This window comes from Bacillus sp. JJ783, assembly GCF_036963225.1.
Taxonomy (GTDB): Bacteria; Bacillota; Bacilli; order Bacillales; family Bacillaceae_G; genus Bacillus_A; species Bacillus_A cereus_U.
Map to the genome: position 1 here is coordinate 1 of NZ_JBALMG010000011.1, position 95,470 is coordinate 95,470.

A 95,470-nucleotide genomic window follows, 5' to 3' on the forward strand; every position below is an offset into this window, starting at 1 on the left:
CTTAGAAACCTTAAAGAGTGTTTTTACGCATTAAACAAATTGTCCAATTATATACTAAATGAAAAATTCACATACTTCTCACAAATCAATTATTAAACCGATTCTATTTTAATTTATACTAAATGTACAAGTAATACTCCCTAACCCTAGCTTGTCTGGTTATCCCGTTAAATACTATGAAAAAAGAACTTGTATCGTATACAAGTTCTTTTTTTTCGCTTATTTAAATAATATATCCTTACTATATTGCTTTCCGACGAGTAAGTCATATTGAATAAACTCATATTGCTTTAACATCTCTTTTTGTTTCGCTGTTAAACCTTTTATTGCTTCTCCGTCTTTTCCTATCCTCAATTCGTCACGAAGTACGGGAATTTCTTCATATAACTTCGATAAAAATTGATAGAATGGTGCCTTATTTAATCCAGCATAATCAAAGACAAGATTTGAAAAATAAATTGGACTTACTAAGCCTAAATTGTCATTTGGAATATCAAAATTTGCATACATTAATAACGGCGTTTGTGCCATCGCTAATCGTTCACTTGGCGTTTTTTCATTTGTTATATAACCAGTCTCTTTATAAAGAGATTTATTTATTCCTAACGATGGGAGATGATCGCCAAAGAATACTAGTAATGTAGGTCTATCTAAATTATCTAGTTGCTCTATTAAATATTGAAGAGCTTCATCTGAACGTCTTAAACCTTCTGTATAAGTCTCTAATTCAGCCTTCGATTCTTCATTTTCTAAACCACTAATTTCTATTTGATTTTCGCCAAATCTTCCTTCTGTAAATGGAAAATGATTTTGCATCGTAACCGCATGAATAAAAGTAGGTTGTTTTTGCTTCTCTAATTCAGCTATTATCTCTTTACTCATAGATAAATCGCTAATATAATCTCCATCAACTTCTACATTCTCCATCGTATCTTGTGCATTAAACTTATCAAATCCTAACACTTTATATACATCATCCCGTTTAAAGAATGAGCGACCGAACGAATGAATTGCACTTGTATAATACCCTTCTTTTTTCAACGCTCGAGGAATTGATGGAACTTCTTTCTTATTTGTAACGACTTGCTGATACGGTATAGAGCCTGGTTTCAACAAACTCATTGAATAACTCGTTAATGCCTCAAATTCAACGTTCGCAGTATTTCCTCCAAATGTAGGAGAAATAGTTTGTCCACCAGGAAAACTTTCTATATAATGATGCAAATTAGGTAAAGGATCTTCACTAAAGGAAAGGTTCGTTAATTTCGTTGGATCCCAAAACGACTCGCTCATTAAAAAAATAATATTTGGTTTCTCTTTTTGCTTCTGCGCCCCTATATTGCTACTATATTTTTTCTTTATATCGTTTGCTATTTGAATCATATTTTCTTTTGAATAATCTTTCGGCTTTTCAATGACTGTCGTATCTAAATTACTTATAAATCCTAATACAAAACCATTTGAAGCATAATTTTCATTTTGATCCCACAAAACGAACTCTATACCCGACTTTTGAAACAATTTATTCATAAACGTATTCGTAAAATTACCATACGCATATAAAACAAAAATGGATCCTATTATAAATAGAACTCGTACGCCTACATGAACTTTTACATTTTGAATATATTTCCTTATATACATACCCGCTAAAATACAGGCAACAACACTTACAATAACGAGAAGAATATAACCCCAACTAAAATAATCCATCACCATTGGTATAACAGATTGCATATGTCCAATCTGTGTAAAATCAGAAGGATATAGTGGGTCTCCCCTAAAAACAATTTTAAAGTGATTTACAATAGCCAAAATGATTAGCAAAATGCTTGTCAAGATAGTACTCAAAAAAACTTTCCCAAGCACGTTATACACAAAAACATATATCGCATAAATTACAATTAAACTAAATATAAACTGTGCGTTATAATTGTAAATCCAATTCAGTGTATTTACGAAATCCATATTATTTTGCGTAAAAATAAAAAGCAAAGTAACCGCATGGGCTACTAAAAACATTCTAATATAAATCCTAATAATCGGTTTAAATTTATTAACTATATCTTTATTTAAATACGCAACATACAGTAGTACAATCCAAATCAAAATTGTCATTATACTTAAAACAACCTTTTGATTTAACATATCTTTCATCCTACCTAAACTAAAATATCTTAAAATCAAGAAAAGTGTGGGTACAACATATAAGGTTACTACACCACTTAAAATCACTGAAATTAATATATTTCTTCTTGGCTGATGAAATGAAAAATTATCCCTCAATTCATTCCCTCTTTTCTGTTTATTAATTTCACCCCGCACCGTAAAAATACTTCCTATAAAAATAACATATAACGTGTATTTCGTCTTCCTAATTGCTTTTACTATAAATATATTTTCTTAATTATCCCTTAACCATCAGTTAAATTTTGGATTTCAACCTATGGAGTATTGAAAAATCAAATTACTACGCTCCACTTTATGATATAATAACTATGTTTTGGAAAACCTTAATACTATTAGGAATTTCCCATGAAAATACGAAAGAATTAATAAAAAAGGAGATGCTCATTCTTGCTAAATAAGTTTAAAAGTTTACCTAAAGCGGTATATGCAATTTTGGCGCTTTCTTTCCTGTTGCACGTTTTTTGTCTAGTAAAACAGCCAGGATTAGATGGAGAGTTAGTCAAAGTAACATATGGTGCAAATGATGCGTTTAACTATTCGTTAACAGCTGAACAATTATTAAAACATGGTGTATTTGGCTATGTTTATTTAGAACCTAGTGAAGTTCCTGGAAAAAATGCTTATATCACACCAGGTCAACCACTATTATTAGCTGGCGCTATGATTATTTCTGATGTTACATCACTTCCATACTATTACGTAGCAACTGTCATTAATATGATACTGAACCTCTGTACAGTGTTATTAGTATTTTTAATAGGAAAAGAGTTGTTTGAAAAAAACATTTATGGGATTGTTGCGAGTATTTTATATGCTATTTATCCAAGTAACTATACATACTTCCGTACATTATTGACCGAAGTTCCTTCAATATTCTTATTAGCGTTAAGTGTATATGTATTTGTTCTCGCATGGAAATACAATAAAGTAAAATTCCATATATGGTTTGGAATTGTTGTTGCTATTTTACTTATGTTCCGTCCAAACCCAGCTCCAATGATGCTCATTCCTGTTCTTGTCGTCTTGTTCACATATGGATTTAAAGACTCAATTCGAATTGGATTATTATGGTTCATTGGCCCGTTCCTTATTATCGGCGCCTGGGTTGTTCGTAACTATTTAGCGCTTCATCAATTTATCTTATTCTCAACGCAAGGTGCAGACCCATTAATTGCCGGTGCAGATCCGTTTAACAAAATTGGCTATGAAAATGTAGTTAATCAAATGAAAGCCCAAGGCTTAGATGATAAAGGGGCATACGCAAAAGATTTAATCAAAAATGGATTTAAAACGGATTTCACATATTGGTTCTCTTGGTTCACTGTTGGTAAAACAATTGAGTTATTCAAAACAGCTCCTGCTGTAGACCAATACCGTATTCATAACTTTATACAAATGTGCCATAGAGTCTTTGTCATTGGTACATTTTTGAGCAGTTTCTGCTTCATGCTAAATTCATTTAAACATAAACGCGTTATGATGCTAGTAGCAAGTTCTGTTATTTACATCATCTTCTCAAACTTATTCTTAGCAATTAATCGCTACGGATTTTTCATTAACCCTCTTATGTGCTTAATTCTTGCATATGGGTTAGTTTACGCTGTGCAGAAGCTTCCATTTTTCCGCACTAACCAAGCATAATAAAAAAGAGGTCGTCCAAAGATGGACGATCTCTTTTTTATTTACCCAACACTTTGAACACGGCCAAGTTGTCCATCTTGTAATCGAACTTTAATTCCATGCGTATGTGTTTCACTATTTGTTAAAATATCTTTCACAACACCACCCACTGTTTTACTATAATCTGTATCTAATTGGATAACCACATGTGAACCGACCGAAATTTGCGATCTTGTCGGTTTCCCACCTGTTGCTTGTCTTGTTTTTTCTTGTTTTTGTGTTCTCTCTTGTTGTGCAGACTGCTGTTGCTGAATCTTCTGCTGTTCTTGCTTACGTTTTTCTTCCTCTACTCTTTGCTGCTCTTCTTGCTTACGCTTTTCTTCTTCTACTCTTTGTTGTTCTTCTTGCTTACGCTTTTCTTCTTCTACTTTTTGCTGCTCTTCTTGCTTACGTTTTTCTTCTTCTACTCTTTGTTGTTCTTCTTGCTTACGCTTTTCTTCAGCCTTCTTATCTTCTTCAATTTTCTTCTCATCTATTTTCTGTTCTTCCGCTGCCTTCATGTCCTCTTCATCTTTACAAGCTGTTAAAGCAACTACGCATAAGCCTGTAAGTAAAAATAATAATAATTTCTTTAACATTAAAAAATCCTCCTATATATACATTACAAATAATGACCTTTAATAGAATAGCAAATATGTATGAACTCCCTTGTCGTAATTTGTCGTATATATTGAATTTCCCATATAACAAAAGAACCTGTCATGTGACAGGTTCTTTTCGTTATTTATTATGAACGGGAAAAATGATGAAATGATTAGCATGTTTACTATACAAGAGGAAGCATCCATAGTTTCCATATGATACACACGATTACTATAAAAATAAAATCAAACAAATCTAATCTCGGACCCTTTTTCATAGTCATATCTAACCACATATGAACCAATTTCAATCTTTTGTATTTATGAATATTTTTCTTTGCAAATCGGTAAGTAAGCACCCTCAGGATAAAAACTCCGGCTACGCAAATACATAATAAAATGAGAAATCCAATCACGAAATTCCTTCCTATTTTTGCAGCGTTCTTTCTACTATATGGTTCTTCAAAACCCATTCCTCAAACTGAGCACTTCCAAATTCCCAGCTCAAATCACGAGCATGTACAGAAAAAACGTAATAACCGGCATATTCGTCCATAAACATTCCTGCCCCTACATCATCTTTTTGAATACCGTATACTCCAAAATTAAAATACACATCCCACACGTCTTCATGCTTCCTCTTATAAGCAATCGATTCCATATCACATTCAGTTCCGAAATAATCAAGATGTAAATGTACGCTATCATCGTATTCGTAATCCATTTTATCACCCCTTATATTTGTACTTCTTTATTACCTAAAAAATTCCTGCTATCTATACTCACATATGGGCACTTACCTACATATTATGCTTGTAGATTGACTTCTAGGAGGTGTCATATAGTGAAAAAATTAATAACCGTTTTTTGCATCATGTTACTAGCTGTTTTCACATTCGCTGCTTGTAGTAGTACAAAGGAAAGTACGAAAGAAGAAGTTCAAAAAATTCGCGTTGGCGAAGTTACCCACTCTCTTTTTTACGCACCTTTATATGTTGGAATTGAAAAAGGATTTTTTAAAGATGAAGGTTTAAATATTGACTTACAAACAACAGCTGGCGGAGATAAAACGATGACCGCCCTTTTATCTGGCGGAATTGATATTGCGCTCGTCGGTTCAGAAACGTCTATTTATGTTCATCAACAAGGAGCAAAAGATCCTGTCATTAATTTCGCACAGCTTACACAAACAGATGGCACATTTTTAGTTTCACGTAAAAAATTAAACTCTTTTAATTGGAATGACGTAAAAGGTGTTACGTTTTTAGGACAGCGTAAAGGCGGCATGCCACAAATGGTTGGAGAATATGTTTTAAAGAAAAATGGCATTGACCCTCACAAAGATACGAACTTAATTCAAAATATCGAGTTTGCTAATATTGCAAATGCTTTTGCATCTGGTACGGGAGAATTTGTACAGCTCTTTGAACCGACTGCAAGTATACTTGAAAAAGAAGGAAAAGGTTATATCGTCGCGTCTTTCGGAGCTGAATCTGGTACTGTCCCTTATACAACGTTTATGGCAAAAGAAAGTTTCTTAAAGAAAGATAAAGCTGCTGCAGAAAAATTCACTCGCGCACTATATAAAGCGCAGCAATGGGTTGATACTCATAGTCCCGAAGAAATTGCCAATGCTGTTTCACCACTATTTAAAGACACTTCAAAAGACATTTCAGTGAAAGTAATTGAGCGCTACAAAAAACAACATTCTTATGCGACAAATCCATTATTAGATGATGCAGAATGGAAACAGCTCCAAACGATTATGAAAGAATCTGGTGAATTACAAAAAGAAGTTCCACATGAAGCGCTCGTCAATACAAAAATTGCCGAAAGCGTTATTAAGAAATAGAGGCGAAGTGTATGAGCTTTTTACAAATACGTAACGTTTCTCACTGCTTTTTTGCAAAAGAAAATGCCAAACTTATTCTTGAAGATATGAGTTTGCACGTAGAAGAAGGGGAATTCATTTCAATCCTTGGCCCAAGTGGTTGCGGAAAAACAACGCTCCTCTCCATCATCGCAGGGCTACTTAATCCAATTGAAGGTATCGTATTTTTAGATGGTGAACCGATTACAACTAAGACCCCATCTATGGGCTATATGCTCCAGCAGGATTACTTGTTTCCGTGGAAAACGATTGAAGAAAATATTATGCTCGGACTTCATATTCGAAAGATTTATGATGAAAATACGAAAGAACATACATTAAAGCTTTTACAACAAGTCGGCCTATATGATATAGAACAGCAATACCCACGTGAACTATCCGGCGGTATGCGCCAACGTGCTGCCCTCGTTCGAACATTAGCGACCGATCCAAAAATTTTATTGCTAGATGAACCATTTTCCGCACTTGATTATCAAACAAAATTAAAACTAGAAGATCTCGTCTTCACATTACTACGTAACTATAAGAAAACATCCCTACTTGTGACACATGATATTGAAGAAGCAATTGCGATGAGTGATCGTATTTATTTGCTGCAGGCGAACCCTGGAAAAATTGCAAAGACGTTCATCGTCCCAGAAAGTATCCGTTCCTTATCGCCATTAGAAGCACGCTACCACCATGACTTCCCATCCCTCTTCCAAGAAATATGGAAGGAGTTGGAACGACTTGGATAATATAAAACAACTACATGAGCAGTTTCGAAAAAAAGAAAGACAACATGCATGGTTAGCTCGCTCTTTACAACTTGTACTTCTTGTTCTTTTCTTTGCACTATGGGAAATAGCTAGTAAAAAAGAATGGATTGATCCTTTACTCTTTAGCTCTCCTTCAAGTATTTGGGATCTCTTTCTAACGAAATGGATTGACGGTTCCCTTTGGATTCACATATGGACGACATTACTTGAAACAGGAGTAGGCTTCATTCTCGGAACAGTACTCGGAGCTATTATCGCCACTTTCCTTTGGTGGATGCCACTTTTGGCCCGCGTACTTGATCCTTATCTCGTCGTCCTAAATGCAATGCCAAAAGTTGCACTCGGTCCAATCATCATTGTTATTTTCGGTCCAAACATTTCATCTTCTATCGCAATGGGCGTAATCATTTCCATCATCATTACTATTCTCGTTATTTACAGCGCATTTCAAGAAGTCGATTCCAACTATATTAAGGTCATGGACACATTTGGCGCAAATAAATGGCAATGCTATAAGCACGTTATTCTCCCTTCATCTTTCCCTGCAATTATTTCAACGTTAAAAGTGAATGTTGGCTTATCATGGGTCGGTGTTATTTTCGGGGAACTCCTCGTTTCTAAACAAGGACTTGGCTATTTAATTAGCTACGGATTCCAAGTCTTTAACTTCACACTCGTCTTACTCAGTGTATTGCTCACTTGCGTCCTCGCAACTCTTATGTATGTATTTGTCGAGGCATTTGAAAAACTCCTTATTGGAAAACGAAAAAAAAGCTGACTTAGAGCGATACGCTAGAGTCAGCTTCTTTCCGTTACCTTTTGTCACACATTTTTGAATCATCTGTAACATTTCCGTTAGCAACCGTAACTGTATGGAAACAATCTTTCACACGCACCGTAACGACATTATCTTTTCGATCAATAATATGATAATCATTAAACTCTTTATTTAATGCACTACGAATTTGCTCCCCTTCAAAAATCGGAAAACCGTGAGACATTACCCAAATGAGACCAGCAACAGCAAGAATCGTTTTCATACGTTTCATTACCTCCTCGAGAGTAAACTTATAGCCCCTATACTATGCGCATTATAATTGTGTCTAATTTGTGACGTTTTTATACTAATTCTATTTTAATGATTCAGTTCCTTCTTCTTTTTTAAAAAAGACAGAATTTTCAATTTTATCAACATAAAAAAACGCAAAGAACAGAACGTCCTCGCGTTTTCATTTAATCGATCAAAAATTTATCGACTTACCAACAAATAATTACCACTAAACTATGACTGCTCTATATCCCTTGAAATATCATATAATCCAGCTAACACTTCCGCTCTCATTTTTACAAGCTCGGGGAATTGATAGAAAAAGGAAATTTTTTTATATTTTAATTCTGTTCCTTCTTTCACCTTTTTTGAATCTTGTAAAATAAACGCTGTAAATGTATCCGCAATATCCTCTGCTACATTTGTCGTCCCATACAGTGAAACAAACTCACCATGCTTTTCCTTAAAAAATTCAATTTGAGCTTCTTCGCTTTCTTCCACTTTCTTTTCTGTCCACTCCTGATCAATTGGTTTCCAGAACAAATTATAAAATTGATTTATATAAGAGCTCTCCTTCGCACATCCTTCTTGTAAGAAAAGAGATTTACATTTATTTTGGTATGATGAAATATCTTTATCTTCTTCAAAAGCCTTTAAGTACTTTTCATTTACTGGTATTTGTTTATGTCCCAGTGTCAATACGTGAGCCGTCTCATGTATTAATGTTTTCATCACTTGATCGATATTTACTGCTGAATCAAGCGTATCTAAACTAATGGTCCACTCTTTCGGATACTCCATACTCGGCATAACGTGGGCGACAATTCCGTCGTAACCATCTGTTACCATGTCAAACTCTTTTATGTCAGTGCGATACTTAGCTGGAATAAGCGTGCTATACATCTCCCATAACGATTCATGATAATCCCTATCTTGACGTTGCTTTAATACTTCTTCTTTCGCGTCCTTATCATCCGCAAAAGCCTTATTCAATCGTTTGCGATCTAGTTTATCGAAATAAGGATCTACAATTTCATCACCATCAATATAATACGAAGCTAAAAAGAAATAATTTTCATCATCCTCTTTTTTCATTTCTGCTTCTTTCATATCGTTACTTGAATGTCCTTCTAAATCATAATCCTCTAGTACTTCAAGTTCTGAAAGTCCATCTATCTTTTTATATACTTTTTGAAGCGTCTTATCACCTATTTGTGTGCATTCTTCTGTCGTTTCGCACACATCTTTTTTCTCTCTTTTCGAAGTTTTTTCCGCCATATCACATCCAGCTACTAAGCAAATTGAAAGTATAAAACAAACTAATTTCCCACCATACAGTTCTTTCATTTGAACCTCCGTCGTTACAGTCTACAAAAATATGATAATCATTTTTTCACAAATATGCGATAATTATTTATAAAAACTTTGAGGAGGTTACATATGATTCATGCGGTGTTATTTGATTTGGACGGGACACTATTAGATCGTCGTCAATCTTTAGTACGATTTATTCACGACCAATACAATCGCTTTTCTCTTCATTTTATAAACATAGAACAAGCCGAGTATTGCTCTCGTTTTCTTGAACTCGATAATAATGGATATACGTGGAAAGATAAAGTATACGATTCTCTTCTTTCTGAATACGGCATTACCACTTTAACATCAGAACAACTGCTGCATGACTACATTACAAACTTTCAACATCACTGCATTCCCTTCCCAAACATGCATGAATTACTTCAACAACTAACGCAGCAAAACATTAAAATCGGTATTATTACAAACGGCTTTACTGATTTCCAAATGAACAACCTTCGAGCACTAAACATACATACGTATACAAACACAATTCTCATTTCAGAAGCAGAAGGAATTAAGAAACCACACCGAGAAATTTTCGAACGAGCTTTGCAAAAGCTAAATGTTAAAGCAGAAGAATGTCTTTACGTTGGAGATCATCCAGAAAATGACGTAATAGGAGCTGAAAATGTTGGACTTCATGGCGTTTGGAAGAAAGATTCGTTTTGGGGTGACTTTGAACATTCACGTGTAGTGGATGATTTGTTGGAGGTTCTTTCGTTTTTAGAGCTGAAGGTAAAAACAATACAATAGTAAATAAATTATATCAGCGATTTTTCGAATATATCGACCGCAACTCAAAATATATCAGCGATTTTTGAAATATATCGACCGCAACTCAAAATATATCGGCGATTTTTGAAATATATCGATTTACCGACAAAAAGTGACAATAGTAAGTGGATACTTTCATTCCCAAATGCCTCCCTAAAAGTAAAGATATATTCACACCATTTTTGGGTATTTAATCAAAAAAAGAAACCGGCCATTTTACTTCGTAAAACAGCCGATTTCTTCTATATGTTTCATCGTACGCGCTAATACATCATCGCGCATAATAAAGCTAAATTTTCTATCAGTTTTAATATTATCAGGAATGTCTTTTAATAAAACAGACCCTTTCGTTTCTTCGTAATGCGTATGCTGCTCTACCGCACTAATTGTTGCAAAATAAATGTTTTTAATGATTATTTTGTCTTTTCCGGATACTTTGTATTGCCCTAAGTAAGTTAAATCAGAAACTATGCCGCCGGTTTCCTCATGAACTTCTCGAACTGCCGCTTCTTCCGGTGTTTCCCCGAGTTCTACTTTACCACCTGGAAATTCAAGACCACGGCGTAAATGATGCGTTAATAACCATTGATCCCCGTACCGGCATACAACCCAAACATGCTTTGGCTCAGGAGAAAATGGGTAACGTTCAAACGATAATTGTACAGTGTTGTGGTAATAATCTTTAAATTTGTACATGCCATTACTCCCCTATTGATGATTACAAGTTTTTCCTACCACAAATTGTAGCATATTCTCGCTTTTCTGCATAATATTATCCAATTACAATCCATTGATTATTCCCATTTGCGCGACTAATTCTTTCGTTTCATGATTCCCTAGATCATAAATCATTTTATATGCTTTTTGTAGTTGTTCATCATATCGATCATTATTCGAATCGTGATGATACTCAACGAATGGAACGTGGGAGCGTACATACGAACCTAAGTCCTCTTCATACGCTTGATCAAAATACTCTCTTAACTCCGTAATCTCTTCGTCATTTGCGTAAATTTCAAAATTATACGTATCCGCCGTCTTCACTTGTGAAATTTGACCATTTCCAACTGATATATAATATGTTTTTTTATTCTCCATGTAACACCCTTCTTTCATCCTTTTAATTTCTATTGTTTTCATCAATTACAAAATTATGTAAAATAAAGAAAAGGAGGGATTTCATGCTCAAAATATTAATTATCGGCATTATAATCGTACTGATCGTATTAGTACTCTCCGTTATGACGATCAATAAAGGTTACGCATATAAACATTCCGTTGATAAACCAGAAGATAATCCTTACTCGAAAGATAATAAGGAGAACTCGTAGTATACTTCGTATCGTAATCGCACTCACGGTGATAATTATGTCGGCAATTGGGCTCTATACAGATCAAAATAACTTTCTACCACTTTCACAATTTCTATTAGGGGTTTTAATGTTTCTCATCGCAATTGAGCAAATAAAAAAGAAGGAGGATCCTTTATGTTAAAAGGATTTCGAATTACTTTTTCACTTATCGCTTTATCTATAGCAATCTATAGTTTTATCAGCGGCAACAGAGACATTATGCCTTACATGTTTATTCCCTTAGGATTGATGGCTTTCACTATATGTCTAGAAGAAATAAAAAAACATAGACAATCTAGTGGCACACTTGCTTTCATAGCTGGCGCTGCTGTTTTATTACTTGGTTTCTCAGAAATATTTCGTTAAATAGTTTATTTAAAGGAGGTATACAATGCTAACTGGATTACGGATTTTTCTCATGTTTTTCACGCTTATCATACTCTCTCTTTGCACTTATTCTCTTATTACTGATAATTTCACCCTTCTCCCGTACATACAATTTACTCTCATTTGTTCCTTTATTCTTCTAGGAATTAATGAACTGAAATCCGGACGAAAATCAATGAGTATTCCGTATTTTTTCGTTTCTAGTCTTATGCTCTTCATTATAATATCGAACTACTTTCGCTACTTGTAGAATGAAACTTTAAGTACCCACTGGCTATTACTTTTTACGAACTGTTAATAAATTGGAGGATAATTTTTTAAAAAAGGTGGAGAATAGTATGCTAAAAACATTTCGCATTATATCCGCTCTTATCGTCATCGCTCTCGCCCTATCCGGAATGTTTAGAAACCCACTTGTTACGATCCCCTATATGCTTATTGCCTTATCTATTATGACTTTCATCATGAGCGCAGAAGAAAAACAGAAAGGAAAGAAAGTACATAGTACACTCTCCTTCTTCTCTGGCGTATTTACTTTAATCGTTGCTATTATAATTATGATCTCTCGATAACTAACTCTTTCTACTTAAAAGGGGCTAAAATGCAGATAAAACAAATACAACTAATCATCGTTTTTATTACTTTAATTCTATGTTTATACAGCACATTTACAATGAACTTCCAAATCTTTTCACCTATCATTTTGTTTCTCTTTAGTTTATATGGCATTTTAGTAGGAATTGAGACGATTCAAAAAAAGCAAAAGCAAATTGGATTCATTAGCATCGATTTAAGTCTTTTTACGATTGTTTTTGTTATTCCATTTATACTGTTCTTCTAAAGGAGGATTTCATGTTAAAAAACTTTCGAATTATAATAGCTACTATCGCTCTTATTCTCGCTCTACTTAACCTCTTTGCAAACTTCTCTATGCTTTTACCATTCGTATTTATCCTTTTAAGTATTATGTTTATCCTTTTTGGAATTGATGAAATAAAACAACAGCAAAAAGCAAAAGCATTTGTTTATTTTCTCGGTTCTGCCTTTATTTTATATGTTGGGGTGTCTAGTATACTTTCATAAAAAGAAGAGCAAGTTTTCTCTTAACAAAATAAAAAAACTGCCCTTTCACAGGCAGTTTTTTCCTTCTATCCAAACACTTTCTCAAGTTCATCTTTATCTTGGCTTAGCCAGAAGTTCATTAAGCGTTGTGCCCCTTCTAAGTCATGAAGCTTCGCTTGGCCACACTGCGTTTCATTTGCAGCTGGAATTTCTGTAATTTGAACCGCATCTTTTAATGTTAGTTCTAATAAATCAATGATTTCTCGAACCGTCGGTGTTCCGCTTACAACAAGGTAATACCCTGTTTGGCAGCCCATTGGTGAAATATCGATAATATCAAAATGCGGATAACGATCAATATATTTACGTAAATTAAATGCTAATAAATGTTCTAACGTATGAATAACATCTGGTTTCATTGCTTGTTTATTCGGTTGGCAGAAACGAATATCAAATTTATTTACAATACCGTCACTACCTACATTGTGGACTCCGCAATGTCTTACATAAGGCGCCTTTACAATCGTATGGTCTAATTCAAAGCTTTCTACTGATGGCATACAACATCTCTCCCGCTTTTAATTTAATTCCGTTATATCCAATATGATATAACGGAAATCGACATTAGTAAAGAATTATGTACGGTCGTGCTATAATACTTTAAGACTATGCTGAAAAGGAGACCATTATGAAACAGATTTTTATCGGTATTATACGCTTTTATCAAAAGTTCATTTCTCCGATGACACCGCCAACGTGCCGCTTTCATCCGACTTGCTCTCATTATGGATTAGAAGCATTTCAAAAACACGGTGCCTTCAAAGGATTTTGGCTTACATGTAAGCGTATATTAAAATGTCACCCTTTCCATCCAGGAGGATTTGATCCTGTCCCAGATAAAAAGGATGACAAAGTAAATTCTTAATTGTCGTAGCCATTCACAACTACATCTAATTTTCCTGTGTCAGGGTGAATAACAAGACCGTGAACAGGCACTTCTTCAGGAAGTAACGGATGGTTGCGAAGTACTGATACACTATGTTCTACACTTTCTTCTACACTAGAGAACCCTCGTAAGAATTGTTCTAAATCAATTCCAGAATAACGAAGTGTATCTAATTTTTCTTCTGTTACACCGCGCTCTTTCATTTTTTCGATCGTACTGCTTGCTTGAATTTTTGCCATACCACAATCGTGGTGACCAACAACACATACTTCTTCAGCACCAAGTTCATATACAGCAACTAAAATACTACGCATAATACTTCCAAATGGATGCGAAATAACCGCGCCTGCTACTTTAATAATTTTCACATCACCGTTACGCATATTCATTGCTTTCGGTAATAATTCAACAAGACGTGTATCCATACAAGAGATAATTACCATTTTTTTATTTGGAAATTTCCCAGCTACAAACTCTTCATATTTCTTCTCTTCAACGAATTTTTCATTGTACTGCAAAATCTCTTCTAATGACTTCATAGTAAAAACCCTCTTTTCTCTCATTTACACTACATAGCTAGTGTACCAAAATATGAAAAACTCAAAAAGGATATTGCTTTATAGTAAAAAACGGATACTTTCAGATAATCGACATAATTCTTTCAAAATATACACACAGCTTTGTAACAACTCTCACATACCTTACTCCTATTTTCACTATAAACTGATTGTAGATAATGTAAAAAAGGAGTGAATATTTATTATGTCCGACGTTCTGTTACTGAGTCGTTTTCAATTTGCAATTACTATTTTTTATCACTTTTTATTTGTACCTTTGACAATCGGACTTGTTATTTTAGTAGCATGTATGGAAACTCAATACGCCCGCACATTGAATCCAACATACCGCAAAATGGCAAATTTCTGGGGTAAATTATTTACAATTAACTTCGTAATGGGGATTATAACCGGGATTACGATGGAGTTCCAATTTGGAACAAACTGGTCTGAGTACTCCAAATATATGGGAGATATTTTCGGATCACCTCTTGCAATCGAAGCACTTGTTGCCTTCTTCTTAGAATCTACTTTCATGGGAATATGGTTATTCGGTAAAGATAAAATCTCACCAAAATTCCGTGCTTTCTGTATGTGGATGGTTGCACTTGGAACAAATATTTCTGCCCTTTGGATTATTACAGCAAACGGCTTTATGCAAAATCCTGTTGGCTATGTAGTACGTAATGGCCGCGCTGAATTAAATGACTTCTGGGCTCTTGTTACAAATCCATATGCATGGAATATGTTCTTCCATACTGTAATTGGTTGTTATATTGTCGGTGCTTTCTTCGTTATGGCAATTAGTGCATATCACTTACTACGTAAAAATGAAGTGGAATTCTTCAAAAAATCATTTAAGTTTGGTTTAATGTTAGGGTTATTCGCAGCAACTATTACACCTTTTATGGGACATCAATCCGGTGTATCAGCAGCTAAGTATCAACCAGCAAAAGGAGCTGCAATGGAAGCTGTTTGGGAAACTGGAAAAGGACAAGGCTTCTCAATCATTCAAATTCCTGATGTGAAAAACGAAAAGAACTTTGAATTCCTTACTATTCCAAAACTCGGAAGTTTCTTCTATACAAACTCATTTGATGGAGAAATTGTTGGTTTAAAAGATATTCCGAAAGAAGATCGTCCAAACGTTAACCTCGTGTACTATAGCTTCCGCTTAATGGTGGCACTTGGCATGTTCTTTATGGCATTAACTTGGTTCGGTTTCTATTTAAACCGAAAAGGAAAACTAGAAAACTCAAAACGTTATTTAAAAATTACAATGTGGTCTGTCTTACTTCCTTATATTGCAATTAACGCTGGTTGGATTGTTGCTGAAGTAGGTCGTCAACCGTGGACAGTTTATAAACTAATGCGTACAGCAGAATCTGTGTCACCTATATCAGTTCCACAAATTTGGTTCTCATTAATTAGTTTAATATTGTTCTACACTTTACTCTTAATTGCAGACGTATACTTAATGCTGAAGTTCGCGAAAAAAGGACCAGCTGCATTAGAAGAACCTGCTACTGAAGGAGGTACAGCTCATGTCTCATGATATGCTTGCAGTCATCTGGTTCGGTTTATGGGGCGTAATTTGGACAGTTTACTTCATTCTTGATGGCTACGCACTCGGTAACGGGATGATTTTCCCATTCGTTGCGAAAGACCGACAAGAACGAAATCAATTACAAGAAGCAATTGGCCCGTTCTGGGGTGGTAATGAAGTATGGTTAATTACAGCTGGTGGCGCAACATTTGCTGCCTTCCCAATCACATATGCAAATATGTTTAGTTACCTGTATACACCACTATTTTTAGTATTACTTGCACTATTTGCTCGTGCCGCTGGACTTGAATTTATGCATAAAGACGATTCACCAATTTGGCAAAAAACTTGTAAATGGGCATTTACAATTGGTAGTTTCCTAATCGCCTTCTTATTCGGTGTTACATTCGCTAACCTGTATTACGGGCTACAAATCGGAAAAAACGGTTATGAAGGAAATTTACTTAGCTTATTAAACCATTATGGTATTTTAGGTGGTCTTTTCTTCACTACTATATTCGTCGTATCTGGTGCCCTTTGGATTATGATTAAAACAACTGGCGAAGTATCTGATCGTGCTTATAAAATCGCAAGACCATTTTCAATGGCAGCTGCTATCATTTTAGCTATCTTCTATGTCGCAACTGCAAATCGTACAAATTTATTCCAAAACTTCACGGAATATCCTGTACTATTCATTCTTCCAGTACTTGCAATGTTAATGAGTGTACTCGCACTTATTATGGTGTACAAACATAAAATTGGCCTTGCATTCACATTCGTTTGCTTAACAATCGCAATGTTTATGACAACTGGTTTTGCAGGTATGTTCCCAAGAATGTTACCATCACGTATTAACGACGCATACAGCACAACGTTATATAACGCAGCCGGTAGTGAATTAAACTTAAAAATTATGTTCTTCGTTGCAATCGTCATGGTACCAATCGTTATTGGATATCAGCTTTGGAGCTACAGCATATTTAAAAATAAAATTCATAAAGACTCTGCTAAAGGGTATCACTAAAATGAAAAAGACACTTCGAGCGAAGTGTCTTTTTTCTTATACGTATGATTTCCGATGCGATGTTACATTTCTAATCTAACAACTATGATAAAGAAGTATCACTAACAGCTCACAGCTAAATTGTATCACAGGGCAAACACATCACTTTATGCAATTTTACATATAGCTACTATAAAGTAAACTGAATTTCTTGATCATTCAAATCGTTATCCGTTACATCTGCCGTACTAATACCACTGAATGTCCTCACATTTAATCCGGTATTTGAAGATCCCGATCCATTATAAGCTTTCGTTTTTTCAATTGGATGTACGTTATATTTATCACCTAAGTTAATTGTTCCGTTACAGTTTTCAATAATAACACCTTCAACAATAGCTGGCATTTTGTCACCTACTTTCATTTCGTTACTTTCAGTGTATGAAAAATGCCTATAAAAATAGCTTATTTATATGAGAAAAAGCACTCAGAAGAGTGCTTTTTCTCATACCATGAATAGCTAGTTTGGAGACAGTTGACTTCTTCAAAATTTTATTAGGGGTAATATTTTGAAAAAGAAAGCCTTTCATATGTAGCTTAACACCGCTGGAATATATAGTGAATTGATAATCTTTATACGGAAGATTGCTAATGTTTAGTATAGATATTTTCCACTATATCAACAGTGATAACTATCTATACTAAACAACAAAAAGGCGCCTTTTAAAAAGACACCCTTTCCCCTGTTTATATACAGCCCATCCCACTTTTCGTAAACGCACACTAGAAAACAGAATCATTAATCGTTACAAGATTGTTAGATACAAAAAGAGTAGAGGCTAATGTTTGTATACAATTCTGCTTTATAGCATGTATCCACAATTTATATTTTAATCCTCTTTCATTAAAAAGGAACAAAATATGCAAAATTACATATTTCAAAGAAAAAGACACTCTACAGAGTGCCCTCTAAACCATTTTACTTTTAATATATCGCTTTGAATACATTTTATCATATTTATCTATATCGTTTATTGAGAAAATTCTAAATCGTTATTTTAATTATTAATAACTTCAAAATCATGTAGTATTAGGGGTGCAATAAAAACATCATAAAAATTGAGGTGTACTATATTTATGTATTTTGGAATTATTCCTCTTATATTGTTTATTATTTTTCTTATCTCTTACTTAAAAGATCCGCGAAAAATAATAAATGGCTTTTTATTTAATGCCTTTTTCTGTTCTTTTCTATTATTTTGTGCAGTCGTCTCGTTTGCATCTGGTAATAACGCTTTACATTTTATCGTTATTATTCCCATGATAGCGCTAATTGTAATGATACCTTTTGCTATAGTCGCTTTAATGTTTGGGCTATTTCTTAATGCGAGAATCTTGATGAAGCGTGAAGGAAGACGCTTTACAAACTCTTTAACTTTAATTGCAGCTTTAGGGATTTTATTCTTTATGCTACTCCCTATCATAAATCCAGCAAGTTTAGTCTCAACACACTTTCAATTTATTTTTGCTGGTATTTCTCTTATAACTATGTATTTCTTTATACATTTATCTAACTTCTTAAGCGCTTATTTTCTATACCAATTCAATAGACCGAGACGTAATCAAGATTTCATCATCGTTCTTGGTAGCGGCTTAATTAATGACAAAGTGCCACCTTTACTTGCAAGTCGTATTAATAAAGCTATCGACTTCTATTGGAAACAAGCAGCTGTGAATACACCACCAACAATTATTTTCTCTGGTGGACAAGGTCCAGATGAAGGGCTTCCTGAAGCAGAAGCGATGCAAAATTATGCGGTTGAAAAAGGAATTCCTCTTGAACATACAGTGCAAGAAAATCGCTCTGTAAACACATATCAAAATATGTCGTTCTCTAAAGAAATTATGGATTCATTAAAACCTGAAGGTAAGTATAAAAGTATCTTTACAACGAATAATTTCCATCTTTTCCGCGCCGGTATATATGCAAGACAAGCCGGTCTTAATAGCCAAGGAATCGGCTCAAAAACAGCATTTTATTACTGGCCTAACGCAATGATTCGCGAATACGTTGCGATTGTCGTAATGGGACGTAAACGCCATATGAAGTTTTGCGGAGCTATTTTAGGATTCGCTTTATTCCTAACAGTAGTTAGTTTTATATTTTCTTAACAACCTCCCATCCTTTGAACGGATGGGATTTTTTATACGAATTTCAAAAATATTTTAATGGTAATATGGTGATAATATTCCCTGCATACATCCATTAAAGGAGAATTTTTTCAAATAAAATGTTAGAATGAACTTTAGATGTGAATTATGTAACAAATACGAAACTAGTTTGAAACGAGGAAATTATATGGAGAGAATTATGAAAAACAAACCCAATAAGCTAAAAATCGCTTTTAAAGCTTTGATGATTATTATTGGGGCATTTATCACAGCGTACGGATTAGAAGCTGTATTAATTCCAAATAACGTATCCGACGGTGGTGTAACTGGTTTAAGTATCGTTAGTTCAAGATTATTCGGATTACCATTAGGTCTTCTAATCGCAGTCGTTAACATCCCTTTCGTTTGGTTAGGATATAAACAAATCGGTAAAAGCTTTGCACTTTATTCTATTATCGGGATTGCTTCACTAGCAGTAGGTACCGTTCTCATGCACGGAGTACCAACAATTATTGAGGGCGATACACTTTTAATTACTGTTGTTGGTGGTATTATTATCGGTTTTGGTATGGGACTAGCATTACGTAATGGCGGGGCATTAGATGGAATCGATATGCTAGCCGTATTACTTTCTAGAAAGTTACCATTTGGAACAAGTGATCTTATCTTATTCTTAAATATGTTTGTCTTTATTTTTGTCTCAACAGTATTTGGTCTTCAAGGAGCTATCCTTTCGGCGATTGCTTACTTTATCGCTTCTAAAGTAATTCATATTGTTGAAGTTGGTTTAAGTGGTTCTAAAACGTTTAAAATCATTACAAAAGAACCTGAATTAATAGTAGAAACAATTCGTGATCGTTTAGGTCGAAGTGCAACATACAATGAAGTTTATGGTGGGTATTCAAGAGAGAAATTTAAAGAAATCTCTTGTGTAATTAACCGTTTAGAAGAAAGTAAAATGAAAGAACTTATTCATGAAATTGATCCAAATGCCTTTATTACAGTGTATGACGTAGCAGAAGTAAAAGGCGGTAATTTCAAGAAGCATGATATTCATTAATCGTTATGAAAAACGAGGCTGTGCCAACATTTGAGCACAGCCTCTTCTTATTATGAAGTTTCTACCGTTGTCAGTTTTTGTCGGTAAGTCGATATATTTCAATAACCGCTGATATATTTAGAGTTGCGGTCGATATATTCTAATAATCGCTGATATATTTGGAGTTGCGGTCGATATATTTCAAAAATCGCTGATATAATTTTACTCCCCCCATCTTCCTCCGCTTTTAATCCATGCTACGTATTTTTGAAAGGCAGTCACTTCATCTTGAAAGCGCAGCGGAATATATAGAAATAGAGTACATGTACATAGTATCCATAGAATACCTACTACAAAGTGAAATTTCATCGTTGTACTAATAAACAAACCGAGGAATAATACAAGGAACATAATCAAACTAAATCTTTTATACATAGTCATACTATCCCCTCCTTATCCCTTAATTGTACCAGATAAAAGGAATTAATTCCCATAATAAAAAAGACCGAAAAGCAAATTCCACTTTTCGGTCTCTATACTATCTTCTCTTCGTAATTTTCCCTGAACCGCCAACCCTTGTTTTCGGGGGAGACGTATTCTTTGGTGGCGTTTTAATAGATGATTTCGGCTTCACATCAGATCCGCTCGAACCACCTGGCGTTTTCGTGATTTTCCCTTTGCTTCCGGTAGAAGGCGGAGGCGTCGTTTTACTTCCTTTTTCCGTAATACTTCCCTTATCACCTACAGATGATTTCGGATCTACATTATCGCCTCGCTTAATAATAGATCCTTTCCCTTCCTTCGTAATTGGAGGCGGGGTTTTCTTTTCTTCTTTCGTAGGTGGTCTTTCCGGGGTAACCGGCTTATGATTTTGTCTGTCATTATATCCGCGATAATCACCGTATGATGATTTTCTCGAACCGAATATATCGTTTAATATACTCCCCGTAATATATCCTTGTAAGAAGGATGGTTGGTAATTTTGACGGACAAATTCTTCATTACTTATTTCAATTAACGTATCAGATGGTTTCTCTTTATCCTTTTGTAAATTATACATTTTATCAGAATAAACGAGGAACATTTGATTTTCGTCTTCTTTAGATGCTTGCTTCGGTTTCCTTTCGGCTATAAGTTCCTTTGCAACTTCAGGAACTGACCGATTGGCGGCCCTATACACGTAAGATTCTTGTTTACCATCCTTTGCGACAGACTCTAGCGGATAACGGTCCTGAATTGACTTCGCCTGACCACTTTGACAGCCCGATAAAGCATAACCGGCAATAACAAGTAATGTAACGATAGCAAGTATAGGGATCACGAACGATTTAATCATGGTAAACAATCGGTTTGACATGATTACGCCCCCCTTATGTTGCTCTTATAATTTGTACATCAGCAGGAATAATTGCTTCTCCCTCATACATCATTGTGCGACCATTTTGCCATTCAACACGTAATAATTTGCGGTTGTCAGACTGGAATTCCCATACGTACTGTTCTTCTGAAGCAGCGAATGGCGTTTTCCCCATAACAACAACACGTCCATTATATTGTTCTTCCATATGATACTCTATATCATCCATTTCAATCGTCGTCGGAATTTCATCAATTGAATCTAAACGACCATCAATCGGTGTATACAATTTGTAATACGTATTTTCACGGTCTTCAATTTTTAAATAACGAATATCTTTCCCGTCCTGCAAAGTTAAAACGATCTCCTTGCGAGAATGCATACTCGTTTTCCCAGTTAATTCGTACATGACTAACGAAACTTCAATCATATCGCCAGGAGCTAACGTTAACAGACTCTTTTCTGGCTTTGGCGGCTCCGGGCTTTTCATTATATTTTTAATACGTTTAAATAAGCTCACAATCTACCCCTCCTTTTCTCTTTATAAACAAGCACCTAAAATAAGTGCCCCAACGATATGTAATGAACCAGCTAACATCGCATGTGCTACGCTGCCTTCTTTCGTTCCTTCTTCCAAATCTAAACCAGACATCTTCTTTAACACAAACTCAATGAACATTTCTACAACTAATAAAATAACGAAAGAAACTGCTGAGGCAAGAAGCGCTTGCCATAAGTCATTTGCTTTCGTAATCGATTGTGACAAAATGTATCCTTGAGCGAATAATTTCATAACGAAACGCGTTGTCACTGCTGTATTTCCATTTTTTATCTCTTTTAAATCATTGTATTTTGTAAAAATCGAATCAACCCACATAATTGCAAATAAAAGTACCGCACTCGCTCCAGTCCATACAAGCATAGCTAAAACATTCATCCACGTCATTACAAAACCTCCTCTAAAATAGTAATAGAAAACCGACATGAATTCTCTTCAGACATGTCGGTTTCTTTGTCTATTCTATATTATTTCTCGTACTGCTTCATAATACGAGCTAATTCATCGTCAACAACAGAATTTTTGTTTAAGCTTGCGAATTCATCATCTAACGACTTTTCTTTCTTGTAAATTTCACCGCTTGCTTCTGCTTCAGCCTCTAGTTGCAGTGCTTTCTCTTCCATACGGCTTAAACCAGCTTTTGCTGAATTTGAATCGAATCCAGACATCGCCTGATTAATATTCTTTTGTGCTTTCGCTGCATTTACACGCGCTACAAGTGTTTCACGTTTATTTTTCAGCTCTGTTAATTGCTTACGCATTTCTTCTAGCTTAAGGCGAAGATTATCAGCAGCAGCTTTGTTTTGCTCATAGCTTGCTTTATACTCATTCATCTTTTGCTCTGCATTTTGTTTTTCTTCTAGAGCACGGCGCGCAAGATCTAAGTTGCTAGCTTGAACAGCCATATGTGCTTGCTCTTCACGTTTTTTCACAAGTGCTTCTTGCTCTTCAAATAATATTTTGAATTTCTTCTCAAGTGCGATTTGAGCTGCTACACTTTTCTCAGCTTCTTGTACATCCGCTTGCATATCGCGTAAATATTGATCCGTCATCTTAACTGGATCTTCAGCTTTTTCAATTAATGAATACACATTCGACATTGTTAAATCTCTTAATCGTTTAAATACAGACATCCAAATTCCTCCTATGATATACCTCATATTTCAAATTCACTACTTGGAAAATTAAAAATCTCCCTTTTCAGTAAGAATATTCATTTTTACAACCTATGTGTTTATTATAACAAAACTAAGATGTCCTTACATGTTATTTCCAAAATACAGCCAATATAATATGACATTCCAGATATAATATTGTATTCCTACTATATCCTTATTATTTCTGCCTCCAAAATCAACTTATTTTTGCGCGATTTCACTAAATTACATAATTGTAATGTTACTGTAAGCTAACTCGATAGTTACGTTTCAACATTTCTTATACACTAATACCAGAAGCAACGGAATAACAAAAAAGCTTCTCATAATGTAAGAACTAATACAGAAACTGTATTTACTATAAAACATATAAAAAGGAGAAATCATCATGAAAAAATTAGTAGGAATCGGATTAGCAGCAGCAATTTCATTCGGAGCATTATCAGGTTGTTCTTTATTAGGAGAAAAAGCGAACGGTATCGTTGCTTACGGTAGTGACCAACAAGTGAATTCAATTATTGATAAAAATAAATCTGACATAAAAGAAAAGAACACATACAAAATGAAACTTGCGACATTAGAAGGTAAAAAAGTACTTGTAATGGATAAGAAAACTGGTGAAGAGTTAGTGAAGAAAGAACTACTTAAGAAAGTAGAAAAAGACGATGCAAAAGCAATTGATAAATTACCAGCAGTAACAGTCGAACAAGGTGTATTATTTGCGAAAGAAAAAGTAGAAAACGCCGAAATTAATGGTACAAAATTGAAATATGAAGGTAATACAATTATTGGTGATGGTCGTTCTTATACAGATATGTTTGCAATCGTCGATGATGCTGCATATGGAAAAGTAACAGGAGAAGAAAAATCTGTCGGTGTATTAAAAATGAATAAAGATCCTAAAAAAGAAATGGCTGATCATAGAAAAGCAGCAGAAGAAGCTCAATTAGTTAAAATTAAATAATAAAAAAAGCTTTGCGAAATTCGCAAAGCTTTTTTCTATTTATGAGCAATTTGCTCCATATCCGGACTACAAGTTTGCGACTGACATGACTTACTTAAAGAGCATGCTGCGCATTTTCCTTTTTTACTTCTCTTTACAAAATTAACTAACGTATATGCTGCATAACCAAAAATGATAGCTCCAATTATAATATTGACCATCACCGCGATACATCTCCTTCTAGAATCCGAGTAAGGATCCAACTTGGTATATAATGAGCGTTAATACATAAGCAACAACGAGCGGATAAACGACAGAGAAAACTGTCCATTTCATCGATCCTGTTTCACGTTTAATAACAGCTACTGTCGCTAAGCACGGAACATATAATAAAATAAAGAACATAAATGCATAGGCTGATAGTGCAGTATAATGTGCTCCCATTACATTCCCTAGCACATCTTCTTTAACCGCATAAATAATTGCCATCGTAGAAACGACAACTTCTTTCGCTAAAAATCCTGTTAAAAGGGATGCTGCAGCTTGCCACGTTCCAAAACCGAGCGGTGCAAATAGTGGTGCGATAAATCCACCAATCATTGCTAAGTAACTGTCTCCCATATCAACACCAAATCCTGATGGACCTGCATAGTTTAATAACCAAATGACAACAGAACCACCGAAGATGAATGTACCTGCTTTACGAACAAATCCTTTACCTTTCTCCCACGTGCTCAGCCATAACGTTTTCGCTTGCGGCACACGGTAAGGTGGTAGTTCAATGACAAAAATAGATTTTTCCGCTTTTAAAATAGTAAGAGACATAATTTTTGTAACAAGTAATGCAAGAACAATACCTGCAACGTATAAAGAAAACACAACAGTTGCCTGACTATTAGGGAAGAAAACTCCCGCAAATAATGCATATACAGGTAAACGTGCTGAACAAGACATAAATGGTGTTACAAGAACTGTAAGTAAACGTTCTTTCTCTTGTTCAATCGTTCTCGCTGCCATAATACCTGGAACGTTACACCCAAAGCCGATAATCATCGGAATGAATGCTTTTCCGTTTAAACCGAAAAACTCCATAATTCTATCCATAACAACTGCAATTCGTGCCATATATCCTGAGTCTTCTAATAATGAAATGAAGAAGAATAGTGCAAAGATTTGTGGAACGAATACTAATACCGCACCAACGCCAGCAATAATACCTTCTGTAACGAGTGCTTGAATAAAATCAGAAGCGCCAACACTTGTGAGCCCAGCTGTAACCCAATCAGTAAGTTGTCCTCCAAAAAATCCATCAAGCATATCCGATAAAGGTGTACCAATCCACGTAAACGTAACCTGAAAAATAAAAAACATAACTGCTAAAAAGATTGGAAGTCCTAAAATTTTATGTGTAATTAACTGATCGATTTTTTCCGAAAAAGGAATTTTTCCTTCTTTCTCATGTTGCATAACATTTGTTTTTAACTTTTCAATATACGCTTCACGAGTCTTGTAAATGTGCTCCTCCAACGTACAATCAAGTTTTCCATCTAAACGAGATCGAATGGCTATAAGTTCCTTATAAATTGGTAATGCTTTCATTTCTTTTTCTACTACTTCGTTATTGCTTAAAAATTGAAGGGTTAACCACCTCGGATGCTCATAATTCGCTGTCTCTAAAAGAGCAATTATCTCTCCAATCCCTTCATCCATTTGTACACCATATGAAATAACAAATGGCTTTTTCTCTTTTTGTTTCTCTTCATGAAGAGTAGTAAGTAATTCTTCACAGCCTTTTCCGGTTCTTGCGATGACAGGAACGACTGTTACACCTAATATTTCTGATAACCGTTTTACATTAATCACAATTCCTCTTTGCTTTGCCACATCAACCATATTTAAACCAATTGAAACGGGCTTACCAAATTCAAGTAATTGCAATGTTAAATGCATATTTCGTTCGAATTGCGAGGAATCCACTATATTTAACATATGATGAAATTCGTCTGTTAGTAGAAAATTCGTAACGACACCTTCATCACGTGAAACTGGATTCAAATCATAGACACCTGGTAAATCAATTAATGTTCCTTGCTTATCTTTTAATTTACCAACCTTCTTTTCTACTGTTACACCGCTCCAGTTTCCTACATACTCATAAGAACCAGTAAGTGCATTAAATAATGATGTTTTCCCTGTATTCGGATTCCCTAGCAAAGCAACCTTATTCACGCTAATTCCACCTTTATCATTTTCGCGTCACAATGACGAATACTAATTAACTGCCCACGACACTCCAATGTACAAGGACCTTTAAACATCGCTTTCTGTTTTATGCGAAGTTCGCTTCCTTCCGCAAGACCAAAAGCAGCTAGTCTACGCTTTAATAACTGATCTAACGACTGAATACTTTTTACTAATACTTTCTCACCAATTTTAATATCTACTAAGCTCATAACCTTCCCCCTCAGAAGAGAATGATAATTATTTTCAAAAAAATTATATCATACTCTATTTCTCTTGTACTATACCCTTTCGCTTCATATTTATTAACATTTCGCTACAATTCTATTTCAAACATTGTCATACTAGGTTCATTTGCCATTCTCATCCATTTAGCTTACAATAAACAATAGCAAATAAAGAATCTCGTTATCGCAGGGGGAGCCTTATCGCTGAGAGGGAACACTTCGTTCCGACCCTTAGAACCTGTTAGTTAATGCTATCGCAGGGATTGTGCAAACGTCCGAAATACATACCTCTTTTTTATTTACGTATTTCGTATCCTCCTATGATAATGTTCTTTTTTTGTGCAACTTGGATTTAGGGGGAGACAACATGCGTAACACCAATTTACAAGCGATGATCGAATCTGCAATTCTTGCAGCCTTCGCCATGATTATCGACATTTTACCATTATCACTTAAACTTCCAACAGGTGGTTCCATTTCATTTGCAATGATTCCTATTTTTATTATCGCATACCGCTGGGGCTTCAAAATGGCTTCCTTAGGAGGCTTAATTTGGGGATTATTACAAATTGTCGTTGGAGATGCTTACATTTTAACACCTATTCAAGCATTCATTGAGTACTTCGTTGCTTTTGCATTCATTGGATTTGCTGGATTATTCCATCGTCCAATTCAAAAAGCTCTTGCCTCAGACAACAATAATGCAGAGCATTCAAGTTTGGGTAGTCGCAAAGATACACCTAAACAAAACAAAGGAAAAAAAGCACTTGTTTACATTATCCTTGCCACATTTGTCGGTAGCTTTGCACGCTATTTCTGTCACTTTATTGCTGGTATTATTTTCTTTGGTCAATATGCACCTAAAGGACAATCAGCTGCCTTATATTCATTAATTGTAAACGGTAGTACTATGATCGGTTCTTTCATACTATGTACTGTATTACTAATTCTTTTATTTACAACTTCACCACGCTTATTCAAAAGCATCGGTGCTTATCAAATGAATACAGAAAAAAAGGGCGCTTAATTAGCGCTCTTTTTTTATCAAAGCTCTCAATGAGTAATATCAATAATAAATACAATAAATGCACAAAAGAAAATAAATACCATCACACCTAGTAAATCGCTATTCACGGCTAATCTACTCCTTACATAATCTCTTTTTCTAACCAGATTATATCGCTTAAAAATAAAGATTAAGTAAAGATAATATGAAATTAAATTAAAAAAAGCGTAACATGTATTATCTACGCTTTTTTCGGTAAATAGAAGTAAAATAACACACCATCTTCGGTATTCTTTACCCCATATTCAGCATTGTGCAGTTCTAAAATATTTTTTGAAATCGCAAGGCCAAGCCCTGTTCCACCTTGTGAACGTTTCCTTGCCGCATCCACACGATAAAAACGATCCCAAATTTTATCTAACTGCTCTTCCTCAATGTGGGCACTTTTATTTTCTATACACACTTTTATATGATTCTTCTCGTCTATTGCGGAAATAATAATATCCTCTTTGTTCGGTGTATAACGTATTGCATTCGTAATGAAGTTCACTATTACTTGTTCAATTCTATTTTGATTCCCAACCACTTCAGCTGGACATATATGCTTGTGCACACTCAGTTCTTTTTTCTCTATCTCCGATGAAAGCTGTTCACATATTTCTTCAATCATTCCATCGATATAGAAAGAATCCATCTTCATGTTGTATGTGCCTGACTCAAATTTAGCTAACTCAAGCATATCCAAAATTAAAGTGTCCATTTTATCTACTTCTCGCTCCATCGCCTGAAAATAGTACTCTTTTTTATGCTCAGCTACCCCATCTTTTAAAATAGAAATACAGCTTTTCATAATACTCAGCGGTGTTTTTAATTCATGTGAAACACCTGAAATGAATTCTTTCCGCGTCTTTTCTAACTTTCTTTCCTTTTCAATATCTTGTTCTAACTGTCCAATGTGAGAATGGAGTTTATTAGATAGTACATTAATATTTTTCGATAAATCACCAATTTCATCTTTTGAAGTAATCGGGATTTTTTCTGTAAAGTCTAAATGTGCTATTTTCTTCGTTGTATCATTTATTTTTAATAACGGTTTTGCAATTTGTTTTGAATAATAGAAAGAAGCTAGAAAAATAAGAATGACTACAAACGCAACAATGTAAATGTAATAATCTTGCACCATTTGCACAGCCTCATCGACAGGCTGTAAAGAAGCCATCGCGTATATGTATGTCACCGATCCATCTTTTTCTTTTATTGGTTTGATTAATAATTTATATTTTATATCATTTTTTTCATAGTCCATTGTTTGTGTTGAATATTGTATTTGATTGCTTTCTTTTAGTAATAAATCAGCTTGAAATTCTTTTATATTATCCAAAAATAAATTGTTTTTATAAATTGGGTTTACAGGTCCTTTTACATTAGGGAACTGTACCTTCGTAATTTTCCCTGATATATTAAAATCTGAATTTTGAGCCGCCCTCTTCTTTTCCTCATCACTCATAATTCCAGCAATTTTTTTTCTTTCCACAGTGATAGAATCTTGAGCAACCTTTGGTTTTTCCTCGCTCATCTTAGGTTCTTTTTCAGCTAACTTCTTACCTAATGGTTTATGAAACCAACTCAAATTCACCTCATCTATCTTTAAATAAGATGTGATGAAACTATCGTCTCTTTTTAGTCCATCGAAATAAACTGGTCGTCCTTCTAAATCAGGTAGTGTTCCACCTTCAATCTCATCTATATTTATGAGATAGTACAAAGGAATGATAATTGTTTTTTGTCCCACTCGCTTCTCTTCTCGTCGATCTAAAGTAATTTCAAAATAAAAATCATCTGCGTGCTTTAAATTCCCATTATGATCTAACGTCGTAATCCAAGTATTATTTTCTCTTAAAAAATCTTGCTCCAGTTTCTGAACTTCCTCCGAACTCCCCGCATAATTTAAGTAACTCTTTTCAAAGGAATCTAAATTCACTTTAATATCTTCCACTTTTCGATTCGCATAATATTGTTTGAAAAATATCGTTTGCCCAATAAATATCGTCGCTAAAATCAACATACATAATGCTGTTGTAAGGGTAAATAATTTAAGTACAATCCCTTTTCTCATACATTCCCCTCAAATTTATAACCGGTTCGCACTACAGTTGTAATGTACTTTGCTTTCTCTCCTAATTTATTTCGCAAATTACGAATATGGCTATTAACAGTGCGATCATCTCCAGCAAATTCATATCCCCAAATTCTTGAAATTAATTGCTCTCGTGTTAGAACAATGCCTTGGTTTTTCATAAAATACACTAATATTTCAAACTCTGTATGTGTTAAAGCAATACTTTCTCCATCAACAGTAACAGTACGAGATGGGAAGTGAACATAAATTCCATGAATACATAGTGTGTCATCTTCACTATTTGGAGACTCTTTCAAAGCTTTTCTACTTTCCAATAATCGTTTCGCTCTCGCTAATAAAATTGGCGGGCTATACGGCTTCGTCACATAATCATCTGCTCCAAGTTCAAACCCAAGTAACGTATCATCTTCATCTACGCGTGCTGTCAGCATAATAATTGGTACCCCGGACGTTTTACGAATCCTTCGGCAAACAGACCATCCATCTAGTTCCGGCAACATAATATCGAGTATAACTAAATCAACCTCTTCTTCCTCAAACAAAGCTAAAGCTTCTTTCCCGTCTCTCGCTTCAAGCACTTTATATTGTTCACTCAAAAAATAATCCTTTAATATTTCACGTAAAATATCTTCATCTTCAACAATTAAAATCCTTTTTGACATAACTTATGTATCCCCCTCCCACTTTCAGAAACTACAATTTTATCCCGCTATTTGCGGACAGTAAGACTCCCACCTCAAAATTCGGCACATGCGAGGAACTTAAGCGGGAGATTAACTTCCCGTAAAAGCCCGATTGGTGAGGGCTAATAATCAGAGGGAGGATGGACAAGCCCCCCTCTGATTAAAGTTTCACTTTATTTTGAATAACTACCAGTTAACTTCGCCTCGATAATATATCTATCTGGTGCATCTCCTATATAATCAAACGGATAGCAAGTCGTCAGTGTTAATATTGGTTCTTCTTTTTTTATAATAACAGTACGATCATCCGCATGGGTAATCCATGTCTTTTGAATTTCATATGTGTAAGTTTTATTATCATACTCTAACATAAGAGTATCCTTTTCTTTTAACTCTCCTAAATCTGTAAATACAGTATCTCGATGCCCACTGAGTACAGTATGTCCTCCTCCAGATGGAGTTGTCGTTAAATCGCTAACAAACATACCAACTCCTTTTTTCAAAGTTGCATCATTCGCTCCCCAATATATAGAAAACTTCTTCTTTATTTTCGGTATATTTAACATCGCTACCTTTTCTCCTTCTTTATGTTGTGTTTGAGAAGAAGGTACTTGAGACGTTACTGGTGTTTCATATGAAAGTTGATTATCTTGTATATTTTTAAGGCTCTTTATTTCTTCTTTCGTTAATTCTTGAGCAGAGCTTTTTCCTTTATACCATTCCACAGCGTAATACGATCCCATGAATAGCCCTATGGCCATCAATATGATACCGATATAATTGAGTAACTTCATGTTCCATCCCTCCATGCAAAAAATGGTAGGAATAACCTACCATTTTTAATATATGAAATTATCCCGTTCTTTATAGGAAAATATTTTATTTATGCCTTAACTTTATTACGACGATTCAAACCAAATAATGTCCCTATCCCTACAAGACATGCGCTTAGCGCCATCATTGCTACATTATTTGATGCTGTGTTTGGTAATTTTTCACCTTGTACAACTGGCTTTGCTACTTCTTTTTTAACTGCATCATTTTTTTGCCCGTCTTTTATCGCTACTTCTTTTTTTGCCATATCACTTTTTAACTGTTCTTGCGCTATTCTCTTTTTCTCTTCTTCACTCTTTTTCTCGGCTTTTATTGCTTCCTCTTTTTTAGCCATATCACTTTTTTCTTGTACTTGTGCCGCTTGCTTTTTCTCTATATCATTTTTTTGCTGTACCTTAATTGCTTCTTCTTTTTTAGCTGCATCTTGCTGCATTTGCGCTGATTCTTCCTTTGTTAATGTTCCGGTAGAAGCACTCGCTACTGAAGAATATCCTACTGTTAAAAGTGCCATTGCACAAATTGGTAATAGTTTTTTTTTCATTTTATTTCTCTCCTCTTATACGTTTTACATCACTTCGCATCGGATGTATCACTAGAATAAACAACAGATATAAATATAAGATGCAGATGAAATATATTTCATTTAAAGATTTCATTGTAGAAAAATAAAAAAACATCGCAATATATACGATGTTTTTTCGGGTGTGTGTCTCGATATTTATTTGTTACTTTCGCGTGATTGAGAAGTAGAAAGGGCCGGAGTGATAACTAATTGTCTCGGCTCAGTTTTCTTGAAGTGATTTTTGACGTTACACTTACGACATTGAACGACCCACGCTTTAATAGGATTTGTTAAAATAATTTTTTGCCTTTCGTTAGGGGCCTCTTCTTCCAATTTACAACTATCGCTCCACTTACTCCATTTCATTGTAAATTTAGAAGAAGAATGATCGTCTTCTCGATCAAACATCTGCAAAAAATCCATTTCTCCAGCTAGCATTACGGTGTTACTAGTTGCTAAAAAAGAAAAGGTCGTCCAATGTTTCTCCATGCCCTCCTACTCCTTTTTCACATATAGAGTGCCTAAAACTTAATTCACCTAAAATATGCTTGCCTTTTACCTTACACTTATAGTTTATCCAAAACACTACTATGCAACTATCGATTTGTCTTACAAATTACCTTACATTTTTGTAAGAAACAAAAAAACCTTCACTCTATATACGTGAAGGTTTCTCATTTCTTATCTATAGGATCTTTCATATCATCAAGTCCAGCTTCTTGCAGCTGCGACATCATACCGTGGGAAATTGCGCCTAATACTAAAGTCATTCCAATTAGTGAAATGCGAATTGCAGGTACATCAATTATGTAAGCCAACATGCCAAGAACAATTGTTAAAAGCAATGCTTTTATAAATGTTACACTTGTATACTGTTTCTTTTTCATCATAATCACCCTTTATGGAAGCGTTTTCTTAATATAATCAGTATATCATATCATCTGATTATTTTGTGGGGATTTCTGTAAAAACCTTATATCTTCTTTGACTTTTTCCTTTCTATCCTTTACAGTCGAAATGTTCACAAGTTTTGCACTGTAGGAGGATTCAAATGAAAATTGAAATAAAAGACACTTTAATTTCTGAAGAACAATTACAAGAAAAAGTAAAAGAACTAGCTCTTCAAATCGAACATGATTTTGAAGGAGAAGAAATCGTAGTAATCGCTGTATTAAAAGGATCTTTCGTATTCGCTGCTGATTTAATTCGTCATATTAAAAACGAAGTAACAATCGACTTTATCTCTGCATCTAGCTACGGAAATCAAACAGAAACAACTGGAAAAGTAAAACTATTAAAAGATATCGATGTAAACATTACTGGAAAAAACGTAATTGTCGTAGAAGACATTATCGATTCTGGTTTAACACTTCACTTCTTAAAAGATCACTTCTTTATGCATAAACCAAAAGCATTGAAATTCTGTACGTTACTTGATAAACCTGAACGCCGTAAAGTGGACTTAAAAGCTGAATATGTTGGCTTCCAAATTCCAGACGAATTTATCGTTGGCTACGGTATTGACTGTGCAGAAAAATATCGTAACTTACCATTTATCGCTTCAGTTGTAACGGAATAATAAAATAAACTTCCATCAATTATTGATGGAAGTTTATTTTCTATCACGATTCGTAAAAGACAAAGGGAGAGAATAAAAATGACAAAGACAAAATTTGAAAAAGTACTCCTCATCGTAAATCCGAAAGCAGGACAAGGTGATTTACATGCAAACTTAACGAAAATCGTACCACCACTTGCCGCAGCTTTTCCTGACTTACATATCCTTCATACGAAAAAGCAAGGTGATGCAACAAAATATTGTCAGGAGTTTGCTAGTAAAGTAGATTTAATTATCGTCTTTGGTGGTGACGGAACTGTATTTGAATGCACAAATGGCTTAGCCCCTCTTGAAATTAGACCTACACTTGCAATCATTCCAGGCGGAACTTGCAACGACTTCTCTCGCACACTTGGTGTTCCGCAAAATATTGCAGAAGCAGCAAAACTCATTACAAAAGGACATGTAAAACCAATTGATGTCGCAAAAGCAAATGGACAACACTTTTTAAACTTCTGGGGTATTGGACTCGTCTCTGAAGTATCAAACAATATTGATGCAGAAGAAAAAGCAAAGCTTGGTAAAATTGGTTACTATTTAAGCACCATTCGAACTGTAAAAAACGCTGAAACATTCCCAGTAAAAATCACTTACGACGGACAAGTATATGAAGACGAAGCTGTACTTGTTATGGTTGGAAACGGCGAATATCTTGGCGGTATCCCGTCCTTTATCCCAAACGTAAAATGTGACGACGGAACACTTGATATTTTCGTCGTAAAATCAACAGGCATTCAGGCGTTTAAAGATTATATCGGAAAGAAATTATTTGAAGACTCAAATGAAAATGACATCTTCCACGTAAAAGCGAAATCCATTCATATTGAAACAGAAGAAGAAAAAGAAGTAGATACAGATGGAGAAAGTTCGCTTCATACACCGTGCCATATTGAACTATTACAAGGGCACTTTACGATGATTTATAATCCTAATGTTGTGTAATAAAAAAAACGAGTGATAGCACTCGTTTTTTCTCTTCTAATCTAATTATGTCGTTGTATAATTTCTTGTATTTCTTTCACTCTCTCTAAAGTAATTCCATTTCTTTGTTCTATCGCTAAAGGGTGATCGGTTGGCTCTAATTCAACATACGGTGCCATTCCAACTCCTCTTATATGTACATTTGTCTTTAAATTTAGTGTTTCTGGATAAACTGGTATTTCTACAGATAACCAGCCAAAATGAGGATCACTATTTTCTCGTCCTCTTTCATCCCACTCTTCTAGTACTTTATCATAACTTTCTTTACTAAGTGATACCCACACAGTCCAGATAAAACTTTCATGGTAATCAATTATAGGAATCTCTAAACACCCTCTAATAAAGTAATGTTCATCGTCCATTATGCAAAGATCTGACGTTAAATGGAAGCGTCCCTCTCTTTCATGAGGCTCTACCTCGTAATAATAATATGGTGCTTCACTTCCGTAACATAAAGGGAGTGTAAAGCGGTTCATTTGTATCTTTTCTCCGGACTTTCTTCTTCTTTTCATCTATTATGAGTTCTCCTATCCTTTAAATTTCATTCACACTCAAAATCCATCCAATTTTTCCAATGTGTATTAGAATCCTTATTCACAATAACACTTGGATCTTTCTTCTCTATTGCAGCAGCTACTGATTGGAAGAATTCATTTTCACTTACTTTCTCGTCTTCAACATGTTTCCATTCTTCCGTTTCATACGCTACTTCCCAATCTCCTTTTAAACCTACCTCTGCTAAAATTTCTTCTTTATTCCACCATACTAATTTTCTAGCTTCGTCATTAGTAGCAAGCATACGCATGAAATATGTTGGATAAGACTCTGTCGTTTGTACTTCTATTCCATTATTCACATAATCTTCTTCTGTAAATTGATATTCAAAATGATGATCCCGAATTTTCAATCTGCCGTTATGAATATCCGGTATAAATTCACCTTCATCATCAAATAATTCATAATCTCCATCATTTAATTGCAACATACCATCATCACCAATTGAATGATTAATTCTATCACCATATATTTGAATATCATTAAATACACCTAATGAACCTACACCAACAAATTGAAACACCATTAACCAATCTTTATTATCTTTAAAGAAAAGAGAGAATTTCACTTGTGAAACATCCATATTTTCATTATCTAAGGCAGGAAATTCATATTTACTTTGCTTTTTATCTAATAACTTTAAAATATCTTTTTGCATATATATCACCTTTCCTCATATCTTTCCAGTGTTCATTGATATCTTTACTTCCATGGCATTTTACTATCCAAAGACAAACATAATATACAGAACAAAGCCAATACCATAAGTACTACAAGCAATTATTGTAATGAACCAATTTTCCCCGTATTGTTTGACGTACTTTGAAAGTGCCCAAAGAAGAAGTAATATAGCAAATTGAATTGCTACAATCTTTAATATCCCTATTAATGCAAGTTCCATAATAAAGTCGATCCATAAACTTAAAAGTATACGTATCACAGCAAAAATCAATAAAATAGTTCTTTTATCGAAAATCGATTTTATAAGAGCTAAGTAATAGTCTTGAAATATGATAATTAAAAATAATAATATACTTAAAAACAAAATTACTAAAAACTCTAGAAATTCTATCATCTTTTTTATTTCTCCCTATTCACTCTTTTACGTATTTTTTCCCCCTCTTAACATATTCCCCAGTTTTTGAAATATAGATTTCTTTGCCGAAGCACTCTCTAACTTCCATACCCCGCACGGATTATAAAATGGATCCTCTTGTTCATAGCGTTCATCTATATAATGAGCTAGACGATACATTGGGGAATCTTCTGTGAAACTAATTGTATCTCCATCTTTCAAATTAGGTTTTTCGAATATATTATGTAGGTTAAAATCATTTAATAAATCTACAGCTACTTCCGGATCTATTCCTCCGTCTAAAACAACATCTGGTAGATTAAATGCTTGCATTCCACACGAATAATAACCGCCCTCTTCATCTCCTACTAAAGTTACAAGGTGTGAGTACATAGGGAATATTTCCTGATCCTCTGCAAGCTCTTTCCATTCTTCTTTCGAATAAGCTACACCTGCTGTTTCAACTTTTAAAGCAAGTCCACCAATATTTAAGAGTTCCATTCCTACATCAATCACTTCTTGTAACCTCTCTGTATCGTCAACTTTCGCAATAACATACACTGTATAAGTATGCTTCTCCAATTCCCGAAGCAATTCTTCATCAAAACGCTCACCGCTTGCATAGAAGAAAGCTTTGCCTAAAGATGTGTCTTGTTCATATACATCAACTTCAAAAACAATCTCCTTCTCCTTATGGTGCATAATATTCCCTGCTAACATATAGTCACTCTTACTCGCAACTTCTTGTATTAATTCTGTTCTATCTTTCCATAAACCAGGTACTCCAATAACGATTTGTGTCTCCATTAACATGCTCCCTTTTCAATTAAAATCACTACAATATTTTTGGATGATAAAAAAGTGTAGCTGAATTACTTAGCTCATTCTACTAATCTTCTTTGAAATCCTTAAGAAATATGTAGCAAATGTTTCTAATATATTTCTCTATATTATCATCTGGTTATTTCTATATCGAGATTTATACTACCTATTAATTAGCGCTACTCACTTTTATTAAAAATTTAATGAATTCTAGAAAGAAACTCAACTAAAAAAAATAAAATTTTAAAGAAAAATACCTATTCCGACTCTTTACTGACACTTTTCCATTTTCTATTTCATAATCAATCAAAATAAATTACAATATATTAATACAAAAACACATTGTAAACAAAGTGTAATATCCACCTTATTTATTAGTATTAAATAAGGTATTCACAAGAAAATCAAACAAAAAATCCCTTGTCAAATTGAATTACTACCAAAGTGTTCAACGATGATTTATAATCCTAAGCTTGTATAATCACTATTTCACTATAACTTTAATAATTACTAAACTTCGCATTTTTCAAAAAAATATAGTATGATGAATAAATAAAAGGTTGTTAACAAAAACGTTAACAACCTTTTTTGTTTTTTCTAAAAAACTTTTCAATTTAAAGGAGCGATCACATGTATTGGAGAAAAAATGATAAACCTGTAGAAGAACCAGAAGCAATTGCTGTGTGGGAATGCGAAGCAGACGACTGCCTTGGATGGATGCGTAAAAACTTTTCTTTAGAAGATAAGCCGCAATGCCCGTTGTGTAAAGGCGACATGAAAAGCAGTGAACGATTACTACAGAAGTTATAATACCTTTCCCTCTTTATCTTTTATATACTGAAAGATAGAGGATTTTATTTCTCTTTATCTACAGTACAAGTTGCTTCCTAATTATAAATAATGAAAGAAGCAGCTATTACGTAGAATAGCTGCTTCTTTCAATCTATAACTTCTTCATCGCTATAAATTCCATATAATATTCCCCTAAATTTATCTCTATTCATCATCCACCTTACTCACTACATACTACACTTCTTTCGGAAGAACAATTTTTTTATACAATTGAACTGTAATGAAATAATAAAACACATAAATGACTAAGAAAATAATAATCGGCAGCCAAATACGGAAATATGGATTATCTATTAAGAACGAGAACATGTTCATTCCGACTAATACGTGCATTATACCTACGATCGCTGGGAACAAGAAAACTAAAAGTAACTCTTTATAAATTGATTTCGTTAATAGCTCATAACGCACACCAATTTTACGAAGCATTTGATAGCGAATAATATCTTTTGAAGCACCAGAAAGAATTTTAAACATTAAACAGCTTGCCAGCATCGCTAAGAAAGCTATGCCTAAGAAAAATCCCATAAATACTGTTCCACTGTAAGTACTGTAATATCCTTCATACAGCATATATTTACTCAAAAGATGTATGTCCTTCATATCTTTATATTTAGCTAGCTCTAATTCATCAATTTTTTTCCATTCTTCTTTATACGTTATAAAATTGTCCGTTTTCCCCAGTATTATAATTTCTTCTTTACCTTGTATCCCGTCATACATCTGTTGATCTACAATTTTTATCTTTTGACTAGGATTCATATATGTCTTTTGAAGAGACCTTAAAACATTTCCCCACTCTTCTGGAATTACATTGGTATTATCCTCATTTTTTTCTTGCCTATGGCTTAAAACGGCTCCGACAATTAGCTCCCTCGAAACAGGAACGAATCGGCTACTATTCTCGTCTTTTCCAGTACGTGTTAGCGGACGATTTCTTTCTAAATCTTCTTTCAATTGATAAATAAACTGCTCATCTACTTTGTATCGATATTCATTCTTTTCTTTAAATGTAATGCTATCTAATATTTTCTTTTCTTCTGCTGTGGGATTTTTAATTTCGACATCATAGTATTCTGGACTCTCCACCATATTTGTGACATTATTTTTTAACGCCATACCACTGGAGATTGCACCCGCACCGAGAGCCACTAACATAGCAACTGTCGCTAATACTTTCGTTAAACTATTAATAGAAAAACTTAACTGTGCAAACGTAAACGCATTGATTCCTTTTTCACTACGATTTTTATTCGCTTTTAGTTTGTTAATAATAATGGGAAGGAATGATGCAAATAGCATATAAGTTCCTAGTGTTACTGTAATTGTAGCAATGATAAATCCTGATTCCTTTAACTCTTTCATATAAATCATCGAAGCATAACCAACTGCTAATAAAATAATTGATAAAAGTGCTACTATATTCGTTAGTTTTCCTTTAATAGGCGTACGCTCTGTATGACTATTGGAGTGAACGAGTTGTAATAGCGAATTATGCACTAGTTTCATACCATTCATAATTGCGGACAACATAAATAATGCAATGAAAAAGATGAAAGTAACAATAATTGATGGTACATAAAATGCATGATAACCACCTCCAGTAAACTCCAGCTCCTTCATCAGTAAATGCCCAACGCCTTGCGCCAAAATTATACCGACTATCACACCTACTATAAGAGATACTATTCCTAATGCAATTGTTTCAATAAACATGAGCAATGTAATTTTATGCTTTTTTGCCCCTAATACCATATACATACCAAATTCTTTTTGCCGAAGTGATAATAAAAATGAATTGGCGTATAAAATATAAAATAATGTAATGAAACCTAATAAAAATGATCCTGTTTGGAAGACTGAAAAAATTCCATCCATGGAATTTCCTTCGATAAACGTTTTATTTAACGCTAACGTTTGAAACATATAAAAAATTGAAATAGACATAATAAGCCCAACTAATAAGACCATATAGTCTTTTCGTTTACTTTTTAGTCCCGACATGGAAAGTTTGAATAACATGTTGAACCTTCTTTCTTATGCTTTTTGTGTGCCTAAATTTGCAAGCACATCTAAAATTTCTTTATAAAACTCTTCACGAGTACCTCTGCGATGAATTTCTTTATACAATTCTCCATCTTGGATGAATAAAATACGTCGGCAATAACTTGCGCTTAATGGATCGTGTGTAACCATCATAATTGAAACATCCTGTTCTTCATTTAAGTTGGTCATCGCCTCTAATAAACTTTTCGCATTTTTAGAATCAAGCGCTCCTGTTGGCTCATCTCCTAAAATTATTGCTGGCTCATGTACAAGGGCACGAGCCGCCGCCGAACGTTGTTTTTGTCCACCAGATACTTCGGACGGATATTTTTGAAGAATCTCTGAAATTCCTAACATCTCTGCTACCTTTTTCACCTTTAATCCAATTCTTTTCGAATGAACACCTTGCAGAGAAAGCGGTAATGCAATGTTTTCATAGATTGATAAATTTTCAAGTAAGTTAAAATCTTGAAAGATAAACCCTAGTTTCTTCGAGCGAAAATCAGATAATTCCCCTTGCTTCATTTTCGTAATATCTGTTCCAGCAATTTCAACAATTCCACCTGTCGCTTTATCTAATGTAGAAATTACATTCAATAATGTTGTTTTCCCTGAGCCAGATGGTCCCATAATTCCAACGAATTCACCCTCTTGAATCGAGAACGATACATTCTTTAGTGCATGTGATTGACTCTCATCTTTTCTACCGTATACCTTTTGTACATTCTTTACCTCTACAACTGATGCTGTCATTTATATCCTCCTACACTTCTTTTCCAATTTTTGTTTTCCTTACATATTTTCCGAGCATTTCTTAACCCATTTCTAAGTATAGATAGCATTTCTTAATAAATAGCAGCGGATATTCTTAATATTTCTTTAAGAATATGAAAAAGCCCCAAATCTAGTAGCTTGGGACTTTTGGTTTCTATATTCTATTTGTTATATTCTTTTGTATATCCATTTTTATTAATTTTTGATACGAATCATTTATCTTACTAAAAGATGCATAACGCTTTTTATAAATATCCTGTATGTTTTTTGCTTGTTTCTGAAGAGCTGCATCTTCCATTTTATCTCTAGATTTATGAACTGATTTTACTTCTTCTCGTGCTTTTCCAAAAGCTTCTTTTTCTTTGTTCCATACTTTTTCTTATTCCTCTTAATCTTACTCTACCTAAAAAAAGAAATGATATTCATCTATACTTTGCTAACCTTTAGGTTCTACTAAAATGACATCTTCTAAATCATATAAATTCGCCTTGGGTTTTGCATAAATAATATGTGCAAGACCATATTTATCCGGCTCTTGATCTATTACCTCTGCTACTTCAAGACCAGGTGGTATTTTCTGGCTCAATTCAGAGGTAATAATGCTATCACCTATTTTTATTTCTTTCGCTTTATCTGATGGAATATTATTAATTCGAAGAGCTTGTTTTTCCTTATCATACCCTGTAACAAATCCTAAAATGGATGAGTTATTTTGGAAGGTGATTGCTAAACGATTTGTTCGTTCATCTTTCGTAATTAATTTCACAATAGATGTAAATTGATCTACACTCTCTACCTTTCCAATAAGACCACTCACCGTCATAACAGCCATATCAACCTTTACACCATGTTGTACCCCTCTATCAAGAGCGATTTTTCCATACCAATCTTCTGCTACACGTCTTACTACTGTAGCTTGAATTAAATTATATTTTCCTTGTTCCTTTAATTCTCTCGTCTTGTTGATAAGCTTAGTAAGGTTTTCTTTCTCCTCACTTAACATTTGTACTTTACTCTTTAACGATTCTTGGTTCTCGATTTTTTCTTGCAATAATTGATTCTCTTTATATACTTTATAAATGTCTTCTATATTGTGAACAATATTTTGTACATGCCTATTATTCGTACATACATACATCATCAATAAAACAAAAAGAATAATTGAAAGAAATAATAATATTTTCCTCTTAGAAACCTGCATAATCATCCTGTTACTCCTTACCATTTTTTATCTACACAATATAGAATACTAGTAGTTGTATACAGAAGAAATGCAGTTTAGATAAAGTTCAGATAATCTTTATCTTCTTTATAAAAAATTTAGAAATTATCATATACTGCCATTACATTTGAAGCTTGATCGTTACTTTATCTATTGAATACAACTTATCATTTCTATAACTAGACATGCTTTATTGTTACTTTTTCTTTTGCTTTAGCTGGCATTTCGTCACCTTGTATTTCTTCCCATTTCATACCATAAGTCCCTTTAGACTTAATCTTTACATATGCTCCTATTCGTAAATGTTTTGAAGAAGTCATCATAATTTTTTGTTCTTTACCAGATTCATCATATCCTTTAAATTTATAGTTCCATCTACCAAAACCATTACTGTTGGCTTCATATTCCCCATCACTGTCGACAACAGCATAATAAATATCTTCTTTAATAAACGGATTGAGTTGATCTACAATCGGTCCACCTTTCACTACAAGTAATGTAACTCCAACTATAATCAATACGATAAACGCACTTAATTTTTTCATATAACTTTCGATTCTCCACTTCTCTATTTTATTAGTCAACGTCCACCTGAATGATGGAATAAGCCTCTCTCTAAATCGATAGCAACACTATCGCTCGTTCTTCCCTAATTAGAAGGTAACCGATATTTCTAATGCCCTTCTAATTAAATTGGTAATAAGATAATAAATTGAATAACCCCATTTTCATATTCCGCTCGAATTTCTCCTTTATGCAATTCAACAATGCTTTTTGCAATTGCAAGCCCCAAGCCTGAACCTTCTACAGCTCTACTTCTAGATTGATCTTTTTTATAAAAACGCTCAAACAAATTCTCCAATTCTGTTTTTGTAAATTCTTCACTATGATTCGCTATAGAAATTTTGATATGCTGTTCTTCTCTTTGAAGTGAAACTTGAATTTCTGCTTTATCTATACTGTATTTAATTGCATTTATTAAGAGGTTTTCAAACACACGCACCATTTTTTCCGAGTCCACAACGGCATATATACGATCTTCCTGAAATTTTTTCACGAATGAAAGATTATGTTCCTCCGCTTGTGGTACTAGCTCTTCTATTAACTGATCAAGTAGTTCATTCATACACACTTCTTGTGAATCTAACACCATATTTTCATCTGTTAGTTTTGTATACTCAAACAAATCCTCTATTAACATCTTCAACTGCTCTGATTTTGAAAAAGCAATTTTTATATACTCATCATGCTGTTCTTTATTTTCATATTTCGCATCACCTAGTAAGCGTAAATACCCCATAATAGAAGTAAGTGGTGTTCTTAAATCATGTGATACATTTGTAATCAATTCACTTTTTTGTTTCTCTATTTGTTTTTCTTTTTCTATATTAGCCAAAAGTTTTTCTGCCATTTGATTAATCTTTGAAGTTAATACACCTATTTCATCTTGACCTGCCTGTTTGATTTTATATTGTAAGTTCCCTTTCGAAAACTCTCTTACGCCTTCTGCCATTGCTTCAATCTGATTCATCTTCCTTTTCGTTATATAAAAGAAAGAAAGTAGAAAAGTAATAAAACCTAGTAAAGATGGGAATGGACTACTACCGTTCACTACATACTTTACATTTCCTTGTGGTATACCACTTGCAATGATATACATATTTTCCGTATTAACAGTAACTGGATAAAAGGTTGTAAACTCCTTACGCTTTTGTTCAGCTCTATCTTGAATTAAATTCTGTGCCTCTACATATCGTACTTGATCCATTTTAAAATCCATTACATTACGCATCGTCTCATGAAGATTAATCTGTTCTTCCGGTGCTCCCTTTGTTTTATAAACCACTTTCCCATTCTCATCTATTATTAAAACCTTCAATTGATTTTGATGATTCAATTGATCAAGCAGTTCTTGTATATTAATTTCCTTCCCTTCTTCCGTTATACTTTCAACAAGTCTTTGTGTCTGTCCATCAATGGCTTCCATACCTGATGCATAATCAATGATAGAAATTTTATTCGTATCCTCGAAAAAGGAGGATGAAGACCACCCTACTAATACACCAAGTAATGTACAGAAAGTAAATGTAGCAATCAGCTGTACACGTATACTTTTTTGCAAATAACTAACTGTTTTACCAATCATTTTTTTAAAAACTTGATTCATCCATATTATCGGTTCAAATATCTTTCTCAATCTTGTAGCCAACTCCCCATATTGTTTTAATGTAGCGAGGCTTCCTTGGAATTGCCTCTATCTTTTCACGTATTTTCCGAATATGTACCATCACAGTATTATCGGATTGGAAAGCTTGCTCTTTCCATACTCTTTCATAAATTTGCTCTGCATTTAATACCATTCCTTGATTTCGTGCAAGCAATTCTAATACCTCAAACTCTCTCGGTGTCAATTTCACCTCTTCATTTGCAATAATGACCTGCCGCGTTGCTATATTTATCTTTATATCTCCAACTTCAAATACATTTTCATCTTTTACACTTGCCCCGCTCATTTTCATATATCTCCGAAGTTGTGATTTAATACGAGCAATGAGTTCAAGTGGATTAAATGGTTTTGCTACGTAATCGTCTGCTCCAGTTGTTAACCCTAAAATCTTGTCCATATCTTGCGTTTTTGCCGACAGCATAATAATGGGCATTTCCGCTATTTCTCTCACTTTCATACACATATGAATACCATCTATTTTCGGCATCATAATATCAAGTACAATTAGATGCACGTCTCTTTTCGTTACTATTTCTAACCCCTCTTCACCATCTCCAGCTTGTAATACTTCGTAACCTTCATTCTTCAAATAGATGGCGATAAGTTTTCTAATTTCCTTCTCATCGTCCACGATAAGTATCGTTCCTTTACTCACAAAATCTCCTCCAGCATCATTTACCAAACTATGAATGTTGCTTTATTTCACTCACTACTGCATTCTTCTTATGCATATACACATAAGAAATACTAGAAACTATGATAACGATGCCACCCAAATATATACCATACTCGGTCACAAGGGTTACTATCATTTCTATATGCTTTCCAAATATAGAGCCTAGTACAAAGTAAACTAACGTCCAAACAAATCCTGTTACATATGAATAAATCGCATACGTTTTAAATGACATGTTATTCATCCCTACTAAATACGGTACGATATGTCTCACAACGGGGATAAAATAACTTATTACTAATGCATAATGACCATATTTCCCTACTATCTCTTGTGATTTTAAAAGGTACTTCGCCTTTTTCTTTTTCATCAATTTTTTAAGCACTTTTATGCCAAATATTTTCCCTAGTATGTAACCTAAAGAAAGCCCAGATACAACGCCTAAATATGTTAATAAAAACGCAGGAATGACACTTAATACGCCTAATGAAGATACAAATCCACCACCCATTACAATCATTTCATCTGGAATCGGCATACCGATAATACCAAGCCATAAACAAAAAAACAGTGCCCAATAACCATACTGCTCAATGTATGATATTAATTCATGTAGCTCCATTATGCATATGCTCCCCTTAGCTCTTTTTTACAGCTAAAGACGTAGGCTGGCGGGAAATTAAACCAAACTTTTTCTAGTGTAATTTCAGGGAAGAAATGCTGTATAAATCCTTTTTTTACAAGTGAATATTGAAATGTAATGAATTCACCACTCTCATGTATCGCTTCCATTGCGTTGTTTAAAATGCGTTTTGAAACCTCTTCTGGTAAAGATGTGAAAGGCAATCCTGATAAGACGTAATCAATGCATTCTATATTGAGCTCTTCCATATACGTCTTTATATTTTCAGCTGAACCATGTACAACAATGACATTCTGCTCATCTTTAAATTTTCTCTTTAGCTCTTTGAAAAACACTTCATTAATTTCGATAAGAAGAAACATTGTCTCCTTCTTCTTTCGCTTCATAATTTCTTTCGTAAAGACTCCTGTACCAGGACCTAATTCTACAATGCACTTCGCTCTATTAAAATCAATTACATCTACCATTTTCTTTGCTAATATTTTTGAACTTGGCGCAATCGCACCAGTATGTTTCGGGTGTTTAATAAATTCATGTAAGAATGTTATGAGTTGCATGTAAATCTCTCCTCATTCGTTCAATAGTTTTTAACTTGTGTTTAAGTATAACTATCGTTTCTTAATAAAAATTGAGGAGATTTCTTAAGATTTTATGAAGAAATCAAAAAACAGCTACCGCTTATAGCGATAGCTGCCCCTTTATTACTTCGCGCTCACAATCTTATAATAAGAACGAACTGTTAAGAAGTAATATCCGATATAAATGACACCGTATACTCCGATACTAATTAGGAGCGGAATCATAATTTCAAACGGTAGTATGTTCCCTAAACCTTTTAATGCAAACAAGCTGTGTAGAATTCCGATTACTAACGGAATCGCAAAGATAAAGCTTACTTGTTTTGCGATAGCTTTTTTCATTTCCTGTTTCGTTACCCCGACTTTACGAAGTACAACATAACGCTCACGATCAGCATTTGCTTCTGTTAATTGTTTAAAGTAAATGATAGAACCTGTTGCTAGTAAGAATACAAGTCCTAAGAACATTCCGATGAACATCATTAGTCCAGTTCCTTCAAGCCCCATTTGGAAACCAGTGTAGAAATCTCTAAATGATGGTACCATTTCTGATTCACCAGCTGGCATCACTTTTGTTAATTTTTCTGTTAATACTTTACTGTTTCTTTCATCTTTTACATCAATATTTTTTACAACACGTGTTCCAAATGCTTGCTTCGCTTGTTCATATGTTTCATCTGAAACGACAACAACTAGTTCACCTAAGTTCGTAATTGCATGATCATTTGCGCCTTGAATCGCTAATTTCTTCGTTTCATTTCCAATTTGGAATACCGCTTTATTTCCTTTATATTGAGGGCTAAACTCATGCCCTTCAATATAAGAGCTATCATATATAAATGCTTCACCAGCAGCTACATTCACTGTTTCTGCATCGATTTTTTTAGCAAGTTTATTAAATTCAGATTGAGACATAAATTGATATTTCTCTGAGATACTGTAGTTCATATTAAGGATGAAATCAACTTTATCTCCTTCAAACTTTCCTTTTACAGGAACCATCTCAACTTCAAATTGATCTTTTACAGGATGATTCTCTTTCTCTTCAGCAAAAATCGCATTTACTTTCTTATCTAGTTCTGCATCTTTTTTCTCATAAGAATAGCTGTATGGCGCGAATGCTTTTGATTGTGTAAATGTGTTGTAATACATCGTAACTGACGTACCAACTGCTGTTAATGTTACCGCACTTAAAATAGAAATTGTTGCAAGTGACTTTGCATTCCCTTTAATACGATATAGTAGCTGTGATGTCGTTACCATATTCATACCGTTATAAAACGATGATTTATTATTTCTTGCACGTTTTAATACGAATACTGTAAAGAACATAAATAGTAAGTACGTACCTACTACTGTCGCAAGTAAAATATAAAGTGCAACTGCCATAAAGTCTGCATACTTAACTGCCTTCATGAACATTAATGCTAAGAAATAACCTGAACCGATTAAGAAAATCGAAATTAACGCCATAATTACAGATCCTTTTGGCATTGCTTCTCCTTCGCGTTCTGCGCGGAAAAGTTCAATTAGCTTGAATCGATAAATTAAACGATATCCTTGAAGTGATGTATACAATATAATCACAAAGAAAATAATTGCTGTATCAACAATTGCAGCCATCGGTACTTCAAAATGAACATTTAAATTTAACCCCATCATACTTACTAGTAGTTCAAGGAATAGTTTTGAAAGAACGCTACCAATCGCAATCCCAATAATTAAAGACATTAATCCCATTAACATATTTTCATAAAAGAGCATTTTACCGATCTGTCTTTTTCGAATACCTAGTAACGAATATAGCCCAACTTCTTTTTTACGCTTCCGTGTAAAGAAACCGTTCGAATATATAATGAACACCGCTACGAAGATGATTAGCATGACACTTGAAACTTGAAACGCACCGCTAATTTTTTTAGAACCTTCCGCAGCTTTTTCCATTTGTGAATTGTACTGCAACGCCTTAAATGTAAAATAGATGACGATGCTAAATATCATAGATGCAAAATATACAAAGTAGTCTTTAAAGTTCCGCTGTATGTTGCGGAGGGCAATGCTAGATAAGGTCATCAGCCATACCTCCAGAAATGGAAGACATTACGTCAACGACTTTTTGGAAGAACTGTTTACGTGTTGATTCACCGCGGTGCAATTCTTTATATAACTCACCATCTTTAATGAAAATAACTCGTTTACAGTAACTCGCCGCAAAAGCATCGTGCGTTACCATTAAAATTGTTGAGTTATCATATTCATTTAACGACTTCATACTTTCTAATAAATCTGTCGCTGATTTAGAATCGAGTGCTCCCGTCGGCTCGTCTCCAAATATCATACTAGGACTTGTAACGATCGCACGCGATGCTGCGCAGCGCTGCTTCTGCCCACCAGATACTTGATATGGGAACTGACTTAAAATATGATCAATACCGAATTTCTTTGAGATTTCAAGAACGCGGCGATCAATCTCATTCGCTTTCATCTTCGATAACGCAAGAGGTAACGCAATGTTTTCTTTTACCGTTAACGTATCTAATAAGTTATAATCTTGGAAGATGAAACCTAAATGATCACGGCGGAACAACGCCAGCTTATCATCGTTCATCTTCACGATATCTTTTCCCTCAATTAAAATTTCACCGTCCGTCGCATTATCAATTGTAGAAAGAACATTTAAAAGAGTCGTCTTACCAGAACCAGAAGGTCCCATAATTCCAACGAACTCACCTTCTTTTACTTGTAAGTTAATACCTTTTAAAGCTGCAAATTTATTCCCACCTGTGTCATACACTTTTTCAATATTTTTTGCTTCTAACACTGTTTTCATCTCGACATCCCTCATTTCTTCTATTCTCTATTTTCAACTATATACACTCTCTACTCTTGCCACTATCGATGTTTCTTACACAAACATGACAGTTATGTAAGGCACATAAGTAAAGACATAAAAATTTAACCTACTGAATGAAAGTACTTTGTTACTATAGCATTGGGATATCATACCATCCATTCATTCTCCTTACAGGAACATTACAATCTTGTAAGGTTAAAAATGCCCCTACAAAGTTGTGCATGAAATGTCGGATGGAGCTATTTCATTCTTGCTATTCTATATACAAAGGAGGTCATAGTATGGATTCACTTAAAAATATGAATGCGGCAATGCGGTATATTGAGGAAAACCTTACACATGAAATTGATTTTAAAGAAGTCGCAAAAATAGCTTTCTGCTCCGAATATCATTTCAAAAGAATGTTTTCTTTTTTAGCTGGCATATCACTATCAGAATATATTCGCTGTAGACGTCTTACGCTTGCTGCCTTTGAACTAAAAGATAGCAATGTAAAAATCATTGATGTCGCTATAAAATATGGATACAACTCACCAGATTCTTTTACACGTGCATTTCAAAATTTGCACGGAATAACGCCTTCAGAAGCTCGAAGTACAATTCGTTCTTTGAAAGCTTATTCACCAATGACCTTCCAACTATCCATTCAAGGAGGAAATGAAATGAACTATCGAATTGAAGAAAAAGAGCCATTTCAAATCATTGGTATACAAAAACGAGTACCGATTGTTTTTAACGGTGTAAACGAAGAAATTGCTTCTATGTGGAAAAGTTTAGACCCGGGGACCATTGAAACATTAAAGTCCCTTTCAAATATTGAACCTACAGGAATTATTAGTGCTTCTACGAATTTTTCTGAAGGAAGAATGGAGGAAAAAGGAGAACTCGATCACTATATTGGAGTAACTACGACAAAAGATTGTCCAGAGCAATTCAAACAACTTGAAGTCGCTGCTTCAACATGGGCTATCTTTGAAGCTGTCGGTCCATTTCCTGACGCGTTACAAAATGTATGGGGGCGTATTTATTCTGAATGGTTCCCTTCTTCAAACTATGAATTAGCGGAAGGACCGGAAATATTGTGGAATGAAAGTAAAGACGTATCTTCGCCGAATTTCAGAAGCGAGATATGGGTACCTGTTTTGAAAAAGTAATATAAGGATCTAAACCTTTTCAAAATAAAAGCTGCTCTTCCTCCTTAAAGGAAAAGCAGCTTTTTATTTTATACTTCTTCTCGACTCGTTCTTATACAAGAAAATAGTAATAATCGTAAGTACTATAACAACTCCAAAAGTAAACACTCTGTAATTCGAGATAGTAGCAGTACCGATTAAAAAGGCAGGTATAACAGCCGTAATTAAACCACCAAACATACCAACAAACGATCCTACACTTTGTTTTACTATTTGAGTTTCTGATACCCAATCATAATAACCAAATCGATTATTAATAAAAATCCCCCATACTGCCGAAAAGAATGAATATGCTATCGGTGTTATTACGATGAAAAGAGAACTCCAAACATCTAGTTTTAATCCTATTATCAGTAATAAAGCACTAATAAGTGATGCAGGTATACTTAATGAAAGATTCATAAGAATTTTACTGTCATAAATCATCTTTGGCGCTATAGGCAATGACTTAATAATCCATACATTTTTTCCTTCTAAAGACAATGACACACATGTTGTACACGTCATCGAAATCGCTGCTGCAATAGCAAATGGAGCAACCTTTTGCAACAGGGTCTCAATTCCAGGGTACTCTATTAATTGACTTGGTCCTACTACAACTATAGCTAGCGCGAAAGCTAGCGCCATCACGACTCCCATTCCACTGTTTATCACATACACTGTAGAAGAAAAGAAACGCTTTAGTTCTTTTTTATACAACGCGACCAATACACTTTCTTTTCTCATGCTATGAATCTCATAATTTGAAAGCATATGATAAGTGGTAATCTCTGTGTTTATTTGCTTATATTTTAGCGCAAGTATTTTTACAAAAAGATAATACCAAATAACCGATATCCCAACAAACAGGGTGAAAGCTACAATATCAGCATGAACAATTGCTTTTTGAAACATGTTAGCTAATGGGTAAACTTTAGTTAATTGCTCTGAAACAATTGCACCCATTCCATTCATATCCTTAAGGCTATATTGAGCATTTCCGCTTTTTAGCATAAAGAAACCGAATGTAATCATTACTATAAAACTTAAAATCGTAGTTATTTTATTCGTATTTTTAAATTTAGAAGCGATTGCCGTAATCATAGCTCCAAAGATCGCTGCGATTGTTGTTGGAATTAAAGATGCTATAAACATACTGATGAACCACATAAAGTAAAAAGAAACTGATGGATTCTCATGTATGCCATAAACAACTCCCATTGGTAGCATGATTATGATTGAAAAGATCGTATTCAGCAAATATAAATACAAAAACCTACTTGTAATAACAGTACTTACACGAATCGGTAATGACATTAAAAGATCGTAGTCCTTAAAAGCAAAAATTTCTCCATTTGCCTTAAATATAGTGAAAAACAACGTCAATACACTGCTAATAACTAGTGCATAAACTGGGATAATTTCACTTATTCCTAGTTTCACCAACCCATATGCTGAGGCTCCGCAATATAGCATTAACATGACACCAACTAAGGCAATAGATGCTGACAGTAAAATCTTATTCTGCTTCTTTTTCTTATCTTTTTCGTATTTAAAAGTATTTAAACCGAGCTGCGTTATCAACCGGATTTTCAAAAGACCTAGACTATTAGTATTCATTAGCAAGCTCCTTCATAAAGAGCTCTTCCAATGATCCTTTCTTTATTAAAGAATTCACTTCCCCTGAAAGTGCTAATTTCCCTCTATTAATCATCGCTATTTTATTACATAACTTCTCCGCCACATCTAAAACATGTGTAGAAAAGAAAATCGCACTTCCCTTTTCACAAAGCTCCTTCATAATACCTTTCAATACTACGGCTGCCTTTGGATCAAGACCAACGAAAGGTTCATCTAAAACTAATAATTTCGGTTTATGCAAAACCGCTGATATAATCGCCACTTTTTGTTTCATACCATGTGAATAAGAAGATATTAAGTCTCCCAAGTAAGGTGTAATCTCAAAAGCATCCCCATACTTCTGTATCTCCTTTTCCCGATCTTTTGCAGACACCTTAAAAACATCAGCAACAAAGTTCAAATATTGAATTCCTGTTAATTGCTCATATAAATCGGGATTATCAGGAATGTACGCCATTACTTTCTTACATGCAATCGGATCCTTTTTTACTGAATGTCCATCAACAAAAATTTCACCCTCTTCAAAATCTATAACTCCTACTAACGACTTAATTGTTGTACTTTTCCCCGCACCGTTATGCCCGATAAATCCAAAGATATCTCCTGCTTGAACAGTAATATTTAAATGATCTACTGCTTTCTTACCACCTTTGTATGTCTTGCTAAAATTTATAATTTCTAACATCTGATTTCCCCCAAACTATCCTTTTTAACTGAATTTTCAGACCTAAAAGCAAAAAATTTACTCAGCGAGCTTTTTCATTATCCCCACTGAGTATTTAAATCTCTTAACACATAGAAACTATAAATATAAAATTTGACTCGTACAGTTCAATCGATTATTGCTCACAATTGCATTTCTTTTTTATATAAAACGTAAGAATATAAATTCGTTATGAGGACAGCAATTACTATAATCCCAAGCATCATATAAGATCTCCAATCAGCTGGAGCGAAAACACTTATAATCATAATAAGTCCTAAAGCCACAAATACTTTTCCGCTAAATCGATGTGTTTTCCGCCATACTTCTTCATTACTTAACGTCCAAGGATTACGCATCCCAACGAAAAAGTTAGGCTTACACTGCGGTAAATAATTACCCATCACTAAAAATAAAACACCAACTAATAATTCTGGAACTCGATTAATGAATAAATTATATCCTAGTCCACTTGTAATAATATCTATATTTCCTACAAATAGTAGCAGGAGTATCCCGTTATTCATCATCATAAAAGCTTTAGAAAATTTCTCGTAATTTGCTTTCCTTGGATCAATCTTTGGTATCACATTTAGAAATACATATAACGCAATCATAATTCCAACCATAGAAATCATTCCGTAAAATTTAGAAGAATAGCCATCTACCTTACCACCACTCCAATGTGTCGCAATTGTATCCGGCAAATGAGGCCAAGCAAACGCCCATGCGATACAAGTTATAAGAACTAATATAATTGCAAAAAGATGTTTTTTCATTTCCCCTCTTCCCCCTTATTCGTAAACGTAAATACCCAAGTCAATAAATCTTGAAATACAGTTGTGTTTAAAGAGTACATAACGAATTGTCCTCTTTTTTCATCTTGGATAAGTTCAGCATTTTTGAGCGCATTTAGATGATGTGAAATACTTGGCTTTGTCATATTGAACTGTTCAGCAATTTCGCCAGCTGTTAAATCGCCTTCTTTTAATAAATCTAAAATTTTTCGCCTTGTTGGGTCTGCTAATGCTTTGAATGCTTGATTCAATGTCTTTCTTCCCTTCACTAATTAGACATTTAGATATTTATCTAAATATTAAATTAAAAACCAGTAATTGTCAATTGTATCCATAGCCTTTTTACTTTTTCCACTTTTGACCTATAAATACGCCACAGCTATGCTATATATAACAAACAGGAAACCCTATTCATTTGATTTCTTTGTTTTTACTTCGTACGGGGCAAAAAAGGCTCTGACCGCTTCTATGCATGGCTGGATCCTCTCTCTCCCCTAAAAAGATAGGTTTTATGTTATTTTTAAAATCTTTATATTTATATAGCTCTCATTTCAACATAATGAAAAGACGAGAAACACATGGTACACTATAGCTACAATTGTTTTTTTTAGGAGGAATATACATATGTATAAAATTTTAATCGTTGAAGACGATCCAAATATTTCATCATTACTACAATCTCACATTCAAAAATATGGCTATGATGCTGTTGTTGCGGAGAACTTCGATGATATTATGGAATCGTTTAACGCCGTGAAACCACATCTTGTTTTACTTGATGTAAACTTACCGAAATTCGATGGTTTCTACTGGTGCCGTCAAATCCGTCATGAATCTACTTGTCCAATTATTTTCATTTCAGCTCGTGCTGGTGAAATGGAACAAATTATGGCGATTGAAAGTGGCGCGGATGATTACATTACGAAACCGTTCCACTATGACGTTGTAATGGCAAAAATTAAAGGTCAATTACGCCGTATTTATGGTGATTATGCACCAAATATTTCTGAACGTATCGTTGAAGTAGAAGGTTTAAAACTATTCCCTGAACGTCCAGAAATTCATTTCGGATCTGAGCAAGTTCTTTTAACAAAGAAAGAAGCTATTTTAGCAGAAATGCTATTATCTAAATTCCCTCGTACAGCAAGCCGTGAAGATTTATTAGCTGCCCTTTGGGATGATGAGAGCTTCGTTGAAGAAAATACATTAAACGTAAACATTACGCGTCTTCGTAAAAAGTTTAATGAGCTTGGTATTGAGAACTCTATTGAAACAGTACGTGGACTTGGATATCGTTTTAACACAACTTGGAGTGAATAAGCATGAAGCTATTTTTACGTGATCATTTTGCATTTTTTCTACTATATGTATTAAACTTCGGAATCATTTTCGTTCTCTATGATGCAGTAGATGGATTTCAAAATAATAAGTTTTACTTCATCGTTTTAAGCTTATATTTATTCATCTGTTTCCTCGCTTATCGTTACGTTCGTAATCGTAGAATGTACCACAGATTAAGTGAACCACCAGAGAAAATGGAAGATGCGTTTATTGAAAGAGCGACTGCTCCTATGCCCCACGGTGTAAACGAGCTCGTTCGTACGCAATATCGTCTATTCCAAAAAGACCTACAAACATTTGAAGTAAAACAGCAAGAACACCAATTATTTATTAACCACTGGGTACATCAAATGAAAACGCCCGTTTCTGTTATGCAACTTATGGTGCTTGAAATGGAAGATGAACATTTAATCCCGCAATTTAAAAAAGAATTAGAGCGACTAAATCAAGGACTCGATATGGCTTTATACATGGCAAGGTTAAACAACTTCCATGAAGACTTCCATGTTGAGACCGTTTCATTAAAAGATGCTGTAACAAAAAATATTAACGGATTAAAAGAACTATTCATTCGAAACGGGGTCTTCCCTGTTTTAGAAGTTCATTCAGATTTAAAAGTTGCTTCTGATGCGAAATGGCTAAAGTTCATCATTTATCAGTTAATGACAAATGCTGTTCGTTATTCTGGTGAACGCGGAAAGAAAGTTTTCTTATCAGCTTATCGAAATGGAAAAGATATCATTTTGGAAGTTCGTGATGAGGGCGTTGGTATTCCGCAAGAAGATGTTCGAAGAGTATTTGAACCATTTTACACTGGGAAAAATGGTCGTACATTCGGAGAATCTACTGGTATGGGACTTTATATCGTAAGTAAAATTTGTGATTATTTAGGTCATTCTGTAAAACTAGACTCTGAAGTTGGTAAAGGAACGACGATTAAAATCATCTTCCACAACGCTGCAAACAATCAAGCAGAAAATACGGAGAAGGTGACCAAAGCATGATCGGAACATATGCTAGCAAAATGTATGAGAATATACTCTCATACATTTTTTGCAATAAAACTGCATATTGGCCTTCTAACGGGAGGTACATATTATGACATTTTGGCAATTTGCATTTAAAAATGTAACGCGCAACTCAAGAGCTTATTTTGCCTATTTTTTAAGCAGTTCCTTTTCCATTGCTGTTTTCTTTTCGTTTGCTGTTTATTTATTTCATCCGAAATTACAAAATTTCAGTATGATCTCTGAAATTTCAGGATTAATGATTTTTTCAGAAGTTGTCATTGTACTGTTCTCTTTCTTCTTTTTACTATATTCAATCGGATCGTTTTTAAAAGTTCGTAAAAAACAATTTGGTATTTTAACCGTTTTAGGTATATCGAAAAAGCAATTACATCGTCTCGTTTTTACGGAAAATATGTTAATTGGTATTTTATCTATCTTTTTTGGTATGCAGTTTGGGCTTGTCTTTTCGCAATTTTTCTTATTAGTGACGGCGAAAATTACGCACGTACCAGGTATATATTTATATATACCTACGAATGCTTTCATTTTAACAACGATTGTGTTTCTTGGTCTCTTTATCGCTGTATCTGCATTCACACCAATGCTTATTCGAACAAAAAAAGCATTGCACCTTTTAAAAACAAACAATGTAAAACAAAAAGAAAGAAAACCATCCATATTAATTTCTCTATTTGGTGCTATCTGTTTATTAGGTGGTTATATTTTAGCTGTAAATCCTAAATATTTCTTCTCAGTAAACCCGCAAGTAGGCGTTATATATATGGTTTCAAGTATTTTTGTGATTCCAGCACTTGTTACAATTGGGACATATTTTTTCTTTTCTCAAATTAGTTTCTTACTTATTTATATTTTAAAGAAAAGAAGAAGTTTTTATATGAAACGGATTAATATGCTTTGGATTTCTGATTTAGCAAGTCGTATTCGAACAAATATTAATATGCTTTTTATTGTAGCGATGCTATCTACAGTAGCCTTCACAATGATTACATTTCTATATGGATTTGGAAAGTTTACAAAGCTAGATGTTACGAGAAGTTCACCTTTTCCATTTTCTTATTTTTCATATGACGCAAATCCTTTTGCTAACAAGCATTTAACTTGGCTTGAACAGCAGTTACAAAAAGAAAATTTCTCTTATAAAAAGATAGAAGCTGATTTATATGAAACACCACTGAAAGAAGATGCAGGTATAACGACTTACAATGACATCTATGCAATGAAACAAAGTGACTATAATAAACTTGCAGCTTCCCTGCGAATGAAACAACTATTCATGAGCGATAACGAAGCATATGTCTTAAGCGGCAGCGCTTATTTCACCTTATTCAGCCAATTTGATCCAAGCTTCAATAGAAAATCCATTACACTTTCTAGCACAAATACGATATTACAAGTAAAGGGCTATGAACAAGTAGGGGCCATTCCATCTAACTTTTCATATCAAACTTTAATTTTACCTGATGTTGTTGTAAACAACTTACCAAGTACAACAAAGCATGTATCAGCGTACAATTATAACGTACAAAACTGGGAAAAGACGTATGAAATTGCTAATGATTTTATGAAAAAAATACAAAAAGATCGACAGGAATTCCAATACGAAGGCCCCCTTATACGCTCCTATGAATCAGCAGACTCATTATATAGAATCACATCAGGAAGTGCTGCATACTTCCTAATCGGGACATTCTTAGGTGTCATTTTCTTTATTGGAGCAGGTAGCGTTCTTTACTTCAGAATGTATACAGATTTAACAAACGAACAAGAAAAATATGTAGCAATTTCAAAAATTGGTGTAACAAATGCAGAGATGAAACGATCTGCAACCATTCAACTTAGCATTTTATTTTTCGTTCCATATGTTATTGCATCCATTCATACAATGTTCGCAACAAAAATGCTTCAAGATGTAATTGATTTATCACTATTCAAAGAAATTTCAGCCGTTCTTATTATTTTTGGCATAGTTGAAATCGTCTTTTTCTTATTCATTCGTTCCTTTTACATGCAAAAGTTATCAGAGTATACGAATGGTTAAGTTTTATGAATATATTAGTACAGGAAAAGGGTATCTCTTATATCCTTTTCCTCTTCACTCTATTAGGAGGTTCAGGTGAATGACATTTTGGCAGTTTGCCTTTAAAAACGTAACACGGAACGCCAGAGCTTATTTCGCCTATTTTGTAAGCAGTGCGTTTTCCATTGCTATTTTTTTCTCATTTGCAGTTTATTTATTTCATCCTAAATTGCATATGACAGACGTGAATTATGCTCTGAACATATTAATGACAATTTCAGAAGTTGTCATTGCGTTTTTTTCATTTTTCTTTTTACTATATTCGATTGGTACGTTTTTAAAAGTACGAAAAAAACAGTTTGGAATTTTAACAGTACTTGGCATCTCTCAACAACAATTAAAAAGGCTCGTCTTTTTAGAAAATATGTTAATTGGTATTCTTTCTATATTTTTTGGCATTCAACTCGGACTTGTCTTTTCACAGTTCTTTTTATTAGTTACCGCCAAAATTACACATGTACCTGGTTTATATTTATATTGGCCGACAAGTGCCATTGTTTTAACGACTATAACCTTTCTCGGTCTCTTTATTCTGGTATCTTCCTTTACACCAATGCTCATCCGTACGAGAAAAGCTGTACGACTTTTAAAATCAGGAAAACAACATAAAGAAAAAAAAGCATCCGTACTTATTTCTCTATTTGGCGCGATATGCTTACTATCTGGATATGCGTTAGCAGCAAATCCACTATATTTCATGTCACTAGGCGACATAATTGGAATTTTGTACGCCGTCTCTAGTATATTTGTCATTCCATCACTTGTTGCAGCTGGAACATATTTTTTCTTTTCACAAATTAGCTTCTTGCTCATTCGTATATTAAAAGCACGAAGAACGTTTTATATGAAGCGAATTAATATGCTTTGGATTTCTGATTTAGCAACAAGAATTCGAACAAATATTAATATGCTCTTTATTGTAGCGATGCTATCGACGCTCGCTTTTACGATGATTACATTCTTATATGGATTCGGGAAATTTACAAAGTTTGATGAAATTAGACAAAACCCTTTCCCGTTTACGTATTTATCTCATACTGAAAATACGTTAGCCGATCAACATTTAAACTGGTTAGAGCAAAAATTTAATGAAGAGCACTTTACTTATACAAAATTTAAAACGGATATATATGAAGTATCTTCAGCAGAAGAGAACCCGCAGCTCTATTATGCCATTAAACAAAGTGACTATAATATACTTGCTAAGGCGTTAAACTGGGAACATCTCAACGTGAAGAATAATGAATCTTATATCCTTATTAAAGACATAGATGATCAATTCATTGGAACAATTTATGATAAAGAAAAGAAAAATACTCTTACGCTTTCTCAAAACTCTTTACAGCTACAAGTGAAAGAATATAAAGGTTATAACCCTTTCCCAAATAGTTTAATATCACACTTACTTGTACTATCTGATGAAAATGTAGAAGCATTATCAACCATTTCGAAACAAATGAGTGTATATAACTTTAACGTTCCGGATTGGGAGAAAGCATATAATATTGGCTCAGCGTTTATGACAAAAATCAATAACGACAATGCAGCGATTCAAGCAGAGCACCCGCCGTTTCATGCAAGTGAAGCCAGCAACTCACTATACGAAACGAAACTAAATGTATCTTCCTTTTTCTTAATCGGAACTTTCCTTGGCGTTATTTTCTTTATCGGTGCTGGCAGTGTTCTTTACTTCCGTATGTATACAGATTTAACAAATGAGCAAGAAAAGTATATAACGGTTACGAAAATTGGCTTAACAGAAGATGAGATGAAACAATCTGCTACCATTCAACTTGCGATTCTTTTCTTTGTTCCATACATTATGGCATCGATCCATACGATGTTTGCGACAAAGATGTTGCAAGAAATATTAAATCTCTCATTATTCGCTGAGATTACAGTTGTACTTGTAATCTTTGGAACGGTTGAAATTCTCTTTTTCCTTTTAATTCGTTCCTTTTATATGCAAAAATTATCACAACATATTAAGTTTTAAAAATAGAAAGGTGATTATTATGGAAGAAGTATTACACATAAAAAACGTCTCAAAAGTGTATGAAGGAAAAGTCCCTCATACTGCTTTAAAAAATATAAATTTACACGTAGATAAAGGTGAATTCGTTGCAATTATGGGGCCGTCTGGAAGCGGGAAATCTACATTTTTAAACGTTATCTCTACAATTGATTCACCTACTTCTGGTGAAGTCATTATTAATGGAAAACAACCGCACACGTTCCGCAGAGAGAAGCTTGCTATTTTCCGTCGCCAAGAGTTAGGATTTGTTTTCCAAAACTTTAACCTATTAGATACACTAACAATCGGTGAAAATATCGTGCTGCCTTTAACGTTAGATAATGTCCCTTTGAAAGAAATGGACGAGAAGCTCGATAACATTTCAACAAAACTTGGAATTGATCATATTTTGGACAAGCGTATTTTTGAAGTTTCTGGAGGACAAGCACAACGTACCGCAGTAGCACGTGCTGTTATTCATCACCCCTCACTTCTACTTGCGGATGAACCGACAGGAAACTTAGATTCGAAAGCGGCAATTGATGTAATGGAATTATTTACAAAATTAAATAAAGAAGAAGATGCAACAATTTTAATGGTTACTCACGATCCGTTTGCAGCAAGTTATTGTAACCGAGTTATTTTCATTAAAGATGGTGGGCTTTACAATGAATTACACCGCGGATTATATCGCGAGAAGTTTTATCAAGAAATATTAGATGTTTTAGCATTATTAGGAGGAAGACGTGGATGACATTTTGGCAATTTGCATTTAAAAATGTCTCGCGTAATTCGAAAGCATATTTCGCCTATTTTGTAAGTAGTGCATTTTCTATTATGGTTTTCTTTTCATTTACTGTATACGCGTATCACCCGCGGTTACAAATTATGAATAAATTGCAGGAACAAGATCCGCTCATGAACTTAGCTGGCATGGCACAGTTTGTTATCGTTTTGTTCTCGTTCTTCTTTCTCTTATATTCTATCGGGACATTTTTAAATGTCCGAAAACAACAATTTGGCGTTTTAACTGTTCTCGGTATATCTCAAAAACAATTAAAACGGCTTTTGTTTATTGAAAATATGATCATTGGAACGCTCGCTATCTTTGCAGGTATTCAAGGCGGGCTTGTGTTTTCTAACTTTTTCTTACTTGTTACTTCTAAATTAACAAATGCAAAAGGCCTCTATTTATATTGGCCAACACAAGCCATTATCGTTACAACAGTAATTTTTATTATTTTATTTTTCATCGTTTCTACATTTACACCGATGTTCATTCGTACTCGTAAAACAACTCGATTAATTAAAAATAATAAAAATGAAAAAGACGAAAAAAGGCCGTCTATACTCATTTCATTATTTGCCTTAAGTTGTTTAGGGCTGTGCTATTATATTGCCGGTTATCCGCAAAGCTATATAACAGAAAAAAATTTACAAAACGGCTCTGTATACCTTATTATGTTATCTATTTTACCGCTCGTAGTAGTCGGGACATATTTATTCTTTTCACAAACATTTCTTCTCTTTATTTTTATTTTAAAAAAGCGGAGAAAGTTTTATATGAAACAAATAAACATGTTATGGATTTCAGATTTAGCTAGCCGTACGCGTAGTAATATTAATGTGCTCTTTATCGTTTCTATGTTGTCAGCACTTGCATTTACAATTATTATTGGGTTGTTTGCTGCTAATAATAATACGAAAGCATCGACATTAGAACGATATCCTTTCCCCTTCACATATACGTCCAAAGGTGAAAATCCCTTTGAACAAAAGCACATTGCTACAATTGAAACAGAGCTTACAAATGCTAATTTTCAATACAATAAGCATAAGGTTACAATGTTACAAGATACAGCTTTAAACAAAGACATTACTCTTATGAAAATGAGTGAATATAACACACTTGCGAAACAATTAAAGAGGCCGGAAATAACCCTTGATTCTACACAAGTTTATATTATTTCTCGGTACTCGCCAGAACTCTTAAATCTTGTATCAAATCCATTTGCAAAACAAAATACAATTACACTCGGATCTAATAAAAAGGAATTTCATATTAAGGGATTTATTAATAAAGGGATCGGACCAGTCTTTGCATTCCCACATATAATTGTTGTACAAGATTATGTATTTGATAATATGATTCCTCATATTGAAACGACCATAGTTTATAACTACTTCGTTGAGAACTGGGAAGATGCAATTGTTCCGACGAAAAATATGTTAAAACATATTTGGAATGATACGGATAGCTTCCGTGAGGCATATAAAAATACAGACATCCCATTTGCTATTTATACAGCTGCTGATGATCTAAACTACAGTAAAGGAAATTCAATTGCTACTTTCTTTATTTGGACATTTCTCGGCTTTATTTTCTTTATCGGGGCAGCAAGTGTTTTATACTTCCGTATGTATAACGACTTAACGACTGAAAAACAAAAGTACATTACGATTACAAAACTCGGCTTAACAGAATCAGAAATGTTTCGTTCTGCAACGATTCAATTAGGAATTTTATTTTTCATTCCTTATATCGTTGCTGGTATTCATACAATATTTGCGATTAAGTTTTTACAAAGCATGTTTTCTTTCTCTTTATTAAAAGAATTAATCATTATACTTACGTTATTCGGGATTATCGAGATTATTTTCTTCTTCTTAATCCGCTCCCTGTACATTAATAAATTATCACAGCATATAAAAATATGAATAAAATAGCCTTGTGCAATATGCACAAGGCTATTTTCAATAGTTTTTAAATAATTAGCAGCAGTATCCACCATAGCCGCCGCCATAGCCACCATAACCGCCGTAACCACAAGAACCGCCGCCTCCGCCGAAGCAGCTAGCACCGATAATGATTAATAAAATAAACAATACGATTAGAAGCGCAAAACCGCCTCCGCAGCCACGTCTACGGTCGCAATCATCATGTCTGTGTTCACACTTTTCGCTCATTACTCTATTCCTCCTTTAGTATCATTCACAACAAGTTCACCTTGCTCTAAATGAGGGGATTCCATTTATATTATGTTTTCAGGGCAAATAGGAAGCTTGGCATTCCTAAAAACGGGCTTGTTTTGAGAAATGGGCTGCAAAAGAAAAAGAAGATACCTTTAATTAGGTACCTTCTTTCTTTTAGTAAATATGTTCAGTTAAAGTGAAAATTAATACGTATATATCCATTCCCTATCTCTCTTGATACGGATTATTTTCATAAAAAAAGAGGGAGTATTCTCCTCCCTCTTCACTTTCTATATATCATAATTAACTACATAATGCTGCATTTCCGTATTGTAGTAGCCTTCACTATATTCAATTACTTCGCCAACTTCATCGTAAGAATAGCGCATACGTTTTAATAATGCTGTCCCCTCTTTTTCACCTAAATATTCCGCAACGAAACTAGGTGCAAATCCAACAGCGAATTCATCTCTGAAGTTTTCTAAATGTATACCTCGGTCCTCGACTAAATCATAAAGCGATTGTAAATCAAAGTCCGATAAGTCTGTACTTGCCATTCGAGCTGAAAAATAGTGTGTATAATGAATGTACGGGGCATCATTTAAAGCGTATAGACGCTCGATTCTGAAACTCTCTTTGCCAAATAAACGAAATGGTACTGATCCCTCTTCATTATGTACTACTTCTGCCTTTAACAATTTCTTTTGTACTTTATATCCTTCTTCCACTAACACTTCAGTAAATTTCTTACCCTTTGAAAGCTTTGTCGCAGAAGTATTACGAATTACCTTCGTTCCTTTACCGCTTTTCTTTTCTAAATATCCTTCTTGAGCGAGTTCTTTAATTGCGTTTCGCACTGTAATTTTACTCACTTTGAACTCTTCTTCTAATTGTGGTTCAGAAGGAATATTTGTATGGATGGCATAAACACCATGTAATATTCGATCCCGAATAATATTTTTAATTTGTAAATATAATGGTCCTTTTTTTCTCGTTACATTCACCGTTACACCCACTACCTTTCTACATCACCTACTGATGCCGTCATTGCCCGAAGTATATCTTTCTCTGATGACATTGGCGTATCACCGACGATTGTATGTGCAAGCATTCCAGCTGCTGACGCAAATGAAACAGCTTTCTCTGGTGCAAACTCTTCTATCTCGCCATGAATAATTCCGCTCGTATAAGCATCTCCAGCACCTATTCTATCATATACAGAAAACGTAAGTGTTTTTGCAAAAGTGAACGTCCCATCTTTACATATGAATCCGCGAAGTGAGTGTGTATTATCGCTATTAATAGAACGATGTGTACCAGCAATTGTAGCGATATGATACATTTCAGCTACCTTTGGAATGAGATCCGTCAGCTGCGCTTCTCGCTCCGTCTCTTCTGTTTTCCTTCCAAGAACGAACATTGCATCTTTTTCATTCATCATAACGATATCAGCAAGGTCCAGCATTTCTTCATAATGTGGTTTCGCCTGTTCATATCCGTCTTCTCCCCAAAGCGATGGACGATAATTGCAATCAAAAACGACAGTACCTCCGTTTTCTTTAACTGCTCTCGCTAAAGATTTCATATGATGGCGCACCGTATCATTCATCGCAAGTGTAATCCCGCAAAAATGAACGACATCAATTTCCTTCGCGATTTCTTCAAATTGGTACATCTCTTCAGATGCTGTGTTGAAACTACTTTCTAAACGATTGGAATACGTAACGCGGCTTGCACGTGCGCCAAATCCATTTTCTAAAAAGTACATGCCAACATATTTACCGCCCCTTGAAATAAACGGTGCCTGAATGCCTAACTTTTGAATATGCGATACCGCAGCATCTCCAACCGAGTTTTCCGGTAAAGTTGAAACAAGAAACCCTTCATGCCCTAAATGAGAAAGGGCCGCTGCAACGTTCACGCCTGTACCTGAAAAAGAATAATTTAGCGTATTAGCTTGCGACAACAATTCATATCCTGGTACTTGCAGGCGCATCATTACTTCGCCGAACGCTGCAATTTTCTTACGCATATTGATCAACTAACTTCTTCACTACCGCTAATAGTTCGCGAACATCTTCTACTTTCGTATTGCCAGTTTCTTTATCAATAATAGAAGAGTACACATGCGGGATAACTTGCTCTACGTTTGCTTCAAGCGCAATACGTACAATTGTTTCAAAGTTCTCTTTATCAATTCCGCCTGTTGGCTCTAATGCGAATCCTTCTTCCGCACAAGCTTTCGCAACTGCGCGATATTCTTCTTCGTGAGCCAAACCTTTCATCGGGAAGTATTTCAATGAATTTCCGCCCATATCACGTACAAGTGCGATCGCTGTTTTAATTGGAACGATCGCCTTTTCTTCTCCAGCCGCACTTATTGGACCAGTAGAAATATTTACGTAACCTACTTTTCCTGTTGGTGATACTAAACTATTAATCCAGCTATCTTTTCCGCCAAGATTTGCGCGCGTTGCTCCAACTGAAGGGAACACTTGGTTAATATGACTACCAGGATAATGCTTCGCAATTTCAGCTACAACCGCCGCTTGACGATTATCTCCAGCACCTAGTCCGATTGATACCGCGTCATCAATTTCTTTTCCGTATGCTTTCATCGCTGTAACTGCTTCTTCTACTGTTGGATAATCTTTTGATAAAACGCCGACTACTACATAACCTTCTGCTGCTTCAAAAATGTCTTTCGCATTTCGGATATTGTTCGCTAATACATTTAATGCTACGCGGCCTTTATAAAAACGTTTTTGAATGTTTGTCATTTTAGTTTCCCCCTACAATTTCTCTCATTTTTTCTTCAATCACATGTATATCATCACTTTGAAGTTGACGTGGATCGATATCAAAGAACCCTTGTCTTACTCCGTAATCACGTGTGTAAATTGCGATTTCCCCTTCGCGTAACGCGGTCACAACATCTTTTGCAGTTTTATTTAATTCGTTCTCGTTAATATGAATACGCGCTCTAAAGATCGATCTTCCAGCTTCATCTTGAACGATTGTTACATTTACACCGTTTAACTCTTTCAGCGGCATAAGTACTTGTAACAATTCTTTTTCTTGTTCACTCTTATCTTCTTTCACTCCGTATTCATCCAGTGCTTGAAGTAAACCGAAAGTCGTCTCTTTCCCAACTTTCATACTTCTTCCGATGCAATGTAATTGTACTTTCAGCCATTCAATATATTTTCGTTTACCGCCGACAATACCCGAAGTAGGACCTTCAATCGCCTTTGAACCGCTATAAATTGCTAGATCTGAATACTTCACATATTTTTGAATGTCTTCTTCAGCTGCCGCATCAACGATAAGTGGTACATTATTTCGCTGTGCAACTTCCCATGCTTCTTCAACAGAAATCATATTTTTTTGCACTGCATGATGGGATTTTACATACAGAATAGCTGCTGTATTTTCACCAATCGCATCTTCAATATGCTCTGCTTTCCCTTCATTTGCGTAACCTACTTCAACGAGCTTACCGCCGCCTAAATAAATCATCGTTTCAACAGGAGCACCGTATTGAACGTTATGACCTTTCAGCATGATCACTTCATTTTTCGCAATAACCTCTTGATGAAGCCGTTCACTTTTACGACGATTTCCTCCTGTCACAATACCAGCGATAGAAAGCGCAATTCCGCTCGATGCTGAGTTCACAACAACTGCTGCCTCTGAATCTAGAATGCTAGCAATATGGTCTCCTGCTTTATCTACTAAATCTGCAATCTCTACATAATTTTGTCCGCCATGTTTCATCGCATCCATGACTGTATTTGTCGGAGCCGATACACCTAAAATACTCATTCTACCGCTCGCATTAATTACACGTTTTAATCCATACTTAGCATTCAATGAATGACCCATTGATTACAACCCCTTTCGTATCAATTCTTCTTTCAGCAATGCGCTGATCCCCTTCTGAATCAATTAACGTAATCGGTTCATCTTTAACCGTAAACAAAGTTAAGTTCGCAATATCCCCTTCTTGAATGCGGCCAAGCTCTGGTTTTTTCAGCCACTCTGCCGCATTTTTCGTAACCGCATCAATCACTTCTTCAAGTGTGTAACCTAAGTAAAGGAATTTCGAAAGAACGTTAGCCATACTATAAACTGGACCGTGTATACGATTCTTCCGGTAAATATCTGTACTAATTGTATTAAGAGCAATGCCGTGACGCTTCGCTGCTTCTGCTACTTTAAAAGAAAAGCTAGCATTGCCATGCCCAACATCTAAGTGAACACCGCGATTCACTGCATCGATTAACACAGGTAGCGGTTTGCCTTCTTCATCAAATAAATTATTTTCTTTCCCGTTTAAGTAATGTGTAATCACATCATCTTTTTCTAAAAGAGGTACAACTTCCTCTATACGTGGAGGCGCTGAACCGATATGTACCATAATCGGTAATGATGTTTCGCGAGATAACGAGCGAGCCACGTGCAGCGGTTCAATTCCGCTATCACAAACGACACTTTTACTCATTCTCGCTTTTAACCCAACGATTACATCTTTATACTTTTCTACTGCATCTATTACTTTCTCTTTATCTATCCATTCCATATTGGATAATTCATCAATTCGTTTCAAACCGATGCGAGAAATATTTAAAAAGGCAAATAAATTCGTTTTTGCCTGCTCTCTACTTAACACTAAATCCGCAATGCGATCAGCTCCGCAGCTTCCCGCATCAACAATTGTCGTTACCCCTTGCTTAACGCCAATTTCATCCACCTCATCGCCATACGGATCAAACTCTGGAAAAGCATGAACGTGCAAATCAATCCATCCACTCGATACGTAAGTACCTGCGTAATCAAGAACCTTTCCACCTTCGCCAGCACCAGCTTTCGTCACCTGTGCGATTTTATTATTTTCAACTACAATGTCAATCTCTTCCCCGTTCACACGTTTCACATTACGTAGCACGAATCGTTCTGTCATTGTATTTCCACCCTTTTCTATAAGAAGCCATAAGAATACGCTTACATTAAAGTTTCATTTTATATCTCTTTCACATATTTAGAGTATCACGAAAAAAAAGAAAAGTAAATATAACGTTATAATGTTTAATGGTAAATAAAAAAACAATCCACACAATGTTGATAGTACAGGAGATTATATCAATGATTCGACAAGGAATATCGATTTACCGACAAAAAACGGCAATCTATTTCTTATATGCCAAAAGACTGACCCAAAACGGACCAGCCTTTTTCTCTATTCTTGAACCGTCACAATAACCCCGTCCATATTGTTCCCCGAAATTTCATATTGCTTATTTACTGGAACATTCACGTTCATACGATCTGAAACTTTATAATAAGAAACCGTATATTTCTTACCTTCAACCTCAGTTGAAACTTCTTTTTCCTCTTTTAAAAAGTCCAAATATTCCTCTAACGTAATCTTCTTTTTTTGCATAATTGCGCTATGTGGTAAGCCTACATAACGGATGTGCCACGGCTCGTATTGAATACCTGTAATATTACTTTTATTTTTCGGATAACGTAACACAAATCCGTGTTTCCATACGTTCTCTTCAATCCATTTTCCTTCAGGAGCTTTCTCCATTTTCTTTTGAGTAGACCCAACGTCCAGTGATAATCCTAAATTATGTTCACTGTATCCTGCTGGGAGTGCATAATCAGATCCCATTTCTTTATATAATTTACTTTGTTCTTTAAAATCTCGATACCCGCTATTCATTAAGAAATGTTGTACTCCATCTTTTCCAGCTGCATCGACAACGTTCAAAAACTTACTCACAACATCCTTTGATAAGCGAAGATTCCTATCAAATATCACATAACCTCTTACTAATTCACTATTGTGATTTACATTTATAATGTCGGACCTAATACTATCTTTTTTAACTGGGTAATCTTTATTAACTAATAATAGATTTCCCTTATAAATCTCTTCTTTTGTAACCTCTACCTTTTCAATATTCGCCGATTTTACCTTATTATCTTTTTCTGCAATTTTAACATCGATATCCTTTTGAAATAATGGTGATATATAAAAGCCTACACAGACTGTACATAATATAAAAAGAGAAATAAATACCCACTTTTTCATTTCTAGTTCCTCCTTAACGTAACTTACGTATAGAATAGAAAAAACTATTAAAATAAAAAGTGGGGTAAAGTTTAAATTTTTATTAAATCGCCTGATTCTCTTCTTTTGGTAATCTCACTTCAAATATCGTTCTAATTACATTACTTTCAGCAGAAATGGTACCGTTATGCTGCTCGACAATATTTTTCGCAATAAATAACCCAAGGCCTGTACTACCTTGCTGCTCTGATCTTGCCTTATCACCTGTATAAAACATATCAAAAAGATACGGTAAATCTTCTTCTGGAATGCTATCTCCGTAATTTATAATTTGTACAACTACCTCTTCACGATCAATATATCCGTTCACATCAACAAACTTTCCATCATACCCATAGCGAATTGCATTCGTTAAAAGATTTTCAAATACTCGTGCTAATAATTTTCCGTCACCATTAATAGGTAAATGCGGATTCATATTCAATCTCGCCTCTAAATCCTTTTTTTCTAATAACGGATACAATTCTTCCTCTAACTGTATAAGTAATTCACTTATATCAATTGGTCTTTTTTCAATTTGCAACATGCCATAATTCATTCTCGTTATTTCAAATAATTCATCAATTAAGCTTTCAAGCCTTTCCGATTTCGTAAAAGCAATTGTGGAAAAGTGTTTAATTTGTTCCTTCGTCAAATTCTCATCTTTAAGAATTAAATCTAAATAACCTAAAACAGATGTTAATGGCGTTCTTAAATCATGAGCTAAGTTAACAATGAGCTGATCCTTACTACTTTCCGCAAAATCTCCTCGTTCAACTGCTTCTTTTAATTTCTCACTCGCTACATTCATTTCGCGGGCGATATATCCAAACTCATCATTTGATGAAACGCGAACTTGATTTGTAAAATCTCCGTTCGCCAAATGATGAATCCCGTTTGAAATCTCATCAAAATACTTTAAATACGGCCTAGTAAGGAAGAAGAAAAACATAATGGACAGAGGGATGAAGATAATTAAAAAGAAATTAATATCCCCAATTTGTCTTACCATTGAACGCAATTGAGCTAAAGGATCCTCATAACGAACTACTAATTTATAATAGATCCGTAATCCTTCATAAAGTAAATACGTTACGCCAGCAGCTAATATCATACTTAACGCAAATAGCATAACCATCTTCGATCGAAAGCTTCTCATCTTTTTAGCCATTGAAAGTATACCCTACTCCCCACACTGTTTTTATTAACTTATTCTTTCTTTTATCTTCTCCAAGTTTTTTCCGCAAAGTACGGATATGTACCATAACTGTATTTCCACTTTCGTAATACCCTTCAGCCCACACTTGCTGAAAAATATTTTCCACACTGTACACTTTCTTCGGATGACTTGCTAATAAATATAAAATATCAAATTCTTTTGGTGTTAATTCAATTGGCTCTCCGTACACATTTACTGTTCTTCGCTCAGGATCAATAGCGACTCCGCCAATTTCTAAAGCAGATTTATTCTCCGCTACTTTCGGTTGATTTAACGTAAGAAATCGGCGTAATTGTGCATTTACACGTGCGACTAATTCAATCGGTGTGAAAGGCTTCGTCATATAATCATCTGCGCCTAGCACAAGACCTGTCACCTTATCAAAATCAGATGTTTTCGCACTTAAGAAAATGATTGGCATGTGGTGCTTGCCGCGAATCTGCCTCGTCACTTCATATCCATCCATTTTCGGCATCATAATATCTAAAACCACTAAGTCGATTGGTTGAGTTTGAATAATATGCATGGCTTCTTCTCCATCAGCTGCTTTAACGACGTGGTAACCCTCTTTTTCTAAATGTATCTCAATTAAATCAGCAATTTCCGCTTCATCATCAGCTATTAAAATTGAAATGTGCTTCATTTTAGTCCCCCTACCTCATTCCGTTTTCATACGCTCGATTATACTGTGATAGTAAATGAAATTATATCGGCGATTTTCCAAATATATCGACCACAACTTGAATTATATCGGCGATTTTTCAATTATATCGACCGTAACTCGAATTATATCAGCGATTTTTCAATTATATCGACTTACCGACAATTAACGACAAAATCCTCCCGCTATTTGCGGGCATCCTGATTAAAGGTTCAATTTACCTCTCCAAAACAATCCGCTGCTTCGTGATTTCCGCCAATCTTCCGCGGTCTACTTCATACTCAGCTTCAACGCTTTGCGGTACAATTACTTTCCCGCCCTCAAGCATCACTTCCGGCGAAATAATATCCCTCTCCCAATGCCTATTAGAAGCAGATATATCTCCAGGAATCGTAAAGTTCGGCAATGAAGCAAGCGCAACGTTTTGCGCTCGTGAAATCCCCATTTCCACCATACCGCCGCACCAAACCGGGATATTATGCTCCATACAATAATTATGGATTTGAATGGATTCTGTTAATCCGCCCACTCGCCCCGGTTTAATATTAACGATTTGGCAACTGCCAAGCGTAATCGCAACACGTGCGTCTTCTAAACTATGGATGCTTTCATCTAAACAAATCGGTGTTTCAATTTTCTTTTGCAACTGTGCATGATCAAGAAAATCATAATCCGCTAACGGTTGTTCAATCATCATAAGTTGGAATTCATCTAGTCGTTTCAACTTCTCCGTATCCGCTAATGTATAAGCTGAATTTGCATCAGCCATTAACGGGATATGCGGAAACTCTTTGCGAATTTCTTTCAGTAATTCGTAATCATGTTCTGGCTTTATTTTCACTTTAAAGCGCTCGTATCCTTCTTGCGCGTACTTCTCGAGTTGTTTTAACATAACCGGAATCGTATTGATCCCAATCACAACGCCGACTTCAATTTCAGTCCTAGTTCCACCAAGTAATGTCGCTAATGACTGCTTTTGACGCTTCGCATATAAATCCCAAACAGCACCTTCAATTCCGGCCTTTGCCATTCGGTTTCTCTTTATATGTTGGAACAAAGACGGTACTTCATTCGGATGAGAGATTTCAGCTTTCAATAAATCTGATAATAAAAAATCCTGAAGTACATGTAGCGCTGTCTTCACCGTTTCTTCCGTATACCAAGGCTCAGAAAACGCAACGACTTCCCCAAAACCAACATATCCATCCGTATCTTCTAATTCAATGACGATACTTTCACGTTTTTCGTAAGTTCCGTAACTTGCGGTAAATGGGATAACGAGCGGCATTTCCGTTATATAAAGTGTTGCCTTTTTTATTTCCACCTACATCTCCTCCACTAATTGTCTTAACTCTCGTCTTAACAATTTCTTCGAAGCATTTCGTGGTAATTCCTCTAAGAAACACGCTTTCTTCGGCACTTTATATTTCGCTAATTTCTCTTCGCAAAAACGAAGAATTTCTTCTTCTGTTACCGCCCCGCTTTTTACAACAAAAGCAGCTGGTACTTGGCCCCAACTTTCGTCCTTCATACCGACAACACCCGCTTCCACTACCGCTGGATGAGAGAGCAATACTTCTTCAATTTGAGCTGGATATATATTTTCCCCGCCAGAAATAATTAAATCACTGCGGCGATCTAATACGTATAAAAATCCTTCCTCATCTAAATAACCGAGGTCGCCAGTATGAAGCCAACCATTTCTGATCGCCTCACGCGTCGCATCTTCACGGTTAAAGTAGCCACCTGTTACGTTCGGTCCTTTTACAACAATTTCACCTTCAGCACGGGGCGGCACTACTACGCCGTCTTTTTCAATACGAAGTTGGCATTGAAATAGAGGTTTTCCAGCTGATCCTACTTTCGTTAACATATAATCTGCTGATAACGTACAAATTTGCGACGACGTTTCTGTCATACCGTACGTTTGATACACAGGAATTCCTTTTTCCACACACGTTTCTAATAACGGCTTCGGCGCTGGTCCTCCGCCAAGTAACATGCATCGTAAAGAAGATGGATATGTTACTTCTCCAAGTCGTTCTAATAAATCTGTTAGCATTTTAGAAACGACAGAAATAATCGTAACGCCTCTCGTTTGAAGTGCTTTATGAATAAAATTAGCATCATATTTCGGAACGAGTAAAATGCGCATACCATACATAATATTTTTCATTAAAAGAGATAGCCCGCCAACATGGAACATTGGCATACAAGCTAACCAACAATCATCTTCGCGAAGCCCTAAATTAAGCGCGGAACCGACTGCACTTGCCCAGTGATTACCGTACGTTAAAATAACGCCTTTCGGTTTCCCTGTCGTCCCTGACGTATAAATAATTGTCATCGCTTCTTCTAAAGAGAATTCTTCTTGTATAGATGCTTCCGCCTTCGGTCCATTCATCACTTCAGCAAATGAATATACGGGAACATCCTTAGCCCCAAAATCTTGATCCGTCACTAAACAAACAACTTCAGCATCATCCATTTGCCAAAGTAGCTCTTCTCTTGAAAGACGCGTATTTAAAAGCACAGCTACTGCACCTACGTAAGATAAGGCGTGAATAACTGTAATCATCTCCATACCATTTTTCATCAGAACAGCCACCTTTTGCGCCCGCTTCACTCCTACATGTGAAAGTTGTTCACAAACAGATACTACTTTTTCATGCAGCTGCATAAAAGTAACCTTTTCATCCTCTATTTCAATTGCAGTGCGATCTGGTGTTAAAAATGCACGTTGCATTAACCAATTCGGCATCGTCTCCATTATTCATTCTCCTTTCATGAAAGAAAGAGACTTGATATGAAATCAAGTCTCTTAGTTGTTTTGTTTCCGGTTTGATCTTCGGCTACAGCGGCTAGAACAGTCGGTCGTTTCACGCCTTCCTACGAGGCAAAAAGCGCCTCTACGTCAGGAGTTCCAACGCCCTCTTGTTCTAAGCGAGCCGCTTCCGCTTTTGATCACGGGAAACGAGGGAATTGACCGAAGTCCGGAGTACGTTTTTCTTTGAACGCGTCGCGGCCTTCTTTTGCTTCGTCAGTTGTGTAGTACAATAACGTTGCGTCTCCAGCTAGTTGTTGAATACCAGCTAAACCGTCTGTGTCTGCGTTGAATGCAGCTTTTAGGAAACGAAGTGCCATTGGGCTGTTTGCTAAAATTTCTTGTGACCATTGTACTGTTTCTGCTTCAAGTTGCTCTAATGGTACAACTGTGTTTACTAAGCCCATATCAAGCGCTTCTTGTGCACTATATTGACGGCATAGGTACCAAATTTCACGAGCTTTCTTATGGCCTACCATACGAGCTAAATAACCAGCTCCGTATCCACCATCAAAGCTTCCTACTTTAGGACCTGTTTGTCCGAATACAGCGTTGTCTGCAGCGATTGTTAAGTCACATACGATATGAAGTACGTGTCCACCACCGATTGCATAACCTGCTACCATTGCGATAACTGGTTTAGGGATTGCGCGAATTAGACGTTGTAAGTCCAATACGTTTAAACGTGGGATTTGGTCGTCACCTACATATCCACCATGACCGCGAACTTTTTGGTCGCCGCCAGAACAGAATGCACGTCCACCTTCACCTGTTAAAATGATAACGCCAACATTTGCATCATCACGAGCGTGCGCAAAAGCATTGATTAACTCCATTACCGTTTTAGGACGGAATGCATTATGTACTTCAGGGCGGTTAATCGAAATCTTTGCGATGCCATTGTATGTTGAATAAATAATATCTTCGTAATTGCCTTCTTTTACCCATTCAATAGTCATTACTATTACCTCCTTTTATATTTCTGATCTCCTCTATAAGTGCAACTTCCTTCTTGCTGAAAAAAGCATCACTGCATAGTTTTTAGAAATCCCTTTACTATTGTATCAAACTTTTCCGGTTGTTCCACATGAATTGCATGGCCAGCACCATCAATTTTGACAAATTTCGCGCGAGGGATGCATTTTTCTATGTTTTTTAATAGGCGAAAGAACTTTTCATCGCTTTCTCCATTCAGTAAAAGGACAGGCATTTTTAAGTTTTGCAATTCGTTCCACCATGAAGGCTGAGCCCCTGTTCCCATGCCGCGAAGACTATTTGCAAGTCCTTTTGGATTATTAGCAAGTCGTTCTTTTCGCACCGCTTCTTTTACGTTTTGCGCTAAACGTTGTTGCGTTTCAAATAGCGGAATATTTTCCCACATCGATACAAAATTTCGGATGCCTTCTTGCTCGATTTTATCGGCAAGTCGTTCATCTTTTTCCTTGCGTTCTTTTCGCTCTTCCTCACTCTCAAGTCCAGCTGTACAGTTTTCTAAAAGAATAGAACGCACATATCCTGGATATAAGCATGCCATCGTAATCGCAAGTCTACCACCCATTGAATAGCCAAGTACATGTGCATTTTCAATATGAAGATGATCCAGTAGTTCCTTCATGTGCAGCGCCACATTTTGAATATCATAATGCGTCACCTCTTCAGGACTTTCCGTTTTCCCGTGTCCAACAATGTCTACTAGAATGACTTGAAACTGCTCGCTCCAAGAAGGAATAAAGGAACGCCACGTTTCCATGCTTCCCGTAAAACCATGAAGAAGTAGAAGTGGTTCCCCGCTTCCGGCTACTTCATATTCATACGATACACCTTGCAATGTTACTTTCATTTTGATTCACCTTGCAAAGATGTAGTAATAACGTCCATTGTTTTTACCCATAATTCACGATGTAATTTCAAGTTTTCTTCGCGATTCGTACAAATTTCCACAACGTGTAATCCTTTCGTTGTCGTTCCAGTTTGTACTTCTTCTCGGAAGTTTTCCCATCCATCCACACGGCTAAATGAGCCACCATACATTTTGACAACATGCTCGTAATCAAGCCCAATTGGTGTTCCAAATAATGATTCGAAATGTTCCTTTTTCTCGTATTGTGGTAAGAATGAGAAAATACCTCCACCATCATTATTTACAACAACAATCGTTATATTTAATTCATGTAATTTTGCAGCTAATAATCCGTTTAAATCGTGATAAAATGATAAATCACCGATTACTAATACGAGCGGATCACAAATAATACTCGCTCCTAAAGCAGTTGAAATAATTCCATCAATACCATTTACACCGCGGTTCGCCATTACTTGAATGTTTTTATCCGATGTGAAGAAAAATGAATCTGTATCGCGAATTGGCATACTATTACTCGCAAATAACGTTGCCCCTTTTGGTAATACACGTACAATATCCGTAATTACTTTTCCTTCAAATGCTGTTTCATATGTTTCCATCTCATGAAGTGTTTCTCTCGTTTTCTCGTTTATATGTTTCCACATTCCGAACCAATCATTCTTTTTCATAACTGGCATTTTCTCTAGTAATGCTCTGCAAAATTCAATGTCACTTGCTTGTACCACTTCTGTCGCAACAACAGCCGGATCTCTCCATTGTCCGGATTCATCAACAACGATATGAACTGCCTTCGTTTGCTTCTTTATGAACTGCGTTAATGCTTTAGAAACAGGCATTCCACCGAAACGAATTACAACATCTGGCTTCCACGTTTCTTTTAACAATTCATTTCGTAAAAATGTATCATAACAATCTATAATCATCGTTTTATCATGATTACCACTACGGAGGTTAGAAAGTGGATCCGCTAATATTGGATACCCTGTTTTCTCAGCTACTTTCATAACAACTTCTGTGATTTCTGGATGACTGCCGTCTCCACAAATAATAAGCCCCTTTTCCATATTTGAAAGGCGCCCTACAAGAGAATTTACATATTCACTCGGCATCGTCACATTTCCTTGCTGAACTACTCCTGTATATTCACCACGCCCTTTATCCCATAAGCTTTCTAATGAAAAATCTGGGATTAACGGCTCGCGAAGCGGAAAATTGAGATGGATAGGTCCTTGCGGTGCTAGAAGTGCGCTTGCTATCGCACGCTGTGTCGTCATACGAGCGTAATGATACATCGTTTCGCTCGCCTCCGGAAGTGCCATCTCCATAAATTGCTTCACAAAAGTACCGTATAAATTAAATTGATTCATCGCCTGTGGTGCACCCACATCTCGTAATTCATGCGGTCTATCCGCCGTTAATACGATAAGCGGCACTCGTGAATGAAACGCTTCACATACAGCTGGATAATAGTTCGCAGCTGCCGTCCCTGACGTACATAATAGTGCAACAGGACGTTTTTTTGCTTTCGCAATACCAAGCGCAAAGAATCCTGCTGATCTTTCGTCTACATGTAAATATGTTTTTATTCCTTCATGTTGTTCCATTAGTAAGGCAATCGGCGTTGACCGTGAGCCTGGACTAATAACAACATCACATACATTTAGACGCGTCAGTTCGTCCACGAACGCGCCTAAATAATATGATAATGCTTCTATATGATTGTTCATTTCATTAATTCCTCCAAAGCACCAAGCATCGGTCTAAACTTCAAACTTGTTTCTTCATATTCAAGCTGCGCTACTGAATCAATTACGATACCACAGCCGGCAAATAAGGATGCTTTCTCGCCGTTTAATAATCCGCAACGAAGTGCAACCGCAAATTCACCATTTCCTTCATCATCTATAAAGCCAATTGGGGCACCATATAATCCTCTATCTAAAAGCTCTACATCACGGATTAATTTCAACGCCTCATGACGAGGTGTACCACCAAGAGCTGGCGTTGGATGTAATTCTTCTACCATCGCTAAAAGACTTGCATCGCCTTTTGCTTCTACTGGCGTATATAAATGGATTAAATTTTTCGTCGTTAATAAGCCCGGGCTCTCCGGAATATTAACAGATTCGCAATGCTCACTTAGCACACCTCGAATCATGTTAACTACATAACCGTGTTCAGCCAAATTCTTTTCATCATGAAGAAGCGTCTCACCATTTTGTTTACTTTCTTCTATAGAATTGCCATGACCAATTGAACCAGCAAGGCACATCGATGTAAACTTCTCGCCTTCTTTTCGAATCAATCGCTCAGGTGTCGCCCCTAAGAAGCATGCTCCTTTATAATCAAAAGAAAATACGTAACAATCCGGTTGCCCAATGCGAAGCGCTTCTAAAACAAGAACGGAATCAATATGCTGATCCATCGTTAATTTTAGCTCCCTTGCTAATACAACCTTCTGCACGTTCCCTTGCTTCATTTCATCCTGAACTTTTCCAATCGCATTCATCCAGCCCTTCGGATCAACTTCTACTTTAGAAGTAACTGTTAATTTTGATCCTTCTAGTGCACATTTACTCTCTTGTAAAATTCTCTCTTCTACAGAAATAATTTCGTTATAAAGAGTTTCTGCACAATCTTCAGCTGAAACGAACTGATTAATGGTTAACCACGCTTTTTCATTTTTTACAGTTAATAAAAATGCTGGTAGTGAAAATGTGGTATCATCAAATTCTTTCCAAAGATTCGTTTTTTCTTTTTCTTGGTCAAATGAAAATCCACCAAATAAAAGAGGACCTGTTCCAAATTCATATCCTTCTCTTTGTACAAATGCTTTCTCTTTCACTTTATCCCACTCGTCACGAGCAGTTTGAAAGCGTTTGTGAGAAGAATTTGCTATAGTGAAAACAGAGCCAATTCCAGCAAATATTACATGCTGAGCTGGGTCTGCAAAATAACATCTATTTTCGAATGAGACCCTTTTTCCTGCTGCATAAAACAGAAGTGGATCCACCCAATCTATTTGTTTTACAAAACTAACTAATGTTTTTTCATCAGTCGCACGCTTAATAGCTGTAACAAGAACTTCTTGTAAGCCTTTTTGTTTCGTTTGAATCACAATTGTCTCCCCCCTATGGGCGAAAAATAGTCATAATTACGCTTGATTTTAAGATACACCTCAAAGGAAAGGCCTGTCAACGTTTAGCATTTCTGAGAAATTCACCTTCTCTTCCTAGAAAATAAACGTTGACACTAAATGATGCTTTTTCTACACTTAATTGTGTACAATATGTGACCAAGGAGGGTTCAACATGGAAATGAACGTCGAAACGAATTCCTCTCCTACAGCGCAAAAGCCAAGTAAACAAACCGGCTGGCGCATTTGGTGGAGTTTATTACGTCCCCATACATTAACAGCAGCTTTCGTTCCTGTTTTCATCGGAACAGCTTATGCAATGCAGGTCGGAGGTATAAATCAAATACATCTTCCTCTTTTCTTTATGATGCTTCTTGCTTGCCTTCTCATTCAAGCAGCAACGAACATGTTTAATGAATACTTTGATTATAAAAGAGGACTCGATCATGAAGGTTCAGTTGGAATCGGCGGTGCTATCGTCCGCGATGGCATTAAACCAAAAACCGTGCTTAACTTAGCATTCGGATTTTTAGGCATCGCAACGCTATTAGGTGTTTATATTTGTATGAACTCTAGCTGGTGGCTTGCTGCAATCGGTCTTGTTTGTATGGCCGTTGCTTACCTTTACACTGGCGGCCCCATTCCAATTGCATATACACCATTTGGAGAGCTAACAGCAGGATTATTTATGGGTGTCATTATTATTGGTATTTCATTCTTTATCCAAACAGGGGCAGTAACATCAGAAGTGATTTTATTATCTATTCCAAGCTCCATTTTAATTGGTGCAATTTTACTATCTAACAATATTCGTGATTTAGATGGTGATAAAGAAAATGGTCGTAAAACGTTAGCAATTCTCGTTGGACGCGAAAGAGCAGTTGGTGTACTTGCTTCTATGTTCATCGTTTCCTACATTTGGACAATCGCTTTAATCATCGTTAACATCGTATCACCATGGATGCTTATCGTATTCTTAAGTGCACCGAAAGCATTTAAAGCGACGAAAGGCTTTATCGGCAAAAGCATTCCAATGGAAATGGTACCTGCGATGATTTCAACAGCAAAAACAAATACAATTTTCGGTCTCCTAATGGGAATCGGATTATTGCTTGGATACTTCCTATAAAGTGAAACTTTAATCAGTGGGGGTTTTGTTCATCACCCACTGATTATTAGTTGAACCAATCGGGCGTTTACGGGCAGTTAGTCTCCCACCTAACTTCTTTGCTCCAGCCAAATTCTAAGGTGGGAGTTTTACTGCCCGTTAATGCGGGATAAAAAGGAGCTGCTTACGCAGCTCCTTTTTTCATATACCAACTTCCCAGCTGAAATTCATCTCATAATTCCTACTCCGAACGCTCATACTATGTAAAGAAACCGAATTGTAGGAAGGTGGACGACTATGTTAACTCCACAACAAATAAATCAATTTAAATCTATTTTAGAAAAACAACAGCAAGAAGTTGAACAAACGATACAAACTCATGAAAATGAAAACCGTGCATCTGAACGTGATTCAGTAGGAGAATTGTCTAGCTATGACAACCATCCAGGTGATATGGCTACAGAATTGTACGAACGTGAGAAAGATTTCGGACTCATCGAATTTTGGCATAAACAGTTAGAAGATACGAAACATGCTCTGCAAAAAATTGAAGCTGGTACGTACGGAATTTGCGAAGTGTCTGGTGAGGAAATTCCATTTGAAAGATTAGAAGCAATGCCAACTGCTACAACGTGTATTCAGCACACTACAAATAAATTAGATATGAACACGCGCCCAGTTGAAGAAGAGGTGCTAGCTCCTTCGTTTCACAAGCACGACGAAGATCATTCTGTTGAATACGATGCTGAAGACGCTTGGCAAGACGTCGCAAATTACGGAACATCAGAAACACCCTCCGATTTAGAAAGACAGGATTCAAAAAACTATAATGGAATGTATGTAAATAGTGAAGAAAATGTTGGTTATGTAGAGGATTTCGAAAACTTTATCGGAACAGATATGTATGGAAAAAACCCACAAGTTTTCGCTACAGAGGAACATGAAGAATATGAACAATTGCTTGATGATTTTGAAGAACGCACCTTTAAAGGTGAATTATCTTCAGATGAGTCTAGTTCTAAAGCATAAAAAAAGCATTCCGAAGTTCGGAATGCTTTTTTTCGCTAGCTAATTAGTTTTTTGTAACGTTAGCTGCTTGTGGTCCGCGGTTTCCATCAACGATTTCGAAAGAAACTTCTTGACCTTCTTCTAAAGTTTTGAAGCCGTCGCCTTGAATAGCTGAGAAATGTACGAATACGTCTTCTCCGCCTTCAACTTCGATGAAGCCAAAACCTTTTTCGCCGTTAAACCATTTAACTTTACCTGTTTGCATGTCATGTACCTCCTAAATAAAAATGAAACTATGAATCCACATGAAAAGGTGGATATAAAGGACATGAATGTATAACAAGCTTACAGCCTTTAATACAACGTGCTTTATTTCCGTACCACATTATGTAGCTCAATAGTGTTTTCACTATATCACGCTGAATCCAAAACGTCAAATGAGAATACTTTCATCCTATCATTTTTTATAATCCTAGTATAATCTTAAATTTCCATTCTATTTTTATTCAAAAATTAACAAAACTACAGTATTTTAATTCCGTTGATTTCTGTACAATATAATTACTACATATGATGAGGTGAAAAAATGCAAGCACATGAAATCGAGTATAAATTATATGGCGATGATATGCAGTTTGTTGAAATTGAATTAGATCCAGAAGAAAGCGTTATCGCTGAGGCTGGCGCAATGATGATGATGGAAGATCATATCGAAATGGAAACGATTTTCGGTGATGCTTCTGGACCATCTAGTGGTCTATTCGGTAAATTAATGGGCGCAGGTAAACGTCTCGTTACAGGTGAAAGTATGTTTATGACTGTATTTACAAATACAGGTCATGGCAAACGACACGTATCATTCGCCGCTCCTTATCCTGGAAAAATTATTCCTGTTGATTTAACAGAGTATCAAGGAAAAGTAGTCTGCCAAAAAGATGCATTTCTTTGTGCGGCAAAAGGTGTTTCTATCGGAATCGAATTTACAAAGAAAATTGGAACTGGTTTCTTCGGTGGTGAAGGTTTCATCATGCAGAAACTTGAAGGTGATGGTCTAGCTTTCATGCATGCAGGCGGAACAGTATATAAGCGTGAATTGAAACCTGGTGAAAAACTTCGCATTGATACAGGTTGTCTCGTTGCAATGACGAAAGATGTTAACTACGATGTTCAATTCGTTGGAAAAGTAAAAACAGCTCTATTTGGCGGCGAAGGTTTATTCTTCGCAACGTTAGAAGGTCCTGGAACTGTTTGGATTCAGTCCTTAACACTTAGTCGCTTAGCAGCACGCCTTACAAGCCCAGCAGCTCAAAATAGCGGTGAAGGCAGCGTTTTAGGCGGACTTGGTCGCCTTTTAGATGGGAAAGAATAAAACACTAAAAAAAGATAGTCCCCTCCTTCATAGGGAACTATCTTTTTCTTTTGGACTGTATAAACCATTTTGAATCATATAGTATTCCATCGCTTTATTAAGCCATGTCTCTTCTTCCTATAATAAGATAATAAAATTGTTTAAAAAACAAATAAAGGTGTTATAAAGTATAGAAATAGTACTTGACGGATTTGTATTATATACTTATACAAATAAGAAATACATTTAAATGTGGGGCTGATTAAGTGTTTAAATATAACGTATGTTTCTTAAAAAATAAGGATAAAGTCTTGATGTTGAATCGTGAAAAAGCACCGATTATGGGCGTGTGGAACGGTGTTGGTGGCAAAAATGAAATAGGTGAAACTGCTGATGAGGGTGCAATTCGTGAAGTGTTTGAGGAAACTGGATTCAATGTAAATCAGTACTATTCAAAGGGGATCATTACATGGAATACTAGTGATCATAAAAAAGATGGATTATATGTGTATTTATTTGAAGTAGATACAATATTAGAGAGTGAATCTATGAAAAAAACTAGAGAAGGTATTCTCGATTGGAAGCAAATCGATTGGATACTGAATCCCTCTAATTTAGGGATTGCTGAAATGGTAAAAGAATATTTACCTGTTCTATTAGAAAAAGCGGGCTATTATTCATTTGAATATAAAGATGATATATTAATACTTGTAAAATAAAAGTTTTTACATAAAGATTTCATGATTAAACACCTTTATTATCTATTTTTAATGAGGAATTTAATAAAGAAACTTAAAGAGTCTTGCTACATGTGAATTGTAATAAGGCTCTTATTTTGCTATTTAAAATTAAACACTTATATTCTCTCTATACACTTCCTCATTACAAGTATATCGTACCATCTTATTATAATGTTTTCATAAAACCCTTCTACATCCTCTACTTTTTTACTTAAAGAATACATCGCCTCTTCTCCGCGACATACTTAAGAGTTACCTTCATATGCTGACCGACAAAGTTTTGAACTTCTGGATCATCAACTGGTTTTCCAAATAGCCTTTTTTCAAAAAGAATGAATCAAGTCCCTCACTGCATATATTGAACTATACCTTTTCTTAAGGAGGGCTTTCTTGATGCGTACTCCTTTATCCTTCGATAAAGATACTGCCATACTGTTAGCATCTTGCTGCGATCTAACGTATGAACAATATAAACAAAATGGGATTTTTGAAATACCTGATGGATTCCAATATGTACAAGGCTTTCAAGGAAAAGCGATTCAAACGATGGAATGGTTTGGGTTCATATTAGAATCTGAGGATACGATCATTGTAGCTTTCAGGGGCACACAAACAGATACAGATTGGATTATCGATTCACTCGTCAACCAAAGGCCATACCCATACGCTTTAAATAGCGGAAATGTCCATAACGGCTTTCTTTCAATTTATGAATCTTGCCGGGATCCTATTATGGATATGCTCGTGTCATTACCAGCCCATAAGAAACTTCTTGCAACAGGCCATAGCTTAGGAGGTGCACTCGCTACACTACACATACTAGATGCACGTATAAATACTGCCTTCGCACAGTACGGTCTTTATACATTTGCCTCTCCAAAAGTTGGAGATATCGCCTTTCGAAATTATTATAAACTGCAAGTAGCTAGTAGCTTTCGTTTCGTCAACTTATTCGATGTCGTTCCACTTCTCCCTCCCCGAAACATAAATTTTAATGATCGTGATTGGGAATATGCACACGTTCATCACAACATGACATTTACGAAAAATACAAAATCCATTACGAATAATCATTCCATTACAACATACAAAACATGTCTGACCTCTCATTTTTAACCAGTAAACAATTGGAAATTCAATATTTGTATACTATAATAATCTATGAAATTACTTTCGGATGAGGGGACCTTACATGCTAAAATTTATCTTTGCACTTTTTCTTATAATAATTTTTTCGTTTACAGGTTTCTTTACATTTTCATACTTTGCGACAGGGGAATATGGCGGAACAGGTATAATATATACGTTCATGCCTTACCTTTCTTAAGCAAAATAAGTAAAACGGGCTTAATCTCATTAAGCTCGTTTTATTTTTCTAAGCAAGCGTATCCCTGTTTTAAAAGTGAATAAATAAAAGCCCCTTCAAAAGGGGCTTTCATCTAAAAAAGTTTAACAGTATTACCAATACCCCAAATTTCATTACTGTACTGCAAAATTGTTCGATCACTCGCAAAATGCCCCGATTGTGCAATGTTCAAAATCGACATTTCCAGCCATTTCTGCCTATTTTCGTATGCCCTTCCGACAGCTTCTTGTCTTTCAGCATATGGGCTAAAATCTCGAAGAACGAAGTATTCATCATTTTGAATAACGAGAGAATCATAAATCGCTTCAAATTCAGCTCCCGACTGTGCAAAGAAACCATTCGTTAACTGATCTACTACTTTTTTAATATGCATATTGTGGTGATAATAGTCACTTGCACGATATCCACCATTTTGGTAGTAATGAAGAACCTCATCCGCTGTTAAGCCGAAAATGAAGCAGGCATCATCACTGACCCGGTCTTTTATTTCAATATTAGCTCCATCTAACGTTCCGAGTGTAATTGCACCATTCATCATGAATTTCATGTTACCTGTTCCCGATGCTTCTTTACTCGCAGTTGAAATTTGTTCACTTACATCTGCCGCCGGGAATATATCTTCCGCTAAAGAAACTCGGTAGTTTTCTAGAAAGATAACTTTCATAAATTGACTTACGTACGGATCGGTATTTACTTTTCTTGCAAGCTCATTTATTAATTTAATAATTTTCTTCGCATAATAATAGCCAGGTGATGCTTTCGCTCCAAAAATAAAAGTACGCGGGTAAAATGAAAAACTAGTATCCTCTTTTAAACGGTTATACAAGTATAAAATATGAAGAACATTTAATAACTGTCGTTTATAGGCATGTAGCCTTTTCACTTGCACATCAAAAATAGAATTTGGATCAATAGTGATCCCCATTTTATTATGAATGCGCTCCGCTAAAATAATCTTACGCTCTTGTTTTACCCCTGCAAGCTTTTCTTGAAAACTAGTATCATGTATGAAGTTTTGCAGTGCTTGCAGCTTAATTGGCTCTTTCTTCCACTCTTCACCAATCGCTTCCGAAATAAGATTCGTCAGCTGCGGATTCGCCTTCATTAGCCAGCGCCTATGAGCAATTCCATTCGTTTTATTATTAAACTTATCTGGATAAAATTCATAGAACAATCGCATTTCACGCTGCTTTAAAATTTCTGTATGAATTTTCGCCACACCGTTAACGCTATGGCTACCAACAATCGCTAAATGAGCCATTTTCACAAGATCATGCGCAATAATGGCCATGTCCTCAATGCGCTTCCAATCGTACGAATAACGGTCCCAAAGCTCATGACAGAAACGTTCATTAATTTCTTCAATAATCATATAAATTCTCGGTAATAACGGTTTAAAAATGTGAATTGGCCATTTCTCAAGCGCTTCTGATAACGTCGTATGATTCGTATAGGAAATCGTCTGCGTTGTTATGTGCCAAGCTTCTTCCCATGTCAATTTTTCTTCGTCTAATAAAATACGCATAAGTTCTGGAATTGCTAGAACCGGATGTGTATCGTTTATATGAATCGCAATTTTTTCATGTAACTGACGAAGACTACCGTGTCTCTCCCTATGCATACGAACGATGTTTTGCAAACTTGCTGATACGAGGAAATACTGTTGTTTTAAACGAAGTATTTTCCCCTCATCATGCGTATCATCTGGATATAAAAATTCCGATACGGCCTCTGTTTCACGCTTATATTTCAAAATATCTTTGCAGTTTTGCGGGAAAGGAACTGGCTCCGCATTCCAAAGCCGAAGCGTATTTACAGTACTTGTTTCATATCCTACAACTGGAACGTCATATGGTACTGCCATAATAACTTCTGCATTTGTATGCCTGAACTCTAAACGTCCATCAATTTCTAGTGGTTCAACGTTTCCAAAATAACTTACTTCTACGGCTTGGTCATACCTTCTTACTTCCCAAACGTTTTCATGAAGAAGCCACTGTTCTGGAAATTCTACTTGATAGCCGTCAACAATTTTTTGATCAAACAGGCCATGCTTATAACGAATACCACAGCCATGTCCTGGTAAGTTTAAAGAAGCGAGTGAATCGAGGAAACAGGCTGCTAAACGTCCAAGGCCACCATTACCAAGGCCAGCATCTGCTTCAATCTCTTCTAACTCTTGCAAAGAAATTCCAAGTTCAGAAAGCCCCTTTTCACATACATCTCGAATGCCTAAATTTAATATGTTACTGCCTAGCAAACGCCCAAGTAAAAACTCAATGGATAAATAATACATTTGCTTTTGATCTCCAGAACGATAACTTTCATTCGTTGCAATCCATTGACTATTCATATACTCACGTACCATATGACCAAGCGTATTATACTGATCACGAGTTGTAGAATCTTTGAAACTTTTCCCATACATCATTTCTAATTTTTCTAGAAAAGCGGATTTAAAGCTTTCAACATGAGTAAACATTTTTTCACCACCTCAATGTTATTCCATGAGACTTTTATACAATTTCTTATATGCAAGAGCAGATTTCCCCCAGCTATAATCTTCAGTCATCGCTTGCTTTACAAGCTTATCCCATACCGGTTTATCTTGATAAAACTCAATTGCACGAAGAATTGTATGTAACATGTCATGCGCATTAAAATTCGTAAAGCTAAAGCCATTCCCAATTCCAGTTTCCTCATCGTAAGAATGTACAGTATCATTTAATCCGCCTGTTTCTCTTACAATTGGAATCGTGCCATATGCTAGCGCAATAAGTTGTCCAAGTCCACACGGTTCAAACAGCGATGGCATTAAAAACAAATCGCTTCCCGCGTACACTTGGTGCGCTAACGCTTCATTAAATCCAATATATACTTTTACCTTTTCTGGATATTCGTATGCCATCCATTCAAAGAACTGCTCGTATTCAGAATCGCCTGATCCTAAAATAATACATTGTACATCTTCTTCCATTATTTCACGGAATACAGTACGTACTAGATCAAGCCCCTTTTGCTTCGTCAATCGTGTTACCATCGAAATAACTGGTGTATCTTCTTTTTCTGGTAAACCAAAATAACGCTGCAATGCGCGTTTATTTTCACTCTTTTCCTCTAATGACTCTGCACTATACTGAGCCGTAATATATGGATCTGTTTCTGGATTATATACACTCGTATCAATTCCATTTACAATGCCACTAAGCTTATCGTTATGCTTTCTTAGCAATCCATCTAACTTCTCACCGAAAAACTCATATTGAATCTCTTCTTTATATGTCGGGCTAACCGCTGTAATTTGGTCAGATGCGATAATACCGCCTTTCATAAAGTTCACGTTTCCATAAAACTCAAGCTGTTCACTATGAAAATATTCATGACCAAGCTCCAGTAAGTCGTACATCACTTCAGGAGGAAATACACCTTGGAACTGCAAGTTATGAATCGTATATACCGTTTTAATATGCTCATATAACGGGTTATCTTGATACTTTTCACGAAGTAAGAAATTAACCATAGCTGTATGCCAATCATGGCTATGAAGAACATCTACTTCGAAATCAAGATGCGGAATACACTCTAAAACTGCTTTTGAAAAATAAGAAAAACGCTCCCCATCATCATAATGGCCATAGAGAGAATCTCTCTTAAAATAATATTCATTATCTATTAAGTAATAAGTAATCCCATCCTGCTCACCTTTTAAAATCCCGCAATATTGGTTTCTCCATCCAAGAGGAACGTTAATTACTTTATGAAGCGTACATCCTTCTCTTAACTCTTTCGGGATAAGACTGTAGTTTGGAAGTATAATGCGAACATTCACTCCTAATTTTTTTAATTCTTTTGGAAGCGCTCCTGCTACATCAGCTAGACCTCCGGATTTAATAAACGGTACACATTCTGATACTGCAAATAAAATATTCACCTGTTGTTCCACTGCACGAAAAGCGTATACATCATAAATCGCTCTTCTTACAGCTTCCTCCCTTCAAGTTTTCATATAGAGTAAAACCTTAATTAGTGGGGGTTTTCTAAATCCCCCACTAATTATGCACCTGCTATTTACGAATAACTGTTGATTGTACTATTTTGTACACTACCTTTTTCTACAACATATGGCTCATCAGCATTTCCTTTTAACACTACGCCGTCACCAAGTTTCACATCTTTATCAATAATAACACCGTCTATTATGCAATTATCTCCAATTTTGCTCTTTTGCATAATAATACTATTACGAACAATTGAACCTTTTCCAATTTTAACAGAACGGGAGATAACACTATTTTCCACTTCACCTTCAATAATACTACCGTTTGCAATCATCGTATTTTTCACTACTGCACCCTTCATATAACGAGTTGGCGGCTCATCTTTTACTTTCGTAAAGATTGGTGCTTCTTTCTTAAATAATTGCTTCCAAATAGTAGGCTGCAAAATTTCTAGACTATGCTTATAGTAACTTTCAATCGAATCAATGATAGCTACATATCCTGTATGCTCATACGTAGCAATATGCAGTGATTTCCCGCTCTTTTCTCTCACTACATCAAATAAACTGTATTGCTCCACATCTTTATATGTCTCAAATAAGTCTAGCAATAATTGTTTCTTTAACACATATGTTTGAAGCGAAACCCCTTCATGACAAACTTCAGTAATATCTGCAGACGTATGTATATGTCGCTCTAACACCACTTGAAAGTTTAACGCTGTTACAAGATGGCTATTCGTAATAACAACATATTCTTCTCTGCTTCTTAGAAAATAATCAATATGTCTTCTAAAATGTGCAAAAGATCCAAATTCGTCATGATCACATTGGCAGTTCGGTGGGAATAAAAACAGTCCATCACGCTTTCTATCTAAATCCCACTGTTTTCCTGAACCGACATGATCCATTAAAGAACGATTTTTATGACTTGTAAAAACCGCCACGCTATGAATATTAGAATTCACCATATTTGAAAGCATGAAATCAATGAGGCGGTAACGGCCTCCAAACGGTAATGCCGCTAATGAACGATGCCCTGTTACTTTCTTTAAGGAAGGAAAACTTCCCGTTGCATTAATAATTCCTAACATTTTTTCTCCCATTCATTTCATCCCCCTTTTCTATTTTCCTTCAGCAATTAGTACTACATCATCAACATTTTTTTCTGGACGAATTATTGTCCCATCTTCAATAACCATTTCCGATCCAACGATCGCTCTTTCAATCACAACGTTTTTACCAATCTTTGCCCCCGGCATAACGACAGAATCGATTACCATACTACCTTCTTCCACTGTCACTCCTTGGAATAAAACAGAATGCTTCACGTCCCCTTCAATGACGCATCCTTCATTAATAAGTGACTCTTCTACTTTTGCCTGTTCTGCAATATATTGAGGCGGCTCGTTTGGATTTACAGAATAAATGCGCCAATTACGATCGTTTAAATTCAACGATGTTTCATCGCGAAGTAAATCCATATTCGCTTCCCATAAGCTTTTCACCGTTCCAACATCTTTCCAATATCCTTCAAACGGATACGCCATCAACTTCTTCCCTTCATCTAACAAGAGCGGAAGTACATCTTTTCCGAAGTCATTACTAGATTCAGGGTTTCTTGCATCCATCTCTAAATATTCTTTTAAAATAGCCCAGTTAAAAATATAAATTCCCATTGATGCAAGATTACTTCTTGGAAATTGTGGTTTCTCCTCAAATTCAACAACTTCCATCTCTTCATTTGTATTCATGATGCCAAAGCGACTTGCTTCATCCCATGGCACTTCAATAACAGAAATCGAAACGTCCGCTTCTTTCTCAATATGGTAATCTAGCATTTTACTGTAATCCATTTTATAAATATGATCGCCTGATAAAATAAGGACATATTCTGGTTCATACTGACTTAAATAGTTTAAATTTTGATAAATAGCACTTGCCGTACCTGTATACCACTTCACACCTGAAGACTCCGCATAAGGAGGTAACACAGTGACTCCACCATTTACACGATCAAGATCCCAAGCGTTTCCGATTCCAATATAATTATGAAGTTCTAACGGTTGATATTGTGTTAAAATCCCCACCGTTTCAATACCGGAGTTTGCACAGTTACTTAACGTAAAATCAATAATGCGATATTTACCACCAAATGGAACAGCTGGCTTGGCTAAATTTTTTGTTAATGCACTTAAACGACTACCTTTTCCCCCTGCTAGTAACATTGCTACGCACTTTTGTTTTTGAGCCATCTTGTTTTTTGCTCCCCTTTCTCGTCTTCACTGGTCGTAATATGGATACGCCAAATGGTGGAATTGTAATTTCTAAATGTGCCGCTTGATTATGATATGGCTCTAGAATCGTCTTGAGACGTTTCTTATTAACTTGCCCCGACCCGCCATATTGCACCGCGTCACTGTTTAAAATTTCGTTATAATACTCGAAATCTGGTACACCTACTTTATAGTTTTCATATGTAGCTTTCGTAAAATTACATACGACAACTAACGCATCTTCCTGATTATCCCCTTGGCGGATAAACGAGAAAATACTTTGCTCATTATTATTAGCATCAATCCACTGAAATCCTTCAGACGAGTGATCTAACTGCCAAAGTGGTTTTGAGCGCTTATACAATGCTATGAGCTCTTTAAAGTAATCATGCATGTAACGATGCATTTCAAAATCATGTAAATTCCAATCTAAATCTTCAAGATCTTTCCACTCATCAAATTGCCCGAATTCTCCACCCATAAAGAGTAATTTCTTACCTGGATGAGTAAAGAAATATCCATATAATAAACGAAGTTGGGCGAACTTATCCCAGTAATCTCCCGGCATTTTATTTAATAACGACTTTTTCCCATGAACGACTTCATCATGAGAAAGCGGCAATATGAAGTTTTCAGAGTGAGCATATAGTAAAGAGAATGTCATTTTCTCATGAATGTATTTCCGGTACTCTGGTGCACATTCCATATATTTCAGCACGTCATTCATCCAACCCATATTCCATTTATAATTAAATCCAAGTCCACCCTCGTATGTTGGAGCTGTTACAAGTGGCCAAGCTGTTGAATCTTCTGCTGTCATAAGAAACTCTTCATCTTCTGCAAACACAGCTTCATTTAACTCCCGTAAGAAAGAAACAGCGTGTTCATTGCTTTGCTCTTTTCCTTCTTTATTCCAGTACAGCATATTCGCAACTGCATCTACTCTGAAACCATCAATATGGAAATATCTCATCCAAAATAACGCATTTGAAATTAAGAAATTACGTACTTCTCTCTTCCCTAAATCAAAATTAACAGTTCCCCATACCAGGTTTTCTTGTACATCTATATCTTTATATTCATAAGTCGGTGCCCCATCAAACAAATATAAACCGTGAGCATCTTTACAAAAATGCCCCGGCACCCAATCTAAAATGACACCGATTCCATATTTATGACATTCATCGACAAAATACATCAAATCATGTGGCGTGCCGAATCTACTTGTCGCTGCATAATATCCAGTTCCTTGATATCCCCAAGAACGATCATATGGATGCTCAACAAGCGGCATAATTTCAATATGTGTAAATTGATGTTCCACCACATACGGAATGAGCGCCTCGGCCATTTCTCTGTAAGAATACAGAGCACCATCTTCTTTCTTTTTCCAAGAACCGAAATGTAATTCATAAACTGTCATCGCTTCTTTATAAATCGATTTTTTCTTTCTCTTACGAATCCAGTTTTTATCATTCCATTCATATCCCTCTATATCAAAAACTACAGATGCCGTATTTGGTCTTACTTCTGCATATACTGCGTAAGGATCTGCTTTTAAAATAACGTTACCATCCATCGTTTCAATCGCATACTTATATATCTCATTCTCTTCAATATGCGGTGCAAACAAGGACCAAATCCCCTCTTCTGTCACTTGTAGCATCTTATGTTGCTTATAATCCCATTCATTAAAATCCCCAACAACACTCATTGCTTTCGCATGAGGAGCCCATACTGTGAATCGTACACCTCGCATCCCATCTTCCGTCACAATATGTGCCCCAAAGATGTTATAACTGTCATAGTACTTTTCTGTATGAAACTCATCTCGTTTCACTTCTTCACAATTTATTACATCCAATATGTTCACCTCACTAAGATGACAGAAATTTTTTACTCTTTATCATTTCTGCAAAAAACTGAAATATCCTTGTTGTTTTTTAAAAAATATTCGTTTTTTTCTTAAATTTCACTTAAAACATTTACGTTTATCGTGTAAAATATCGAATTTTGACGAATATTCATTGCAAACGCTTCATTTCACCTTACTATTTTCACCTTTCATTGTTGCTCAATATTACTTTATTGATTTCTTCCTGTTTTTCACACTATTTTTCACGTGAAATTCAAACGAAATAATCTGTCATAAAAAATGTTTCTCAACATTTTTTGTCACGAAATTTATTGAAATGTAAAATTCATAAGCATATACTCATTCTTAATAACGAACAACGAACTTTCGCAACTATAATTCATACTGAAATGCTATGTTTACTTATTTCATGCTCGTTGCGAATGTTTGCTGTAAAAATCAAACTAGGGGGCTTTCTTCTGTCATTGAAACAAAAAGTAGGAATGGGAGTTGTCACTGCATCACTAGGTTTATCACTTACATTTGGCGGTGTATTCGCCTATTTCAGCGACTCCGAAACATCGGGTAATTCATTTCAAGACGTCTAACACCGAAAAAATAACATATAAAAGCACTCTATTCGAAAATAGAGTGCTTTTTTCTATAAACGACCCTTATCCAGCAAAAGGGGTATATTGGGGATATACAAGGGAAACCGGAAAAGGAATTTATATTAATTTATATAAATTGAAACTATAATCAGTGGGGCTTTTGTTCATCTCCCACCTAACTTCTTCGCTCCAACCAAATTTTGAGGTGGGAGTTTTACTGCCCGCAAATAGCGGGATAAATTCAGAGGTAGGAAGCAGTTTCCCGCCTCTGAATTATTTAGCAATTATTATAGTACTGGTGCCATTGTTTCTTTTAATACTTTTACAGAATGAGCGAATTTCGCTTTTTCTTCTTCGTTTAATTCAAGTTCTACGATTTCACGTACACCTTCGCGGTTAATAACAGCTGGAACACCTACGTAAGCATCTTTCTCACCATATTGGCCTTCAAGGTATGCAGATACAGTTAATACGCTGTTCTCGTTGCTTAAGATCGCTTTAGTTACACGAAGTAGTGACATACCGATTCCGTAGTAAGTTGCGCCTTTACGCTCGATAATGTGGTAAGCTGCATCGCGTACATTTTCAAAGATTTTATCTAAATCTTCTTGGTTATACTGTTCGTTGTTCGCTAAGATTGTTTCTAGTTTTTGTACACCTACAGTAGCGTGGCTCCATACTGGAAGTTCAGTATCACCGTGCTCACCAACGATGTAAGCATGAACGTTACGTGGATCTACATCTAAGTAGTCACCTAACATGTAACGGAAACGAGCAGAGTCTAAAGTTGTACCAGAACCAATTACGCGCTCTTTTGGAAGACCAGATTCTTTCCAAGTTACGTAAGTTAAAATATCAACTGGGTTTGTTGCGATTAAGAAGATTCCGTCGAATCCGCTATCCATAATACCGCGAACGATTTGTTTAAAGATCTTTGTATTTTTCTCAACTAAGTCTAAACGAGTTTCGCCTGGCTTTTGTGGTAATCCAGCAGTGATAACAACTAAATCTGCATCTTTACAATCTGCATAGCTACCGCTCCAAACTTTTGTTGGTGCTGGAGAGAATGGCACTGCATGGCTTAAGTCCATTGCTTCCCCTTCTGCTTTTGCTTCATTAACATCTACAAGTACGAATTCTTCAGCTACACCTTGGTTGATCATTGAGTAAGCATAACTACAACCTACAGCTCCTGTTCCTACTAATACTACGCGATTGATACCTTTTTTCATGTTAATTTCCCCTTTCAATTGTTTACATCTATTTTTTATTATTGTTTAAGTAAGTAATTAAAATACTAATTTAATGTTGTTTAACTTCTTTACATACATATTGTAGCACGGATTATTGTGAATTACTTCACAAATTATGACCTATTTGTGAACTTTTTCACATAGAGTGTAAAGTTATCGTAGCAAGTGTGGAATCAATACCAATTTATGCGTTTTGTTTAGATTGTGAAAGGGGTGGACTTTGGTTTTTATCGGTAAGTGAAATTATATCGGCGATTTTCTGAATATATCGACCATAACTCCAAATATATCAGCGATTATTTAAATATATCGACCGTAACTCAAATTATATCAGCGATTTTTGCAATATATCGACTTACCGACAAAGCCCGACAAGGATAGCACCATAAAGAAGCTCTCTCTTTTCTATTAATTAGACGATTCAAATAGAAAAAAGTATACAACATTTTTTAATCAGTGGGGCGGTTGTTCACCCCCACTGATTATTAGCCCACACCAATCGGGCTTTTACGAGCAGTTGATCTCCCACCTAACTTCTTTGCTCATGCCAAAATTTGAGGTGAGAGTCTTACTGCCCACAAATAGCGGGATAAAAAAAGCAGACTACTAATAGCCCGCTTTAAATAAAATATATACAACAAAAAAGAGATAGCAGATTATGCTATCTCTTTTAGTATGACCCGTACGGGATTCGAACCCGTGTTACCGCCGTGAAAGGGCGGTGTCTTAACCACTTGACCAACGGGCCAAAATCTGGCAGAGAAGAAGGGATTCGAACCCTCGCACCGCGTTCGCGATCTACTCCCTTAGCAGGGGAGCCCCTTGAGCCACTTGGGTACTTCTCTATAATATGGCTCCGCAGGTAGGACTCGAACCTACGACCGATCGGTTAACAGCCGATAGCTCTACCACTGAGCTACTGCGGAATAATTATGGTGGGCCTAAATGGACTCGAACCATCGACCTCACGCTTATCAGGCGTGCGCTCTAACCAGCTGAGCTATAGGCCCATAAAAAGCGGGTGAAGAGAATCGAACTCTCGACCAGAGCTTGGAAGGCTCTTGTTTTACCACTAAACTACACCCGCATTAAATTAAAAATGGTGAGCCATGAAGGATTCGAACCTTCGACCCTCTGATTAAAAGTCAGATGCTCTACCAACTGAGCTAATGGCTCATTTTGAAAGTGGTGCCGGCTAGAGGACTTGAACCCCCAACCTACTGATTACAAGTCAGTTGCTCTACCAATTGAGCTAAGCCGGCTTGCGATTTCAAAATGGTGGCTCGGGACGGAATCGAACCGCCGACACGAGGATTTTCAGTCCTCTGCTCTACCGACTGAGCTACCGAGCCTT

The 95,470-nt window shown here is 35.5% G+C and carries 97 protein-coding genes, 8 tRNA genes, 3 pseudogenes and 1 riboswitch; of the genes and pseudogenes, 33 read left to right on the forward strand and 75 right to left on the reverse strand.

The features are described 5' to 3' along the window. Positions 1-219: 219 nt before the first annotated feature. Complete coding sequence (locus V7038_RS02965; RefSeq protein ID WP_335469083.1) at positions 220-2,286, reverse strand: LTA synthase family protein; 2,067 nt, start codon at positions 2,284-2,286, stop codon at positions 220-222. Positions 2,287-2,577: 291 nt separating this feature from the next. Between V7038_RS02965 and V7038_RS02970 the strand changes: the two genes are divergently transcribed. Then, a complete protein-coding gene (locus V7038_RS02970; protein ID WP_002112438.1) occupies positions 2,578-3,831 on the forward strand; it encodes a glycosyltransferase family 39 protein in 1,254 nt (417 codons plus the stop codon). A gap of 41 nt (positions 3,832-3,872) precedes the next feature. On the opposite strand, the gene V7038_RS02975 is transcribed toward V7038_RS02970, so the two are convergent. The 3 genes from V7038_RS02975 to V7038_RS02985 all read right to left on the reverse strand — a co-directional run bounded on the left by V7038_RS02975 (position 3,873) and on the right by V7038_RS02985 (position 5,175). Further along, positions 3,873-4,448, reverse strand: coding sequence for a YwbE family protein (locus tag V7038_RS02975; protein ID WP_335469086.1), 576 nt, complete (start codon positions 4,446-4,448; stop codon positions 3,873-3,875). 188 nt (positions 4,449-4,636) lie between these two features. Further along, on the reverse strand, positions 4,637-4,867 hold the full coding sequence (locus V7038_RS02980; protein ID WP_070129101.1) for a hypothetical protein: 231 nt from the start codon (positions 4,865-4,867) through the stop codon (positions 4,637-4,639). A gap of 11 nt (positions 4,868-4,878) precedes the next feature. After that, positions 4,879-5,175 carry a DUF3986 family protein gene (locus tag V7038_RS02985; RefSeq protein WP_002112440.1) on the reverse strand — a complete coding sequence of 99 codons (297 nt, stop codon included), beginning with the start codon at positions 5,173-5,175 and terminating at the stop codon, positions 4,879-4,881. A gap of 120 nt (positions 5,176-5,295) precedes the next feature. Here V7038_RS02985 and V7038_RS02990 point away from each other — a divergent pair, with 120 nt between their 5' ends. From V7038_RS02990 to V7038_RS03000, 3 genes are read left to right on the forward strand one after another with little or no spacing between them, the layout of a single operon-like run. Next, positions 5,296-6,303: an ABC transporter substrate-binding protein gene (locus tag V7038_RS02990; protein WP_070129102.1), complete on the forward strand. Its 1,008-nt coding sequence runs from the start codon at positions 5,296-5,298 to the stop codon at positions 6,301-6,303. 11 nt (positions 6,304-6,314) lie between these two features. Continuing rightward, positions 6,315-7,079, forward strand: a complete 765-nt coding sequence (locus V7038_RS02995; protein WP_335469094.1) for an ABC transporter ATP-binding protein — start codon at positions 6,315-6,317, stop codon at positions 7,077-7,079. Then, positions 7,072-7,878 (forward strand): ABC transporter permease, encoded by an 807-nt coding sequence (locus V7038_RS03000; protein WP_105585939.1) that lies wholly within the window; start codon positions 7,072-7,074, stop codon positions 7,876-7,878. The genes V7038_RS02995 and V7038_RS03000 overlap by 8 nt, the downstream gene beginning before the upstream one ends. A gap of 34 nt (positions 7,879-7,912) precedes the next feature. Here the strand turns inward: V7038_RS03000 and V7038_RS03005 are convergent, their stop codons facing one another. Further along, a complete protein-coding gene (locus V7038_RS03005; RefSeq protein WP_002089142.1) occupies positions 7,913-8,140 on the reverse strand; it encodes a hypothetical protein in 228 nt (75 codons plus the stop codon). A gap of 242 nt (positions 8,141-8,382) precedes the next feature. Continuing rightward, positions 8,383-9,495 (reverse strand): recombinase family protein, encoded by a 1,113-nt coding sequence (locus V7038_RS03010; protein ID WP_335469098.1) that lies wholly within the window; start codon positions 9,493-9,495, stop codon positions 8,383-8,385. Positions 9,496-9,588: 93 nt separating this feature from the next. On the opposite strand from V7038_RS03010, the gene V7038_RS03015 reads away from it, so the two are divergent. Beyond that, on the forward strand, positions 9,589-10,263 hold the full coding sequence (locus V7038_RS03015; protein WP_002112447.1) for an HAD family hydrolase: 675 nt from the start codon (positions 9,589-9,591) through the stop codon (positions 10,261-10,263). Between the two features lie 237 nt (positions 10,264-10,500). Here V7038_RS03015 and mutTA read toward each other — a convergent pair whose 3' ends face one another. Then, positions 10,501-10,980: an antimutator 8-oxo-(dGTP/GTP)ase gene (gene mutTA, locus V7038_RS03020; RefSeq protein WP_002015736.1), complete on the reverse strand. Its 480-nt coding sequence runs from the start codon at positions 10,978-10,980 to the stop codon at positions 10,501-10,503. Positions 10,981-11,064: 84 nt separating this feature from the next. Further along, complete coding sequence (locus V7038_RS03025; protein WP_002089150.1) at positions 11,065-11,382, reverse strand: hypothetical protein; 318 nt, start codon at positions 11,380-11,382, stop codon at positions 11,065-11,067. Positions 11,383-11,465: 83 nt separating this feature from the next. Here V7038_RS03025 and ytzI point away from each other — a divergent pair, with 83 nt between their 5' ends. The 5 genes from ytzI to V7038_RS03050 all read left to right on the forward strand — a co-directional run bounded on the left by ytzI (position 11,466) and on the right by V7038_RS03050 (position 13,106). Further along, positions 11,466-11,615: a YtzI protein gene (ytzI, locus tag V7038_RS03030; protein WP_002112449.1), complete on the forward strand. Its 150-nt coding sequence runs from the start codon at positions 11,466-11,468 to the stop codon at positions 11,613-11,615. 156 nt (positions 11,616-11,771) lie between these two features. After that, complete coding sequence (locus V7038_RS03035) at positions 11,772-12,002, forward strand: YczI family protein (RefSeq protein ID WP_070140038.1); 231 nt, start codon at positions 11,772-11,774, stop codon at positions 12,000-12,002. 359 nt (positions 12,003-12,361) lie between these two features. Continuing rightward, positions 12,362-12,595 carry a hypothetical protein gene (locus V7038_RS03040; RefSeq protein ID WP_002112451.1) on the forward strand — a complete coding sequence of 78 codons (234 nt, stop codon included), beginning with the start codon at positions 12,362-12,364 and terminating at the stop codon, positions 12,593-12,595. A 29-nt stretch (positions 12,596-12,624) separates the two neighbouring features. Then, positions 12,625-12,864, forward strand: a complete 240-nt coding sequence (locus V7038_RS03045) for a hypothetical protein (RefSeq protein ID WP_002112457.1) — start codon at positions 12,625-12,627, stop codon at positions 12,862-12,864. An 11-nt stretch (positions 12,865-12,875) separates the two neighbouring features. After that, entirely contained in the window at positions 12,876-13,106 is a 231-nt protein-coding gene (locus V7038_RS03050; RefSeq protein WP_002112459.1) for a YczI family protein, read from the forward strand. A gap of 65 nt (positions 13,107-13,171) precedes the next feature. Here the strand turns inward: V7038_RS03050 and luxS are convergent, their stop codons facing one another. Further along, entirely contained in the window at positions 13,172-13,645 is a 474-nt protein-coding gene (gene luxS / locus V7038_RS03055; protein WP_001141371.1) for an S-ribosylhomocysteine lyase LuxS, read from the reverse strand. Between the two features lie 128 nt (positions 13,646-13,773). Between luxS and yidD the strand changes: the two genes are divergently transcribed. Further along, positions 13,774-14,010: a membrane protein insertion efficiency factor YidD gene (yidD, locus tag V7038_RS03060; protein WP_002112460.1), complete on the forward strand. Its 237-nt coding sequence runs from the start codon at positions 13,774-13,776 to the stop codon at positions 14,008-14,010. Here the strand turns inward: yidD and V7038_RS03065 are convergent. Next, entirely contained in the window at positions 14,007-14,570 is a 564-nt protein-coding gene (locus V7038_RS03065; protein WP_002112461.1) for a beta-class carbonic anhydrase, read from the reverse strand. The genes yidD and V7038_RS03065 overlap by 4 nt on opposite strands. 223 nt (positions 14,571-14,793) lie before the next feature. Between V7038_RS03065 and cydA the strand changes: the two genes are divergently transcribed. Continuing rightward, positions 14,794-16,143 (forward strand): cytochrome ubiquinol oxidase subunit I, encoded by a 1,350-nt coding sequence (cydA, locus tag V7038_RS03070; RefSeq protein WP_002112462.1) that lies wholly within the window; start codon positions 14,794-14,796, stop codon positions 16,141-16,143. Continuing rightward, entirely contained in the window at positions 16,133-17,161 is a 1,029-nt protein-coding gene (gene cydB / locus V7038_RS03075; protein ID WP_002160108.1) for a cytochrome d ubiquinol oxidase subunit II, read from the forward strand. The genes cydA and cydB overlap by 11 nt, the downstream gene beginning before the upstream one ends. A gap of 169 nt (positions 17,162-17,330) precedes the next feature. On the opposite strand, the gene V7038_RS03080 is transcribed toward cydB, so the two are convergent. Further along, the gene (locus tag V7038_RS03080) at positions 17,331-17,564 is read right to left on the reverse strand and encodes a spore germination protein (RefSeq protein WP_033714040.1); all 234 of its coding nucleotides are present in this window, start codon (positions 17,562-17,564) and stop codon (positions 17,331-17,333) included. 713 nt (positions 17,565-18,277) lie between these two features. Between V7038_RS03080 and V7038_RS03085 the strand changes: the two genes are divergently transcribed. Together V7038_RS03085 and V7038_RS03090 are read left to right on the forward strand one after the other, a co-directional pair. Next, positions 18,278-19,312 (forward strand): YdcF family protein, encoded by a 1,035-nt coding sequence (locus tag V7038_RS03085; protein ID WP_335469105.1) that lies wholly within the window; start codon positions 18,278-18,280, stop codon positions 19,310-19,312. A 187-nt stretch (positions 19,313-19,499) separates the two neighbouring features. Next, on the forward strand, positions 19,500-20,372 hold the full coding sequence (locus V7038_RS03090; protein WP_016106459.1) for a YitT family protein: 873 nt from the start codon (positions 19,500-19,502) through the stop codon (positions 20,370-20,372). A 201-nt stretch (positions 20,373-20,573) separates the two neighbouring features. Here the strand turns inward: V7038_RS03090 and V7038_RS03095 are convergent, their stop codons facing one another. The 5 genes from V7038_RS03095 to V7038_RS03115 all read right to left on the reverse strand — a co-directional run bounded on the left by V7038_RS03095 (position 20,574) and on the right by V7038_RS03115 (position 23,400). Beyond that, complete coding sequence (locus tag V7038_RS03095; RefSeq protein WP_078173917.1) at positions 20,574-20,792, reverse strand: hypothetical protein; 219 nt, start codon at positions 20,790-20,792, stop codon at positions 20,574-20,576. A 97-nt stretch (positions 20,793-20,889) separates the two neighbouring features. Then, positions 20,890-21,708, reverse strand: coding sequence for a DUF4247 domain-containing protein (locus V7038_RS03100; protein WP_335469107.1), 819 nt, complete (start codon positions 21,706-21,708; stop codon positions 20,890-20,892). 13 nt (positions 21,709-21,721) lie between these two features. Next, complete coding sequence (locus V7038_RS03105; protein WP_000051748.1) at positions 21,722-22,228, reverse strand: DUF4178 domain-containing protein; 507 nt, start codon at positions 22,226-22,228, stop codon at positions 21,722-21,724. Positions 22,229-22,249: 21 nt separating this feature from the next. Next, positions 22,250-22,654, reverse strand: coding sequence for a DUF350 domain-containing protein (locus tag V7038_RS03110; protein ID WP_000220084.1), 405 nt, complete (start codon positions 22,652-22,654; stop codon positions 22,250-22,252). Positions 22,655-22,734: 80 nt separating this feature from the next. After that, positions 22,735-23,400, reverse strand: a complete 666-nt coding sequence (locus V7038_RS03115) for a PspA/IM30 family protein (RefSeq protein WP_002015754.1) — start codon at positions 23,398-23,400, stop codon at positions 22,735-22,737. 412 nt (positions 23,401-23,812) lie between these two features. On the opposite strand from V7038_RS03115, the gene V7038_RS03120 reads away from it, so the two are divergent. Then, the gene (locus V7038_RS03120) at positions 23,813-24,388 is read left to right on the forward strand and encodes a lipoprotein BA_5634 family protein (protein ID WP_002160103.1); all 576 of its coding nucleotides are present in this window, start codon (positions 23,813-23,815) and stop codon (positions 24,386-24,388) included. A 35-nt stretch (positions 24,389-24,423) separates the two neighbouring features. Here the strand turns inward: V7038_RS03120 and V7038_RS03125 are convergent, their stop codons facing one another. Genes V7038_RS03125 through V7038_RS03135 form a run of 3 tightly spaced genes read right to left on the reverse strand, consistent with a single transcriptional unit; the run spans position 24,424 to position 26,820 of the window. Next, positions 24,424-24,591 (reverse strand): FeoB-associated Cys-rich membrane protein, encoded by a 168-nt coding sequence (locus V7038_RS03125; RefSeq protein ID WP_000989601.1) that lies wholly within the window; start codon positions 24,589-24,591, stop codon positions 24,424-24,426. Positions 24,592-24,607: 16 nt separating this feature from the next. Further along, entirely contained in the window at positions 24,608-26,596 is a 1,989-nt protein-coding gene (gene feoB / locus V7038_RS03130) for a ferrous iron transport protein B (RefSeq protein ID WP_002112476.1), read from the reverse strand. Beyond that, positions 26,593-26,820 carry a FeoA family protein gene (locus V7038_RS03135; protein WP_000060510.1) on the reverse strand — a complete coding sequence of 76 codons (228 nt, stop codon included), beginning with the start codon at positions 26,818-26,820 and terminating at the stop codon, positions 26,593-26,595. The genes feoB and V7038_RS03135 overlap by 4 nt, the downstream gene beginning before the upstream one ends. A 194-nt stretch (positions 26,821-27,014) precedes the next feature. Beyond that, positions 27,015-27,116, forward strand: a riboswitch (TPP riboswitch). An 86-nt stretch (positions 27,117-27,202) separates the two neighbouring features. Here V7038_RS03135 and thiT point away from each other — a divergent pair. Beyond that, a complete protein-coding gene (gene thiT, locus V7038_RS03140) occupies positions 27,203-27,862 on the forward strand; it encodes an energy-coupled thiamine transporter ThiT (protein ID WP_002112478.1) in 660 nt (219 codons plus the stop codon). Between the two features lie 220 nt (positions 27,863-28,082). Here thiT and V7038_RS03145 read toward each other — a convergent pair whose 3' ends face one another. The 6 genes from V7038_RS03145 to V7038_RS03170 all read right to left on the reverse strand — a co-directional run bounded on the left by V7038_RS03145 (position 28,083) and on the right by V7038_RS03170 (position 32,950). Beyond that, positions 28,083-29,957, reverse strand: a complete 1,875-nt coding sequence (locus V7038_RS03145) for a sensor histidine kinase (protein WP_002112479.1) — start codon at positions 29,955-29,957, stop codon at positions 28,083-28,085. Next, positions 29,954-30,643, reverse strand: coding sequence for a response regulator transcription factor (locus V7038_RS03150; RefSeq protein ID WP_002112480.1), 690 nt, complete (start codon positions 30,641-30,643; stop codon positions 29,954-29,956). The genes V7038_RS03145 and V7038_RS03150 overlap by 4 nt, the downstream gene beginning before the upstream one ends. 194 nt (positions 30,644-30,837) lie before the next feature. After that, positions 30,838-31,458 (reverse strand): class D sortase, encoded by a 621-nt coding sequence (locus V7038_RS03155; protein WP_002112481.1) that lies wholly within the window; start codon positions 31,456-31,458, stop codon positions 30,838-30,840. Between the two features lie 89 nt (positions 31,459-31,547). Further along, a complete protein-coding gene (locus V7038_RS03160) occupies positions 31,548-32,039 on the reverse strand; it encodes an LPXTG cell wall anchor domain-containing protein (RefSeq protein ID WP_002199031.1) in 492 nt (163 codons plus the stop codon). 177 nt (positions 32,040-32,216) lie between these two features. Continuing rightward, entirely contained in the window at positions 32,217-32,549 is a 333-nt protein-coding gene (locus tag V7038_RS03165; RefSeq protein WP_002112483.1) for a hypothetical protein, read from the reverse strand. Between the two features lie 185 nt (positions 32,550-32,734). Continuing rightward, positions 32,735-32,950, reverse strand: a complete 216-nt coding sequence (locus V7038_RS03170) for a hypothetical protein (protein WP_060750108.1) — start codon at positions 32,948-32,950, stop codon at positions 32,735-32,737. A gap of 161 nt (positions 32,951-33,111) precedes the next feature. Between V7038_RS03170 and hpt the strand changes: the two genes are divergently transcribed. Further along, positions 33,112-33,639 (forward strand): hypoxanthine phosphoribosyltransferase, encoded by a 528-nt coding sequence (hpt, locus tag V7038_RS03175; protein ID WP_002112486.1) that lies wholly within the window; start codon positions 33,112-33,114, stop codon positions 33,637-33,639. Between the two features lie 78 nt (positions 33,640-33,717). Next, the gene (locus V7038_RS03180; protein WP_070140041.1) at positions 33,718-34,620 is read left to right on the forward strand and encodes a diacylglycerol/lipid kinase family protein; all 903 of its coding nucleotides are present in this window, start codon (positions 33,718-33,720) and stop codon (positions 34,618-34,620) included. A gap of 41 nt (positions 34,621-34,661) precedes the next feature. Here V7038_RS03180 and V7038_RS03185 read toward each other — a convergent pair whose 3' ends face one another. The 4 genes from V7038_RS03185 to V7038_RS03200 all read right to left on the reverse strand — a co-directional run bounded on the left by V7038_RS03185 (position 34,662) and on the right by V7038_RS03200 (position 37,096). Next, on the reverse strand, positions 34,662-35,171 hold the full coding sequence (locus V7038_RS03185) for a DUF2199 domain-containing protein (RefSeq protein WP_199692664.1): 510 nt from the start codon (positions 35,169-35,171) through the stop codon (positions 34,662-34,664). A gap of 29 nt (positions 35,172-35,200) precedes the next feature. Next, entirely contained in the window at positions 35,201-35,872 is a 672-nt protein-coding gene (locus V7038_RS03190; protein ID WP_199692665.1) for a DUF7003 family protein, read from the reverse strand. Between the two features lie 63 nt (positions 35,873-35,935). Further along, positions 35,936-36,289: a hypothetical protein gene (locus tag V7038_RS03195; RefSeq protein ID WP_002112490.1), complete on the reverse strand. Its 354-nt coding sequence runs from the start codon at positions 36,287-36,289 to the stop codon at positions 35,936-35,938. Between the two features lie 27 nt (positions 36,290-36,316). Further along, complete coding sequence (locus tag V7038_RS03200; RefSeq protein WP_335469115.1) at positions 36,317-37,096, reverse strand: DUF4261 domain-containing protein; 780 nt, start codon at positions 37,094-37,096, stop codon at positions 36,317-36,319. Positions 37,097-37,741: 645 nt separating this feature from the next. On the opposite strand from V7038_RS03200, the gene V7038_RS03205 reads away from it, so the two are divergent. Continuing rightward, a complete protein-coding gene (locus V7038_RS03205) occupies positions 37,742-37,921 on the forward strand; it encodes a cold-inducible protein YdjO-related protein (RefSeq protein ID WP_002067775.1) in 180 nt (59 codons plus the stop codon). Positions 37,922-38,137: 216 nt separating this feature from the next. Here the strand turns inward: V7038_RS03205 and V7038_RS03210 are convergent, their stop codons facing one another. From V7038_RS03210 to V7038_RS03260, 11 genes and pseudogenes are all read right to left on the reverse strand, one after another. Next, the gene (locus V7038_RS03210; RefSeq protein WP_335469117.1) at positions 38,138-39,985 is read right to left on the reverse strand and encodes an ABC transporter permease; all 1,848 of its coding nucleotides are present in this window, start codon (positions 39,983-39,985) and stop codon (positions 38,138-38,140) included. Between the two features lie 15 nt (positions 39,986-40,000). Further along, complete coding sequence (locus V7038_RS03215) at positions 40,001-40,762, reverse strand: ABC transporter ATP-binding protein (RefSeq protein WP_070140043.1); 762 nt, start codon at positions 40,760-40,762, stop codon at positions 40,001-40,003. 175 nt (positions 40,763-40,937) lie between these two features. Further along, positions 40,938-41,147, reverse strand: a pseudogene (locus V7038_RS03220) (YkyA family protein); the annotation flags it as partial. Between the two features lie 72 nt (positions 41,148-41,219). Next, a complete protein-coding gene (mreC, locus tag V7038_RS03225; protein WP_070140044.1) occupies positions 41,220-41,990 on the reverse strand; it encodes a rod shape-determining protein MreC in 771 nt (256 codons plus the stop codon). A 194-nt stretch (positions 41,991-42,184) separates the two neighbouring features. Further along, positions 42,185-42,550, reverse strand: a complete 366-nt coding sequence (locus V7038_RS03230) for a YxeA family protein (protein ID WP_002112497.1) — start codon at positions 42,548-42,550, stop codon at positions 42,185-42,187. Between the two features lie 143 nt (positions 42,551-42,693). After that, on the reverse strand, positions 42,694-44,202 hold the full coding sequence (locus tag V7038_RS03235; protein ID WP_070140045.1) for a sensor histidine kinase: 1,509 nt from the start codon (positions 44,200-44,202) through the stop codon (positions 42,694-42,696). After that, positions 44,186-44,887, reverse strand: a complete 702-nt coding sequence (locus tag V7038_RS03240) for a response regulator transcription factor (protein ID WP_002112500.1) — start codon at positions 44,885-44,887, stop codon at positions 44,186-44,188. Before V7038_RS03240 ends, V7038_RS03235 begins: the two co-directional genes overlap by 17 nt. Positions 44,888-44,915: 28 nt before the next feature. Beyond that, entirely contained in the window at positions 44,916-45,530 is a 615-nt protein-coding gene (locus V7038_RS03245) for a DedA family protein (RefSeq protein WP_002112506.1), read from the reverse strand. Next, positions 45,530-46,108 (reverse strand): class I SAM-dependent methyltransferase, encoded by a 579-nt coding sequence (locus tag V7038_RS03250; protein ID WP_002067767.1) that lies wholly within the window; start codon positions 46,106-46,108, stop codon positions 45,530-45,532. Before V7038_RS03250 ends, V7038_RS03245 begins: the two co-directional genes overlap by 1 nt. A 144-nt stretch (positions 46,109-46,252) precedes the next feature. Next, positions 46,253-48,202: an ABC transporter permease gene (locus V7038_RS03255; RefSeq protein ID WP_002112507.1), complete on the reverse strand. Its 1,950-nt coding sequence runs from the start codon at positions 48,200-48,202 to the stop codon at positions 46,253-46,255. Continuing rightward, complete coding sequence (locus V7038_RS03260; protein WP_335469125.1) at positions 48,189-48,959, reverse strand: ABC transporter ATP-binding protein; 771 nt, start codon at positions 48,957-48,959, stop codon at positions 48,189-48,191. Before V7038_RS03260 ends, V7038_RS03255 begins: the two co-directional genes overlap by 14 nt. A 305-nt stretch (positions 48,960-49,264) precedes the next feature. Here V7038_RS03260 and V7038_RS03265 point away from each other — a divergent pair, with 305 nt between their 5' ends. Beyond that, a complete protein-coding gene (locus V7038_RS03265) occupies positions 49,265-50,137 on the forward strand; it encodes an AraC family transcriptional regulator (RefSeq protein WP_002112510.1) in 873 nt (290 codons plus the stop codon). A gap of 63 nt (positions 50,138-50,200) precedes the next feature. Here V7038_RS03265 and V7038_RS03270 read toward each other — a convergent pair whose 3' ends face one another. The 4 genes from V7038_RS03270 to V7038_RS03285 all read right to left on the reverse strand — a co-directional run bounded on the left by V7038_RS03270 (position 50,201) and on the right by V7038_RS03285 (position 53,547). After that, positions 50,201-51,775, reverse strand: a complete 1,575-nt coding sequence (locus tag V7038_RS03270; RefSeq protein ID WP_335469130.1) for a putative ABC transporter permease subunit — start codon at positions 51,773-51,775, stop codon at positions 50,201-50,203. After that, positions 51,765-52,481, reverse strand: coding sequence for an ABC transporter ATP-binding protein (locus V7038_RS03275; protein ID WP_002112513.1), 717 nt, complete (start codon positions 52,479-52,481; stop codon positions 51,765-51,767). The genes V7038_RS03270 and V7038_RS03275 overlap by 11 nt, the downstream gene beginning before the upstream one ends. A 161-nt stretch (positions 52,482-52,642) precedes the next feature. Further along, positions 52,643-53,278 carry an SdpI family protein gene (locus V7038_RS03280; RefSeq protein WP_002112514.1) on the reverse strand — a complete coding sequence of 212 codons (636 nt, stop codon included), beginning with the start codon at positions 53,276-53,278 and terminating at the stop codon, positions 52,643-52,645. Further along, on the reverse strand, positions 53,275-53,547 hold the full coding sequence (locus V7038_RS03285; RefSeq protein WP_002089211.1) for an autorepressor SdpR family transcription factor: 273 nt from the start codon (positions 53,545-53,547) through the stop codon (positions 53,275-53,277). Before V7038_RS03285 ends, V7038_RS03280 begins: the two co-directional genes overlap by 4 nt. A gap of 373 nt (positions 53,548-53,920) precedes the next feature. Here V7038_RS03285 and V7038_RS03290 point away from each other — a divergent pair, with 373 nt between their 5' ends. The 6 genes from V7038_RS03290 (at position 53,921) to V7038_RS03315 (ending at position 62,477) form a co-directional block, all read left to right on the forward strand. Next, positions 53,921-54,616 carry a response regulator transcription factor gene (locus tag V7038_RS03290; RefSeq protein WP_002034497.1) on the forward strand — a complete coding sequence of 232 codons (696 nt, stop codon included), beginning with the start codon at positions 53,921-53,923 and terminating at the stop codon, positions 54,614-54,616. A gap of 2 nt (positions 54,617-54,618) precedes the next feature. Continuing rightward, complete coding sequence (locus V7038_RS03295) at positions 54,619-55,641, forward strand: sensor histidine kinase (RefSeq protein ID WP_002034498.1); 1,023 nt, start codon at positions 54,619-54,621, stop codon at positions 55,639-55,641. A gap of 94 nt (positions 55,642-55,735) precedes the next feature. Beyond that, complete coding sequence (locus V7038_RS03300) at positions 55,736-57,706, forward strand: FtsX-like permease family protein (RefSeq protein ID WP_002112516.1); 1,971 nt, start codon at positions 55,736-55,738, stop codon at positions 57,704-57,706. A 79-nt stretch (positions 57,707-57,785) separates the two neighbouring features. Then, on the forward strand, positions 57,786-59,741 hold the full coding sequence (locus V7038_RS03305) for an ABC transporter permease (protein WP_002112518.1): 1,956 nt from the start codon (positions 57,786-57,788) through the stop codon (positions 59,739-59,741). A gap of 19 nt (positions 59,742-59,760) precedes the next feature. After that, on the forward strand, positions 59,761-60,513 hold the full coding sequence (locus V7038_RS03310; protein ID WP_002112520.1) for an ABC transporter ATP-binding protein: 753 nt from the start codon (positions 59,761-59,763) through the stop codon (positions 60,511-60,513). Then, positions 60,510-62,477, forward strand: a complete 1,968-nt coding sequence (locus V7038_RS03315) for an FtsX-like permease family protein (RefSeq protein WP_002112521.1) — start codon at positions 60,510-60,512, stop codon at positions 62,475-62,477. The genes V7038_RS03310 and V7038_RS03315 overlap by 4 nt, the downstream gene beginning before the upstream one ends. Before the next feature lie 54 nt (positions 62,478-62,531). Here V7038_RS03315 and V7038_RS03320 read toward each other — a convergent pair whose 3' ends face one another. From V7038_RS03320 to V7038_RS03390, 15 genes are all read right to left on the reverse strand, one after another. Further along, complete coding sequence (locus V7038_RS03320) at positions 62,532-62,726, reverse strand: YjcZ family sporulation protein (protein ID WP_002112522.1); 195 nt, start codon at positions 62,724-62,726, stop codon at positions 62,532-62,534. Positions 62,727-63,022: 296 nt separating this feature from the next. After that, positions 63,023-63,748, reverse strand: a complete 726-nt coding sequence (locus tag V7038_RS03325) for a GntR family transcriptional regulator (protein ID WP_002112523.1) — start codon at positions 63,746-63,748, stop codon at positions 63,023-63,025. Continuing rightward, positions 63,748-64,764, reverse strand: coding sequence for a sugar kinase (locus V7038_RS03330; RefSeq protein ID WP_335469136.1), 1,017 nt, complete (start codon positions 64,762-64,764; stop codon positions 63,748-63,750). Before V7038_RS03330 ends, V7038_RS03325 begins: the two co-directional genes overlap by 1 nt. Further along, on the reverse strand, positions 64,757-65,512 hold the full coding sequence (gene dagF, locus V7038_RS03335) for a 2-dehydro-3-deoxy-phosphogluconate aldolase (RefSeq protein ID WP_002112525.1): 756 nt from the start codon (positions 65,510-65,512) through the stop codon (positions 64,757-64,759). Before dagF ends, V7038_RS03330 begins: the two co-directional genes overlap by 8 nt. Before the next feature lies 1 nt (position 65,513). Next, positions 65,514-66,617 (reverse strand): DgaE family pyridoxal phosphate-dependent ammonia lyase, encoded by a 1,104-nt coding sequence (locus V7038_RS03340; RefSeq protein ID WP_335469139.1) that lies wholly within the window; start codon positions 66,615-66,617, stop codon positions 65,514-65,516. Beyond that, on the reverse strand, positions 66,595-67,695 hold the full coding sequence (locus V7038_RS03345) for an amidohydrolase/deacetylase family metallohydrolase (RefSeq protein WP_335469142.1): 1,101 nt from the start codon (positions 67,693-67,695) through the stop codon (positions 66,595-66,597). The genes V7038_RS03340 and V7038_RS03345 overlap by 23 nt, the downstream gene beginning before the upstream one ends. Positions 67,696-67,971: 276 nt before the next feature. Beyond that, positions 67,972-68,832, reverse strand: coding sequence for a D-Ala-D-Ala carboxypeptidase VanY (locus tag V7038_RS03350; protein WP_002112532.1), 861 nt, complete (start codon positions 68,830-68,832; stop codon positions 67,972-67,974). A gap of 82 nt (positions 68,833-68,914) precedes the next feature. After that, a complete protein-coding gene (locus V7038_RS03355; RefSeq protein WP_335469145.1) occupies positions 68,915-70,021 on the reverse strand; it encodes a sensor histidine kinase in 1,107 nt (368 codons plus the stop codon). Then, complete coding sequence (locus V7038_RS03360) at positions 70,014-70,712, reverse strand: response regulator transcription factor (protein WP_002112536.1); 699 nt, start codon at positions 70,710-70,712, stop codon at positions 70,014-70,016. Before V7038_RS03360 ends, V7038_RS03355 begins: the two co-directional genes overlap by 8 nt. Before the next feature lie 235 nt (positions 70,713-70,947). Continuing rightward, positions 70,948-72,054, reverse strand: coding sequence for an o-succinylbenzoate synthase (gene menC, locus V7038_RS03365; RefSeq protein ID WP_335469147.1), 1,107 nt, complete (start codon positions 72,052-72,054; stop codon positions 70,948-70,950). Beyond that, a complete protein-coding gene (locus V7038_RS03370; RefSeq protein ID WP_335469150.1) occupies positions 72,055-73,500 on the reverse strand; it encodes an o-succinylbenzoate--CoA ligase in 1,446 nt (481 codons plus the stop codon). A 194-nt stretch (positions 73,501-73,694) separates the two neighbouring features. Further along, complete coding sequence (menB, locus tag V7038_RS03375; RefSeq protein ID WP_002112539.1) at positions 73,695-74,513, reverse strand: 1,4-dihydroxy-2-naphthoyl-CoA synthase; 819 nt, start codon at positions 74,511-74,513, stop codon at positions 73,695-73,697. Positions 74,514-74,581: 68 nt separating this feature from the next. Then, positions 74,582-75,394 (reverse strand): 2-succinyl-6-hydroxy-2,4-cyclohexadiene-1-carboxylate synthase, encoded by an 813-nt coding sequence (gene menH, locus V7038_RS03380; protein ID WP_335469152.1) that lies wholly within the window; start codon positions 75,392-75,394, stop codon positions 74,582-74,584. Next, positions 75,391-77,145: a 2-succinyl-5-enolpyruvyl-6-hydroxy-3-cyclohexene-1-carboxylic-acid synthase gene (gene menD, locus V7038_RS03385; RefSeq protein ID WP_335469155.1), complete on the reverse strand. Its 1,755-nt coding sequence runs from the start codon at positions 77,143-77,145 to the stop codon at positions 75,391-75,393. Before menD ends, menH begins: the two co-directional genes overlap by 4 nt. Next, on the reverse strand, positions 77,142-78,536 hold the full coding sequence (locus tag V7038_RS03390) for an isochorismate synthase (RefSeq protein WP_002112544.1): 1,395 nt from the start codon (positions 78,534-78,536) through the stop codon (positions 77,142-77,144). Before V7038_RS03390 ends, menD begins: the two co-directional genes overlap by 4 nt. Positions 78,537-78,729: 193 nt before the next feature. Between V7038_RS03390 and V7038_RS03395 the strand changes: the two genes are divergently transcribed. Continuing rightward, positions 78,730-79,683, forward strand: a complete 954-nt coding sequence (locus tag V7038_RS03395; RefSeq protein ID WP_002112545.1) for a 1,4-dihydroxy-2-naphthoate polyprenyltransferase — start codon at positions 78,730-78,732, stop codon at positions 79,681-79,683. Between the two features lie 276 nt (positions 79,684-79,959). Continuing rightward, on the forward strand, positions 79,960-80,691 hold the full coding sequence (locus tag V7038_RS03400; RefSeq protein WP_002112546.1) for a yteA family sporulation protein: 732 nt from the start codon (positions 79,960-79,962) through the stop codon (positions 80,689-80,691). Between the two features lie 43 nt (positions 80,692-80,734). Here the strand turns inward: V7038_RS03400 and cspD are convergent, their stop codons facing one another. Next, positions 80,735-80,935, reverse strand: coding sequence for a cold-shock protein CspD (gene cspD, locus V7038_RS03405; protein ID WP_001193051.1), 201 nt, complete (start codon positions 80,933-80,935; stop codon positions 80,735-80,737). A 321-nt stretch (positions 80,936-81,256) separates the two neighbouring features. Here cspD and V7038_RS03410 point away from each other — a divergent pair, with 321 nt between their 5' ends. Next, positions 81,257-82,039 (forward strand): TIGR00266 family protein, encoded by a 783-nt coding sequence (locus V7038_RS03410; RefSeq protein WP_002112550.1) that lies wholly within the window; start codon positions 81,257-81,259, stop codon positions 82,037-82,039. 27 nt (positions 82,040-82,066) lie between these two features. Here V7038_RS03410 and V7038_RS03415 read toward each other — a convergent pair. Further along, a pseudogene (locus tag V7038_RS03415) lies at positions 82,067-82,156 on the reverse strand (MerR family transcriptional regulator); the annotation flags it as partial. Between the two features lie 128 nt (positions 82,157-82,284). Between V7038_RS03415 and V7038_RS03420 the strand changes: the two are divergent. Both V7038_RS03420 and V7038_RS03425 read left to right on the forward strand, forming a co-directional pair. Continuing rightward, positions 82,285-82,737 carry an NUDIX hydrolase gene (locus V7038_RS03420; RefSeq protein WP_335469160.1) on the forward strand — a complete coding sequence of 151 codons (453 nt, stop codon included), beginning with the start codon at positions 82,285-82,287 and terminating at the stop codon, positions 82,735-82,737. A 414-nt stretch (positions 82,738-83,151) separates the two neighbouring features. Continuing rightward, positions 83,152-83,874 carry a lipase family protein gene (locus V7038_RS03425; RefSeq protein ID WP_002112553.1) on the forward strand — a complete coding sequence of 241 codons (723 nt, stop codon included), beginning with the start codon at positions 83,152-83,154 and terminating at the stop codon, positions 83,872-83,874. A gap of 323 nt (positions 83,875-84,197) precedes the next feature. Here the strand turns inward: V7038_RS03425 and glgP are convergent, their stop codons facing one another. From glgP to glgB, 5 genes are all read right to left on the reverse strand, one after another. After that, positions 84,198-86,606, reverse strand: a complete 2,409-nt coding sequence (gene glgP / locus V7038_RS03430) for a glycogen phosphorylase (protein ID WP_335469164.1) — start codon at positions 86,604-86,606, stop codon at positions 84,198-84,200. Between the two features lie 18 nt (positions 86,607-86,624). Further along, positions 86,625-88,055 carry a glycogen synthase GlgA gene (gene glgA, locus V7038_RS03435; RefSeq protein ID WP_002112556.1) on the reverse strand — a complete coding sequence of 477 codons (1,431 nt, stop codon included), beginning with the start codon at positions 88,053-88,055 and terminating at the stop codon, positions 86,625-86,627. A 137-nt stretch (positions 88,056-88,192) separates the two neighbouring features. Then, positions 88,193-89,227 carry a glucose-1-phosphate adenylyltransferase subunit GlgD gene (gene glgD, locus V7038_RS03440; RefSeq protein ID WP_335469167.1) on the reverse strand — a complete coding sequence of 345 codons (1,035 nt, stop codon included), beginning with the start codon at positions 89,225-89,227 and terminating at the stop codon, positions 88,193-88,195. Positions 89,228-89,245: 18 nt separating this feature from the next. Then, on the reverse strand, positions 89,246-90,376 hold the full coding sequence (gene glgC, locus V7038_RS03445; RefSeq protein ID WP_000057600.1) for a glucose-1-phosphate adenylyltransferase: 1,131 nt from the start codon (positions 90,374-90,376) through the stop codon (positions 89,246-89,248). Continuing rightward, positions 90,324-92,261 carry a 1,4-alpha-glucan branching protein GlgB gene (gene glgB / locus V7038_RS03450; RefSeq protein WP_070140062.1) on the reverse strand — a complete coding sequence of 646 codons (1,938 nt, stop codon included), beginning with the start codon at positions 92,259-92,261 and terminating at the stop codon, positions 90,324-90,326. Before glgB ends, glgC begins: the two co-directional genes overlap by 53 nt. A gap of 470 nt (positions 92,262-92,731) precedes the next feature. Between glgB and V7038_RS03455 the strand changes: the two are divergent. Continuing rightward, positions 92,732-92,851: pseudogene (locus V7038_RS03455) on the forward strand (TasA family protein); the annotation flags it as partial. Between the two features lie 299 nt (positions 92,852-93,150). Here the strand turns inward: V7038_RS03455 and V7038_RS03460 are convergent. The 9 genes from V7038_RS03460 to V7038_RS03500 form a co-directional block, all read right to left on the reverse strand. After that, complete coding sequence (locus tag V7038_RS03460; RefSeq protein ID WP_002112560.1) at positions 93,151-94,095, reverse strand: L-lactate dehydrogenase; 945 nt, start codon at positions 94,093-94,095, stop codon at positions 93,151-93,153. A gap of 697 nt (positions 94,096-94,792) precedes the next feature. Further along, positions 94,793-94,864, reverse strand: a tRNA-Glu gene (locus V7038_RS03465). Between the two features lie 6 nt (positions 94,865-94,870). Continuing rightward, positions 94,871-94,961, reverse strand: a tRNA-Ser gene (locus V7038_RS03470). Between the two features lie 6 nt (positions 94,962-94,967). Further along, a tRNA-Asn gene (locus V7038_RS03475) sits at positions 94,968-95,042 on the reverse strand. A gap of 7 nt (positions 95,043-95,049) precedes the next feature. After that, positions 95,050-95,126: transfer RNA gene (locus tag V7038_RS03480), tRNA-Ile, on the reverse strand. A 6-nt stretch (positions 95,127-95,132) separates the two neighbouring features. After that, a tRNA-Gly gene (locus V7038_RS03485) sits at positions 95,133-95,203 on the reverse strand. Between the two features lie 13 nt (positions 95,204-95,216). Further along, a tRNA-Lys gene (locus V7038_RS03490) sits at positions 95,217-95,292 on the reverse strand. Between the two features lie 10 nt (positions 95,293-95,302). Then, positions 95,303-95,378: transfer RNA gene (locus tag V7038_RS03495), tRNA-Thr, on the reverse strand. A gap of 14 nt (positions 95,379-95,392) precedes the next feature. Beyond that, a tRNA-Phe gene (locus V7038_RS03500) sits at positions 95,393-95,468 on the reverse strand. Between the last annotated feature and the right edge of the window lie 2 nt (positions 95,469-95,470).

Bases quoted from the DNA above. Each gene is read 5' to 3' on its own strand.
- V7038_RS02975 (WP_335469086.1), bottom strand. From the start codon at position 4,448: ATGTTAAAGAAATTATTATTATTTTTACTTACAGGCTTATGCGTAGTT.
- V7038_RS02985 (WP_002112440.1), bottom strand. From the start codon at position 5,175: ATGGATTACGAATACGATGATAGCGTACATTTACATCTTGATTATTTC.
- V7038_RS02995 (WP_335469094.1), top strand. From the start codon at position 6,315: ATGAGCTTTTTACAAATACGTAACGTTTCTCACTGCTTTTTTGCAAAA.
- V7038_RS03005 (WP_002089142.1), bottom strand. From the start codon at position 8,140: ATGAAAACGATTCTTGCTGTTGCTGGTCTCATTTGGGTAATGTCTCAC.
- V7038_RS03010 (WP_335469098.1), bottom strand. From the start codon at position 9,495: ATGAAAGAACTGTATGGTGGGAAATTAGTTTGTTTTATACTTTCAATT.
- V7038_RS03015 (WP_002112447.1), top strand. From the start codon at position 9,589: ATGATTCATGCGGTGTTATTTGATTTGGACGGGACACTATTAGATCGT.
- mutTA (WP_002015736.1), bottom strand. From the start codon at position 10,980: ATGTACAAATTTAAAGATTATTACCACAACACTGTACAATTATCGTTT.
- V7038_RS03025 (WP_002089150.1), bottom strand. From the start codon at position 11,382: ATGGAGAATAAAAAAACATATTATATATCAGTTGGAAATGGTCAAATT.
- ytzI (WP_002112449.1), top strand. From the start codon at position 11,466: ATGCTCAAAATATTAATTATCGGCATTATAATCGTACTGATCGTATTA.
- V7038_RS03035 (WP_070140038.1), top strand. From the start codon at position 11,772: ATGTTAAAAGGATTTCGAATTACTTTTTCACTTATCGCTTTATCTATA.
- V7038_RS03040 (WP_002112451.1), top strand. From the start codon at position 12,362: ATGCTAAAAACATTTCGCATTATATCCGCTCTTATCGTCATCGCTCTC.
- V7038_RS03045 (WP_002112457.1), top strand. From the start codon at position 12,625: ATGCAGATAAAACAAATACAACTAATCATCGTTTTTATTACTTTAATT.
- V7038_RS03050 (WP_002112459.1), top strand. From the start codon at position 12,876: ATGTTAAAAAACTTTCGAATTATAATAGCTACTATCGCTCTTATTCTC.
- luxS (WP_001141371.1), bottom strand. From the start codon at position 13,645: ATGCCATCAGTAGAAAGCTTTGAATTAGACCATACGATTGTAAAGGCG.
- yidD (WP_002112460.1), top strand. From the start codon at position 13,774: ATGAAACAGATTTTTATCGGTATTATACGCTTTTATCAAAAGTTCATT.
- V7038_RS03065 (WP_002112461.1), bottom strand. From the start codon at position 14,570: ATGAAGTCATTAGAAGAGATTTTGCAGTACAATGAAAAATTCGTTGAA.
- cydA (WP_002112462.1), top strand. From the start codon at position 14,794: ATGTCCGACGTTCTGTTACTGAGTCGTTTTCAATTTGCAATTACTATT.
- cydB (WP_002160108.1), top strand. From the start codon at position 16,133: ATGTCTCATGATATGCTTGCAGTCATCTGGTTCGGTTTATGGGGCGTA.
- V7038_RS03080 (WP_033714040.1), bottom strand. From the start codon at position 17,564: ATGAAAGTAGGTGACAAAATGCCAGCTATTGTTGAAGGTGTTATTATT.
- V7038_RS03085 (WP_335469105.1), top strand. From the start codon at position 18,278: ATGTATTTTGGAATTATTCCTCTTATATTGTTTATTATTTTTCTTATC.
- V7038_RS03090 (WP_016106459.1), top strand. From the start codon at position 19,500: ATGGAGAGAATTATGAAAAACAAACCCAATAAGCTAAAAATCGCTTTT.
- V7038_RS03095 (WP_078173917.1), bottom strand. From the start codon at position 20,792: ATGACTATGTATAAAAGATTTAGTTTGATTATGTTCCTTGTATTATTC.
- V7038_RS03100 (WP_335469107.1), bottom strand. From the start codon at position 21,708: ATGTCAAACCGATTGTTTACCATGATTAAATCGTTCGTGATCCCTATA.
- V7038_RS03110 (WP_000220084.1), bottom strand. From the start codon at position 22,654: ATGACGTGGATGAATGTTTTAGCTATGCTTGTATGGACTGGAGCGAGT.
- V7038_RS03115 (WP_002015754.1), bottom strand. From the start codon at position 23,400: ATGTCTGTATTTAAACGATTAAGAGATTTAACAATGTCGAATGTGTAT.
- V7038_RS03120 (WP_002160103.1), top strand. From the start codon at position 23,813: ATGAAAAAATTAGTAGGAATCGGATTAGCAGCAGCAATTTCATTCGGA.
- V7038_RS03135 (WP_000060510.1), bottom strand. From the start codon at position 26,820: ATGAGCTTAGTAGATATTAAAATTGGTGAGAAAGTATTAGTAAAAAGT.
- thiT (WP_002112478.1), top strand. From the start codon at position 27,203: ATGCGTAACACCAATTTACAAGCGATGATCGAATCTGCAATTCTTGCA.
- V7038_RS03145 (WP_002112479.1), bottom strand. From the start codon at position 29,957: ATGAGAAAAGGGATTGTACTTAAATTATTTACCCTTACAACAGCATTA.
- V7038_RS03150 (WP_002112480.1), bottom strand. From the start codon at position 30,643: ATGTCAAAAAGGATTTTAATTGTTGAAGATGAAGATATTTTACGTGAA.
- V7038_RS03155 (WP_002112481.1), bottom strand. From the start codon at position 31,458: ATGAAGTTACTCAATTATATCGGTATCATATTGATGGCCATAGGGCTA.
- V7038_RS03160 (WP_002199031.1), bottom strand. From the start codon at position 32,039: ATGAAAAAAAAACTATTACCAATTTGTGCAATGGCACTTTTAACAGTA.
- V7038_RS03165 (WP_002112483.1), bottom strand. From the start codon at position 32,549: ATGGAGAAACATTGGACGACCTTTTCTTTTTTAGCAACTAGTAACACC.
- V7038_RS03170 (WP_060750108.1), bottom strand. From the start codon at position 32,950: ATGATGAAAAAGAAACAGTATACAAGTGTAACATTTATAAAAGCATTG.
- hpt (WP_002112486.1), top strand. From the start codon at position 33,112: ATGAAAATTGAAATAAAAGACACTTTAATTTCTGAAGAACAATTACAA.
- V7038_RS03180 (WP_070140041.1), top strand. From the start codon at position 33,718: ATGACAAAGACAAAATTTGAAAAAGTACTCCTCATCGTAAATCCGAAA.
- V7038_RS03185 (WP_199692664.1), bottom strand. From the start codon at position 35,171: ATGAAAAGAAGAAGAAAGTCCGGAGAAAAGATACAAATGAACCGCTTT.
- V7038_RS03190 (WP_199692665.1), bottom strand. From the start codon at position 35,872: ATGCAAAAAGATATTTTAAAGTTATTAGATAAAAAGCAAAGTAAATAT.
- V7038_RS03195 (WP_002112490.1), bottom strand. From the start codon at position 36,289: ATGATAGAATTTCTAGAGTTTTTAGTAATTTTGTTTTTAAGTATATTA.
- V7038_RS03200 (WP_335469115.1), bottom strand. From the start codon at position 37,096: ATGGAGACACAAATCGTTATTGGAGTACCTGGTTTATGGAAAGATAGA.
- V7038_RS03205 (WP_002067775.1), top strand. From the start codon at position 37,742: ATGTATTGGAGAAAAAATGATAAACCTGTAGAAGAACCAGAAGCAATT.
- V7038_RS03210 (WP_335469117.1), bottom strand. From the start codon at position 39,985: ATGTTATTCAAACTTTCCATGTCGGGACTAAAAAGTAAACGAAAAGAC.
- V7038_RS03215 (WP_070140043.1), bottom strand. From the start codon at position 40,762: ATGACAGCATCAGTTGTAGAGGTAAAGAATGTACAAAAGGTATACGGT.
- mreC (WP_070140044.1), bottom strand. From the start codon at position 41,990: ATGATTATGCAGGTTTCTAAGAGGAAAATATTATTATTTCTTTCAATT.
- V7038_RS03230 (WP_002112497.1), bottom strand. From the start codon at position 42,550: ATGAAAAAATTAAGTGCGTTTATCGTATTGATTATAGTTGGAGTTACA.
- V7038_RS03245 (WP_002112506.1), bottom strand. From the start codon at position 45,530: ATGGAGCTACATGAATTAATATCATACATTGAGCAGTATGGTTATTGG.
- V7038_RS03250 (WP_002067767.1), bottom strand. From the start codon at position 46,108: ATGCAACTCATAACATTCTTACATGAATTTATTAAACACCCGAAACAT.
- V7038_RS03255 (WP_002112507.1), bottom strand. From the start codon at position 48,202: ATGACCTTATCTAGCATTGCCCTCCGCAACATACAGCGGAACTTTAAA.
- V7038_RS03260 (WP_335469125.1), bottom strand. From the start codon at position 48,959: ATGAAAACAGTGTTAGAAGCAAAAAATATTGAAAAAGTGTATGACACA.
- V7038_RS03265 (WP_002112510.1), top strand. From the start codon at position 49,265: ATGGATTCACTTAAAAATATGAATGCGGCAATGCGGTATATTGAGGAA.
- V7038_RS03270 (WP_335469130.1), bottom strand. From the start codon at position 51,775: ATGAATACTAATAGTCTAGGTCTTTTGAAAATCCGGTTGATAACGCAG.
- V7038_RS03275 (WP_002112513.1), bottom strand. From the start codon at position 52,481: ATGTTAGAAATTATAAATTTTAGCAAGACATACAAAGGTGGTAAGAAA.
- V7038_RS03280 (WP_002112514.1), bottom strand. From the start codon at position 53,278: ATGAAAAAACATCTTTTTGCAATTATATTAGTTCTTATAACTTGTATC.
- V7038_RS03290 (WP_002034497.1), top strand. From the start codon at position 53,921: ATGTATAAAATTTTAATCGTTGAAGACGATCCAAATATTTCATCATTA.
- V7038_RS03295 (WP_002034498.1), top strand. From the start codon at position 54,619: ATGAAGCTATTTTTACGTGATCATTTTGCATTTTTTCTACTATATGTA.
- V7038_RS03300 (WP_002112516.1), top strand. From the start codon at position 55,736: ATGACATTTTGGCAATTTGCATTTAAAAATGTAACGCGCAACTCAAGA.
- V7038_RS03305 (WP_002112518.1), top strand. From the start codon at position 57,786: ATGACATTTTGGCAGTTTGCCTTTAAAAACGTAACACGGAACGCCAGA.
- V7038_RS03310 (WP_002112520.1), top strand. From the start codon at position 59,761: ATGGAAGAAGTATTACACATAAAAAACGTCTCAAAAGTGTATGAAGGA.
- V7038_RS03315 (WP_002112521.1), top strand. From the start codon at position 60,510: ATGACATTTTGGCAATTTGCATTTAAAAATGTCTCGCGTAATTCGAAA.
- V7038_RS03320 (WP_002112522.1), bottom strand. From the start codon at position 62,726: ATGAGCGAAAAGTGTGAACACAGACATGATGATTGCGACCGTAGACGT.
- V7038_RS03330 (WP_335469136.1), bottom strand. From the start codon at position 64,764: ATGCGTAAGAAAATTGCAGCGTTCGGCGAAGTAATGATGCGCCTGCAA.
- dagF (WP_002112525.1), bottom strand. From the start codon at position 65,512: ATGACAAACATTCAAAAACGTTTTTATAAAGGCCGCGTAGCATTAAAT.
- V7038_RS03340 (WP_335469139.1), bottom strand. From the start codon at position 66,617: ATGGGTCATTCATTGAATGCTAAGTATGGATTAAAACGTGTAATTAAT.
- V7038_RS03345 (WP_335469142.1), bottom strand. From the start codon at position 67,695: ATGACAGAACGATTCGTGCTACGTAATGTGAAACGTGTGAACGGGGAA.
- V7038_RS03350 (WP_002112532.1), bottom strand. From the start codon at position 68,832: ATGAAAAAGTGGGTATTTATTTCTCTTTTTATATTATGTACAGTCTGT.
- V7038_RS03355 (WP_335469145.1), bottom strand. From the start codon at position 70,021: ATGGCTAAAAAGATGAGAAGCTTTCGATCGAAGATGGTTATGCTATTT.
- V7038_RS03360 (WP_002112536.1), bottom strand. From the start codon at position 70,712: ATGAAGCACATTTCAATTTTAATAGCTGATGATGAAGCGGAAATTGCT.
- V7038_RS03370 (WP_335469150.1), bottom strand. From the start codon at position 73,500: ATGGAGACGATGCCGAATTGGTTAATGCAACGTGCATTTTTAACACCA.
- menB (WP_002112539.1), bottom strand. From the start codon at position 74,513: ATGACTATTGAATGGGTAAAAGAAGGCAATTACGAAGATATTATTTAT.
- menH (WP_335469152.1), bottom strand. From the start codon at position 75,394: ATGAAAGTAACATTGCAAGGTGTATCGTATGAATATGAAGTAGCCGGA.
- menD (WP_335469155.1), bottom strand. From the start codon at position 77,145: ATGAACAATCATATAGAAGCATTATCATATTATTTAGGCGCGTTCGTG.
- V7038_RS03395 (WP_002112545.1), top strand. From the start codon at position 78,730: ATGGAAATGAACGTCGAAACGAATTCCTCTCCTACAGCGCAAAAGCCA.
- V7038_RS03400 (WP_002112546.1), top strand. From the start codon at position 79,960: ATGTTAACTCCACAACAAATAAATCAATTTAAATCTATTTTAGAAAAA.
- cspD (WP_001193051.1), bottom strand. From the start codon at position 80,935: ATGCAAACAGGTAAAGTTAAATGGTTTAACGGCGAAAAAGGTTTTGGC.
- V7038_RS03410 (WP_002112550.1), top strand. From the start codon at position 81,257: ATGCAAGCACATGAAATCGAGTATAAATTATATGGCGATGATATGCAG.
- V7038_RS03425 (WP_002112553.1), top strand. From the start codon at position 83,152: ATGCGTACTCCTTTATCCTTCGATAAAGATACTGCCATACTGTTAGCA.
- glgP (WP_335469164.1), bottom strand. From the start codon at position 86,606: ATGTTTACTCATGTTGAAAGCTTTAAATCCGCTTTTCTAGAAAAATTA.
- glgD (WP_335469167.1), bottom strand. From the start codon at position 89,227: ATGGGAGAAAAAATGTTAGGAATTATTAATGCAACGGGAAGTTTTCCT.
- glgC (WP_000057600.1), bottom strand. From the start codon at position 90,376: ATGGCTCAAAAACAAAAGTGCGTAGCAATGTTACTAGCAGGGGGAAAA.
- V7038_RS03460 (WP_002112560.1), bottom strand. From the start codon at position 94,095: ATGAAAAAAGGTATCAATCGCGTAGTATTAGTAGGAACAGGAGCTGTA.